Below are 102,269 nucleotides of genomic sequence, written 5' to 3' on the forward strand. Positions count from 1 at the left end.
CGGGAGGCTGAGGGAAACCATGCCGGCTCCCGTCTGGCGCAAGCAGGTGACGTATGTTGCCGCCGAGCCCGGCTGGTGGTCCGACACGGTGCAGGAGCACTTCACGGCCTGGGAGGATGCGCTGCCGCTGGTCGAACGCTTGCGGCTGCCGCACGACTGCGCCTCCTGGCCGATTCAAAGATTGTCGACGGGCGAGAAACAACGATTGGCGCTCGTGCGCGCGCTCGTGCTGCAATCGCGCGTGCTCCTGCTCGACGAGCCGACCTCGGCACTCGATGCGGCATCGGCTGGGGCGGTGGAAGCCTTGATCGCCGAGCGGGTCTCTGCGGGAACGAGCGTGATCTGGAGTACGCATGACGATGCCCAGGCGCGGAGGGTCGGGTCGCGGGTCTTCCTGATGAACACCGGCGGCAGGATCGAGGAGAAGCTGATGTGACCTACATCCCCCTTGCTTACGGCGATCTGATCCTGCCCGCGCTCCTCGTCGTCATGGACGGGGTTCTCTCGCTTGCTCTCCACCTCAAGCTCGAGAGGCAGCTGGCCGTCGCCACGCTCAGGATGGTAATCCAGCTCGTGCTGGTCGGATACGTGCTGACCTTCCTGTTTGCCGCCGTCTCGCCGCTCTGGACCGCGCTTGCGGCCTTCGTCATGGTCCTGTTCGCCTCGCGCGAGATCGTCGCGCGGCAGAAGCGGCGTCTTCCCGGCATCTGGAGCTACGGCCTCGGCGCGTCATGCACGCTGCTCGCCGCCGGCACCGTGACGATGTTCGCGCTGCTCACGCAGCTGCGCCCGGATCCCTGGTATCACCCCCGCTACGCGCTGCCGCTGCTCGGCATGATCCTGGGCAACACCATGACGGGGATCAGCCTCGGGCTGGACGTCCTGATCACCGGCCTCGTGCGTGAACGAAGTGCCATCGAAGCTTGCCTCGCGCTCGGCGGCACGCGGTATCAAGCCGTGTTGCCGGTCGTCAGGGATGCGCTCCGAAGCGGATTCACGCCGATCATGAACAGCATGGCGGCGATCGGCCTTGTCTCCTTGCCGGGCATGATGACCGGTCAGATTCTCGCCGGTGTCGCGCCGGTCGATGCGGCAAAATATCAGCTCTTGATCATGTTCCTGATCGCGGGCGGAACGGGCTTGGGTACGCTGGCCGCCGTGCTCGGTGGCGCAAGGCTGCTGACGGACCAGCGCCACCGTCTGCGCCTCGATCGCATTTCGACCGGAGAGCCGGCCTGACCGTTGCGCCTCGCGCGAGACGGAACCCGGACGGGGATTTGCCCGTTCCGGTCAGGCAACAAATGTGGAGCAACCATGAAATGGATGCTGGTGGTCCTTGTCGGCGGAATGACGCCGGTCAACACCGATCTTGTGTTCGATAAATTCGCCGATTGCCTTTCGGCCGAAGAACAGATGCGCAAGCACTACGCCGACGCGTTCGAGGCCTGGGACAAATGGGCGGCGATGAATATCGAGCGGCGTCACGACTATTCGAAAGCGCGTGATGCGCAAGCCAAGCGTCTCCTCAGCAACGTGGGAACGTGCGTGCCTCATGGTGACGGCTCCGTGGTGACACCGCAGGCCAGCCCGTCGCCGACGCCTTCCCCCAAACCCAGCCCATGACGGATTGAACGGAGCGTCCCAGGAGCATGTTTCGGGGCTGGCAGGTTCGAGACGGGAGGATTGCTTAGGCATTGTTAGCTTTTCTGGGCGAAAATCACCGCGTAGTTTTCAAATGATTCCCTTCCGCAATTTCCCGGATGATCCGACGTGCGCGCGAGATCTGCATGCCTGCCGGCCAACGGGGCGCCGATGCCTCGCGACGAGGCGAACAACATTCGGCCGATCCTGATTTGTGAGACATGCAGGAAGCCGATGGATTTCCTGGCATCTCTTCCTGCCATCGCAAGCCTTCCCGCCGTTCATGCCTATCGCTGCCTGCCCTGTTTGCGGGTGGCCACGGCCGCGCTTCGATAGCGGGGGCGATTTGCCAAGCAACGTCTTGGGAACGGATCAGCGAAGATTACGACAACGCCGAATCGATCGCGGCCTTGAGCTCAACCAGCAGACACGGCTTTATCACCACGGGGGTTCCTTTGAAGGCATCAGGGACTCCCGACGATCCATAGCCGCTCACGAAGAAGAACGGCTTGCCGCGACCGGCAACGGTTGAGGCGATCGGCGTGATCACGTCACCGCCAAGATTTATGTCGAGTATTGCGAGATCGAACTCAGCGCTGCTTGCAAGCGCGGCACCCCGGCTGACGTCGCCAGCCTCCGCAACGACCGAGTGCCCCGCCTCTTCGATCATGTCGACCAGCATCATTCTGATGAGGGCTTCATCTTCGACGAGGAGGACCGAAGCAGGCACGATTTGCGACCCTTAGGCGGGCCCCGTCTGCTGCGAACCCACGTTCAAGAGCTGAGAAACAGCCGCAACGACTTGCGCGGGCGCAAATGGTTTCTGGAGCAGAATGCTGTTTGGTACACCGAGTACGGGCCACTTATCGGCGGCCGCGCCGGTCATGTAAACCACGGGAAAATGCGGGTCGATCTCACGGGCAGCTCGTGCGATCTCCCAGCCGTCAAGACGTCCCAGCAAGTTGACGTCGGTCACGACAGCCCGATAGGGCCTGAGGCCGCTCTTCAGCAGCGTAATCGCTTCCTCACCCGTCTTCACGATTTCGATCTCGAAACCGCCCTCGGCGAGGGCTTCCTCGACGATGATCTGGATCGCTTCCTCGTCTTCGACGACCAGGATGATCGGGAGTTCCGTAGCCGCGTCTTGTCCTGCCATGTGTTACAAAGTGCACACACGGATTTTGTTCCGGCTGCGGAACGGGAGACCGCAAAATTAGGCCTGGAACATTCGCGCATTTGCCAAGTTTTCCCGGTGCCCTTCCCCAAGGGTGACCCCAATGGCCCCAGCTCAATGCCCCCCATTTCCCCGCGAGCTGGGGCCAAGCCGGACATCGGAAGCCAAGACGCGGTTCAAGGCAGCGCGGCTCGCGTCGAAGCCCGGCTCTGCGCCGAGGCGCGGCCCAATGTCTCGGAATGAGCGCGATCTTTCGGGACCACCGTGCGAGGTCAAAACCAAGCGGCCCAATCCACTCTTGCCAGAACGGATGAGGCCCCTTGCTTTGAACCGATGTTGCGAGCCTCCGGCCGGGCGCAAGCTCGTCCGGAGTCAATCGACACCCATGCAGCCTGCCCGTTCAGGCAGGCTTCGATATCGGCTTGTCCTTCTCGACGATGTAATTGATCAGGAGTCTCGTCTTGGTGTCCGCTGCCTTGCCACCAGCATGCGGCGTCTCCGGCGGGATCTGGAATGCTTCGCCCGCCTTGATGATGCGCATCGGCTGTCCCTCGACCGGGAGTTCGCCGCCTCCGCCCTCCATGCAGTAGCTCGACTCGATTCCGGGATGCGTGTGACGCGGGATCGAAACGCCCGGCTCGATCGTGACGTCCATGATGATCGTTGTGTACCCCGGCGCGGGGCCGTCAATCTGCGACAGGATTTTCCGGGTCACCCCGCCGGCGGCAGGTGGCTGTGCGCCCTGCGCGAAAGCCTCCGTTGCGATGAAATCGGTAATTCCACAAATTGCACACGACGCCAAACTGGCGAAACCTCGACGTGTTAACATGATTTTCCTCCCTTTATAATTTAGCGCCCGCGCTACGCGGGTGCTCAATCCTAGCGGGATTTCCAGGCTGCGGGGAGGCAAAGCAGGCGCAACTCTTTGCGGTAAAATCTGCGGCCGGCCCGGCGCGCAGGTGCGGTCGAAGTCCGGGGATGACCAGACCCAAGGCGGACCCCGATGAGAGGCGAGGCAGAAATCTGCCCCCGTTCACCACATTTAAACCATAAGGTTCTACGAAGGGGGACTTATCTGGGCTGCGGCGACATGCGCATAGCCTTCGTACAGAAGCCATCCATGGACTTCGGGCAATGAAGGTTTGGCAGACCGGCTGCATCGTGGCTCTCATCGCGTCCATTGGGGTCTTTCTGGCCGCCGGTAACAGACCGGCCGCGACGATGCCGGATGTCCTGCCGGCAGCGGCAGCGAACGTGGCTCCTGCGCTCGTGGTGACGCCTGCCTTGTACGCCGAGGCATCCGCCAGGCTTGCGGCGGCGCTTCGGGCCGACAGAGCAGAGCCTGGTCCGGCGACGTCGGCAGGTTCCGGGCCGTCGAGCAGTGCAGCCGAGATCGTCGCTGAACCCGTCGGGCCGAAACTGGCGTCGTTGGAGCCTGACACTGTCCAGCCGCTCTCCGCAGCGCGCGATGCGGTCAACGATGCTCCCAAAGCGGCGTCGGCGCCGGATTTCCGTTATCTGGTCTACTACGTCTGGTCCGAACTGCCGCCCGCCGAGAAACCGGCGGAGATCGTCTTGCGTGCGTTCAAGGACATTCCGGTGGGAACGCCGGCCGAAGAGATCAAGCGTGTGTCCGACGCCTTTGGTCTCGATGTCAATTTCATGATGGCGGTTGCCAAGATCGAATCCGGTTTCAACCCCAATCAACGCACCGGGTCCTATATCGGCCTGTTTCAGCTGAGCCAATATGAGTTCGGCAAGTTCGGCTTCGGGCAGATCCGCAATCCCAGGGACAACGCCGTTGCGGCCGCCTACAAGATCCTGACCGAGGGCGTCCAGTTCGGGTGGATCACGCACCGGACGCCTGACATGAGCGATCTTTACCTGATCCATCAGCAGGGCTGGGAAGGCGCCGCCGAGCACGTCAGCCACCCCGCTCGCACCGCCTGGAAATCGATGTGCGCCACTAGCGAAGGCAGGGAGAAGGGCGAGAGGTGGTGCAAACGCGCGATTTGGGGCAATGCGCTTCCGGCGTTCAAGCGCACCTGGAAATCGGTGGACAATGTGACGTCGGAGGCGTTCGTCGGCATGTGGCGCGGCCGGGTCGCCGAATTCTACACGAAATATGTGGCGACCGCCGCTGCGGCGGCGAGCCAGTAAGACCGTTGTCGCCAAGGCGATGCCGGCGGCAGTCAGGAAAGCGGAATAGCTTGTAGGACGGGTTGAGCCTTTGCGAAACCCATCGTCTCTCGTCACAGGCGGAGAGATTGATGGGTTTCGCTGCCGCTCTACCCATCCTACGCGCTATCGATGTCTTCTAAATTGCCCGATTGATCGAAGTCGGACCAACTCAATTGGTTCGCAATATCCCTCTTGCCCCGTGATCGGCTCCATCCAGTCGGAAGTTATTTTCAAAGTATGCTGATAGCCAAGGCAACTTCTTCTCAATGCCCGTCGTGATCAGCTCGTCTGTCATCTCGAGCGTAATCTCATTCCAATTTATGCCTTGCCCAAGCGTCGCTGGAAGATTGTTTGGATCGACTTCGATGACGCTCTTCGTAGTTTAATGTCGGCGAACGTCACGAGATCGGGCAGGTCCTCAGGAGTAATTTTTCGCGGGCCGCGAGTTGTGGCGAGAGAGCGCGTGGTTCAGCCCTTGCGGAACCTCCCCGCAGCGGCGGGATCGATGGGTTCCGCTGGCACTCTTCCCCTCCTACGAGCTGACCTTGTTCATACAATTGGCCCTTCCGGCGTGAATTGATCTGTGTCGACGAGACAGGCGGCATCAGGCGTACGCGACCCAGCCTCGAAAGGCGAAGCCGGTGTAAAACAGCGTTGGCTCGGAGAACCCGGCCTCGCGCAGGATGAGTTCGTCCTGAGCAGGCGCCAGAATCTGCAGATGGTTGCTGACGGCATTCTGTGCGGCCGCGGCCTGCTCCGGCTCGACGCCGGATGCGGCCAGGAACGCTGAGTAGCGCGCCAGCCACAGCGGACGTTCCTTCTCTCCATCGGGCGCGCTCAGATGCGCGACCACGAACGGTGCGCGCGGTTTGAGCCGGCGGCGGACCTCCGAGGCGATGCGGCGTCGTTCGGGGGCATCCACGAAATGGAGGGTCAGGAGGCAGGTGGCGCCGTCGAACGGTCCCTCCGGGGCATCATCGATATAGCCTTGGTGAAAGCGCGCACGTGGTGCGAGCTCTCCCAGAGTCTGCCCGGCCAGCGCGAGCATCGGCCCAGAGGGGTCGACGCCGTCGAAGCGCCAACCGGGATGTGCCTGTGCAAAGGCTTTGAGCTCCAGGCCGCCACCGGCACCGAGGACGAGCACTTGCCCATCGCCGGGGACGCTTTCGGCCAGCAAAATTGACGCCATGGATTGCATGGCGTCGTAGCCCGGCACGAAGCGCCGTGGTCCTTCGGTGTATCGAGCCACGAATTGCGGATCCGAAAATGCGGCTTGAATGTCGGTCATGATGTTGTCCCGTGAATGGAGCCGTTCACGCGCCATGCGCGCTGATGTGATGGATCTTTCGAGACCCCAGCCGCTTGCGCAAATCCTCGCTCAGCATCGCCAGCGTCACCTCGCCGAGGCGCGCCAGCAGCAGCGCCTCTGCATCGTCAAAGGCCTGATCGAGTGCCGCATTGACGGCCTGCTCGACCAGGCAACCCGGCGCTTCCGTCCGGTTGCCCATCGCCAGCAGCGACGGGCTGCCAAGCGCGACGTAGACGTCGTGCAGCGTCACCTTGGAAAGATCGCAGGCCAGCGTCCAGCCGCCCCCGTGGCCCTTTTCCGAGCGCACGTAACCGAGGTCCCGCAGCCCCGCCATGATGCGGCGGATCACCACCGGATTGGTGCCCATGGCTTTCGCCAGGGTCTCGGATGTGAACGGCCCTGGCTGCTGCGCCATGTGCAGCAGCACGTGGAGGACGCCAGAGAGACGACTGTCGCGCTTCATGTAACTTTATATGTTACATGATGGAGGAAAGGTCAACCGGTTTCGGCATGCCCGACGCGCAACGAATTCTCGTCACGTGTCGACAGACCGCGAAACATTCCGCGCGCGGGATGCGGAGTGAAGCTTGAGGATATCGATGCGGAGGAGCGGGAATAGCCCGGACGACAAGGGCGCGATGGTGACATCATGCGCCTGTTTTGCCCGACGGGTCAAGCGCGTCTACGGTTTTTCGGAAAAATCACGCGGACGGACGAGTTGATGCGCGGACGACGCACCATCCCAATCTCGCCGCGCTTTAAGTTCTTGATTTCGCTACCCCCGGCTACTGTGCATGGGGTTGCTTTCAACTTTGTTCGAGCACGCGAACGCGGGAGGCGCAATTCGGCGCTCGGCCGCTACTTCATCAGCCGCACGCCCTTGGTCGTGAACTTCTGCGCCTTGCCGCCCGGTCGCACCGGCCGCCTGGTGCCGGCGGCCTTGCCGGTGCCGGGGGGCTGGTGCGCCGGCACGAGCTGGTGGGGCTGCGAGCCGATCAGGTCGCGGCGGCCCATCTCGATCAGCGCTTCGCGCAGCACCGGCCAGTTGTCGGGATCGTGGTAGCGCAGGAACGCCTTGTGCAGGCGGCGCTGGCGCAGGCCCTTGATCGCCTCGACCTTGTCGCTGCCGCCGTGGCGCACGCCGCGCAGGGGATTGACGCCGGTGTGGTACATCGCGGTCGCGGTCGCCATCGGCGAGGGCAGGAAGGTCTGCACTTGATCGGCGCGATAGCGGTTCTTCTTCAGCCACAGCGCGAGGTTCATCATGTCCTCGTCGGTCGTGCCCGGATGCGCCGCGATGAAATAGGGGATCAGGTAATATTTCTTGCCGGCTCGCTCGGCCGCCTCGTCGAACATCCGCTTGAACTTGTTGTAGGCGCCGATGCCCGGCTTCATCATCTTGTCGAGCGGACCGCGCTCGGTGTGTTCAGGGGCGATCTTGAGATAGCCGCCGACATGATGGGTGACGAGCTCCTTGATGTATTCGGGGCTCTCGACCGCGAGGTCGTAGCGCACGCCCGATGCGACCATCACCTTCTTGATGCCTTTGGTCTCGCGCACCTTGCGATAGAGGCGAATGAGGTCGTCATGCGAGGTGTTGAGGTTCGGGCAGATCTCGGGGAAGACGCAGGACGGCCGCCGGCACGCCGCCTCGACCTTCGGGTCCTTGCACGCCATCCGGTACATGTTGGCGGTCGGACCGCCGATGTCGGAGATCACGCCGGTGAAGCCCGGCGTCTTGTCGCGGATCTTTTCGATCTCGCGCAGGATCGAGCCTTCGGAGCGGTTCTGGATGATGCGGCCCTCGTGCTCGGTAATCGAGCAGAAGGTGCAGCCGCCGAAGCAGCCGCGCATGATCGTCACCGAGAACTTGATCATGTCCCAGGCGGGAATCTTGGCGTCGCCATAGGACGGATGCGGCGCGCGCGCATAAGGGAGGTCGTAGACCGCGTCCATCTCCTCTGATGTGAGCGGGATCGGCGGCGGGTTGAGCCAGAGGTCGCGATCGCCGTGACGCTGCACCAGCGGACGCGCATTGCCGGGATTGCTCTCCCGGTGCAGCACGCGCGAGGCACGGGCGTAGGCTTCCTTGTCCTGCTCGACCTGCTCCAGCGCAGGCAGGCGGATGACGGTCAGGCCTTTCTGGCGCGTGGCGCCCTCGTCGGCGGAATCGAGATCGTCGGCGTGCAGTTCGGTGTAATCAGCGGGGACCTTGCGGAACAGCGCGACGCCCCTGATGTCGTCGAGCTCGCGCGGGCTTTCGCCGGCGGCGAGACGGTGCGCCACTTCGACGACGGCGCGCTCGGCATTGCCGTAGAGCAGGAGGTCGGCCTTGGCGTCGGCCAGCACCGAGCGCCGCACCTTGTCCGACCAGTAATCGTAATGCGCGATCCGGCGCAGCGAAGCCTCGATGCCGCCGAGCACGATCGGCACATCCTTGAATGCCTCGCGGCAGCGCTGGGCGTAGACGACGGTCGAGCGGTCCGGCCGCTTGCCGCCTTCGCCGCCTGCCGTGTACGCGTCGTCATGGCGCAGGCGCCGGTCGGCGGTGTAGCGGTTCACCATGGAATCCATGTTGCCGCCGGTGACGCCGAAGAACACTTTTGGCTTGCCGAGTGCCTTGAACGGCTCGGCCGACTGCCAGTCCGGCTGGGAGATGATGCCGACCCGGAATCCCTGCGCCTCGAGCAGGCGGCCGATGATGGCCATGCCGAAGCTCGGATGGTCGACATAGGCATCGCCGGTCACCAGCACGATGTCGCATTCATCCCAGCCGAGCGCGTCCATCTCGGCGCGGCTCATGGGAAGGAACGGGGCCGGCTTACGCGGGCGGGCCTGCGCCATCAGGGGTTTTGCGGCGGTAATGATCTGGGTGTCCATGAGGCCTACGCATAGGACTCCGGGCCGCCGAATTCAACCGATCGGTGGGCCCGCTCTGCCGATTGTGACGCCAGGCGGGACTGTGACACGGTCCACATATCGCTGCTGCATGCCGTGCCAAGCTCCCCATCCGTTGCGAGGGAGAAATCCATGCTGCTGGTCGATACGCTGCTGATCCTGTCGATGCTGTTTTTCCTGTTCCTGCCCATCACCGATCGCAGGACCGTTCGAATGAAGCTCTGCATGGTGTGTACGCTGCTGGCGGTGTTCTCGGTCTCCGCGAGCCGCACCCATGTCGCGCAGGTGCGGCTCGCCGGAATCGTCGCGCCGCGCTGAACGCAGGTTCCCGTCGGCGCACCTGAGCTGCGCAATTGGAACCAATCGCTGCCGCGAACATTCTGCGTGAGGGTTCGACGCGGGCCCGGGTCGCGTGCGTCTTCACGATGGTTGCGCGATGTCGCCTCTGGCGGTGGGGGTGCTGTGAGTACAGTCATTGAGAACTTGCTGCTGCGGAAGCAGAAGCTCGTCGAACAGCTCGATACGGCGCAGTCGGTGGAGGACCGCGACAAAATCGAGCATCAGCTCGAACAGATCAACACCGCCCTGGATTTCCTCGATCGACCGGGCTCGAAGCAGGAGAGATAGGCGATCAATCGACTTTCAACGCCTTGGCGTAGACCACACCCGAATTGGTGATATGCGTGGTCATCAGCGCTTCGAAAGCTGCAAACTCGCCACGCGCGAACAGGTCGAGCAGCTTGCGGTGCTCGTCGAACGAGACGCGGGTGCGCACGTCGATCGGCGATGTCAGATTGGTGCGGAGCGCGGCAACGCGGCCGGAGACGAGCTGATAGGATTCGGCGAGATAGCGGTTGCCGCAATGGGTGAACAGCGCCTCGTGAAAGGCGGCGTCGGCGCGGCCATAGGCGATGTTGTCCCTCGCCTCGACGGCCGGCTCCATTGCCGCAATCGCCTCGCTCATCGCGGCGATCGCGCCGTCCCGGTCATGACGAAAGGCGAGCTCGGCGGCCTTGGGCTCGAGCGCGATGCGAAAGCTGCAAAGCGCGGTGATATCTTCTGCGCTCGGCGTGAACACGAAGCTGCCGACCTGCGGCCGGATCACCACGAGCCCTTGCGCCTGCAACTGGCCCATCGCCTCGCGCACCGGCGTGCGGCTGACGCCGAACGAATTCGCCACCATCTCTTCCGAAATCGCCGCGCCCAACGCGAACTCGCCGTCGATGATCGCCTGTCGCAGCCGCAGCATCACGCGCTGGGACAGCGATTTCGGCGCATCCAGCTTGAGCGAGCGCATCGGGGTTCTCAGATCACCTTGCCGGGGTTGAGCAGATGATCGGGATCAAGCGCGGCTTTCAGCGTCCGCATCAAGGCGATCTCCGGTTCGCTGCGGGCATGACCGAGCCATTTCTTCTTCAGCGTGCCGATGCCGTGCTCGGCGGAGACGCTGCCGCCCATGTCGCGGACGAGGCCGTAGATGATCTCGTCCATCTCCTCCTTCGGCTGCTGCTCGACGGGAAGGCCCGCGACCCAGGAGACGAGGTGCAGATTGCCGTCGCCGATATGACCGTAATAAACGCTCTCGCAGCCCTTGATGCCGTCAGCCAGCGCCGCCTTGCAGCGTGTCGCGAACTCGTCCATCCGCGCCACGGCAAGGCCGATGTCGTAGGAGATGTGCGGCCCGAGCACCTGTCCGAACTCGGCGCAGATGTCGCGCACGCGCCAGAAGGCTTGCGTCTGCGCCAGCGATTGCGCTACGGCAGCATCCGTGAGCAGCCCGCGCTCCATCAGCTCCTCGAGCCAGGCCTGGAAGCGAGGGGCATCGGCGCTCTCGTCGGTGCCCTGCGCCTCGACCAGCACGTAGAGGCCATGGCCTGCGGCCACCGGCGGCTTGACGCCGGCGCGCGTCGTGATCACGTCCCAATAGTCCGGCCACATCACTTCGAATGCCGACAGCAGCGGACCGAGGCCGCTGCGGGCGGCACCGAGCAAGTCGATCACCGCGGCATAATCCTTCAGTGCGCAGAGCGCGGCCATGGTCGACCGCGGCTTCGGAAAGAGTTTCAGCACCACGCGGGTGATGATGCCGAGCGTGCCTTCCGAGCCGATGAAGAGATGTTTCAGGTCGTAACCCGCATTGTTCTTCATCAGCTTGTTGAGACCAGTGATGATGGTGCCGTCAGGCAGCACCACTTCGAGGCCGAGCACCAGCTCGCGCGCCATGCCGTAGCGGATGACGCGGTTGCCGCCGGCATTGGTCGAGAGATTGCCGCCGATCGCGCAGGAGCCGCGCGAGCCGAGATCGAGCGGAAAAAAGCAGCCGGCTTCGTCCGCAGCCTTCTGAATCGTCTCCAGCGGTGTGCCGGCTTTCACCGTCATCGTCATCGAAGCGGGATCGATTTCCTCAATGCCGGTCATCCGCTCCAGCGAGATCGCGACCCAGCCTGCTTCAGGCGCGGCGCCGCGGCAGAGCCCGGTCAGTCCGCCCTGCGGCACGAACGGCAGGCGCGCTTGCCGGCAGGTCGCAATCGCATCAGCAACGCCCGGCGCATCAAGCGGGCGGATCACCGCGAGCGGGGTCTGCGGCAGGCTCGCGCTCCAATCGTTGCAACTGCGTGCGGGCACGTCGCTGCCGGTCAGCACGGCCGCGGCGCCGAGCCTGGCGCGCAACGTTTCGAGCAATGAGGCGGGATGTCCGACGGGCGTCAGCATGTCCATGTGAGACCTCTTGCAGATCTGGCCGCGCCGCCCACGGGCGGAGGCACAGCAGGGAATTGCATATGGCTTGTATGTAAGATACAAGACGCAAAGTAAAGCAAAAACAGCCTCATGGCCGCGGAGATCGTTATGGATCAGGGCCTTATTCGGGGCGCAGCAATCGGTGGTGCTATGACGGAGGCAATTCGCGGATTTTGGGTGGCGTCGGCGACGCCGCTGGCGGCGGACGGCAATGTGGACTCTGCGAAGCTCGCTGCCCATGCCAAGCAGCTGTTTAGCAAGGGGGTCGATGGTGTCGTGCTGTTCGGCACCACCGGCGAGGGGACCTCGTTCAATGTTGCTGAGCGCGTCGCGACCATCGATGCAGTGCTCAGGGCCGGCGTGCCAGCGGAGCGCATCGGCGTCGGCGGCGGCTTTCCGGCCATCAGCGACAGCATCGCGCTGACGCGCGCCGTACTCAGCCTGGGCCTGCGCCACGTGCTGGTTCTGCCGCCTTACTTCGATCGCAGCGTCACGGCTGACGGCATCGAGGATGCGTTTGCGGCGATCATCGACGGCGTCGCGGACGATCGTCTGCGCGCCTATCTCTATATCCCGCAGATCTCGGGTGTTGCGATCCCGACGACCGTCGCTGCGAATTTACGCAAGCGCTACGGCAATGTGGTCGCGGGCCTAAAGGACTCCAGCGGCGACTTCAAGCAGTTCCAGGCCTTCCGTGCCGCGGCGCCCGAGCTCGCCATCACGGTCGGCAATGAAACCGACATCGCGCGCGCGATCGCCGGCGGCGGCGCCGGCACGATCTGCGGCATGGCCAATATCGCGCCGGAGCTGGTCAAGGCGATGATCGACGGGAAGGATGTCGAAGCGCGGATGCAGGCGGCCGTCGATATCGTGGTGAAGTCGCCGTCCTTCCTTGCCACGCTGAAGGCCATTCTCGCCGCCCAGACCGGTGATGCCGGCTGGTTGCGCGTGCGTCCGCCGCTGCGTGCCTTGTCTGATGGCACCGCGCTCAAGGCGAAGCTGGACGAACTGACCAGCCGCGCGATCGCCTAAGCGCGCGCTTCATCGCTGTGATCGTTCGCGGTCCGCGCCGACATGGTGCAGACAGCGACGAGCGCGGCCGCAAAGCCGGCCGCTGCGCCCACGCCGAGCGCCCAACGCGGGCCCAGATGATCCGCTACCCATCCAACGATGGGTGCGCCGATTGGCGTGCCGCCCAACGCGACGCCGAGGCGCAATGCCATCACGCGCCCCCGCATCCGCGGTTCGGTGGAGAGCTGCATCATGGCGTTCGAGGTATTGGTGACCGTCAGCGCCGCGACGCCGATCAGGACAAGGCTGCCCGCAAATAGCCAATAGCTCGGCGCAAGGGCAGCCAGCGTGCATCCCGCGCCGAACGTTGCGGCGCCGAGTAGCAGCGAGACGAAGCGTGGCTGGGCGCGCCCTGCGGCCAGCAGCGCGCCCGAGATCGTGCCGACCGCCATCGTCGACGACAACAAGCCAAAGCCGCGCGCATCGGTGTGGAAAACGCTGACCGCCATCGTTGAGATGAAGATCGGAAAATTCAGTCCGAACGTCCCGATCAGGAACAGCATGATCATGATCGCCCTGAGATCCCTGCGCGACCAGACGTAGCGAAAGCCCTCGGTCATGACACCCTGTGCCCGGTGCGCCCGTGCATTCGGGCGAAGCTCCGATGTCCGCAGCAAAGCGAGCGAGCAAAGCACCGCCATGAAGGAGGCGGCGTTGAGCAGGAAAGCCCAACCGGTGCCGATCGAGGCGATGACGATTCCTGCCATCGCGGGTCCGACCATCCGCGCGGCGTTGAAGGACGTCGAATTCAGCGCGATCGCATTGGGGAGTTCACCGTCGCCGACGAGCTCGGCCACGAACGTCTGGCGCACGGGGGCATCGAAAGCCGCGGCGCAACCGAACAGGAAGGCGAACACATAGACGTGCCAGAGCTGCACCAGACCGGTGACTGTAAGAAGACCGAGCACCAATGCGAGTCCGCCCATCGTCGCCTGGGTCGCGACCAGAAGCCGTCGCTGGTTGAAATGATCGGCCGCAAAACCGGTCCAAGGCATCAGCAGAAGCTGCGGCCCGAACTGGAGCGCCATCACGATGCCGACGGCCGAGGCGTTGTGCCGCGTAAGCTCGGTGAGAACGAGCCAGTCCTGCGCGGCGCGCTGCATCCAGGTCCCGGTGTTGGACACCAGCGCGCCCGCAGCCCAGACACGGTAATTGTAGTTCCGCAGCGAACGGAATGTGCCTGCAGCGGCCACGCTTACGAACCCGATGGCGTGTTGCCGCCGTGGAACCGGCCGAAGCGTCGCGCGAGAAAGAGGCTCAAGAGCAACGCGCCAAGCCCGAGGGCGACGACATCGTTCGTGTCCAGCAGAGCAAATTCTCCGACGCGACAAATGAGGAGGTATGCAACGACCACGTTGAAGGAGCCCCAGAGCACGTTGACCGTCGATGAAGACAGACCTTCGCCCGGCGGTTTTGCGAACGGACTCTGGAACAGTTCGCCGCGCTGCCCGCTGACTAGATGTGGGATGGCGTTCGCGAGAAATGCGCCGCCCCAAAAATAGGAAACGAGATGAAGCCAGTTCATGCCTGTGCGCTCCGTGCTGCCAGCAAATCGATGATCGCTTGCGTCGAGCCGCTCTCGCCGAGTCTCGGAAAAACGTTGGCGATGCTGTAGTCGTGCGCTTCGGCACGCGGGTCGGTCATGGCGTCGATCGCAAGGGTGACATTGAAGCCCGCCTCGTAAGCTTGCCGTGCCGTAGATTCGACGCCGGTGCCGGTCGCGACACCTGCGATGACGACCTGCGTGACGTCACGCTGCCGTAGATTGCTCTCGATGTCCGTGCTCGCGAATGCGCCCCATGTCTGCTTGGTCACGGTGAGGTCGTCGGCCTGCCGATCGAGCTCGGGAATAAGATCGGCCCACCCGTGGGGGAAGGGACCTTCGGGACGAGGCCGCTCGGTCCGACCGGGCGCACTGCCGGCGACATTGACCAGCACGACTGGCAGACGATGCCGCCGGAACGCGCGCGTAAGCGCGCCAGCGCGTGCCACGACGTCTCCCATGGGATGGACGGACGGCAGATCGACGATGCCGCGTTGCAGGTCGACGACAATGAGGGCAGTGATCGGGTCGAGCGTGGTGAGAGCCATGATGTGTCTTTCTAGCAGCCGACAGTTCTGCGCGCGTCAATCGTCGACGAGCCGCTTGAGCAGAGAGACGGCGGCGGCGAGTTCGTCCTGCTCTCGCGACGACAGCCGTGCCGAAATAGTGCGCGAGAGCCAGTCCTGCCGGGCCGCGCGGCCGACCCGGATCCACTCGCGGCACGCTTTAGTCAGCGACAGGATGGTTTGACGGCCGTCGTCCGGGTCAGGCGCGCCACTGACAAGGCCTGCGGCCAGCAGAGCGGCGACCGCGGTGCTCATCGATTGCGGGCGCATCTTTTCCGATCGCGCCAGGCTCGACACTGTGGCGGGGCCGTCCTTTTCCAGGCGCAGCAGGATCGATACCTGGGATGGCGTCAAATCCTCGGGGCCTGCCTGCTCGCGGAGTCGCCGCTTGAGCTTGCCAACCAGTGAACGGAGGTCCTCCGCAAGCGCGCCCGCGCGCGCGGACGGGCGTTGGTCTGATGAATTGATCATGGCAAGGTAGCATGGCATTTTTACAGCTAAACTGTAAAGATTGGCTGTGCAGTTAGCCTGAGCAAAAAAACGTGAGCCAGACGCGCCGGCTGCCGTGATCGCGACACCAGCCAGCGCGTGTCGCGCGATCGCGCCTGCGCTTAGAACGATTCAAGACTAGAGCTATTCAAGTCGTCTTCATTCGCGGCGGCTGCTAGACGCGCCGGCGTCAATGCAGTGACTTGGAAGTGAATTGAAAGTGCGTGCCTCTGCGGATGGCCCTCGCGTCAGCGGCCATCGAAATCGCGCCGCCAAGAGCGGTGCAAGTCTTCTCCTCGGCGCGGCCGTGCTGGTGGCCGAATATCCCACCGGCAGCACGATCGCGCAGGCGCAAACGGCGCTGCCGCCGGTGAACGTGGATGCGCCGACGCAGCGACCGAAGCCCCCGCGCGCTTCGGGGCAATCGCAACGACGCACACAGGCAGCCGCGCGTCGCAATCAAGCCATCGTTCCGCCCTCAGCGCAGACTTTGTCCGAGCGTGCAGCGGCAGAGGCCGCCGCGCAGCAGTCCGCAAAGCTCGGCTATCGTGCCATGCCGAGCGCAACCACCCTGCGTTCGGGCGCTTCGCCGCTCGACACATCACAGTCTGTCAACGTCGTGCCTGCACAGGTCCTCAAGGACCAGCTGCCGCGCAACATCGACGATGCCTTGGTCAACATCAGCGGCATCACTCAGACCAACACACTCGCGGGCACCCAGGACGCGGTGATCCGACGCGGCTTTGGTGACAATCGCGACGGCTCGATCATGCGCAACGGCATGCCGCTGGTGCAGGGGCGCAGCCTCAATGCTGCAGTCGACAGCGTCGAGGTGCTCAAGGGGCCGGCCTCGCTCCTGTACGGAATCATGGATCCCGGCGGCATCGTCAACACCATCAGCAAGCGCCCGGAGCTCTATCAGCACGGCTCGATTTCGCTGCTCGGCTCGGCCTACGCCAACGATCGCAACGGCGCCGACGGCACCGTCGATGTCACCGGCCCGATCGGGAATGGCGGCCTTGCCTATCGGTTCATTGGTTACGGCGTCAGCGAGGATTACTGGCGCAATTTCGGTCGCCATCGGGAAATGCTCGTAAACCCGTCACTCGCCTGGTACGGCGAGACCACGACGGTCCAGCTCACCTATGAGCATCGCGAATTCATCTATCCCTTCGACCGCGGCACGGCCCTCGCCAACGGCGCGCCGCTGGCAATCCCGAAGACGCGCCGGCTCGATGAACCCTTCAACAACATGTGGGGCACGTCGGATCTGGTGCAGGGCTCGGTCGAGCAGAAGCTGAGCGAAGATTGGAAAGTCACTGCGGCGTACAGCTACAACACCGAGACTTACAGCGCCAACCAGCTTCGCATCACCGGCGTCAATGCGAAGACGGGCATTGAGACCCGCAGCAACGACGGTACCCAGAACTCGCTCAGCAACGCAAGCTACGGCACCTCCTACATGCAAGGCGACGTCTGGGTCGGCGGCTTCCGCAACGAGATCTTGTTCGGCGGCGAGGCGTTGTATCGCACGATCGATCGCCGCGACTTGATCCGCCAGGCGACTCCGAGCTTCAATGTCTACAATCCGGTCTATGGGCTGATCGCGCCGGGCACGACCGTTTCGCCTGTCGACAGCGAGCAGACCGACAAGCTCGGCACCCGCGGCTTCTTCGCCCAGGACACGTTCCATGTGACCAACTGGCTGTCCGTGATCGGCGGCGTGCGCTGGATGCAATATGAGCAGCTCGCCGGAAAGGGCCGACCTGTCTTCGTCACCAACACCAACCTGTCGGGCGACAAGGTGCTGCCGCTCGGTGGCATCATCGTCAAGCTGAGCGAAGAGCTCTCCTATTACGTGAGCTATACGCAATCGCTGAAGCCGACTTCCACCATCGCGGCATTCACCAGCGGCTTCGTCGTCGATTCTACCATCGCGCCTGAAGAGGGGACGCAGTGGGAGACCGGGCTGAAGTTCGATGTCAACAAGCGGTTGTCGGGTACGTTTGCGGTCTACGACATCAAGAAGAAGAACGTGCTGGTGCTGGATGACATTGGCGGTGGCAGGTCGACCGGGCGCACCTCGGGCGCAGCCCGATCGCGCGGTGTCGAACTGGACGTCACCGGCAGGCTCACGGATCAATGGAGCATGATCGGCAGTTACGGCTATACCGACGCGCGCCTGATCGACGATCCCCAAGTCGGCAACGCAAAGTTATTGAACGCCGCGATGAACACCGCGTCGCTTTATCTCGTCTACGACTTCGGCGACCGGTTGCCCGGACGCCTGCGGCTCGGTGGCGGCGCCCACTATGTCGGCGACCGGCCGGGCGACACTGCCAACACGTTCTTCCTCCCAGCTTACACGGTTGCCGACATCTTTGCGACCTACGACACCAAGGTCGACCAGGTACCCGTGACATATCAGTTCAACGTCAAAAACCTGTTCGACAAGGTCTACTACACCTCCACCACCGGCAGCGCCCTGAACGTCGCGATGGGCGACGGCCGGCACATTTCGCTGTCGGCAACGGTGAAGTTCTAGCCATGGCGATAACACTACGCGGCAAGAAGGCCTGCGCCGATGCGTAAGCTCGGGCTCGCAATCAAAGCTGCACTGCTCCAGGTCCATTCCATCGCCGGCCTCGTGCTTGCTCTGTTGCTCTCTTTGATCGCGTTGACCGGCGCGATCATGAGCTTCGAGGACGAGATCGTCGATCACTTGAATGCCGGCATTATGCAGGTCGTGCCACGGACGACGCCGCCACTGCTGCCGGACGAGCTGGTATCGCGCCTGAAGGCCGTGCCCGATGCCGGCGAGGTCGCGGCCATCACGCTGTCGAGCGATCCGGCTGCGGCCGTTCGCATCCGCTTTGCCCGTGACGAGCAGGGTACGCGGCCGTCCTCGCTCTATGTCGATCCCTATGACGGAAGCGTGCTTGGCGTGCCGCGCGGCGAGGACTTCTTCGCGACGGTGCGCAGGCTGCATCGCTGGCTGCTCGTTCCCGGCGATGGCAGGGGATGGGGACGCCAGATCACCGGCGTTGCCGCGCTGGGCCTGATCGCGATGCTGATCTCAGGGCTTGTGCTGCGCTGGCCGCGTCGCCCAAGCAGCGTGAAGATGTGGCTGAAGCCAAATTTCGGGCTCAGCGGGCGCGGCTTGCATCGCTCGCTACACGCAGTCATCGCCACCTGGGTCCTGCCGGTCTATCTCGTGATGAGCCTCACCGGGCTCTGGTACTCCTTCGATTGGTATAAGGATGGTGTCGTCTGGCTACTGTCGCGTGCGCATGTGGCGGCGGCGAAGAGGCCGCCGCATCCATCCGGTCGTGCCGAGCCGACCCAACGGGTCGGGTTCGATCGTGCGTGGTCGACCCTCCGGCGCGAACAGAGTGCTGGCTTCGCCAGAGCCCAGCTGATGCTCCCGGCTGGACCGGGGACGGTCATGCGAATCCGGTCGTGGCCGAAAGACTCCACCCTCGAAAGCGCACGCGATGAATTCCGCATCGATGCCGCCACAGGCCAGCTGATCTCCGCCGAGCGCTATGCCGACAAGACGCTCGGTGAGAAGGCGATTGCAGGCGTGTTCGATATCCACCGCGGCGCCATTCTCGGCTGGCCCGGCAGGCTTGGGTTCATGATCTCAGCGGCGCTGATGCCGCTGTTCGCGATCACCGGCGTGCTCCTGTACCTGTCGCGCCGCAAGCTGCGGCTCTCACGCCAGCGCGCAGCGTTCGGCGATAATGCCGCCGATCGCGCGGGCGAACGGCAGGTTGCATCCCTCGGCAATACCAAGAGCTAGCTCGACCGCGTTGAGCTGCGGCAGGCCCGCTAGATCGTTCGCGCGCCGCAGCGATTTGCGCTCGCCAAGTCTGGTCGGCAGCGCCGCGTAGCTGAGGCCGGCCTTGACGGCGCCGACCAGGCCCGAAAGGCTGCGCGCTTCGCAGGCGATGCCCCACGCTCGTCCGGCCAGATCCAGGCTGCGCAACGCCTCGCCGCGATAGGCACAGCCGTCGGCGAAGGCCACCAGCGGAACGGCATCGACGGATCGGCCGGATGCCGTCGTCTTGCCGAACCATGCCATCGGTTCGAACGCGATCGCGGCGCGGGCCTCGTTTGTGGGGGCCCGCTTGTAGAAGGCAAGGTCGAGCCGGCCATGGCTGACGTCCTCGGCGAGCCGTGCCGACACGTCTGTGCGCACCGACAGCCGTGCCTTGGGGAAGCGCGAGCGGACTTCGTCGAAGGCCGAGGCGAAATCGCGCTCGAGAAAGTCGGCCGGCATGCCGAGCCGAACCCGCTCTTCTGGCGGCCAGCGCATCGCTGCGATGGTGCGGTCGTTGAGCGCGATCATCTCTCGCGCATGGGTAACGAGCTCCGCGCCCTTGGCGGTCGGTCCGAGCACTCGGCCTCGAATCCGCTCCAGCAGGGGATGGCCGACCACGGCTTCGAGCCGGGCGATCTGAAGGCTGATCGCGGATTGCGATCGTCCCAGCTGCTCGGCCGCGCGCGAAAAGCTCTTCAGCTCGACAATGGCGAGCAGCGCGCGAAGCGTATCGATATCGAGGGTTGTCGGCATGGGAAGGCTCCGGACGGCGCCGCCGGATGAGGCTCCGGCTGGACGGGCAGTCAGAATGAGATTTATCGATCAAGCGATTGCAGAAATCAATTTCTCCCTGGCAGGGTCCGCGCGCTATCAGGGCAGACAGCGCCAGCCGGAATCGAAGGCGCGGAGGAAACCCATGCAACGCCGCACCGTTCTGAAGGGCTTTGGATTGACCGCCACTGCCGCCATCGTCACCACGCCGGCCTTCGCGCAGGGCGCGGGCGGCGCCGCGACCGCACCGCCATCATCGTCTCCCTGGCCATCACCGCAGCCGGCAACAGGCAGCCAGCTTGGCCATTGCCGCATCGGCAACGGCCCAACGGTCTGTGTGGTGTTGCACGAATGGCTGGGCGATCACGTCAACTGGGAGCCGGTGCTGCCTTATCTCGACCCTGCGCGCTATACCTTCGTGTTCATGGATCTCAGAGGGTACGGTTGGTCACGCGCCATGGGCGGAAGCTACACGCTCGATGAAGCCGTCTCGGACGTGCTGCACACCGTCGATCAGCTTGCCATTACCCGCTTCCATCTGGTTGGCCACTCGATGTCCGGCCTGGTGGCCCAGAAAATCGCGCTTGAGGCCGGAAGCCGGCTTCAGAGCGTGACGCTGTTCTCGCCGGTGCCGCCCAGCGGCTTCCGCGCCGACGAGGCCGCGATGAAGGCGCTCAACGCCGTCATCGACGAGGACGAGGCGGCCGGACGTGCGATCACGGCCCGCACATCCAGTCGCTACGGCGCCGGTTGGCTGCGCCGCAAGCTCGCCATTGCGCGCGAGGCCTCGACGGTCGAGGCCAAGCGCGGTTATCTCACCATGTTCACGTCCTCCGTCATATCAGGCGAGACGCATGCGCTGGCTGCGCCGATGCATGTGGTGACCGGCGCCCTGGACATCCCGTTCTACCGCGGCGAGCCGGTGCGGAATTCCTTCGCGCTCGCCTATCCCGGCGTGACATTCGAGCTCATCGACGATGCCGGCCATTATTCCATGTTGGAAACTCCGGTCCGGGTCGCCAGTATCATCGAGAAGCGGTTGGCGGGTCCAGGCTGAGACACACCTACCGCTTCGAACCTCATCCTGGAGATCCGGTACAAAATCTCGGATGGCCCAGGGGGATGATGATGTCGCCAATCCGACGCTTGTTCGCATTCACGATCTGGTTTGCGGCGCTTCTCGGCCTGTTCGATACGCCGAGCCGCGCCGATGCAGTCTGTAAGGAGCCGGAAACGGGGTCGAAGGAGGCTCCGATGGTCTCGCCACCGACCTTGAATGTGGTGACGGGAGCCGGGCGGTTGCAATTCTACTCGGCGCCGAAACCGGGCTGTTCGATGAAAGGGATCTTCGTCATCCCCAGGGACGAACTGATCGTCTATGCTCGAACCGGCGATGGCTGGTCGTCGGTCATGTACATGAATCCGAGAACGACAGATAGCGTATCCGGCTGGGTCAGGTCGGAGCGGTTGAAGCAGACCGGGACCGTCGCGCCGAAGCAATGAGGGCCTGCGTACGGAGTGGCTAGCCAACGCGGTAGCAATGGTCCAAAAGCGTCGGATCCTTTCGACTTTCAGGCGCGTTTTCCCATGGCTATTCCCAGCGTAACTCCGGCCGATATCCGCCGCGCGTTGCTCCTGCGCGAGGAAATCGCGCTGCTCGATCTCAGGCATGAGGCGGCCTTCGCCACCGGCCATCCGCTGTTTGCGGCCAATATGGCCGTGGACCGGATCGCGATCGAAGCCGAGGTCCGGCTGCCGCGCAAGGATGTGCCGGTCGTGCTCTATGATGACGGCGAGGGACTGGTCGGAGCAGGCGCCGAACGCCTCGCAAGCCTTTCCTACACGAATGTCCGCGCGCTCGATGGCGGGCTGAGCGCCTGGCGCGGGGCGGGCTATGAGGTGTTCGAGGACGTCAACTCCTACTCGAAGGCGTTCGGCGAACTGGTCGAGGCGCGCCGGCATACACCCTCGCTCAGTGCCGACGAGGTGGCCAAACTGATCGCGGACAAGGCCAACATCGCCATCCTCGACGTTCGCCGCTTCGATGAATATGCGACCATGAACATTCCGGGCTCGGTCAGCGTGCCCGGAGCTGAACTGGTGCTGCGGGCCGGCCAGGCCGCGCCCGATCCCGACACCACGATCATCGTCAATTGTGCCGGCCGCACCCGCTCGATCATCGGCACCCAGTCGCTCATCAACGCAGGCGTGCCCAACAAGGTGCGGGCCTTGCGCAACGGCACGATCGGCTGGACGCTGGCGCGGCACACGCTGAGCCATGGTGCCGACCGGCGCGGCGCGATCGGGTCGTTCGAAGGCGGTCCGGCCAATGCCCGCGATGTCGCCTATCGCGCCGGCGTCCGCCATGTCGGCGCAAACGAGATGTCGGCGCTGGTCGCTGCGACCGATCGCACGCTCTATCGCTTCGACGTGCGCGATGCCGAGGAATATGCCGCCGGACATCTCCCCGGCTTCCGCCACTATCCCGGCGGTCAGCTCGTGCAGGAGACCGATATGGCTGCGCCGGTCCGCGGGGCGCGCATCCTCCTGACCGACGACAAGGGCGTGCGCGCCGACATGACGGCCTCCTGGCTCGCGCAGATGGGCTGGGAAGTCTATGTGCTCGAAGGTGGCTATGACCGCACGCTCGAGGTCGGCCCGCCGCTGGTGTTGCCGAAGCCCGACCCCGCGCATCGCTACCACCGTCCCTACGAGGGAACCGGCATCGCAGAGGGCGCGATGCAAGCCTATCTCGACTGGGAATACGGCCTGGTCGACCAGCTCCGCCGGGACGGCACGCATGGGTTCTACGTGATCTGAGCGCGGCGGCGTCGTTTCTTGCCTATTGTGCTGTGCGGCGTCCGCGGTCTAAGAGCTGCGGCAAAGCCGCCAGTCATGGAGATTCTATGTCAGCCCCAGGCCAAAACCCTGAGCGGAGCGCGAAGGCGCTGCTGCTTGAAGGTGTCAACGACAGCGCCGTGGATCTGTTCAAGGGCGCAGGCTTCACCAATGTCGAGCGCCTGACCAAGGCGCTGGACGGCGAGGCGCTGCGCCAGGCGCTCAAGGGCGTCTCGCTGCTCGGCATCCGTTCGCGCACCCAGATCACCGACGAGGTGCTCGGGGCCGCCGACGGGCTGCTCGCGGTCGGTTGCTTCAGCGTCGGCACCAACCAGGTCGATCTCCTGGCGGCGCGCAAGCGCGGCATTCCCGTGTTCAACGCGCCGTTCTCCAACACCCGCAGCGTTGCCGAGCTCGTGATCGGCGAGATCGTGATGCTGCTGCGGCAGATCTTCCCGCGGTCGGTGTCGGCCCATGAGGGCGGCTGGGACAAGTCCGCGGCCGGCAGCCGCGAGGTGCGCGGCCGCACCCTCGGCATCATCGGCTATGGCAATATCGGTTCGCAGCTCTCGACGCTGGCCGAAGCCATGGGCATGCGGGTGATCTATTACGACCGCACCGACAAGCTCCGCCACGGCAACACCGAGCCGGTCGAGAAGCTGGAAGAGCTGCTGGCGCAGAGCGACGTCGTCAGTCTGCACGTGCCCGAGACGCCGGAGACATCAGGCATGATCGGCGAGAAGGAGCTGCGCGCGATGAAGCCGGGCGCGTTCCTGATCAACAACAGCCGGGGTACCGTCGTCGACCTCGACGCGCTTGCGGGCGCCTTGCGCGACGGTCATCTCGCCGGCGCCGCCGTCGATGTGTTTCCGGTCGAGCCGTCGTCGAATTCGGAACGCTTCAAGAGCCCGATGCAGGGTCTCCGCAATGTCATCCTCACCCCGCATATCGGCGGCTCGACGGAAGAGGCGCAGGAGCGGATCGGGGGCGAGGTGGCGCGCAAGCTGGTCGACTATTTCATCACGGGCTCGACCATGGGCGCGGTGAATTTCCCCGAGGTGCAGCTGCATTTGCGCCCCTCCGGCGCGCGCTTCAGCCATGTCCATCGCAACGTGCCCGGCATGCTGCGCCGGCTCAACGAGGTCTTCCTCCAGCGCGACATCAACATCGCCGCCCAATATCTAGAGACCGCGGGCGACCTCGGTTACGTCGTGCTCGACGCCGATCTCGGCGGCCAGGATTCAGGCGCGCTGCTGGCGCAGATCCGCGCCCTGGAAGGAACGATCGGCGCCCGGCTGGTGTTCGAGCACTAGCGCTGCGTTGACGGCCGGCAGCAGGCCGTATTGAATGCGCGCGATGGCGACGGATTCACCCCGCCGCCATGGCCTGTGCGCCGCCGAGCAATTGCGCATTCAGCCTCCCGCCGGAGAACAGCATGTCGTCGAGCGCCTCGTCGATATCGGCTGAAATCACCGAATGGCCGCCGTCGCGCGCGAGGCTCGCCTGCGCCAGTCGTCGCATCAATTCCTTGATGAACGCGCAGCTCGTGCCCTCGCTGCGGCAGGCCGCCTCGGCGATGACCGCATCCTCAAGCGGCAGTCCCTTGCCGTAGAGCCGGACCAGCTTGGCACGGCCGGCCTCGTCCGGGAGCGGCACTTCGATCGCCTGATCGATACGGCCCGGGCGGCCGGCGAGGGCGCCTTCGAGGTCCTCCGGCCTGTTGGTGGTGAGGACGAACAGGATGTCGGCGTCCTCCTTCAGCCCGTCCATCTCGTTGAGCAGCTTGTTCAGCATGGATTCCTCGCAAGGTCCCATGTCGTCGCGATCGCGGGCGATGAGGTCGACATCCTCGATCACGACCATCGACGGCTGGAGCAATCGCGCCAGGCTCATATAGGCGCCGAGCAGGGCGATCTGCTCGGCCGTGATGATCAGCGTCGTATGCCCGGGCAAATGTGTCGCGAGATAGCGGATGGTGTGGGTCTTGCCGGTCCCCGGCGGGCCGTACAGCAGGATGCCCTTGCGGGTCGACTGGCCAAGCCGACGCAATTGATCGCGGCTGCCGACGAAGGTCAGCACGTTGCGATCGAGCAGCCGCAAGGTCCGCTCCGGCAGGATCACCTCGTCACGCGCGACCGGCGCTAATCGATGCACGGTGATGCCGCGCGAGTTGCCGCGATAGTCGGAATCGGCGTCGAGCGAGAGGATCTTGCCGCGATAGCTGCGCGCGGCTTGCACGGCCTGTTCCAGCTCGCCAAAACATTGCTGGACGAGAACCGCGCCTGCGGTGCCCACGGGCACCATGATCTCAAGACGAATACCCGGCTCGCGGCTGAATTCGCGATGTGCGCTGAGCAGAACCGCAAAGTGCAGGTCGTCCTGCTTGCATAGCCACAGGCCGTTATCGAGGCATTTGACCGGGCTCTTCTCGCCGACATCGATGTCGGAATATTGCAGCGGCGCAATCGCGAGCGCATTGCGGCCTTCCCGGAGGAGCCGCGACATCGACAGCGTTTCGTAGCGCTGTTCCTCGTTCAGCCCGAACAGCCTGATGGCCTTGCCGAACAGCCTGTCGATGGCCGTCTGGAGGTCGACCCGCATATGTCCGGGAAACTGGCGGATCGTGGTCACCAGCTTGCTGCGCGCGATCCCGGTAAAGTGCCAGTCCAGTACATCGCAAGCGTGTTCGAATTCCTCTTCCGGCTCTGCCGGCATGCTCACGGTGTCTGCTGCCTGAATGCAGTCGTTGCACAGCCAGACCGTGCGGTTGCCGACGCGAATGTCCGTCTGTCCCTGCGGCTTGCCGCAGAGCTCGCAGGGAGTCTTGATCTCTTCAAGCGTGATCTTCAGCGGATGTTGCCCGAGCCAGACATATTGCTTGGCCGATTTGAACAATGCCTCCGCGACCGATTGTGGGTAGGGACCGCAGGCGACTTTCTCTTCGCGCTCGATCAATGTCACCAGCGCGGCGGCCTCGCGCTCCGTCTTGCCGAACACCTGGCGGAGCAGAGCGATGACGAAGTCATCCGGCGTATCGTCATCATTGTAAATTACGAGCTGAGCCGGCTCACGCTCGCCGCGCGCATCATCCATCATAACAACTCCGCTACAACTTTCACTAGAATGGAACGAATAGGGAACACAAAAGGGAGCAGCCGTCAAGCACGACGTTGCCGGGAGGTCGCAGACGTGCTGTGCAGCATGACTGCTGTCTTTTTGACAATCCAATTCGCCTCGGGCAGTTTATTTCGCATGCGAAATAAACTGCCCGAGGCGAGGCATCACCGGCTGATTTATCTGCTGAACGTCGCGCAACGCCGTTTGCAGCGCTGGATGGCGGCGCAGCCTTCGAGCGAAGTGACGCCGGCGCAGGCGGGGCTGCTGTTCATCCTCGGCAAGCAGGATGGTGTCCTCATGGGCGAGGCGGGCGCAGCGCTTGATATGGGGCCGGCCGGCATCTCGGGTCTGGTCGATCGCAGCGCTGCGGCAAAACTGGTCGAACGGCGAGCCGATCGCGATGACGGCCGCGCCTGGCGGGTGTGGTTGACGCCGAAGGGCCGCAATGTGCTTTCGCAGGCGAAGAGCGATGCGGCCGCGATCAATGCCGCGCTGACGGAGGGGTTTACCAGCGCGGAGATCGACATCATCGCGCGCTGGCTGACGAGTATTCAAGAGAAGTTTCCAAGAGATACCGCAAGAGATACAGAGGAATAGCAGGAGAGACCCATGACCGAGCATGTGCGAGTTGAGAAGAACAACAACGGCATTCTCACGATCACTCTGGCGCGCCCAGACAAGAAGAACGCGCTGACGGACGCGATGTACGGCAAGCTCGCCGACACCATCGAATCCGCCGAGTCCGATCCGTCTGCGCGCGTGCTGCTGATCCGCGGCGAGGGCGACATGTTCACCGCCGGCAATGACGTCGGCGAGTTTGCAGCCGTCGCGTCAGGCAAGTCCGAAGGCAGCCGCAATGTCGGCCGTTTCATTCAGTCGCTGGCGCGCTGCAGCCGTCCGCTGGTCGCGGCCGTGCAGGGCCGCGCCGTCGGCGTCGGCACCACGATGCTCCTGCACTGCGATCTCGTCGTGCTCGCCGACAATACCCTGTTGTCGACGCCCTTCGTCAGTCTTGCGCTGGTGCCGGAGGCCGCCTCGAGCCTGCTGATGCCGGCGCGCATCGGCTATGCCCGCGCATACGAGATGTTCGCGCTGGGTGAGACTATCCCCGCCAAGGCTGCGCTCGAATGGGGCCTCGCCAACCGCGTGGTGCCGCTCGACAAGCTCGACGCCGAGGCGCTTGCGCTGGCCCAGCGCCTCGCGGGCCAGCCGGCCGGTGCACTCATCGCAACCAAGAAGCTGATGCGCAATGGCGAGGCGCTGGTCGCGCAGATGCTGGCCGAGGGCGAGCAGTTTGCGCAGCGTCTGCGCACCGCCGAGGCGCGCGAGGCATTCACTGCGTTCGCCGAGCGGCGTCCGCCCGACTTCACAAAGATTTCGTGAAGTCCGGGGCCTGCTTAACGGTTTGGTAAGGCCAGAATTCCGGCGCCTGACAACAACCTTAACGGAACATTGGCAGGTCGCGGTGCAAGGTGGCCAATCTTTGAACGTAGGCCCCTTGTGTCTTATGGCATTCTTTAAGAAATCGGTAAGCTCGCTTCTCCTGACCTTGATGGCCTTGCTGGCGGCCGGTGCGCTGGCCTCTACGGCGATCCAGATGGTCGGGGCGTTCGGTCGCTACAGCGACAGTCTCGAGACCGCGCGGCTCGCCGCTGCCGACAAGGCAATTTTCCACGGCGTCCTGTCCTTGCGCAACAATCGCGGCGACGCCCAGAGTGCGCTGCTCGGCGACGATGACGCTCGGCCAAAGCTGGCCGAGGCCGAGAAAGCTGAGCAGGGCGGCTTTGATGGCGTCAGCGCCGCGATGGCCAGCGTCAACTTCGCGCGGCGCGACGAGCTTGCCGGCACGCTGAAGCAGCGCTGGGGTGAGGCCGCGCCGCAATTCCAGTTGTTCTACGACGAAGCCAAGCGTCCGCGTGCCGAGCGTAAGATCGAGCGGACCAATTCCTGGTACGACGCCGTCACCAAGGTCATCGAAACGGCGAACCTCGCCTCCACCGCGGTGTCGAACCGCGCCTGGATGGACGATCCCTTCATTGCCCGCATGATCCAGGTCCGCCGTCTGGCCTGGCAGGTGCGCGACCGCTATGGAATCCATTGTTCGGCATTGCGCTCGAACGTCAACAGCAGCAAGCCGCTCGACGACAATCAGAAGCGCACGCTGGCGCAATGGGACGGCACCATCAATTCCGGCTGGTCGGGCATGGACGAGCTTTTGGCCTCGCCCGACGTAGCCGCGGAGCTGATCACCGCTGCCAAGGAGGCGCGCGCCAAGACCGACGGCGCTCTCAAGCAGATCGGGGAGATCACCAGGAACTTTGACGGCAGCGGCAAGCCAGCCATGGCCGCTTCGGAATGGAATACGCTGTGCCAGTCGCCGTTCGCGTCTATCGTGGCCGTCGCGAACAAGGCGTTGGACCAGTCGATCGCGCGGGCGGAAACGGTGCAGGCGAAGGCGCTGACCAATCTCGTGGTCCAGTCGCTCGCCTTCCTGCTGGCGCTCGCCGTGACCTTGGCCGGTGTCTACGTCGTGCGCAATCGTCTCATGCGCCCGGTGCGGGCCATTCTCGATGCGATCGCCCGTATCAGCGCTCGCGATTATGCAACGGCGGTTCCGCAACCCCGATATCCCGACGAGTTCGGCACCATGGCTGCCGCGCTCGAAAGCCTGCGCGAGAGCGCGGCCACCGCGGAACGCCTCGGCCAGGAGCGCGAATCGCAACAGGCGTTGCAACTCGCTCGTTCGGGTACGGTTGATGCCGCCTGTCGCAGCTTTGACGATACGGTGCAGGCGGTCATCGAGAGCGTCGCCGCGTCCGCGAAGGAGCTCGATGCCACCGCGACCGATGTGCGCTCGCTGGTGGCGGAATCGAGCAGCCAGACCTCTGCAGTCTCGTCCGCCGCCGAGCAGGCCACCAATAATCTCGAGACCATCGCGGCCGCGACCGAGGAGCTCTCGGCCTCGGTCGGCGAGATCTCCGCGCAAGTGCAGTCGAGCGCGCGCGAGGCCCGCGAGGCCGTGGCGCAGGCCGAGCAGACCAATGCGACGGTCGAGATCCTCGACCAGACCGCAAGTCGCATCAGCGAGGTCGTGAAGATGATCCACGCCATCGCCGGCCAGACCAATCTGCTCGCGCTGAACGCCACCATCGAGGCTGCCCGCGCCGGCGAGGCCGGCCGCGGTTTCGCCGTGGTCGCCGGCGAGGTCAAGAGCCTCGCGTCGCAGACGGCGACGGCGACCGAAGAGATCTCGCGCCAGGTCGAGGAGATCCAGGGCGCGACCGGTCAGGCGGTTGCCGCCATCCGTTCGATCGGCAGTGCGATCAACGGCATCGATGAGAAGATGACCGCGATCGCGGCCGCCGTCGAACAACAGCGCGCAGCCACCACGGAAATCTCCCGCAATTTCCAGCAGGCCGCCCAAGGCACCCGTGAGGTCACCAACACCATCGGCAGTGTCGCCAGGCTCAACCAGGAAACTGGCAATGCCGGGACGGTGCTGTTCCAGTCCGTGACCAAGATGTCGGCGGACGCCGATCGCCTCCGGGTCGCGGTCGAGGGTTTCCTTGGCGCGGTGAAGACCGCTTAGGTTCCAGCCCCTGTTCGACGGCGCGCGGATCGGCATTGCCGCGCGCGCGTTCACCCTGTAGATGGTAGCGGTACCATAATCTGACGCGCCTCGCTGGCGCATCAGCACAAGCGACAGGACTCCAGGGAGATATCTTCGATGCCGGTCACCCCCCACAAGGCCCAGCGCCCCTATCGCGGCGTGTTCCCCGTCGCCCCCACCATCTTCGATGAGCGGGGTGAACTCGACCTCGAGGGCCAGCGCCGCTGCATCGATTTCATGATCGATGCCGGCTCGCACGGCATCTGCATCCTCGCCAATTTCTCCGAGCAGTTTGTGCTGACCGATGACGAGCGCGAGACCGTGATCCATGCAGTGCTGGAGCACGTCGCCGGCCGCGTGCCCGTGATCGTGACCACCACCCATTTCAGCTCGGCCGTGTGCGCCGCGCGCAGCAAGCAGGCCGAGGCGGCGGGCGCCGCGATGGTTATGGTCATGCCGCCCTATCACGGCGCGACGTTCCGGGTGCCTGAAAAAGGCATCGTCGAATTCTTCAAAGTGCTCTCGGGCGCGATCAACATTCCCATCATGATCCAGGACGCGCCGGTCGCGGGGACGCCGCTCTCCGTCGAGCTGCTGGCGCGGCTCGCGCGCGACTTCGCCAACATCCGCTATTTCAAGGTCGAGGTGCCCTTTGCCGCGGCGAAGCTGCGCAGCTTGATCGAGACCGGCGGCAGCGCGATCGAAGGTCCCTGGGACGGCGAGGAAGCGATCACGCTGATGGCCGATCTCGACGCCGGCGCCACTGGCGCAATGACCGGCGGCGGCTATCCCGACGGTATCAGGCAGATCATCGATCCCTATTTCGCCGGCGATCGCGAAAAGGCGAAGGCCGCCTATGAGCGCTGGCTGCCGCTGATCAATTACGAGAACCGCCAATGCGGCCTGATCGCCTGCAAGGCGATGATGCAGGCCGGCGGCGTGATCAAGTCCGACACAGTCCGCCATCCGCTGCAGCCGCTGCATCCGGCGACGCGCGCGGGCTTGCTGGAGCTGGCCAAGGAGCGCGACGCGCTGGCGCTGCGCTGGGGGAAGTAGAGTCTCTCCTCCGTCATTGCGAGGAGCTCTTGCGACGAAGTCCAGAGTATTTCCGCGGATACAGTCTGGATTGCTTCCCTGCGCTCGCAACGACCGAGTTTGTTGAGGCTATCGCGCCAGCTTCCACTCACCAATGATGCGAAAGCGTGCTTTCGCCTCATCCTGTTTGAACAGCGTGATGCGATCGATCTCGAGCGTATCGAGCTTCAGCGCCGCGAACCGTCTGCGCAGCATCTCCAGGATGGGCCCGTGCCGCTCGGCATCGAGCCTTCCCGTCAGCGTCATGTGGAAGCGGAATTCTTCCATCACGTAAGGGTAGCCCCAGCGATCGAGATATTCGCGCTGGCGCTGGCTCAGCTTTTCGGGCTTGCGCCGCGCGCGATCTTCCGCCGTGAGCGCTGGGCGAAAGCAATCGAAATCGCGGACGCAATCGGCGGCCAATTGCTGGAGAGCGTCGACAGGTTCGGCGGGGATGACGGCGATGAAGCCGCTGATGGCATCGACGATCGGCCGGATCAGCGGAATCGGCCGCACCTTGCCGGCGAATGTCGCGCACGCAGTCACGAGCTCGGCCTCGGTCCTGCCTGATGCCAGGGCCATCGGTGCCTTCAACGTGCCGTGAAATCCGTATTTGCGGGGATCGGCGGTGACGTCGCGCCAGTCCGGCGCGACGCGGAGCGCCTCATCCGGAAACGAGACCTCGTTTCCGGTGTAAGCCTCATAGCCCAGCAGCTCGGCGCCGAAGCGGGACAGCGCGTTGTCAGCGCCGGCGGCAAAGTAGATCGCATAGCGGGGAAAACCTGTCATCGTCGCAGCATAGCCAAATTATGCCGCAACGACAGTCTCGCGCGGCATTGTTGCCGTGCCGAGCAGCCGCGTTGCATCAGTCAGATGCACGAGCTTTCCGGCCGATATCACCGCAACCAATCGCGGTCGCAGCGGTACGCTGTCGTCGACGAGCAGGATGTCGGCGCGATGCCCTGCGGCGATCGTGCCGCGATCGGTCAAGCCGGTGGCTTGCGCGGGCGCCGACGAGATCAGCTTCCAGGCCTCGCCCAGCGGCAGCACGCCGTCCGCGGCGAGGCGGAACGCGGCGAGCAGCGGAGCGGGGTAATAGTAGTCCGAGGCCAGCACGGAGCAGAGCCCCTTGGCGATCATATCCGATGCCTTGGTCCAGCCGGTGTGGCTGCCGCCCCGCACGACGTTCGGCGCGCCGTAGACGATGTCGTCGCCGGCGGCCGCGGCTTCGCGCGCGGTCTCCTCGTTGATTGGAAACTCGGCGAGCGTCACGCCCATGGTACGAAAGTCCCGGCGCATCTCCGGCGTCGCATCGTCATGGGAGAGCATCCGCACCCCGGCGGTGCGCGCCGCCGCGGCCAGTCGGGTGATCGAGGCCGGAACATCGGCCGCACGCGACACGATACGCGCAACCAGCTTGTCGAACGCCGCGCTCGACAGTCCGGTGCGCTCCACCATGCGGTTGCGCTTGCGCGGGCTGGCCATGTCGGCGACGGTGCCGTCCATGTGATCGTTGAAGGCGAACAGGTCGACGCGGCCCTCGGCGAGCCACTGGCCGATCTCTGCCTCGGCATCGAGATTGTAGGTCTCATGCCGCAAATGGAAGCGGGTGTCGGCGGCGAAATGCGGACGCTGCCGCTCGATCGCCTCGAGCAGACGTCGCGCGTTGTCGCCGCTGCGCAAGCCGGGCTCCCACGACCAGGTCGTGGCGTGGAAAACCGTGGTGATGCCGTTGCTGATGACCTGGCGGTCCGTCTCCGCCAGTGCCACGTCGATCGGGAAATCGACGCCGGCGCGCGGCATCATCTGCCGCTCGAAGGCGTCGCCGTGTAGATCCACGATGCCGGGGAGCACCAGCAGATTGCGCGCATCGATCGCGAGCCGCGCCCGGCCGCGCGGCGCATCGATCTGAGCAATGTCGGTTCCGGACACCCCGAGGGATGTTTCGACGAGGTCGGAGCCGATCAGGGTTCGGCCGGCTTCAAGGAAAATGTCTGTCACGCGACCGCGCTTCGTTTGGTGGAAGATGAACCTGCTTCGTATGCTGCCAGGAATTCTTCAATCGAGAGCTTGCGGAAATCGGGCAGTGCTGCACGCAATTTGTCGTGATCCCAGTCCCACCAGGCCAGCTCCGCGAGCCGTCCGGCAATCTCCTCGGAGAACCGGCGCCGAACGATGCGCGCCGGATTCCCCGCGACGATGGTGTAGGCCGGCACGTCCTTGGTGACGATGGCGCCGGCCGCAATCACGGCGCCGGTGCCGATGTTGCGGCCGGGCAGCACGATCGCGCCATATCCGATCCAGACGTCGTGGCCGATACGGACATGATGCTGCCGCCGCCAATCAAAGAACTCGGCGTCGTCGCTCTCGCTCGGGAAGTAAGCACTGGAGCGGTAGGTGAAGTGGGCCTGCGTGGCGCGATGCATCGGGTGATTGCCGGGATTGATACGCGTCATCGCCGCGATCGAGCAGAACTTTCCGATCGTCGTGTAGGTGATCTGCGCGTCGTTGACGACATAGGAGTAATCGTCCATCGCCACTCCATGCAGGATCGTCCGCGCGCCCACCTCGGTGTAAGCGCCGAGCCGCGTCTCGTGCAGCTTCGCGGAAGGATCGATGGTCGGCTCGACCGATAGCACCTTGGCCATATTGCATCCGGAAGTTCGAGGACGGGCGTTCCTCTTCGAGTGCCTTGATGACGATGTCGTGACGCGACGATGACAGGGGATGAGATGTGCTGGATCGCCGCACTGCGGTCCCGGTGTCACACAAGTGTTAAGCACGCGCGTTAGCGGTTGGCTCCAGCTGCTACTCGGGAGCTCTGCATGCTGGTGTTGGAAGGTCTGACGTGCCGCTTCGGCGCAAAAGCCGCGGTGGACGACGCTTCGTTTCAAATCGCTCCCGGCAGCTTCGTCGGTGTGATCGGGCGCTCCGGCGCCGGCAAGTCGACCCTGCTGCGGACCATCAACCGTCTGGTGACGCCGACCCAGGGCCGCATCCTGTTCGACGGCCTCAACGTCACCTCCTTGCGCGGCCGGGAGCTGCGGCAGTGGCGGGCGCGCTCGGCGATGATCTTCCAGCAGTTCAACCTGGTCGGCCGGCTCGACGTGCTGACCAACGTGCTGATGGGGCGTCTCGCCACCATGCCGGCCTGGCGCTCGCTGTCGCAGCTCTGGTCCGAGCAGGACAAGGCGCTGGCGATGTCGGCGCTCGAACAGTTCGATATCGCCGCGCTCGCCGCGCAGCGTGCTGACCAGCTCTCCGGCGGCCAGCAGCAGCGCGTCGCGATCGCCCGCGCCCTGGTGCAGCAGCCCGACATCATCCTCGCCGACGAGCCGATCGCCTCGCTCGATCCGCGCAATACCAAGATCGTCATGGATGCGCTGCTGCGCATCAACAAGCATTTCGGCATCACCGTGCTCTGCAATCTGCATTCTCTCGACCTGGCGCGCGGCTATTGCGACCGCCTGATCGGCATGGCGGCGGGCCGCGTGGTGTTCGACGGCGCGCCGTCGGCGCTGACCGATCTCGTCGCGCGCGAGCTTTACGATCTCGAAGCCGCCGACGTCATGGGCGCTACGCCTGCGCCGGTGCATACGGGCGTCCCGGCACTCGGAACGGCCGCGGCGGCCTGAGCGGCGTCACGCTGCTTGCTTTCATACGAACCGACCTTAACCAAAGAAGGGGCTAACGATGATCACTCGCAGACTGGTTCTTGCCGGCGCAGCCGCGCTGACCTTTGCCGGATCCGCTTCCGCCGAAGACTGGCGGGCGAAATATCCGGAAATCACCTTCGCCGCGATTCCGGCGGAGAACGGCTCGGGCGTGACAGAGCGCTACGCTCCCTTCATCAGCTATCTATCGAAGGAACTCGGCGTCAAGGTGACGCTGCGCGTCGCCAATGACTACGCTGCCCTCATCGAAGGCCAGCGCGCCGGCAATATCCAGATCGGCTATTATGGTCCGGCATCCTTTGCGCGTGCCCGTCTCACCGGCGTCAAGACCGACGCCTTCGTCATCGACGTCAACTCCGACGGTTCGAAGGGCTACTATTCCGTCTTCTACGTGCTGGCGAAGTCGCCCTACCAGAAGATCGAAGACCTCAAGGGCAAGAATCTCGGGCTTGTCGATCCGAATTCCACGTCCGGCAACAACATGCCCCGCTTCAAGCTGAATGCGATGGGCATCGATCCCGACGCCTATTTCTCCAAGGTGGTCTTCACCGGGAGCCACGAGAACGCCGTTCTCGCACTGGCCCAGGGCACCGTCGACGTCGCCGCCAATTGGTGGAACGCGGACGACGATTCCAACCTGACCCGCATGCTCAACAAGGGCATGGTGAAGTCGGCCGATGGCACCGTGATGAAGAAGGAGGATTTCCGCATCATCGTGAAGTCCGACCTCATCATCAACTCGCCCTACGCCTATCTCAGCGACCTGCCTGAAGACATGAAGGCCGCGATCAAGAAGGCCTTCCTCGACGCGGCGCAGAAGGACCCCGAGGCGTTCAAGAAGCTCTCCGACGGCAAGAACAAGCCGTGGGAGCCGGTCGCCACCGAGGACTACAACAAGACCATCGAGCTGATTAAGTTCGTCGACAATCTGCGTAAGAAGGCGTCCTGAGCTCGTCGGGACGATGCACCTCGAGCCGGGTCGATGGACCCGGCTCTTTTTCTTGATGGACCTATCCGCCGAACAGATGACGATCGCGGTCTCGATTCTCCCGGAGCAGCAGCTCGCAGCACTGAACAGCGCCTATCGCAAGGCGGTTGCGCGCAAGCGCCTGCGTCTCCTAGCGGGCCTCGCCGTTTTCCTTGCCGCGATGATCGTGTCGTCGATCGGCGCCGAGGTGAACCTTCGCACCTTCTTCACATATTTCGGCAACTTCGTCAGCTATTTCGACCGCATCCTCACCCTCGACGGCGGCCAGCGGGTCTGGACCAATGTCGGCGAGTGGTTCTGGGGCCTGCACAAATGGCTGAAGCTGCTCGGCGAGACGCTGCTGATCAGCTATGTCGGCACGCTGCTCGGTGCCGTCCTCGCTTTCGCGTTGAACTTCTTCGCTGCCGAGAATACCTCTCCCGCGCGCTGGCTGCTCTTCACGGTGCGGCGCCTGCTCGAATTCGCGCGCACGGTGCCCGGCATCGTCTTCGCGCTGATCTTCGTCATCGCGTTCGGCCTCGGCCCGATGGCCGGTGTGCTCGCGATCGCGATCCACTCCACCGGCGCGCTCGGAAAGCTGTTCTCGGAGATCGTCGAGAATGCCGACATGAAGCCGGTCGAGGGCATTCGTTCCACCGGCGCGAGCTGGCTCTCCTGCATGCGCTTTGCGATCCTGCCGCAGGTCTCGGCGGGCTACGCCAGCTATGCGCTGCTGCGCTTCGAGATCAACGTGCGCGAGGCCTCTGTGATGGGCTTCGTCGGCGCCGGCGGCATCGGGCAGGAGCTGATCGTCGCGATCCGAAAATTCTACTACTCCGACGTCAGCGCGATCCTCGTGACCGTCATCGTCACGGTCTTCCTGATCGACATCACGACCGGCTGGGTGCGCGGCCGCCTGTTCGGCAAGGAGGCGCGGACGTGAGCAGGAAGCCGGAGGTGAATGCCGCGGAACTCCGCGGCCGCTATCCCCAAATCTTCGATCGGCCCGCATCGTCGCGCATGGCGACGCCTGTCGTGCTTGCCGCTGCACTGGCGATCTTCGCGTTCGGCCTGGTCGATCTCGATTTCTCGCCGTCGCGTTTCATTTCGGGGCTGAGCCAGCTCGGCTGGATCAGCATGATGATGATCCCGCCAGATCCCGGCTCCTCGCTGCCGCTCTATCTGAAGGCGCTTGGCGAGACGCTGTCGATCGCGCTGCTCGGCACCACGCTCGCGGCAGTGCTCGCGCTGCCGGTCAGCCTGCTCGCGGCGCGCAACGTCGTGCCGTCGATCATCCTGCGCTTTCCGGTGCGTCGCTTGCTCGATTCGATCCGCGGCGTCGATACGCTGATCTGGGCACTGGTGTGGATCAACGTGGTGGGACTCGGCCCATTCGCCGGCGTGCTCGCCATTGCCGTGTCGGATTTCGGCGCTTTCGGCAAGCTGTTCTCCGAGGCGATCGAAGGCGCCGACCAGAGACAGGTCGAGGGCATCCGCGCCTCCGGCGGCAGCGCGCTGCACGAGATCCGCTTCGGCCTGATGCCGCAGGTGCTTCCCGTCATCGCCGGTCAGGTGCTGTATTTCATCGAATCGAACACGCGCTCGGCCACTATCATCGGCATCGTCGGCGCCGGCGGAATCGGCCTGCAGCTCGCCGAGCAGATCCGCGTGCTGGAATGGCAGAAAGTGTCGTTCCTGATCCTGATGATCCTGGTCGCCGTCGCAGGAATCGATTTCATCTCCGGCAAGCTGCGCTTTGCGATTATCGGGCGAAGGGCTGTGGCCTGAGTCCTTCGCCTCTCCCCGCTTGCGGGGAGAGGCCCGAATTTGCGAAGCAAATTCCGGGTGAGGGGGAGTCTGTCTCTCACCGTCATTGCGGAGGCAGCCCCTCACCCCAACCCTCTCCCCGTAAGAATGGGGCGAGGGAGAAGAGGCTGTGCCTTAAGGCTCGACCAAAAACTCCACCCGCTCCGCTGCGAACCGCGAGTGCTTCGTCACCAGCGGCTTGCCGTCGAGATCTTGGTCGGTCGCGTCGACCACCAGGATCGGTCGCCCCAGCGGCAGGTCGAGGCGCGCGGCGTCGGTCGCATCGACAATGCCGGCGGTGATCCTCGTGGCGCCGCGGCGGTAGTCGCGGATTCCGTAATGCTCCAGCATCTTCGTCATCGAACGCGTGGCGGCAAACACCGTGCCCGCGCCTGGAAACAGCTCGGCCGACAGCCATGTGGTCGAGACGCAGATCGGGGTGCGGTCGGCGAGGCGAATCGCTTCGATCCGCACCAGGGGCGCGCCGGTCTTCAATCCCAATTCCCGTGCGAGCTCGCGCGTTGCGACATCGTCTGACGCCTCGATCATCTTTCCATGCGGCTCGCGGCCGTCCGCACCGACGATCTCGGAGAAGCGCGTGCGCGAGCGCAAGGGATAGGCGAGCTTCTGCGCCTCGACATAGGTGCCGCTGCCGCGCTCGGCGCGCACGAGGCCGCGCTCGGCAAGGGCCGCGAGCGCGCGCCGCACGGTATGCCTGTTGACCCGGTAAGTTTCGGCGATCTCCATCTCGCCCGGCAGCTTGTCGCCGGCGGCGAAGCGGCCGTCGGCGATGCCGCGTTCGATGCCATCGGCAACGAGGCGCCACAGCGCGACGCCCGAGGAGGCGGTGTCCTGCATGCTCATATCGCCGATCAGCCTAGCCCGAAAATCACACCCTTGTCACGAAACAGTCATGGCGCTCCCGTATGAAGTTGTCTAGTATAATAGACAACTTGGATTCGGCAAGTTCTTCCCTAAGTTCGGTGATTTCGGTGAGCCAACACAATACCCAGCAAGCCCAGCGCCAGGCCGTCATGGCCGTGCTGGCGCACGCGGAGGCGGGCGAGATCGCCGCCCGTCTCCGCACGATTCCCCTGCCAGGCCATCAGGATCTGCGTATGCCGGAAAACGGTCTCGTCATGCTGCGCGGCCGGGTCGGCGGGGACGGCGCGCCGTTCAATCTCGGAGAAGCCACCGTGTCGCGCGCGGCGGTGCGGCTTGCGAGCGGCGAGGTGGGGTTCGGCTACACGCTTGGGCGCGACGGCGAGAAGGCGCGGTTGATCGCCCTGTGCGATGCGCTGGTGCAGTCGCGCGACTTTGCTGCGACCGTCGAGCGCGATGTAATCGCGCCGTTGCGCGAGCAGCTTATGGTCCGGCGCAAGCAGCAGGCCGAACAGGCTGCGGCGACAAAGGTTGATTTCTACACCATGGTGCGCGGTGAGGGGTGAAGCCATGACCACGATTGCGGAGCTGCCGCCGGGATTCGCCGACAAGGTGTTGTCGGCGCAATCGACCTTTCGCTCGGTGATGGATGCGATGGCCCGGCCGGGTTCGGTCCAGCGCATCGTGCCAATGGCGGGAACGGCGGGCCCCATGATGCGCGGCACCGCCGCGATCGCGCTGACGCTGTTCGACCACGACACGCCGCTCTGGCTCGATGCAGGGATGTCGGAAAGCTCCGACGTCCTGAAGTGGTTGAAATTTCACACCGGCGCGCCCGTGGTGCAGGACACGTCGGTTGCCTCGTTCGCGCTGATCAGCGACGGCGGCGCGCTGCCCGCGCTCGAACGGTTCGCGCTCGGCACCAATGAATACCCTGACCGTTCGACCACTCTGATCATTCAGGTCGATAATCTGGACTCCGGCCGCAGCTTCGAGCTGCGTGGCCCAGGCATCGATGGCGTCGCGACGCTCCATGCCTCGATCAAGCCGTTCGACCTGTTCGAGCGTCTGCGCATCAACGAGGCGCTGTTTCCGCGCGGCATCGACCTGGTTCTGGTTGCCGGCGATGCCGTGGTAGCGATCCCGCGCACGACGCGCATCGTGACCAAGGGAGGCTGACGCATGTATGTCGCAGTCAAGGGCGGCGAACGCGCCATCGAGAACGCCCATCGCCTGCTCGCCAATGCGCGGCGAGGCGACCAAAGCGTGCCTGAGCTCTCGCTCGACCAGATCTCGGAGCAGCTTGGGCTGGCCGTCGACCGCGTCATGAGCGAGGGCTCGCTCTATGATCGGGAGCTCGCGGCGCTCGCCATCAAGCAGGCGCGCGGCGATCTGATCGAGGCGATCTTCCTGGTCCGCGCCTTCCGCGCCACCTTGCCGCGCTTCGGCGCCAGCCAGCCTGTTGACACCGGCGCGATGCGGGTGCAGCGGCGCGTGTCCTCGACCTTCAAGGACATTCCCGGCGGGCAGATCCTCGGACCGACTTTCGACTATACACACCGTCTGCTCGATCCCTCGCTTGCGGAAGGATTCGTGCCGGAGGCGCCGGCTGTGGCCGAAGCCTCGACGGCGCCGACGCCGCGCGTAACCGATATTCTGGGCCGGGACGGGCTGATCGAGACCTCTCCGCGAGCCGAGGAGGGCGCCAGTGTCGGCGACCTCACCCGCGAGCCGCTCAACTTCCCTGCCGAGCGGGATCTGCGTCTGCAGAATCTGGCGCGCGGCGACGAAGGATTCCTGCTGGCGATGGGTTACTCCACCCAGCGCGGCTACGGCCGCAATCATCCCTTCGCCGGCGAGATCCGCTTTGGCGAGGTCGAGGTCGAATTTGCCGCCGAAGGCGTCGGCTTCGCCGTGCCGCTCGGATCGATCGAGCTGACGGAGTGCCAGATGGTCAACCAGTTCAAGGGCTCGGCCACGGAAGCACCATGCTTCACGCGGGGCTACGGTCTCGCCTTCGGGCAGAGCGAGCGCAAGACCATGTCGATGGCGTTGGTCGATCGCGCCCTGCGTGCCCGGGAGCTGGGTGAAGAGGCCCTCGCTCCGGCACAGGATGAAGAATTCGTGTTGTCGCATTCGGACAACGTCCAGGCCACCGGCTTCGTCGAGCACCTCAAGCTGCCGCACTATGTCGACTTCCAGTCCGAGCTCGGCCTCTTGCGCAAGCTGCGCAAGGAATTTGCCGAATCCTCCTCCGAGGCCAATACGCCCGATGCCATGAAGGAGGCCGCGGAATGAACGCGCCCGCCTACAATTTCGCCTATCTCGACGAGCAGACAAAGCGGATGATCCGCCGCGCGATCCTGAAGGCGATCGCGATCCCCGGCTATCAGGTGCCGTTCGCCAGCCGCGAAATGCCGATGCCCTATGGCTGGGGCACTGGTGGCGTGCAGGTGACGGCCGCAATCCTAGGGCCCCAGGATGTGTTGAAGGTGATCGACCAGGGTTCTGACGACACCACCAATGCGATCTCGATCCGTAAATTCTTCGCCAAGACCGCGGGCGTCGCGACGACGACCTCGACCGATGAGGCGACGGTGATCCAGACGCGCCACCGCATCCCCGAGACCTCGCTTCATGCGAACCAGGTGCTGGTCTATCAGGTGCCGATTCCGGAACCGCTGCGCTTCCTCGAGCCGCGCGAAACCGAGACGCGGCGCATGCATGCGCTCGCCGAATACGGCCTGATGCATGTGAAACTTTACGAGGACATCGCCCGCTTCGGTCACATCGCGACCGCATACGCCTATCCCGTGAAGGTGAACGCGCGCTACGTGATGGACCCGTCGCCGACGCCGAAATTCGACAATCCCAAGATGGACAATTGCCCGGCGTTGCAATTGTTCGGCGCCGGCCGCGAGAAGCGCATCTATGCGATCCCGCCGTATACCCAGGTGATGTCGCTCGATTTCGAGGATCACCCGTTCGAGCCCTACCGCTTCAATGCGCCCTGCGCGCTGTGCGGGGCCGAAAACTCCTATCTCGATGAGATCGTCACCGACGACAACGGCAGCCGCATGTTCGTCTGCTCGGATACCGACTATTGCGAGGGCCGCCAGGCCGCCGGCCATCGTGGTGCCTTGAGTGCTGCGCCATACAAGGACCAGCCGCAGGGAGAAGCACAAGGGAAAGAAAATGGCTGATCTTCTGGAAACCGATCAGCCGCTGCTCATCGCTGATGGCTTGAGCAAGTCCTACGGCCGTATCGCCGCATGCCGCGATGTGTCCTTCTCGCTCTATCCCGGCGAGGTGCTGGCAATCGTCGGCGAATCCGGTTCCGGTAAGTCGACGTTGCTGCAATTGCTGTCGGGCCAGCTCGCGGCCAGCGGCGGACAGGTATCTTATCGCATGCGCGACGGTATCACCCGCGATCTCGCCTCGCTCGGCGAGGCCGAGCGGCGCCTGCTGTTTCGCACCGATTGGGGATTCGTGCACCAGGATCCGGCGCAGGGCCTGCGCATGGCCGTTTCCGCCGGCGCCAATGTCGGCGAGCGGCTGATGGCGGTGGGCTGGAATCATTACGGCCGCATCCGCGAATCCGCCTCCGACTGGCTCACGCGGGTAGAGATCGACGTCGCGCGCATCGACGATGCGCCGCGCACCTATTCGGGCGGCATGCGCCAGCGCCTGCAGATCGCGCGCAACCTCGTCACCGGCCCGCGGCTGGTGTTCATGGACGAGCCGACCGGCGGCCTCGACGTCTCGGTGCAGGCCCGTCTGCTCGATCTCCTGCGCAATCTCGTCGCCGAATTGCATCTCGCCGTCATCATCGTCACCCATGATCTCGCGGTCGCGCGGCTGCTGTCCCATCGCGTGATGGTGATGAAGGGCGGCCGCGTCATCGAAACGGGCCTCACCGACCAGGTGCTGGACGATCCGCGCGAGCCCTACACCCAGCTCCTCGTCTCCTCGATACTGCCGCCATGAGTTCTCCGATGACTGCCATGATCGACATCGCCGGCGCCAACAAGACCTTCACGATGCACCTCCAGGGCGGCATCGAACTGCCCGTCGTGCGCGGCGTCACCTTTCAGGTCCAGCCCGGCGAGTGCGTCGTATTGTCGGGGCCATCAGGCGCCGGGAAATCGTCGATCCTGAAGATGATCTTTGGCAACTACCGCTGCGACTCCGGCCGCATCGGCATCCGTCATCGCGGGGCGCTGATCGACCTCGCCGCCGCCGAGCCACGGCAGGTGCTCAACGTCCGCCGCTCCACCATCGGCTATGTGAGCCAGTTCCTGCGCGCGGTGCCGCGCGTCGCCACCATCGACGTCGTCGCCGAACCTCTGATCGCCGGCGGCACAGCTCGCGCCGACGCGCAAGCTCGCGCCGGGGAGCTCTTGCATCGCCTCAATATTCCGGAGCGGCTCTGGCAGCTTCCGCCCGCGACCTTCTCCGGCGGTGAGCAACAGCGCGTCAACATTGCGCGCGGCTTCATCTCGGAGCTGCCGATCCTGCTGCTGGACGAGCCGACCGCCTCGCTCGATGCCGCCAACCGCGCCATCGTGGTCGAGCTCGTTGCCGAGAAGAAGCGCCAGGGCGTTGCCATGGTCGCCATTGTCCATGACGACGAAATCCGTCATTTGATTGCCGATCGCATCGTCGACGTCACCGGCTTTGCCGCCGCGGCCTGAAGGAACTGGGGAAAATGAAGCCGAAGGACACAGTGATCGCCAACGCCAGGATCGTGCTGGCCGACCGGGTGATCGAACAGGGCTGGCTTGCTCTCACCGACGGACGCATCGCTGAGATCGGTGAGGGTAGGGCGCCCGCGGGTGCCGAGGATGCCGGCGGCGATCTCGTCATGCCGGGGTTGATCGAGCTTCATACCGACCACCTCGAAGCTCATTACGTGCCGCGCCCGAAAGTGTTCTGGAATCCGGTCGCCGCGGTCATCTCCTATGACGGCCAGCTCGCCACGTCCGGTATCACCACCGTGTTCGACTCGCTCCGGGTCTGGCGCGAGGACGGTGCCGAGGAGGTCGACGGCCGCGCCGGCGTGCTCGCCGCCGCGATCACCAGCGCGCGCGAGGCGAGCCTGCTGCGGGCCGACCACTTCCTGCATCTGCGCTGCGAAATCCCGATGCCGAGCGTGGTCGAGGAGGCCAAGGAGCTGATCGACCGCCCCGACGTCAAGCTGATGTCGCTGATGGATCACACGCCGGGCCAGCGCCAGTTCCGCGACGAAGTCAAGCTGCGCGACTATTACCGCGGCAAAGGCGGTGGCAAGACCGACGCCGAGCTCGACGAGCTGTTTGCAAAGCGCTTCGAGTACCAGAAGAAATATGCCGCAACCAATATGCGCGAGATCGTGGCCTTGGCGCACGAATACCGGATTCCGCTGGCGAGCCATGACGATACCACCGACGAGAATGTCGCGGATGCCGTGCGTGACGGTGTGGCGGTGGCGGAGTTCCCGACCACGATGGAGGCCGCGCGCGGCCTGCACCAGGCCGGCATCGACATCCTGATGGGCGCGCCCAACGTCGTGCGCGGCGGCTCGCATTCGGGCAACATCGCCGCCGTCGATCTCGCGCGCGAAGGCCTGCTCGATATCCTGTCGTCGGATTACATCCCGTCCAGCCTCTTGATGGGCGCGCTGCAATTGCCCGAGCATGCGCCCTCGATCAGCCTGCCGGCGGCTGTTCGCACCGTGACCAAGGCGCCGGCCGATGCGGTCGGCCTCACCGACCGCGGTGAGATCGCGATCGGCAAGCGCGCCGATCTGATCCGCGTCCACATTGCGGGCAGCGTTCCCGTGGTCCGCAGCGTCTGGCGCGAAGGCGGCCGCGTCGCATGAGCGACACCGGGACCATGGCACAGGACAAGGCGGGCGCGATCGGCCCCGGCCGGCTCGTGCTCGTGGTCGGCCCGAGCGGCGCCGGCAAGGACACGCTGTTGCGGCTGGCGCAGGCCGCCTGCGCCGACGATCCGAATATCGTCTTTCCGCGCCGCGTGGTGACGCGTGCCTCCTCGGCCGACGAGGACAATATTGCGGTGAGCCCGGACGAATTCGCCCGCGTGCGCGAGCATGGCGATTTCGCCGTGCATTGGGACGCGCATGGGCATGCCTATGCACTGCCGCTGGAGATCAATGACGACATCCGCGCCGGCCGCACCGTCGTCGTCAACGTCTCGCGCACCGTGATCAGCGCGCTGCGCCGTGCCTATGCCCACGTGGTCGTGGCCGCGATCACGGCGCCGCCGGACGTGCTGGCGCAGCGGCTTGCCGCGCGGGCACGACACAGCGATGGCAATATCGCGGAACGGCTGTCGCGCAGCGTCGATGATTCGTCGGCCAATGCCGATGTCACCATCCTCAACGCCGGCAGCGCGGACTATCACGGCCGCCAGCTCGTGCGCGTGATCAGGAATGAAGGCTGGCAGGACTAGTTGCCGGCACAGCAAGGAGAGCGGAATGACGGTGATCGAAACGGTCGAACAGCTGGAAGCCATCTATGGCGCCACCAACGACGCCTCGACCGTGAAAGTCGCCGACCATGTCACCCCGCTCTACCGCATCTTCATCGAGAAGGCGCCGTTCGCGGCGCTCGCCACCATCGGGCCCGAGGGCGTCGACTGCTCGCCGCGCGGCGATCTCCCCGGCTTCGTCCGCATCCATGATCCCAAAACGCTGATGCTGCCCGACCGGCGCGGCAACAACCGGATCGATTCCCTTCGCAACATCGTGCGTGATCCCAGGGTGTCGCTGATGTTCCTGATCCCTGGCTCCGGCAATGCGGTCCGCGCCAACGGCCGCGCTCACCTCTCGGTCGCGCCCGAACTGCTGGCCTCGTTCGAGGTCCAGGGCAAGGCGCCGCGTAGCGTCATGGTGATGAGTGTGGACGAGATCTACTTCCAATGCGCCCGCGCCATCGTCCGCGCCGACCTCTGGAACCCCGACAAGCGCGTCGATCCCAAAGCATTGCCGACGCCGGGCCAGATTCTCGCCGAGATGAGCGAGAACAAGGTCGGCGGCGCGGCGTATGATCGCGACTGGCCGGAGCGGGCGGCCGCGACGATGTGGTGAGCCTCTTACAGGTCGCGAGCCGGGATTCGTAGGGTGGGCAAAGGCGCACTTGCGCGGTGCCCACGAATTCTCACCAATCACACGCAAAGGGTGGGCACGCATTCCCCGCGTCCGGAAGAGGGGGCCCTCTAATTGAACGCCATCCCACCGCTCAGCGCGATGGTCTGCCCCGTCATGTAGGCGTTGTCGACCAGCAGCATCACCGCTTTCGCCACCTCGTCCGCGGTGCCGAACCGGCCGAGCGGGATGCGGCTGACGAGCTGCGGCTGGCCGCTCATCATGTCGGTCTCTATCAGCGACGGCGCCACTGCGTTGACAGTGATGCCCTCCTTCACCAGCCGTGCCGCGTAGCCGCGGGTGAGCCCTTCCATCCCGGCCTTTGACGCATTGTAATGCGGGCCGATCGAGCCGGCGCCCCGCGCAGCACCCGAGGAGATGTTGACGATGCGGCCCCAGTTTCGCGCGCGCATCGACGGCAGCACCGCCTGCGTGCACAGAAAGGCGGATTTCAGGTTGACAAGGATGGTGCGATCGAAATCCTCCTCGGTGAGGTCATCGACGCCGCGTGTGATCGCAATGCCGGCATTGTTGACGAGAATGTCGATCGGCCCGAGCCCGGCCGTGACGCGCTCGACCAGGTCGGCCACAGCGCCCTGCTGAGAGACGTCGGCGGCGGCGACGATGGCACGTCCGCCCTGCTGGCCGATTTCGCCCGCGAGCTTCTCGGCTTGGTCGATTCTTTCGCGGCAGTTGATGGCGACGGCCGCGCCAGCCCCAGCCAGCGAACGGCAGACGGCAGCACCTATCCCGCGCGAACCACCAGTGACGAGCGCGACGCGCCCCTTGAGAGTCTCTGACATGAAAGCTCCGCTCGATCCAATGACCACCGGATCGTCAGTCGAGAGCAGCTCGCGTTCAACTCACAAGGCCGCTACACGCCATCAGCTTCGCCGTCGTGCCCTGGTGCGCGCCGCCTTCTTCGCGGCGGCGGAGCGGGCCTTGGCGCCCTTGGTGCGGCTCGCCTTCCGTGCGGCGGCCGAACGCGACGCCGCGCTGCGGCGGCTTGCGGTGCTCTTGGCTTGTTTCGAGAGCGCCTTGCGCGATGCCGTCGAGCGCGGCTCCTTCTTCAGGACGTTCTCGACGGCGCGTGACACCTTCGGCCGCCGCTTCGGCGTGCGTTTACCCTGGCCGGCCTCATAGGCGTATTTGGCGCTGCGGCGCGTCGATTTCTTGGTGCGTCCTTTGCGCGGCGGCGGCAGATCGACGCCGGCGCGGCGCGCCTCGGACAGGCCGATGGCAATCGCCTGCTTGGTCGAGCGCGCACCGTGCTTGCCCTTCCGAATCTTGTCGATCTGGTCCTTGACGAATTCGCCGGCCTGCGTGCTGGCCGATTTGCCGGCGCGCTTGTCCTGCTTGGCTTTGCGAATGACTTCTTGTCTTGGCATGGGTCAAGTTCCCTCTGGAGTTCACAGGGACGTCCGACCGCAACGCATGACGCGGACGATTGATCCGCTCAGTTCCTCAAGGCCGCCAGCAGTTCGTCCGGACGCTCGGCCATGATCATGTGGCCGGCGCCCGGCACCACGATCGTCTTCGCATGCGGAATCGCCGCCGCAAGCGCTTTGCCGGCCTTCGGCGGCGTCATCATGTCTCTTTCGCCGAGGATGAGGGTAACAGGCACTTTCACGCTCGCTGCTGCCTGAAGCGCGTTCGCATAGGCATTGCAAGCCGACAAATCACGGAACAGCACGCCGGGTTCGCAGTGTTTCAACACCGCCTGCGCGCCGCCATGCATCCACAGACCCGGCGCAAGGCTGCCGCCGAGCTCGGCCCTGAAGCCGAGGCCCCAGATCGAGACCATGTCGTTCGCATCCTGCGAGTTGGCTTCCGCCGCTTTGAGCAGGTCCGGGCCCACCGTCATGGTCGCGGCCGTGCCGATCAGGCTGAGCGCGGACACCTTGTTAGGATGCCGCGCGGCGGTCTCCAGCGAGATCAGCGATCCCATGGAATGGCCGATCAGGTGCGCCTTGGCAGCTCCTGCTGCATCGAGCAGCGCCGAGGTCCAATCGGCCATGTCGGCGATGCTTCCCAGCGACGGCCCGGCGGAGCGGCCGTGCCCGGGGAGATCAGGCGCCAGCACGCCGAAGCCGTGATGGGCGAACCAGCGCGTATGCAGCGCCCAGGTGGAATGGTCGAAGCCCGCGCCGTGGAGGAAGACGACTGTAGGCAGCGTCTTATCGAAGTCGCGGCCGCCGGTTGCGACGAACACCTCAGTGCCGTTGACGGTGAGCTGCATCCTGTCAAACCTTCTGCGAGATGCGCAGCGCCTGCGCGAGATCGTCGATGATGTCGGACGCGGTCTCGATGCCGACCGACAGCCGCACCAGCTCCTCGCCGATGCCGGCGGCCTTGAGCTGCTCGGCGTCCATCTGCTGATGCGTGGTCGAAGCCGGGTGTATCACCAATGTCTTGGCGTCGCCGACATTGGCGAGATGGCTGATCATGCGCAAGCTCTCGATGAACTTTCGGCCCGCGGGCCGGCCACCCTTGATGCCGAACGAGACGATCGAGCCCGCGCCGCGCGGCAGCAGCGTTTTTGCCAGCTGATAATCGGGATGGTTCTCCAGCGAGGGATGCAGCACCCAGTCGACCGCCTTGTTGGACTTCAGGGCTTCCAGCACCAGATGCGTGTTCTGCATGTGCCTGTCCATGCGCACGGCGAGCGTCTCGACGCCCTGCAGCAGCTGGAACGCGTTGGTCGGCGACAGGCAGGCGCCGAAATCGCGCAAACCTTCCGTGCGCGCACGCATGATGAAGGCGGCAGTGCCGAACTGCTCGTCGAAGACGATGCCGTGATAGCCGCCATAGGGCTCGGTCAGTACGCCGAACTTTTCCGATGCGCGCCAGTCGAAGCGGCCGCCGTCGACGATGGCGCCGCCGATCGCGATGCCGTGGCCGCCGATCCATTTGGTCGCCGAATGCATCACGATGTCGGCCCCGAGCTCGATCGGCCGGCTGAGATAGGGCGTGGCGAAGGTGTTGTCGATCAGCAGCGGGATCTTCGCCGCATGCGCGAGCGCGGCGACCTCGGGGATGTCAAGCACCTCGAGGCCGGGATTGCCGATGGTCTCGCCGATCACGAGCTTCGTATTCGGCCTGATCGCGGCGCGGAACGCATCGAGATCGCGCGGCTTCACGAAGGTCGTGGTGATGCCGAAGCGCGGCAGCGTATGCGCGAGCAGGTTGATGGTGCCGCCATATAGCGAGCTCGACGCCACGATATGGTCGCCGGCATTGAGCAGCGTCGCGATGGCGAGGTGCAGCGCCGCCATGCCGCTCGCGGTGCAGATCGCGCCGACGCCGCCTTCGAGCGCCGCAAGCCGCTCTTCCAGCACGCCGGTGGTGGGGTTGGAGATGCGCGTGTAGATGTGGCCGGCGCGCTCAAGGTTGAACAGCGCCGCCGCGTGATCGGAATCCTGGAAAACGTAGGACGTGGTCTGGTAGATCGGCACCGCGCGGGCGCCGGTCGCGGGATCCGGATGCTGGCCCGCATGCAGGCTCAGGGTTTCGAAGGCAGGCGGTTTTGGCGCGGGCATGCGTGGCCTCAAAGCTCGGTCGGCGATGGCGGCCCTTGTGCCACAAAACGAGGGAGCAAGTCAGCCATTGACAGCGCCGCGTGAGCTCCGGGAGCGCTAACCGCGGATCGCCTGCTCGATGACACGCGCCTCGCGCAACAGGATCTCCGCGACCTCCTGCTCGCGGCGCGGGCCGAGCCTCGTTCGAACGGCGGAGACGGTCATGGCCGCCGCGGGCCGGCCGTCTGGGGTCTTGATCCAGGTCGATATCGATTTCGTGCCCTGCACGAGGCCAAGCTCCCGCATGCCGTAGCCGCGCCGCCGTGCCGCGACGACCTGGCCGAGCACGGTCGCAGCGTCGGTGCGGTAGCTCTCGAATCTCTTTTCATTGGCCGCGACAAGCTTTCGCGCATCCTGCGGCGGCAGCGCGGCGAGGATGGCCACCCCCGCGCTGGAGACGCCGAGCGGGCGGCGCGCGCCGACATCGATCGACAGCACCTGGATTGGATAGGCGCCGATCCGGCGATCGACGCACAGCGTGTCGTTGCCGGTCCGTACCGTCAGGAACAGCGTGTCGCCGATCGCGGCGGAAGCCCGGCGTAGCGAAGGTCCCGCCGCGACCAGCAGCGGCGAGGGCTGGGGACGCGCCAGCGCCAGCTCAGGCACCTGGTTGCCGATCGCATAGCAGCCGGTTCGATCGTGCCGTTCGACGATGCCTTCCTCGATCAGCACGTGCACGATGCGGTGCACGGTCGGGCGGGTGAGGCCGGTCGCCTGCACGACCTCGGCCAATGGCACACCGTCCTCGCGGCCTGCGGCAAGAATGCGCAGCACCGCGAGCGCGCGCCGGATGGTCTGCGCGCCTTGCCGCGGTTCTGTGGGGCTGTTGGCCGGCTTGCGTCTCTTGTCCATAATGTGGACAAGAACGCCATAATTCACTCGACAGGTAAAGCGCTCATCTGGAGATTGCGCCGCAGTCGAGTGCCATGCGCGTCATCGGGTCATGCGACCTGGAATTGGAAGCGCCGCCGGGAGGTTAACATGAGATTAATCGCAATTGCCATCGCTGCCGTCGCCGCGATGCTGGCAGGGCCGGTATCGGCCCAGCAATGGCCGGCACGCAGCGTCAAGCTGATCGTGCCCTATCCCGCCGGCGGCAACGTCGACAGCGCCGCGCGCATCATCGCCGACAAGCTTCAGGAAAAGCTCGGCCAGCCCTTCATCATCGAGAACAAGGCCGGCGCCGGCGGCATGATCGCGGGCGAAGCCTTCGCGAAATCGGCACCCGACGGCTACACGCTGTTCGTCGGCGCCAACGGCCCGGTGCTGTTCGCGACCGAGATCAACAAGCGCGATGCCTACAACTGGAAGAAGGACTTCCTGCCGATCTCGACGATCTCGATGACGCCGCTGGTGCTCGAGGTCCATCCGTCGGTGCAGGCCAACACGTTCAAGGAGTTCGTCGACCTCGCCAAGCGCGAGCCCGGCAAGCTGACCATGGCTTCGCCCGGCCCCGGCACCACCAACCACCTGCTCAGCGAGCTGATGCAGGAGAGCCTCGGCCTGCAATGGGTCACGGCGCATTACCGCGGCAACGCGCCCGCCATCAACGATCTCCTGGGCGGCCAGGTGCAGTTCGCGTTCGACCAGCTCACGGTCAGTCTCCAGCACATCAAGGCCGGCCTGTTCCGGGCGCTCGCGGTCACCAGCCCGCATCGGCTGAAGTCGCTGCCCGACGTGCCGACCTTCGCCGAGCTCGGCTACAAGGACTTCGACGGCCAGACCTTCACCGGCCTGTTCGCGCCCGCGGGCACGCCGGCGCCCATCGTCGACAAGCTGCACGAGACGCTGGTTGCGATCCTGAAAGACCCGAGCGTGGTCGACAAGTTCGACAAGCTGGGTGCCGAAGCCACGCCGATGACGCCGGACGAGTTCAGGGCTTATCTCGAGCGCGAGGACGCCAAGTGGATTCCGGTCGTGCGCAAGGCCAACATCAAGGCCGATTGAGCGATGCGGATCGATCCCACCGAGCTCGGCGCGGAGCGCATCTACCGGCTGATGACCGGCATCGTGGTGCCGCGCCCGATCGCCTGGGTGACCAGTCTGTCGCGCGCAGGCGTGCTCAATCTCGCGCCGTTCAGCGCCTTCACCTTCGTCTCGCAGAAGCCGCCGATGCTCGCCATCAGCGTCGGCCGCAAGGGCGCCGACTACAAGGACACCGCGCACAACATCCTCGACACCGAGGAATACGTCATCCACATCGCCGACACCCCGCTGATGTCTGCGGTGCACGACAGTTCGGTCGAGCATCCGCCCGAGATCAGCGAGGTCGAGCATCTCGGGCTTGAGACGCTGCCGTGCGAGCGCATCAAGGTGCCCAGGCTTTCGGCCGCACCCGTCGCGATGGAATGCGTGTTCCGGGAATGTCTGGAATTCGGCGACGCCCGCAGCCGCCTGATCGTCGGCGAGGTCGTGATGTTCCACCTCCGCGACGGCCTCGTGAACGACGGCAAGGTCGAGACCAGGGCGCTCGATCCGATCGCGCGCATCGGCGGTCCTCGTTATGCCCGCCTCGGCGAGATCGTGACGCTGAACACGGTGTTCCAGACTCCCAAATCAAAAGACTGAGCGCTTAGGCCCGAACACGCCTCTCGGCACCTGGAGAACGACAATGCGACTGGTGAGCTATCTGGTGGACGGAGAGCCGCGCTATGGCGCTGCCGTTGAAGGCGGCGTCGTCGATCTGACCAAGCGGATCGGCCGCGACTTCTCCGACGTGAAAGCGTTGATCGCGGCCAACGCGCTCGGCGATGCGCAGGAGGCGGTGGCCGGTCAAAAGCCCGACTACGCGCTGGAGGAGCTCACGCTGTTGCCGCCGGTGCTGGCGCCGGAGAAGCTCTGGTGCATCGGCGTCAACTACGCCGAGCGAAATGCCGAATACAAGGACAGTTCGGACTTGCCGAAATATCCGAGCCTGTTCGTGCGCAGCATGTCGTCGATGACAGGTTCCGGCCAGCCGCTCGAGAAGCCCCAGGTCTCGGACCAGCTCGATTATGAAGGCGAGCTCGTCATCGTGATCGGCCAGGGCGGCCGTCATATCAGCCGCGAGAAGGCCTGGTCGCATATCTTCGGCATGACGCTGTGCAACGAGGGCACGATCCGCGACTGGCTGCGCCACGGCAAGTTCAACGTCACGCAGGGCAAGAACTTCGACCGTTCCGGCAGCATCGGCCCCTGGATCGTCACCGCGGACGAGCTTGATCCGCGCGGGCCGCACGACATCGTCACCCGCGTCAATGGCGAGGTCCGGCAGCAGGACACGACCGAGCGGCTGATGTTCCCGTTCGACTTCCTGATCTCCTATCTCTCGACGTTCGCCACGCTCAAGCCCGGCGACATGATCGTGACGGGCACGCCGACCGGGGCGGGCGCGCGCTTCGACCCGCCGCGCTGGCTCAAGGTCGGCGACGTCGTCGAAGTCGAGTCGAGCCGTATCGGCATTCTTCGCAACACCGTGGCCGCGGAGCAGTAATCATGCTGGACGCCGCCACGATCGAACGCCTGGCCGCTCGCCTCGATGAGGCCGAGCGCAGCAAGGTGCTGATCCCGATGTTCTCGAAGGAGTTTCCAGAGTTCAGCATCGAGGATGCCTACGCGGTCCAGCGCGCCTGGACCAAACTGCAGCTGGGCCGCGGGCGCGTCATCAGGGGGCACAAGATCGGCCTGACCTCGAAGGCGATGCAGAACGCGGTCGGCATCTCCGAGCCCGATTACGGCGTGCTGTTCGCCGACATGTTCTATGCCGACGCCACGCCTGTACCGTTCGACCGTTTCCACGCGCCGCGGATCGAGGTCGAGCTCGCCTTCGTGCTGAAGGCGCCCCTGCGCGGGCCCGACTGCACCATCTTCGACGTGCTCAATGCCACCGATTACGTCACGCCCGCGCTGGAGATCCTGGAGACGCGCATGCATCGTGTCAATCCCGAGACCGGCAAGACGCGCAAGGTGATGGATACGATCTCGGACAACGCGGCTAACGCGGCGCTGGTGCTCGGCGGCCGGCCGATCCGCCCGATGGATGCGGATCTGCGCTGGATCGGCGCGCTGCTGTTCCGCAACGGCGAGGTCGAGGAGACCGGGCTTGCCGCGGGCGTGCTCAATCACCCGGCCAACGGCATCGCCTGGCTCGCCAACCGCCTTGCGCCGCATGATGAGCATCTCGCAGCCGGCGAGGTGGTGCTGGCGGGATCGTTCACGCGTCCGGTCGACATCCGCCGCGGCGACACGTTCCACGCCGACTACGGCGCGTTCGGCTCGGTGTCCTGCCAGTTCGTCTGAACCAACAACAAACAGGGAGCGCATCATGACGAGTCAATCGCGGCGCAAGAGCATTCACATCGGCGGCTTCAAGCACGCCAATCCGATTCCGAACGCCTGCCGCATCGGCAACCTCGTGATGTCGGGCGTCATCCTCGGCCGCGATCCCGCGACCAATACGATGCCCGAGAGTCTCGACGCGCAATGCGCCAACATGTTCGCCCATATGAAGGCGACGGTCGAGGCCGCCGGCGGCACCACCGATGACATCATCAAGATGACGGTGTGGCTGAAGGACCGCGGCAATCGTGGCCCCGTCAATGTCGAATGGCTGAAGATGTTTCCGGACGAGCATTCGCGCCCGGCACGTCATGCGCTGCCGATGGACAACATGGATGGCGGCGCCCTGGTGCAGTGCGACTTCACCGCCGTGATCGACTGAAGGAGCCTGCCGCATGCCGACCTATCTGCCGTTCGATCCGAACCCGCGCCCCCCGATCAAGCCACCGCCGCCGAAGACCGTGGACAGCCAGTTTCACGTGCTCGGGCCGATCGAAAAGTATCCGGAGCGCCCCGGTGCGGCCTACCGGATGCCGTCAGCGACCTGGGAGGCGGCCCTGCGCATGCACAAGACGCTCGGCATCGAGCGCGGCATCATCGTGCAGACCACGACCTACGGCGCCGACCATGCCGTCGTTCTCGACGGGCTCAAAGCAATGGGTCCGAACTATCGCGGCTGCGCCAACGCGCTGGTGTTCGCGGAGGCGAACGACGCCTATCTGGCAAAACTGCACGACGCCGGCGTGCGCGGCGCGCGTTTCAGCTTCCGCCAGGAGCTCGGCGCGGTGCTGTCGGATGCCGATTTCGCCCGCGCCATCGCCCGCATCCGCGAGCTCGGCTGGTACGTGAAGATCCAGCCCGAGAAAGACGGCATCATGTCGAGCGTCGCCAAATACGAGAATCTCGACGTTCCCGTGCTGATCGACCACATGGCCCGCCCCGAGCCCTCGCGCGGCAAGGACGACCCGAACCTGCGCAAGATGCTGGAGCTGCTCGAGAAGGGCAATTTCTGGGTCATGCTCTCGCTCGGCGAGAAAACCTCGCAGGCCGGGCCGCCTTACGACGATGTCATCCCGATCGCGCGCGCCTATATCGAAGCGGCCGTCGACCGCTGCGTCTGGGCTTCCGACTGGCCGCATCCGGTCTCCGTGAAGCAGCCGCCGAACGATGCCGACCTGCTCGAACTGATGTACCGCTACGCGCCGGACCAGAACGAGCTGGAGAAGATCCTGGTGCACAATCCGGCCAAGCTGTTCGGGTTTGTGGATTAGGACGAACTCCCTCCGTCGTCATTGCGAGGAGCTCTTGCGACGAAGCAATCCAGGGTCTTGCAGCAGTAGCAGTCTGGATTGCTTCGCTGCGCTCGCAGTGACGGCGTGGCCCCACGCTCACACCGCCTGCTGCTTCGCCAACCTGTCCCTTACCCCGGCGGCGATCTCGAACGAGCGCAGCCGCGCGGCGTGATCGTAGATCAGGGCCGTGGTCATCAGCTCGTCCGCCGCGGTGTCGGCGATCAACGCCTTCAGCTTCTCCTCCACTGATGCCGGCGAGCCGACGGCGGAGCAGGCCAGCGACTGCGCCACGCCCGCCTTCTCGGCCGGCGACCATAGCGCCTCCATGTCGTCGATCGGCAGCGGCAAAGGTCCGGGCGTGCCGCGGCGGAGATTGATGAACTGCTGCTGCAGCGAGGTGAACAGGCGCTGCGCCTCCGCATCGCTGTCGGCGGCGAATACATTGACGGCGACGATCGCGTAGGGCTTGTCGAGCTGCGCCGACGGCTCGAACCGCGCGCGATATTCGCGCAGCGCCGGCATCATCATCTGCGGCGCGAAATGCGAGGCGAAGGCGAACGGCAGGCCCAGCATCGCGGCAAGCTGGGCACCGAACATGCTGGAGCCGAGGATCCACAGCGGCACCTTCGTGCCCATGCCCGGCACGGCGCGGATGGCCTGGTTCGGTTTGACATCGCCGAGCAGGGCCTGCAGCTCCAGCACGTCATGCGGAAAGTTCTCGGCGGCGGTCGCGAGGTCGCGCCGCATCGCCCGCGCAGTGAGCTGATCGGTGCCCGGTGCGCGGCCGAGCCCGAGATCGATCCGGCCGGGATACAGCGATTCCAGCGTGCCGAACTGCTCGGCGATGACCAGCGGCGAATGGTTCGGCAGCATCACGCCGCCGGAGCCGACGCGGATCGTCTTCGTGCCGCCTGCGATGTGTCCGATCACCACCGAGGTCGCCGCGCTGGCAATGCCCGTCATGTTGTGATGCTCGGCCAGCCAGAACCGTTTGAAGCCCCACTTTTCCGCATGCTGGGCGAGATCGAGCGAATTGCGAAACGCCTGTGCGGCGTCGGAGCCCTGCCGGATAGGCGCGAGGTCGAGCACGGAGAAGGGAATCATGGGAGGGTCCCGGTGAGGGGCTGCGCGTCTTGAGAGATCACATGTAGTGTTGGCGCCTCGGATGGGTAGGGCCCCGCGAGGCCCGCCCCATCCTGGTCCTGCTTGTCGCAAATGGTGGCGGAGCGTATCCTCGGGCGATGACCGCCAGTTCCCCCGATCTGAAAGCGTTCCTCCTCGCGACGCCGTTCTTCGGCGGTCTGTCGGATGCCAGCCTCGACCTCCTGATCTCGATGCTGGTCGAGCGCCACTTCGAGGTAGGCGCGACGATTGTCGCCGAAGGCGAGCCAGGACGCTCGATGTTCATCGTCAAGTCCGGCCGGCTGGCGGTGAGCAAGCGAGCGAGCGCGGGCGGCGTCATCCCGCTGTCCGCACTGGAGCCCGGCGATTTCTTCGGCGAGATGACGCTGATCGAAATGCAGAACCGCTCCGCCACGGTCGTCGCCGAAAGCGAGACGGTGCTGTACGAGCTGACGGCCCAGAAGCTCTACGCCTGCTACAAGGCCGACATCCACGCTTATGTGATGGTGCTGCAGAACATCAACCGCGAGCTGTGCCGGCGGCTAAGGCGCGCTGATGAGCGGTTCACGGGGCACCGGGTCGGCAGTGAGGAAACCTCTTTGAAATGAACGCGTCTGCAACTCTCGAACTCATCATCTTTGATTCCGACGGCGTTCTGGTCGATAGCGAGGTCATCGCGCTGACGGTGTTTGCCCGCATCGCAGCCGAGGAAGGCGTGGCGATCAGCGTGGAGGACGCGGTGCGTTGCTTCCGCGGCGTCAGGATGGTCGATTGCGTGCGCGAGATCGAGCGCCGGCTCGGTCGCGGCGTTCGGGATAGTTTCGTCGCCGACGTGCGACAGGCAACGGCGCTGGCTTTTGATGCCGAACTGGAGCCTGTCGATGGAATTCACGCGGCGCTGGCAGAGATCACAAGTCCCGTTTGCGTGGCGTCGAACGGGCCGATGTCGAAGCTCACGCATGCGCTCGGATTGACGAAGCTGCTCGGCCATTTCCAGGGCCGCATTTTCAGCGCCTACGAGGTCGGTTCATGGAAGCCGGATCCCGGACTGTTCCTGCACGCGGCGCAAACGATGGGCGCGCAGCCCTCGGCTTGCGTCGTTGTCGAGGATTCGTTGTCCGGAGCCCGCGCAGCCAGGGCCGCTGGAATGAAGGTCCTCGGCTTTGCCGGCGGTCGTCCGGACGCCGAGCAGGAGTTGGCGGCGTTCTGTGACGGCGTCTTTCATCGCATGAGCGATCTGCCGTCGTTGCTGGCTTGTCCTGCGGTGAGGGCGTAGGCCGCTCTTCGAGTTCGTCGCCCGGATGGAGCGAAGCGCAATCCGGGGCATGTGTCCGCAGTTGACGCCCCCGCATTACGCTTGCGCTCGATCCGGGCTACGAAAGTTCGTTGCCGATGCGGCTACAGCAGCGCCAATGAGTGCAGCGAATTTCGATGAAGGCCGAAGGCAACCAGGCCGGAGAGAAGCAACGCAGTCCCAGTCACGATCAGGCAAAACGCAAACACTATTGAAGCCCCTAGTACGTCTTGAATGACCAGGACGATAATAGATAAAATTTTACCGACAATCGAAAGGAAGAATTAACCTTACCTGTGCGGTCGCACGACCCGTCGGGCAAAACACCCGCCTCCTCCCAAATCCCGTCAACCCCTCTCCACAAAAACATTCCGCTTTACCGAAATTCGGTTTTGCAACATTATTCGCGCCATCCCGGCCCGTTGGAGAGGGGCGATCGTACGTCGTCACGAACGTGGGCTGGGGATGCGGTGGACGCGGCAGCGCCGGCGCGGATGTGAGGGCAGGGCGGGCGGATGATTGAGCCGAACCCCGTGAGCCCATCGCAAGCCGTGTCGTACGAACGGCGCCTGAACCCGGCGTAGCCCTCGGGCGAAGTCGGACTGCGTACGGCAAAACCGTGTGGTCCCGGCCGTCGTTGCTACGGTCAAGCACTTGCGGAGGCGGTACTGGCGTCAACCGGCGCGGTGCCGGTGAATTCCGTGAGGTGAGGGAGGCCAGAAGGAATTCGGCTCCCGGGAGAGCACGGCATAAGCCGTCCAACCACCGCGCAGGGAAGGCCGAGTGTTCGGCGCCACCTGTATGCTGCTGTGCGGTTTCCTTGCGCTACATTTTCGCGCAGTGGACCGCGGGTGCCCGTCGGCACCCGGTCTTCCCTGCGCCCTCTTCACAAGAGGAGGGCAACGGACAAGAGCAAAACTCGGGCGTTTCGTGCCGCGAGAATGCCGGTTCGTGATCGTTCTGGGAAGAATGGATGGTGCTGCCAGACAGGATTGAACTGTCGACCTCTCCATTACCAATGGAGTGCTCTACCACTGAGCTACGGCAGCATGTGCTGGGATAAGAATCGGCCGCCCGAGGGGCCTACCAAGCGGGCCGATATCTGCCACAGGCCTCCCCGCTGTGCAAGCTTGCAAGACCAGCCGAAACGAGAAAATCGGGGCGATATCGGGGGTATTACGGCTGTTTTGGCCCGGAATGACCGATTTTCCATCGATTTTGGTTCCGCTTCCCCGCCCACCTGGCCAGTTGGGCCCTCCAGTGGATTCGACCCATTTTGGATTTCGCACGATCGGGACCATCAGGGCCTCTTGAGCTGCCGCATTCTCTGGGCATGGTATCGGCATCTGCTGGATGGACCCGTGATGGCTGACGAGACCGACAAGACCGCGAAACAGACAAGAGCATCGCGGGACGACCGCCTGAAATCGGCGCTGCGGGAGAATTTGAAGCGGCGCAAGGCGCAGGCGCGTGAACGCGCCGCAAGCGGTGATCCCTCGCAAAACGAAGATGGGCCCCTAAATCAGGGGACCGCCGGCGAGGCCGGCAATTAGAAATCTGGAGTGCAAGAACGTGGCGATGGGGCAGAACGAACAGGACCGAATCGATCGCGACGCGATGATGTCGCGCTTCATCCGCCCCGAGCAGACGTTTCCCGCGCTGACCTCGGCCGAGATCGAGCGCATCAGGAATTTCGGCGAGCTCCGCACCTATAAGGACGGCGAGCTGCTGTTCGAGACCGGCAAGCCGGGCCCGGGCATGTTCGTCGTGCTGAAAGGCCATGTCGCCATCACCCAGCGCGACGGTCTCGGCAACGTCACCCCGCTGATCGATCAGGGGCCGGGACAATTTCTGGCCGAGCTCAGCCAGCTCTCCGGCGGTCGGGCGCTGGTCGATGGCCGTGCCGAGGGCGATGTCGAGACGCTGCTGCTGCCACCGGAGCGCCTGCGTGCGCTGCTGGTCGCCGAGGCCGAGCTCGGCGAGCGCATCATGCGGGCGCTGATCCTGCGCCGGGTCAATCTGATTCAAGCCGGCGTCGGCGGCATCGTGCTGATTGGTCCCTCGCATTCGGCCGGCGTGGTGCGCCTGCAGGGCTTTCTCACCCGCAACGGCCAGCCGCATCATCTGCTCGATCCCGACCGCGACCGCGATGCCGCCGAACTGATCGCGCGCTATTCGCCGAAACCCGAAGATTGGCCGCTGGTCGTCACCTCGGACGGCGCCGTGCTGCGCAACCCCGGGGAGACCGAGCTTGCGCGGGCGATCGGCATGATCGGCGGCCCGCGCAATGACCGGATCTACGACGTCGCGATCGTCGGCTGCGGCCCGGCCGGGCTCGCCACCGCCGTGTATGCGGCGTCCGAAGGGCTTTCGGTCGCCGTGCTAGATACCCGCGCCTTCGGCGGCCAGGCCGGCGCCAGCGCGCGCATCGAAAACTATCTGGGCTTTCCGACCGGGATTTCCGGCCAGGCGCTGACCGCACGCGCCTTCAACCAGGCGCAAAAGTTCGGCGCCGACATCATGATTCCCGTCACAGTGAAGTCGCTCGACTGCACGCGCACGGACGGCGCCTTTTCCATCGCGCTCGACGGCAGCGATCCCTTGCGCTCGCGCGCGGTCGTGGTCGCGAGCGGGGCGCGCTATCGACGGCCCGAGATCGAGAACCTGGACACATTCGAGGGCCGCGGCGTCTGGTACTGGGCCTCCCCGATCGAGGCGAAGCTGTGCGCCGGCGAAGAGGTCGCGCTGGTCGGCGCCGGCAATTCGGCGGGGCAGGCGGCCGTGTTCCTGTCGGGACATGCCAAGAAGGTCTTGATGATCATCCGCGGCGGCGGCCTTGGCGCCAGCATGTCGCGCTATCTCATCGAGCGCATCGAAGCGACGCCAAACATCGAGTTGCTGTTCAACACCGAAATCACGGCGCTCGAGGGCGACGAGGCCGCGCTGCTGCGGCGGATCCGCTGGAAGAGCCGGCTGTCAGATGACGAGGATTCTGCCGACATCAAGAACCTGTTTCTGTTCGTCGGCGCCGATCCCGCCACCTCCTGGCTCGACGGCTGCGGCGTCACGCTCGACCGCGGCGGCTTCGTCGTCACGGGCGCGCAATCCGAGCAGAACCAGGGCCGGCTGGTCGCGCCGCTCGAGACCTCCGTCCCCGGCGTCTACGCCGTTGGTGACGTCCGCTCCGGTTCGGTCAAGCGTGTCGGCGGCGCCATCGGCGAAGGTGCGCAAGTCGTGGCCTCGCTGCACGGCTATCTCGGCGACGCCGCAAAACCGGCGCTTTAGCCAAGGATATGACAAGCAGATGGCAAGTCGAATGTGACTTGCCATCTTGCCGTGTCGCACGGACACTCGCCACGTCGCGAGATCAATCGCGCGAAGACAAAGATCAACTGGGAGGACTCAATGGCCGAACTCGTCGTGCTCTACAAAACGCCCAAAGACGCTGCCGCCTTCGACAAGCATTATGCCGAAACCCACATTCCGCTCGCCAAGAAGCTTCCTGGCCTCAAGAAATACGCCGTCAGCACCGGTGCGGTCGGCTCGCCCGCTGGACCATCAGGCATCCACCTCGTCGCCATTCTCACCTTCGACAGCGTGGGCGATATCCAGAAGGCCTTCGGCAGCGAAGCGGGCAAGGCAGCCGCAGGCGACGTGCCGAAATTCGCCAGCGGCGGTGCCGATCTGCTGATCTTCGACACCAAGGAAGTGTGAACCTGTGATTTCGTGGCCCGGATGGAGCGAAGCGTAGTCCGGGCTACAACTGCCGTCGTTTGTGACAGCGGTGCAAAAAATTCAGCCATGCGTTCTTCGACTCGCGCGAACACGCATGGCTGCACGCGCATGTGTGATTGAGTGCAGGTGGTAATCCGGTGGGGGACGTACTATCAATCTCCAGATCTCAATGCAGAGAGTAGGAGAGATGCCATGGTCCTCGGCTTGAGCCTTCCCGCCTTCACATTGGTCCACGTCGTCATCAGCCTGATCGGTATCGTCGCCGGCCTGATCGTGATGTTCGGGCTGCTCGGCTCGAAGCCGATGCCGGGCCTGACCGCGATCTTCCTGCTGTTCACGATCCTCACCAACGCCACCGGCTTTCTGTTTCCGTTCAAGGAGCTGCTGCCCTCGTACATCATTGCCGCCATCTCGCTGGTGCTGCTCGCGATTGCCTGCGTGGCGCTGTACGGCATGAAGCTTTCGGGCGCGTGGCGGCCGGTCTACATCGTGACCGCGATGATCTCGCTCTACTTCAACGTGTTCGTGCTGATCATCCAGTCGTTCCTGAAAGTGCCGGCGCTGGCCGCGCTCGCCCCGGCCGTGCCGCCCGCGCCGCCGTCCGGGCCGGTGTTCGCCGTCGTGCAGGGCATCGTGCTGATGTTCTTCGTCCTGCTGACCATCGGCGCCTGGCGCCGCTACAAGCCGCTGGCGTTCGCCTGATCGTCAACACCTCGTCATTGCGAGGCGATGCGAAGCATCGAACTGTGGTGCGCAATTGGCACCTGAGAATCTCGCGAGCAATCTCTGAATGCCGGGTTCGCGCTGTGCGCGCCCCGGAATGACGTTTTCAACGAAGGAGTCCCCCCAATGCCTACCATCACCACCAAAGACGGCGTCGAGATCTTCTACAAGGATTGGGGCTCGGGCCAGCCGATCGTGTTCAGCCATGGCTGGCCGCTGTCATCCGACGACTGGGACGCGCAGATGATGTTCTTCGTCACCCGCGGCTATCGCGTCATCGCCCATGACCGCCGCGGCCATGGCCGTTCGGCGCAGGTCGCCGACGGTCACGACATGGATCACTATGCCGACGATCTCGCTGCGCTGACCGCGCATCTCGACCTCAAGAACGCCCTGCATGTCGGCCATTCCACCGGCGGCGGCGAGGTGGTGCACTACATCGCGCGCCACGGCGAGTCCCGCGTAGCGAAGGCCGCGATTATCTCCGCAGTGCCGCCGCTGATGGTGAAGACGGACGCCAATCCCGGCGGTCTGCCGAAGAGCGTGTTCGACGGTTTCCAGACCGCGCTCGCCGCCGGCCGCTCGGCGTTCTACCGCGACATCGCCGCCGGTCCGTTCTACGGTTACAACCGCCCGGGCGCGAAACCGTCGGAAGCCGTGATCCAGAACTGGTGGCGCCAGGGCATGATGGGCGGCGCGAAGGCGCATTACGATGGCATCGTCGCGTTCTCGCAGACCGATTTCACCGAGGATCTGAAGAAGATCAACGTGCCGGTGCTGGTGATGCATGGCGACGACGACCAAGTCGTGCCTTACGCCGATTCCGCGCCGCTCTCGGCCAAGCTGCTCAAGAACGGCACGCTGAAGACCTACAAGGGTTTTCCGCACGGCATGCCGACCACCGAAGCCGAGACGATCAACGCCGACCTGCTGGCGTTCTTCAAGGCGTGAGGCGCGGCCTCACGCCAGGATCGCCCTGATCGCATCGAAGGTTCGCTTGACGAAGGCCTCCGGCTTGTCGCGGGAGCCTTCGCTGAGCCAGCTCTCGCCGCCGACGCGCATCGCGCCGGTGGCGATCATGGCGACAAGCCGGGCCTTCAGCCGGTCCGACTTGCGGCCCGAGCGTTGCGCGAGACCGTCCGCCAGCGCGCGTTCGAGCTTTTCGTATTTGAGCTGGTCGCGGGCCTGAAGTGCGGGATTGTCACGCTTCAGCCGCGACATCGCCGCCGCCTCGGCCGGATCGATCCGTTTGAGCGCGGCTGCGATTGCGTTCTCCGCCGCCGTCAGCATGGATTCCTCCGCGGGCCGTGCCAGGATCTCGGTCACGAGGGCCGTCGCGGCATCCTCCTGCCAGGCGGCCACGACGTCCTCTTTCGAGGCGAAATAATGAAAGAAGCTCCGTCGCGACATGTCGGCTGCATCGGCGATGTCGTCGATGGTGGTGGTTTCGAAGCCGCGCTCCAGGAAGAGTGTCATCGCCGCTCGCTTCAGCCGCTCGCGGGTCGCCTGCTGCTTGCGCTGGCGCAGACCGGCGGAAGCCGGAAGTTTCTCTCCAGGGATCAAGGGCTTGGGACGTTTCCCGCCCGGCTTCGACGCCTTCAATTATTTCACCTCTTGCAAATTTGCACCAAGTGCACATTTAGACCCGTCGCGGGCGGCATTCCAGCCCCGAACGGAGATTGGCATGACCGACTGGACCACGGCAGACATCCCTTCGCTCAGCGGCAAGACCGCCGTCGTCACCGGGGGCACCGGCGGCCTCGGGTATGAGACGGCATTGGCGCTGGCAGGCGCCGGAGCCATCGTCATACTCACCGGACGCAACGACGCAAAGGGCCTGCGGGCGATCGAAGGCATTTGCGCGCAGTTTTCGAACGCTCTGATCGCCTATGAGCATCTCGACCTCGCCAGTCTGTCCTCGGTCGCCGATTTCGCCCGGCGCTTCGCGGCCAGCAACGACCAGCTCGATCTCCTCGTCAACAATGCCGGCGTGATGGCGCTGCCCAAGCGGCAGCAGACCGAGGATGGTTTCGAAATGCAATTCGGCACCAACTATCTCGGCCATTACGCGCTCACGGCGCGTCTGTTGCCGCGTCTTCGCCGCGCCAAGGCGCCTCGGGTCGTCAATCTGTCGAGCCTTGCGCATCGCTCCGGCGCCATCAATTTCGACGATCTGCAGAGCAAGCGGTCCTATCGTCCGTTGCGCGCTTACTCCCAGTCCAAGCTCGCCGTCCTGATGTTTTCGCTCGAATTGCAGCGGCGGAGCGATGCGGCCGGTTGGGGCTTGCGGAGCATCGCCGCGCATCCCGGCTTTGCGCGAACCGATCTGATTTCGAACGGGCCCGGCGTCAACACCTTGCAATGGCGCGTGGGGCGGTTGCTCCAGCCCTGGATCAGCCAGTCCGCGGCCGAGGGCGCTTGGCCCACCCTGTTTGCGGCGACCTCGCCGGCGGCCGAGCCTGGCGGCTATTACGGTCCGAACGGGTTTTACGAATTGAAGGGACCGCCGGGGCTTGCGAGGATCATGCCACAGGCGAAGGATTTTGCCGCGGCAGCCATGCTCTGGGATGCTTCGGCGACGCTGACGGGTGTATCTTTCGACGAGATCGCAGCCGCCGCGTGAGCCGCGACATCGATGGGAATGTCCCGATGCAGGTCATCATCTTCGGCGCGACCGGAATGGTCGGGCAGGGCGTGCTGCGCGAGTGTCTGCTCGACGACGGCGTTGATCGCGTGCTGGTCGTTGGGCGTAGCCCGACCGGCGTGCACAACGCCAAGCTGACCGAGGTCATCCATGACGATTTCACCGACTATACGGCGATCGAGGCGAAGCTGACCGGCTATGACGCCTGCTTTTTCTGTCTCGGTGTCTCGTCGATCGGCATGAGCGAAGAACGCTACCGCCGTCTCACCTATGACATCACGCTTGCGGCTGCGACGATGCTGGCGCGGCTCAATCCGCAGATGACCTTCACCTACGTCACCGGTGCCGGCACCGATTCCACCGAGCAGGGCTCGCGAATGTGGGCCCGCACCAAAGGCAAGACCGAGAACGATCTGCTGAAGCTGCCGTTCAAGGCCGCCTACATGTTTCGGCCCGGTGCGATACAGCCTTTGCACGGGATCAGATCAAAGACGGCCTGGGTGCAGGCGGTCTATGATGTCACATGGCCGCTGTGGTCGGTGCTGCGCCGGATTTCGCCCAGGCTCGTCACCTCGACCGAGCAGATGGGCCGCGCCATGATCCATGTCGCCCGGGTCGGCTATCCCAGGCACGTGCTGGAGATGGAGGATATCAATAGCCTCTAGTCCGTTCGTCGCGGGATCGCTAGTTTGCGCGGAAATTTCGGCAGTTCCAGGCGTTGAGCCGTATCAGCCCTAGAGGAGAAATGTCGGTAATGTCTCCCCAGCTCAAACTGATCGCGCTCGATGCCGACGATCTCGCCGTGATCTCGACCCATGTGCAGGATGCTCGCGTCCAGCCTTCCGACATCATCTGGCGGCAGGGCGAGAAACGCCTGGTGGTCGGCATGAGCCGGCTGGACTGGGAGCAGACGCTGGATGGGGAGGCCGAACCGCGCCGGCTGGTCGCAGCGCTCCGCTTCGACCGCGTGCTCGCCTGCAAATCGCGCAACATCGACTTGGGAGCTCCGGACAAGATCCTGGACCTCGTCGGCATCGAATTTCATCCGCAGGGCGGCCGCGACGACGAGCCCGGCGGCAGCGCGCTGTTGCTGTTTGCACATGGCGGCGCCATCCGCCTCGACGTCGAATGCCTGGAATGTCAGTTGACCGATCTGGGGGCGGACGAATTGGGGACGGGCGTCGGGATCGAGGGGGAGGGGTGAGGTGGCCGGTATACCAGCTCCGTCGAGGCAGGCCCTCGCTGGATCGGTAGCTTTCAAGGGGGTGGCAGCCAAGGGTTGACGCAGCTTCCCCGCCGCGCCATTGAGCAGGGGGGCGGTGAGCCAGACTGCGCCCCCTTCAACCAGCAGAAGCCTAGCCCCAAATGCCCGTTCGTCTCGACCGCAGCAGCGCCGATTTTGACCAGCGATTCCAGGCGTTCCTCGCCGCCAAGCGCGAGGTCTCGGCCGACGTCGAAGCCGCAGCGCGCGCCATCGTCGATGACGTGGCCAGGCGCGGCGATGCCGCCTTGCTCGAGGCCACCGCCAAGTTCGACCGCTTGAGGCTGGATGCAGCCGGCCTTCGCGTCTCGGCCGCCGAGATCGAAGCGGCAACAAAGGCCTGCGAGCCTGAGACGCTGGACGCGCTGAAACTCGCGCGCGACCGTATCGAGATTTACCATCGCCGCCAGCTGCCGAAGGACGAGCGCTTCACCGACCCGCTCGGCGTCGAGCTCGGCTGGCGCTACACCGCGATCGAATCCGCCGGCCTCTACGTGCCCGGCGGCACCGCGGCCTATCCGTCCTCGGTGCTGATGAACGCTGTGCCGGCCAAGGTCGCGGGCGTGTCGCGTCTCGTGATGGTGGTGCCCTCGCCCGACGGCAAGCTCAATCCGCTGGTGCTGGCGGCGGCCTCGCTCGGCGGTGTCACCGAGATCTACCGCGTCGGCGGCGCGCAGGCGGTGGCCGCGCTCGCTCACGGCACCGCGACGATTGCTCCGGTCGCAAAGATCGTCGGTCCCGGCAATGCCTATGTCGCTGCCGCCAAGCGTTTGGTGTTCGGCAAGGTCGGCATCGACATGATCGCCGGCCCCTCCGAGGTGTTGGTGATTGCCGATGACACCGGCAATGCCGACTGGATCGCCGCTGATCTGTTGGCGCAGGCCGAGCACGATGCCAGCGCCCAATCGATCCTGATCACCGACTCGGCGCGGCTTGCGGCTGATGTCGAGAAGGCCGTCGAAGCGCAGCTGAAGACGCTGCCGCGCGCCGACATTGCGGGGCGCTCCTGGGTCGATTTTGGGGCCATCATCATGGTGAAGAACCTCGCTGAGGCCATTCCGCTCGCGGATGCCATCGCCGCCGAGCACCTCGAAATCATGACCAGCGATCCCGATGCGCTCGCCGCCAAGATCCGCAACGCCGGCGCGGTGTTCCTCGGAGCCCATACGCCAGAGGCGATCGGCGACTACGTCGGCGGCTCCAACCACGTGCTGCCGACGGCGCGCTCGGCGCGGTTCTCCTCAGGCCTGTCGGTGCACGACTTCATGAAGCGCACCTCGATCCTGAAATGCGGCCCGGACCAGCTGCGTGCGCTTGGCCCGGCCGCGATGACACTCGGACAAGCGGAGGGGCTGGATGCTCATTCGCGCTCGATTGGATTGCGCCTCAATCTGTCATGACAAAGCCGCCCGAACAGGACGACTCGACCAATCGCATCGTCGCGGTCACGCTCGACGAGGACTCGATCGGCCGTTCCGGGCCCGACATCGAGCATGAGCGCGCGATTGCGATCTATGATCTGATCGAGCAGAATCTGTTCGCGCCCGAAGGCGCCGACGGGAAGGGGCCGTTCACGCTGCATATCGGCATCAGCGGCAACCGGCTGATGTTCGACATCCGCCAGGAGGACGGCACGCCCGTGGTCGCGCATCTGTTGTCGCTGACGCCGTTCCGCCGGATCGTGAAGGACTATTTCATGATCTGCGACAGCTATTACCAGGCAATCCGCACTGCGACCCCCGACAAGATCGAGGCGATCGACATGGGCCGCCGCGGCATCCATGACGAGGGATCGCGCACGCTGCAGGAGCGGCTGAAGGGTAAGGTGCGGGTCGATTTCGAGACGTCGCGCCGCCTGTTCACGCTCATTACTGTCCTGCACTGGAAGGGTTAAACGCGGATGGCTGCGCCCCCACGCGCACGCGATCCGCAATCGGTGCTGTTCGCCTGCGCGATGAACAGCGTGCGCTCGCCGATGGCCGAGAGCCTGTTGCAGCACATGTTCCCGCAGGGCCTCTATGTGAAGTCCGCCGGCGCGAGGAAGGGCGAGCTCGATCCCTTTGCGATCGCCGTGATGGCCGAGCTCGGCCAGGACATCTCCGCTCACAAGCCGCAGACCTTCGAGGAACTGGAAGACTGGGAGGGGCTGAATTTCGACCTCATCATCACGCTCTCGCCCGAGGCGCATCACAAGGCGCTGGAGCTGACCCGCACGCTCGCTGCCGAGGTCGAATACTGGCCGACCCAGGATCCCACCACCATCGAAGGCAGCCGCGACCAGAAGCTCGCCGCCTATCGCGAGGTCTGCGACCAGCTTCTGGTGCGCATCCGCCGCCGGTTCGCCAAGGTCGGCGCCGCGAACGGGTAGGTCGCAATGATCGTAACACCGGCGTCACAGACTGAGGGCACGCCATGTCGGCGACTCCCGAATCAGCAAAGTCGGGTTCCCGGGTTGTGAAATCAGCCCCCTTCCGATAGGTTCCGCGCGCAATTCACCTCCTGCCTCATCTCCTCAAATCACCTGATGCTCGGCCGCCCCAAATTCGTTCTTGCCTCCGGTTCGCCGCGGCGCTTGTCGCTGCTCAACCAGGCCGGCATCGAGCCGGACGCGCTCCGGCCGGCCGACGTCGACGAGACGCCGCGACGGGGCGAGCTGCCGCGCGCCTGTGCCAACCGCCTGGCGCGGGCCAAGGCCGATGCGGCGCTCAAATCAGTACAGCTCGACGACGAGCTGCGCGGCGCCTTCATCCTGTCTGCCGATACCGTGGTGGCGGTCGGCCGCCGCATCCTGCCCAAGGCCAATCTGGTCGACGAAGCCGCGCAGTGCCTGCGGCTCTTGTCGGGCCGCAACCACCGCGTCTACACCGCGATCTGCCTGGTGACGCCGCGCGAGGCCTTCCGCCAGCGCCTGGTCGAGACCCGCGTCCGCTTCAAGCGTCTCTCGGAAGACGACATCCAGGCCTATATCGGCTCCGGCGAATGGCGCGGCAAAGCCGGCGGCTACGCGGTGCAGGGCATCGCCGGCTCGTTCGTGGTGAAGATGGTGGGCTCCTACACCAACGTGGTCGGCCTGCCGCTGTATGAGACCACGACGCTGCTCGGCGGCGAAGGCTTTCCGATCCGCTTCGGCTGGCTCAACGCCACCGCGGTCTGACCAAAATCTCGAAAACAACCCCATGCACAGTAGAGCCGGCCGGCGGCACGCGTGCGCCTGTTCAAGAGGAACCCGTTTGCCGAGAGGCGCTTGAACCGTCTCAGCTGGTGTAGACTGCCCGCCATCATGGACGACCAGATCAAGAAGCCCACCGGCCCCCTCAAAACCTGCCCGATCTGCGGCAAGCCGCAGGTGCAGGCCACCCGCCCGTTCTGCTCCGCGCGCTGCCGCGACGTGGACCTGAACCGCTGGCTGAAAGGCTCGTACGTCATCCCCGGCCGGGATGACGAGGTGGACGATGTCGAATAGCTGAATAATATCAGCCTATTATCCGCGCTTCCGACGCGCTGCCCGTCCGCTGCGGCGGGCCCGCCCGAGCTTGTGCACAGCCGGGCCGCACCGCGCGGGGCCAATGGCGAAGCGTGGGTGGACAGGCCGCTCTCGGCCCACTATAAACCGCCCGCTCGATGGGCTTTGGCCCCTCTCTTGGAGCACGCCCAGGTAGCTCAGTTGGTAGAGCATGCGACTGAAAATCGCAGTGTCGGTGGTTCGATTCCGCCCCTGGGCACCATTCCTGCGATTTTCCACGCTGAAGCACGATCTTGTACGATTGCGTTCGCTAGCTGCTTAGCGCGAAGAGCGCTTACGGATTTCTCTCCCTCAGGCTCGCTAAGTTCACGTACGTTCAAATCCGGACCCCCGCAACCAATCTCTCGACGGGTAGACATGACGGCTCCCCCTCTCGGCTGGCTTTTTCATGCCGAGTTTCTTGCGGTGCAGGATTCAAATCGCCGCGCGTGCGTCGAAGGATGGTTCGCGGACGCCGTCCTATCCCCGCAGTGCGCTCCGCAACAGCCCGATGAAGTCCTGCGCCACCTGCGAGAGGACTTCATGCGTGGGGGACAGGATCGCGATCTGGTACTGGATCTTCGGCTTGAACGGGCGGGTGACCAAGCCCTCGGTAAAGGGACGGCTCACCACCGGATCGACGATGCCGATACCGCGGCCCTCTGCGACCAGCTGGCACGCGGTCGAGAAGAACTCCGTCTCCGCAACGACATTCCAGCGCGCGCCGTATTCGGAAAAAGCGGACGCAAGCTGCTGGTAGACCGGATCGCCGCGAAACAAGGTGACAAACGGGATCCCGTCGAGATCATCAGGCGTGATCTGCTTGAGCTTCGCCAGCGGATGCGCCTTCGGCAGCATGCATAGGCATTCGTATGAGAACACCTCCATATGCGAAGTTGGATAATCCAGCGGCAGTTCGGCGACCGCGACATCGAATTGTTGCGTCGACATCAATTCCCGGACGGTTGCGGAATTCCGGGTGATGATCTTCATCTGCAGTTCGGGCCGGTTGCTGGCGAACCGCGACAGCAGGCGCGGCAAGAGACTGATGGAAATGCTTGGATAGGCCGCGATCGCAAGATGCCCGCGCCGTCCCGATCGGATCTCGGTGGCCACGCGGGATGCATTCTCGACCGCTTCGAGCGCGCGCGCCGCCTCGACGTAGAACAGTTTGGCTTCCGGTGTCGGCTGCAGGCGCCCGCCACGACGCACGAACAGCGTCAGGCCGGTTTCGTGCTCGAGAGCTGCGATCGTCGTGCTGATCCCGGGCTGCGACATGCCGAGCAGTTCAGCCGCCCTGGTCATGGTGCCGTGGAGCATCAGGGCGCGAAAGCATTCGAGCTGTCTCAGGCGCATGCGCGACTATATGAATGAGCTATAATGAATACAAGTAATATTATTAGAATTGCATGACTTGGGGTGCTCCAATGCCCAAGACGGCTGAAGGAGGTCCCACATGGATGCTGCAACCATCGATCTGACCCGCGCCTGCCTGATCCCGGCCCGGCATGGCGTGGCGGCGCGCCTCGATGCGGGGAAGACGGTGACCGTAGTCAACACCCACGGCAAGCAGGTGGTCGACACCTGGGCGTTCAATGCCCGCGACACCAGCGAGTTCATGTCGATGGAGCACAGCCGCGCTGCGATGCTGCGGCTCATTCCGAGGGTCGGCGATACGCTGACGACGAACCGGCGCCGCGCGATCCTCACTTTCGTCGCCGACACGACGCCAGGAATCCATGACACGCTGATTGCCGCATGCGACATCCATCGCTATCGGCAGCTCGGCGCCGTCAGCCACCACGACAACTGCACGCAGAATCTCGCGCTGGCGCTCGAGACGGTGGGCGTGTCCGCTGCCGTGACACCGCCGCCGCTGAACCTGTTCATGAATGTACCGGTGACCGATGGCGGCGCGCTGAGCTTCCGGGCGCCGGTCAGCGAGGCCGGCCAGTACGTCACGCTGCGCGCCGAGATGGATCTCGTCATCGTGTTCTCGGCTTGCCCACAGGATATGGTGCCTGTGAACGACATGAAGCCGACCGACGCCCATTTTGTGATCGCCTGACCCTGGCGAACCCGTCGAGGAGGATAACCATGCGCAAGCTGCCGCCCCTCAACGCTATCCGCGCGTTCGAAGCCGCCGCGCGCCACGAGAGCTTCACTGCGGCCGCCAACGAGCTCTGCGTCACGGTCACCGCGATTAGTCACCAAGTTCGGCAGCTCGAAGCAACGCTCGGACGCAAGCTGTTCGAGCGCTCTGGCCGCGCGGTGGTGCTCACGGCGGAAGGGCACGCGGTGTTTCCCCTGCTGCGCGATGGTTTCGATCGCATGGCGAGCGCCTTCGATGCGATCCGCCCGCCGGCCGACGGCGACGGGATCACCGTGTCGACCACGCGGGCTTTCGCCGAGCGCTGGCTGATGCCGCGGCTTGCGGGCTTCAACGCGGCGTTTCCCTCGGTCGTGGTCCACATCGACGCGACCGAGGACGTAGCGATGCCGGGCATCGAGGGAATCGACCTCGCGGTGCGTTATGGACAGGTTGACCGCGCCCAGGAAGCGTCCGTGCTGTTCAAAGACAAATACATCGCGGTGGCCGCCAGCGCGATCTGTCCGTCCGCCGCACGTCTTGCCATCGATGATTTCCGTCCGCGGCCGTTGCTGGCCTATCGCTGGAAGAACGCCACGCTGGACTCGCCGGCGTGGTCGTCGTGGCTTGCGGGCATTTCCCACGATGCCCGCCGGGATTTCCGCATCTCCTGGTACAGCGAGGAGCCGCTGGCGCTGCATGCCGCTGAACGCGGCCTTGGGCCGCTGCTCTGCAGCGACGCGCTAGTCGGCGAACAGTTGCGCGGAGGAACGTTGCGCCGGATCGACGGGCCGGCGCTTCCCGGCTTCGCTTTCCGCCTGGTCGAGGCTTCGCGCGCCACCAGGCGCAAATCCGTCACGGCGTTCGTCGATTGGCTGCGCGCCGAGGCGGCGACGTTTCGCGCCGCCTCGGCACCACTCATGACACGGGCTGCGTGAAGTAGGGCAGCGTCTCGACCCGGATCTGATAACTGCCGGAGGCGACCAGGCCATCGATATGGGCTGCGATCGCCTCGAGCGGCGCGAACCACACCTTGCGTTCGGCGACGACCTTTTCGAGCCAGCGCTCGACGACACGCCAGCGGGCCAGCCGGCCGGTTAGGAACGGATGCCAGATGCCCATCCAGAATCCGCCGGCTTCATAGGCAGCCTCGAACTCCTCGAAGGAGGCGGCAAGGCCCTCGCTCGGCGATTTGACCGGCATCATGTAGCCGATCTCCGCGTAGTGGGCGAACGGCGGCCAATCGTCCGATCCCCAATGCGGCGGCATCTCGTACAGCGACCCACGCGCCGTGCGCATCAAATACGGAATGTCGTCGGCCATCAGCGACGAGTCGTAGACAAAGCCGTGCTCGATCAGGAGGTCGATCGTGGTCTGGTTGGCGTTGTAGACCGGTGCGCGATAGCCGCGCGGCTTGCGTCCGGTCATCGCGACATGAATCTCAAGCGCACGTTGAAACGCCTCCCGCTGCTCGGCGCTGGATATCGTGGTCGGGTCCTCGTGAATATAGCCGTGATGGCCAATCTCGTGCCCGTCCTTGAGGATCGCCTCCACCGCGTCGGGATAGTGCTGCATGGTCCAGGCCGGCATGAAGAACGACTGCTTCAGCCCGAGGCGGCGATAGGTCTCCAGGATGCGCGGCACGCCGACCGTCGGCCCGTACCGTCCCATCGTGATCGGATGGAGCCGGTCGAACGAGTCGTTCGGCCGGGCTATGTGGATCAAGCTATCGGCGTCAACGTCGAAGGTGATCGCACAGGCGCAGCGCGCCCCATTCGGCCAGGGGATGGGATTGCGGATCATGAGACTATGCTCTTGCCGTCGGTGGGTCGCGGTTGATCATTCGGCCGCCACCCTAGCAGGACCGTCAATTCCGAGACACTGCCGGACCAGGACCGGGATCGCAGCAATGGCGTCGGCGAGGGACTGCCGGTGGCGCTGGTCGTTGAACTCCTGATAGTCAACGGCAATCAGATGGCTCTCCTGCACGCCGAGATAATGCGCGCAGGTGAAGATGTGGGTTTCGAGATGATTCATGTGCTCCCGCACCCCGCCGAGCCCGAAGCCAAACTCGCCCCGCGAGCTCAGCACCACCAGTGTCTTGCCGCTCATGATCGGCTCGAGCGGAAAATCGCCGCGGGCAAGATCGAACGTGAACGTCTTGCCGATCCGGATCACCTTGTCGAACCACGATTTCAGGGCCGACGGCATGCCGTAATTGTGCATCGGCGCGCCGATGACGATGACGTTGGCGCGCTCGAGTTCGTCGATCAGTTCGTCGGAGAGGCGGAGCTCGTCATGTTGACTCGCCGAGCGTTCGTCGGACGCGGTGAAGGCCGCAGCCACCCACGCTTCCGTGATGAACGGCGGCGGATTATGCCCGATGTCTCGAGAGATGATGGTGGCGTCGGGTTCATGCGCCAGCCATTGACCGACAAAGGCTTTCGAAAGCTTGCGGCTGACCGAACGGTCGCCGCGCGGACTGGCGTCGATGTGCAGAAGTGTCGTCATCCTCAAAACCTCGGCTGATGGAGTATCAGTGCGTCAGCTCCACAATGGCCGCGGGCAGCGCTGGGCGTGAGTGATGAATTCGTCAGGTGGGTTGAGAAATTCTCAACAGTGAAGCGCCGCGACACCATGACGAAAGATCCGGTGCGACCAACCGCAGGTTTTCCGGGTCGAATGTCTGCGAACCTCTTGGCGCGCTTCACTGTCGACTTCACGTCAACCGCGCTTGAGCAATTTTCATTAACGCCCGGGGCCTGATCTTGCTGAGATGCCCCATCCCGGCCGAATCCGATGCGCCGGAGAAGGGGGAAACATGTTGGCCAAGCAGACACGAAATGCGGCGTATGATGAGACCGCCTTCGATACGCACGGGATTGAGCCGGTGCCGGCGGCGCACCGGACGTCCTCACCGTTCGACCAGTTTTGGATCTGGACCGGCGCGAACATCGCGCCGATCAACTGGGTGCTGGGCGCGCTCGGCATCCAACTCGGCCTGAGCCTTCTGCAAACACTTGCCGTGGTCCTGATCGGCAATCTGTTCGGCGCGGCGCTGTTCGCGGCCTTCTGCCTGATGGGACACCGCACCGGCGTACCGCAAATGGTGCTGGGCCGCCTGGCGTTCGGCCGCCGCGGCGCCTACCTGCCGGCGCTCGCGCAAGTGCTTATGCCGATGGGATGGGTCGCGATCAATACCTGGATCGTGCTCGACCTCTGCATGGCAGCGCTGGAGCGGATGGGGTTCAGCGGCGGCCTTGAAATCAAGTACATGATCGCTGCGCTGGTCATGGTGTTGCAGGTCGGCTTCGCGGCTTGGGGCTTCAACGCCATCAAGGTGTTCGAGCGCTACACCATGCCGGTCATCCTCTTCATCATGGCTGTCATGACCGCGCTCGCATTCCTGCGCGTCGATATCAAGTGGCAGTCGCCGTCCGGCGGCGGCATGGCGGCCTTCGCTGCGGCCACGCAGTTGATGACCGCGATCGGCATCGGCTGGGGTATCTCATGGCTCACCTACGCCTCGGACTATACGCGCTTCACCAAGCCCTCGCTCGGCGCCGGCAAGGTGCTCCGGGCGACATTCCTTGGCATGTTCCTGCCGACGGTCTGGCTCGCCTTCCTGGGCGCGGCGATCGCGTCCGCCGGCACGGGCCCCGATCCGTCGAAACTGATCATCGCCGCCTTCGGCGTGATGGCGCTGCCGGTGCTTCTCGTGCTGCTGCACGGCCCGATCGCGACCAACATCGTCGTCATCTACTCGGCCGCGCTGTCGAGCCTCACGCTCGACCTGCGCCTGCCGCGCTGGATCATCTCGGTGATCTCGGGCGCGATCGCCTGCGCGATCCTTTATGCGTTCCTGCAATCGGGTGATTTCGCACATGCCTTCGATAACTTCATGGTTGCCCTGATCGTCTGGATCAGCCCATGGGCCGGCGTCACGCTCACGGATTTTTATCTGGTCCGCCGCGGACAGATCGATGTCGCGGCGCTCTACGCGGCTCCGGATCGCGATGGCGGCGTCAACTGGGCGGGCCTCATCGCCTTCGCGATCGGGCTGGTGGCGGCCTGGGCGTTCCAGATGGGGACAATTGCAGTTATGCAGGGGCCGCTGGCGCAGGCGACCGGTGGGGTCGATCTCTCCTGGCTCACCGGCATGGGTGTCGCCGGCGCAAGCTATCTCATGCTGCATCGCCTCTTCGGACGTCGGTTCGCGTCAGGCAACCACTTGCGGTCTGCGGATGCGGCGTCGGTCGAGGCCGCTCCCACCTCGCTCTCGCAGGTCTAGCCATCCCGATCAGCGATGTGCCTTCTGGACGGCGGTCTGCTGGGCGGTCGAGGATGCCGTGACGCCAACGGCCGTGCCGGCCGCAGCACCTTCCGTCACCTGATTTGCAGCGGCGTTGCTGTCGACCGGCGCCGACGGCGCGACATCGTTCACCGCGATGGTGAAAGTCTGCTGTGTGGTCGTGGCGCCGCTCACCGCCTGCACGGTGATGTTGTAGCTGTGGGACGGTCCGCTGGTCTCGAAGTCGATCTTGGTCGGATCGGCGACGGTGACGACGCCGCTGGCGGCGTTGATGGTGAAGCCGCCGCCGGAGGTGTCGCCGACCAGCGAATAGGTCGTAGCCGGGCCGTTCGGATCCAGCGCCGATGCGGTGATGCCCACCGTGCTGCCGGCCGCGGCGCCTTCCGCCACCTGATTGGCAGCCGCATTGGTGTCGGTCGGCGCGCCGATCGTCACGTCGTCGACGGCGATGGTGAAGGTCTGCGAGCTCGACAGCGTGCCGTCGCTGGCCGCAATCGTGACCGAATAGGCGTGGCCTGGCGCGCTCTCGATCTTGGTTCCGTCAGCGACGCTGACGATACCGGTGTGCGGGTCGACCTTGAAGCCGCCGCCGGATGTATCGCCGGTGATTGCAAAGGTAACGGCGCCACCATTGACGTCCGTGGATGCCGCGGTGATGCCGACCGTGGTGCCCGCCGCGGCGCCTTCGGCAACGTGGTTGGCGCCCGCATTGCTGTCGACCGGCGTCGACGGCGCCACGTCCGTCACGTTGATGGTGAACGATTGGGTGGAGGTGAGGATTCCATCGGAGGCCTTCACGCTGATGGTGTAGGCATGGCCTGGCGCGCTTTCGAAATCGATCTTGGTTGGATCGTTCACGGTGACGACGCCGGTCGCGGCGTTGATCTTGAATCCACCGCCTGAATTGTCACCCACCAGCGAATAGGTGACGGGACCGATCGCGCTCGTCGCCGACGCGGTGATGCCGACGGGGGTGTTCGCGGCCGCGCCTTCGGCAACGCTGTTCGCTCCTGCGTTGGCGTCCACTGGCGTCGATATCGAATCGTGCACCGGCGGCCAGGGCGTGCCGGGCGGGCAGCCGAGATACAGGGCTTTCAGGCCGTAGGTCGCCACGAATGTCGAGGCAGCATCATCGAGGACGATGTTGCCGTACGAGTCCAGGTTGAGAGCGGGGCGGGTAATGCCGCCAGAGGTGTAGGCCGGAATGATCGACATCGGAAAGCTCCTACAACCGGCGTTGCGCCGGTCATTGGCTACGTCGGCTAGGCGAGGACGTGTATGAAGCCGTTCACACGCTTGAATTGTTGATCGCGTGATTGAACGTGGAGCGGGCCGGGCCGGCGTCGATCGGGCCGACGCGGGCGGCGGGATGAAAGTGCTGGCTCAAAAAACAGATGGTCGGCGGAATCGAGATCGGCCAACATTGCGCAAACGCCTCGTACACAGACTCGACGCCGCGACCGGGATCAAAAACAAGGTTCAATAAAAAAGGGCGGCGACCAGAAAATTAACGCTTTGGTAACCAACACGTTTAATGGGACTACAACCAGGAGTCAATGTGGAGAAAATGTTCCCGAAGGGCCTCCTGGCAGCAACGTTAACGTGCTCCCTGAGGGCCTGGCCGTCCGCCAGTTTGCACGAGCTCAGCGGCCAACAAGCGCTCCCTTAGCGCTGCAATGCGCGCGGCCTGCGTGTTTTTGGCCGGCCGGAACGATGCAGGCCCCGCACGTCCTGCTGTTGGAAGAGCTCTCCGCACAGGTCACGCAACCATTGGTTCGCCGGGTCGTGATGGAAGCGGGCGTGCCAATATTGCTTCACGGTAAAGCCGGCGATCGCCAGCGGGCAATCGAGCACGCGCAGTCCGTAATAGTGAGCCAGCGTTTCGCCGATGTGCCTCGGCAGGGTGGCAATCAGGTCGGTCGTCCCGACGATTGCGGGGAGCCCCAGGAAGCCGGGGAGCTCGAGTGCAACGTCCAGGACCATCTGCTGCTCATGCAGCGCGTCTGCGATCAATTGATGCCCGGTGCCGGAGCGAATGAGGACGTGCGCCTCTCGCCTGAAATCCTTTGTGGTGATGCGGTTGCGGATCCGGGCATGTTTTGGGTTCGCGAGGCACACCCAGTCCTGCGGAAAGAGCGACTGCTGGAAGTGTCCAGCGTCGAGGTCCGAAATGTAGCCGAGCGCCAGATCGGCCTCGCCGGACTGCAGCATGCGTGGCGTATCGCCGCCGATCTGCGCCGCCTCGATGCGGATGCCGGGCGCAACGTGCCGAACGTGGGCGAGGATGGCTGGAAGCAGCGTGATGTGGCTCGCATCCGTCATGCAGATGACGAACCGCCGCTTCGCTGTTGCCGGATCGAAATCGGAGCGAAGCTCGGCCAGACGTCGCAGCATCTCCAAAGCCTGCCTCGCCGTGCCGATGAGCGCCTCGGCGCGCGGGGTCGGCAGCATCCCCTCTGCTGACCTGATGAAGAGCGGATCGTCCAATTCCTTCCGCAGGCGCGACAGCCAGATCGAAATGGTCGGCTGGCTTTGACCGAGCTTCTCGGCTGCCTTGGTGACGCTGCCCGTGGTGAACAATGCGTCGAACAGCCGGAGCAGGCGCGGGTCCAGCAGGTTCGTTTCTGAGGAGGCTTGGAGCTTCATTGCGATCTGCAATAATGGTTATAAAGATCATAGCATATCCAAATACCGGATGGCCTGCTAGCACGCTTCCAACGCCGATACAGGGCGAGGGAGAGGCGTTCGGATGAGGATCTGCTTTATCGGAGCGGGAGCCCTGGGCTCGACTATCGGTGGGACGCTGGCGCGTGGCGGAGCCGAGGTCTGGCTGATCGATCCGTTCCAGGCCCATGTCGACGCGATCAATGCCGGCGGTCTCCGGATGCTGGAGGGCGACGCGGAGACCGTCGTGAAGGTTTCCGCCTGCACCTCCGCGACCGACGTCGGCATCCTGGCGGACCTCGTCATCGTCCTCGTCAAATCCTATCACACGCGCGATGCGATCCGGGCGGCGGCACCGATCATCGGACCGCAGACGGTCGTGATGTCGCTTCAGAACGGTCTTGGTCACGAGGACATCCTGTCGGAGGAAGTCGGTCGTGACCGGGTCATGGCAGGCAAGACCTATGTCGGCGGCGTGCTGCTCGGCCCCGGCCATGTTCGCTCCGGGGTCGTCGGCAAGGAAACCATCATCGGCGAACTCGACGGGCGCCTGACGGAACGCGCACAGCGGATTTCCGAGACGTTCAATCAGGCCGGCATTCTCACGCAGCTCAGCGACAACATCCTCGGCACGATGTGGGACAAATTGTTCATCAACGTTGCCGGAGGCGGGATTACCGCCGTGACCGGACTGACTTACGGCGGGCTCTATTCGCTGCCGATCCTGGAAGATTGCGCGCTCGCCGCAATCTCGGAGAGCATCGCGGTCGCGCAGGCAGCCGGCGTGAAGATCTCGATTGCCGATCCGCACCGGGCCTGGACGATGGCGTCTGCCGGACTGCCGCCCGAGTTCAAGACATCGATGCTGCAGAGCCTGCAGTCCGGCAATCCGACCGAGGTCGATTACATCCACGGCTCGGTCGTGCGCTGGGGCGCCAAGCTCAACGTGCCGACCCCGGTCAATTCGACCCTCGTCGCGTTGGTCAAGGGGCTGGAATACGCCCGCAGCAATTATCCGGGAAAGGCGTGAGACGATGTCGTTGCCCCGCGCATACGTCGAACACGTCGCGATCCGCGTGCCTGACGTCGACTATCACATCGACTTCTTTCGTGAGGTGCTTGGTCTTGCCATTCGCGACGAGCAACCCGCCGACGGCGCGCGCCCGCGTCAGGTCTGGGTGCTCGGAAGCGTGCAACTGATCGAGGATCCGCTTTTTGTCGGACCGGAAGGCCGTCTCGCCCATCTCGGCATCATGGTCGACGACTACGACGGCGTGCTCGCCCGTGCCGCGGCCTGGGGTGCCAAGGCGTTGCCTGCCGGGCCGAACTGGCTCGAACTGCCGGGCGGACTGAACGTCGAGATCCTGCAAGCCAGCGCCGGGGCCGTGGAAGCGGCCCTGGCGATCAATCCCCGTGCCTAGAGTTTGAGGAAGACGCGACATGACCGATGAGCGCTACTGGGACGATGCCAAGGTCGGTGACGAATGCGTCACCCCTTCGGTGACGGTCACCGAAGCGATGGTGAATGCCTATGCCGAATTGACGGGCGATTTCACGCCTGTTCATGTCGACGAGGAATACGCCAAGACCACACCCTTCGGCACGCGCGTGGCGCACGGGTTGTTTGGCCTGTCGCTGGCCGACGGTTTGAAGACCCGTGCCGATTACCGCTTCCTTCCGGGCATGTCGCTCGGCTGGACGTGGGATTTCAAGCTGCCGATCAAGCTCGGCGACACCGTCCACGTGAAATTCCGCGTCGGCTCGATGCGCACCACCAAGCGCGATGGCTGGGGCATCGTGGTGCTGCCTTCGGAGCTGATCAATCAGCGCGGCGAGGTGGTGCAGCTCGGTGAGCATCGGTTGATGATCCCGATGCGCCCGAGGACCAGTGCCGCAGGAGAGCAGGCATGACCACGCAAGATCTGCCGCTCCAGAATCTTCCGCTCCAAAATCTGCCGCTCAAAGGCATCCGCGTCATCGACTACAGCCATTTTCTGGCTGGCCCGTTCATGGGCCGTTGCTTAGCTGCGATGGGCGCCGAGGTCATCAAGGTGGAGCGTCCGAAGCAAGGCGATGCGGGCCGCGCCCACGGCTATTTCAAGGACGGCCAATCCGGCTACTTCCTGCAGCAGAATATGGGCAAGCAGGGGCTCTGCATCGACCTGCGCGACAAGCGCGGCCTCGACATGATGATGAAACTGGTCGACACCGCCGATGTCTTCATCGAGAACTACCGCCCCGGCGCGCTCGAGCGCCTCGGGCTCGGTTACAAGGCGCTGTCGGCGCGCAATCCCGGACTGATCTACTGTTCGGTTTCCGCCTATGGCCACACCGGTCCCTATGCCGACCGGCCGGGCTTCGGCCTGATTGCGGAGGCGATGTCGGGCGCCCTGGCGCAGCTGGGCTCTCCGGGCGAAGCGCCGCCGCTGCTGCGCATGCCACTCGCCGACATGTATACCGGCATTCACGGCGTGGCCGCGATCAACGCAGCGCTGGTCGGCCGCGCTTCGTCCGGGCAGGGCCAGCATATCGACCTGGCGCTGTACGACTGCATGGTCTCGATGCACGACTATGCGGTTCAGCGCTACTTCCTCTCCGGCGGGTCCGATCTGCCGAAGCAGACCGGCAGCGGTCAGCCTGACTCGACTGTCTACGGAGTCTTTCCGGCCAGGGACGGCAATCTTGTCATCGCTGCGCAAGTCGACGACGCGTGGCGGCGTTTGGCGAGTCTGATCGGTGGAGACAATTTGGCATCCGACGAGCGCTTCACCACGCCGGCCGCGCGCAACGCCCATTATGCCGAAGCGATGGACATCGTGCGCAACTGGACGCTGTCGCAATCGTCTCGAGATGCCTGTCTCGCGGCCCTCGACGAAGCAGGTGTGCCGTCCGCTCCCGTGCAGACCATCGAAGAGGTCGTGAAGGATCCGCAGATTCGCGCGCGCGGCATGCTGGTCGAGCAGGAACATCCTGTGCTGGGCAAGGTGACGTTGCCGAACCTGCCGTTCCGCTTCTCCGGGTGTGACACCACGGTGCGGACCCCGGCGCCACTGCTCGGCCAGGACAATCGCCGCATTGCCGCCTCGCTAGGACTACCTGCCGACGCCGTCGAGGCGATGGTGCGCGATGGCGTGCTGCACAACGAAGCTGCAGTGCAGGAGTAAGCCATGAGCGATCGTTATGCGGTGATTGGCAACCCGATCGGCTTCAGCAAATCACCCCTCATCCATGGCATGTTCGCCAAGATGACCGGACAGGACCTTGTCTATGAGGCGATCGAGGCGCCCCTTGATGGTTTCAACGAACGGGTTGATCAATTCCGGACCGAAGGGGCCAAGGGGCTGAACATCACTGCCCCGTTCAAGCTCGATGCCTTCGAATACGCAAACGAGCTTTCCGAGAGCGCCGATCGCGCAGGCGCCGCAAATTGTCTGAAATTCGTCGGCGATCGGATCATCGCCGAGAATTTCGACGGGATCGGCCTCGTGCGCGACATCACGGTCAATCTCGGCGTCAAATTGGCCGGCCGCCGCGTCCTGATGCTCGGCGCCGGGGGAGCGGCGCGTGGCGCGCTGCTGCCGTTCCTGCGGCAGGAGCCGACCGAGCTGGTTCTCGTCAATCGAACGCTGCCGAAGGCCGTCGCATTGGCCGAAGAGTTTGCCGGCTGTGGCCCCCTGATCGTCAGCGGCTATGCCGAACTGGCCGATCTCACCGAGGGCTATGACGTCGTGGTCAACGCGACATCGGCCAGCCTGCGAGGTGAAATGCCGCCGCTTCCAGGCAATGTCTTCCGCGGCGCGGAGCTGACGTACGAGCTCGCCTACGGCAAGGGACTGACTCCCTTTCTGCAAGCGGCCCGCGCCGAAGGCGTCGCCAAGCTCGCCGACGGCGTCGGCATGCTGGTCGAGCAAGCAGCGGAAGCTTTTGCCTGGTGGCGCGGCGTTCGACCGAGCACGGCGGAGGTCATCGCCGAACTGACCGTTCCTTTGAGCTGACGGGCGATGTCGAACATGCATCCGAAGTCCAGCTTTCTCGTCGGGTTGATCGGCAGCGGCATCGCGGCGTCCCGCACCCCGCCTATGCACGAAGCGGCCGCTGACGCCGCCGGCATCCGCTATCTCTACAAGAAGATCGATCTGACCGAGCTGAAGCTCGGCGCCGAAGCGCTGCCGGAATTGCTCGCGGCCGCAAAGCGGATGGGGTTCGACGGGTTGAACGTGACCCATCCCTGCAAGCAGGCGATCCTTCCGCTGCTGGACGAGCTTTCGCCCGACGCGGAGGCGCTTGGTGCGGTGAATACGGTGGTCATCAGGAACGGCCGAATGACCGGCCACAACACCGACTGGTTCGGCTTCGCCGAGAACTTTAGCCGGAACATGCAAGGTGCGCCGCTCGGTCGCGTCGTCCAGTTCGGCGCGGGCGGAGCCGGGGCGGCGGTCGCTTTCGCGCTGATGAAGCTCGGCGTGCAGGAACTGACGATCATCGACGTCGACGTGGCCAAGGCGCAGAGCGTGGTCGATGGCTTGTCCCCTCGATTTTCAGAAGGGCGCTTGAAGGTCGGCCAGGATGTCGCGACGGCCGTTACTGGCGCCGACGGAATCGTCAACGCGACACCGATCGGTATGGACAAATATCCGGGCACGCCGCTGCCGGTGGCTTTGCTGCGCCCCAATCTGTGGGTCGCCGAGATCGTCTACTTCCCGCTGGAAACCGCACTGCTGCGCGCGGCGCGCTCCCTCGGCTGCCGCACCGTCGACGGCGGCGGCATGGCGATCTTCCAGGGCACCGAAGCATTCCGCCTGTTCACCGGCATCTCACCCGATCCGGACGCCTTCTTCGCCACCTTTGCCTCCCTGGGAGGGTGACGTCGGGCCGATGGGCGAGCGGCACGTACAACGCCCGAGAGGAAACGCAAGATGGGCTATACGCTCGATTTCTCCGTGGTCTGGCACGCGATGCCCGCGCTGCTGTGGGGGTGCGTCGGTACGTTGGGCCTGGCGCTTGCCGGAATGACGCTCGCAATGCTGATCGGCATCGCCGGCGTCGCGGCGCGCGATGCGGGGGCGGCCTGGTTGCGGGCCATCGTGATCGGCTTCGTCGAGATCGTGCGTAATACGCCTTTCCTGGTGCAGATCTTCTTTCTGTTCTTTGCGCTGCCGCTCGTCGGATTGAAGCTCAATCCGACCGCGACTGCTATCATCGCGCTCGGCGTCAATGGCGGCGCCTACGCCATCGAGATCATCCGCGGCGGGGTGCAATCCATTCACAAGGGACAGGTCGAGGCGGGCTACGCACTCGGCCTGCACAAAGGGCAGGTCTTCCGCTTCATCGTGCTCAAGCCCGCGCTTCGCGCGATCTACCCCTCGCTCACCGGGCAGTTCATCATGCTGACCCTGACTTCGTCGATCTGTTCGGCGGTGTCGGCTTACGAATTGACGTCGGTTGCGCAGCGCATCGAAAGCGACACGTTCCGCAGCTTCGAGGTCTATTTCTCCGTCACCTTCCTCTACCTCGCGATTTCCTGGCTGCTGATGCTGGGTTTTGCGGTCGTCTCCCACCGCTTCTTCTCATATCCGACACGCTGAGGGGGGAGATCATGGCACCGCATTTTGGTTTGCCGGAGTTCGGCTTCCTGCTGCGTGGGATGCAATGGACGGTGCTGCTGACGCTGGTCGCATTCGTAGGCGGCTGCACGGCGGGGCTGGCTGTCGCCTTGCTGCGCACCAGTGGTCACAAGGGCGTGGAATGGAGCACCCGCATCTACATCGGGATATTCCAGGGCACTCCGCTGCTGCTGCAGCTTTTCGTCGTGTATTACGGACTGGCGCTCACCGGGCTGAAGCTCGACGCCTTCGTCGCGGTGGCGATCGGTTTCACCGTGAATGCCTCCGCCTTCCTTGGTGAGATCTGGCGCGGCGCGATACAAGCCGTGCCGCGCGGCCAGACCGAGGCGGCGATGGCGCTCGGGCTGCACTAGTCGTCCCGCATGCGCGACATCGTGCTGCCGCAGGCAATCCGCATCTCGCTGCCGGCGACCATCGGGTATCTCGTGCAGCTGATCAAGGGAACGTCGCTCGCCGCCATCGTCGGCTTCATCGAACTCGCCCGCGCCGGTCAGATCGTTTCGAATCAGACCTTCCAGCCGTTGCTCGTCTTCGGCGTGGTCGGCGCCATGTACTTCATCCTCTGCTGGCCACTTTCATGGTGGGGCAGCCGGATGGAGGCCAGGCTCGCCCTGGCCAATCAAAGGTAGGCGCACCTGCCCAATCAAGCACAGCCATCACCAGGAGGAGATACTCATGTTGTTTTCATTCAATCGTCGCCAGCTCGGGGCCGCGCTGCTGGCATTGGCGGCAATCGCCGCCGCAGGCAAATCACAGGCGGGCACTCTGGACGACGTCAAGAAGAAGGGCGTCGTCGTCATCGGCATTCAGGGCGACAATCCTCCCTGGGGCTATGTCGACAGCTCGGGAAAACAGGACGGCATCGACGCCGACATGGGACGCGCCTTCGCTGAATACCTCGGTGTGAAGGCCGAGTTCGTCCCGCTGGCGGTCGCCAATCGTATTCCAGCGCTGACGACGGGCCGCGTGGACATTCTGTTCGCGACCATGGCCATGCTGCCCGAACGCGCAAAGGCGGTGCAGTATTCGAAGCCTTATGTCGCCAACGAGATCACGCTTGTTGCTGCCCAGGCGACCCCGATCAACAGCAATGCGGACATGAGCAAATACGTCATCGGGGTTCCGAGGTCCTCCACGCAGGACACCCAGGTCACCAATAGTGCTCCGGCGGGCACCGAAATCCGCAGGTTCGATGATGATGCGGCCACGATCCAGGCGCTGCTTTCCGGTCAAGTGCAGGCCGTCGGAGCTAACAGCTTCTACCCGCAGCGACTGAACGCCGCAAAACCGGAACTCGGGTTTGAGCCCAAGCTTCACTTTATGGCTCTATACAACGGCGCCTGCACGCGTCTCGGAGAGAAGGAGTGGAACGAGACCGCCAACAAGTTCATCGATCAGATCAAGACGAACGGCAAGTTGGCCGGTTTCTACGCCAAATGGATGAAAGCGCCCGTGCCGGTCTTCCCGGACTCGGTCCCCGGCGTTCCCTTCACCGTCCAATAGCCACCGCAGGCGGCCGACGCGCGATCCGCGTTGGCCGCTGCCCGACAGCGGAGACCAGCATGCAGGACCAGATCCTGATCGAAATGAAAGGCGTTCAGAAGTGGTACGGCGGGTACCAAGCTCTGCGCAACGTCGATCTCACCGTGCGCAAGGGCGAAAAGATCGTGGTGTGCGGGCCGTCCGGCTCGGGCAAGTCGACGCTGATCCGCTGCATCAACCGCCTGGAGGCGATCCAGCAGGGCAGCATCGTGGTGAACGGCCACCGGCTGGACGACAGCGTCAAGGCCATCGACGTCGTGCGCCAGGACGTCGGCATGGTGTTTCAGAGCTTCAATCTCTTTCCGCATATGACGGTGTTGCAGAACTGCACGCTCGCGCCGATGCGCGCGCGCCGCATCGGCAAGACCGAGGCGGAAACGACCGCGCGAAAATACCTCGAGCGCGTGCGCATCGGCGACCAGGCCGAGAAATATCCGGCTCAGCTTTCGGGCGGCCAGCAACAGCGTGTCGCGATCGCGCGCGCGCTCTGCATGCAGCCCAAGGTGATGCTGTTCGACGAGCCGACGTCCGCCCTCGACCCCGAGATGGTCAAGGAGGTGCTCGATACCATGATCGGCCTCGCCAACGACGGCATGACCATGATCTGCGTCACCCACGAGATGGGCTTTGCCCGCCAGGTTGCCGATCGTGTGATCTTCATGGCCGAAGGCCAGATCATCGAAGAAGGCGGGCCCGACAATTTCTTCCGCAATCCACAGCACGCCCGCACCAGGCAGTTCCTTGGCGAGATCCTCGCCCACCACTGAACGGAGTTCTTCCATGAGTCGTCTCGTCTACGTCCTGAACGGACCCAATCTCAATCTGCTCGGCAAGCGCCAACCCCACATCTACGGTCACGAGACGCTCGCGGACGTGGAGCGGGATTGCCGGACGCTGGCCGGGGAGCTCGGTCTGGAGATTCGCTTCCATCAATCCAACAGAGAGTACGAGCTGATCGACTGGATCCACGAGGCGCGCGAGACGGCGGCCGGGATCGTGATGAACCCCGCGGCTTTCACCCACACGTCGGTCGCCATCCTGGACGCTTTAAACACGTTCGAGGGGATGGTGATCGAGGTGCACATTTCCAACGTGCACAAGCGCGAGGAATTCCGCCACCATTCGTTCGTCTCGAAACGAGCCGACGGGGTCATCGCAGGCTTCGGCACCCAGGGTTATCTGCTCGGCCTGCGGCGCGTGGCCAAGCTGCTAGATGAGAAGAAGGGGTAGCATCGCGTGAGAATCGCATGCGTGCCCCTTTCTAACCCACTCGCTTCCTCTGCCCCAGATACCGCAGCGCGAGCTTGATGAAATTGTGCACCACCATCGAGGTCTCGTCCTCCCTGAACACCAGGAAGACGTCGGCCGCAGGCGGTGAGGGCCTGATCGGGCGAAATGCGATATCGGCCGTCGTGAAACGCGCGATCGATTGCGGCACCAGCGCGACGCCGAAGCCCGCCGCGATCAGGCTCGGGATCGACTGCGCGTCGACGACTTGCTGGGATACTTTCGGCAGGAAGCCGGCATCGACGCAGCACGTCTGCACATAGCGTGCGAAATCGGAGCTGTCGGGGTCCAGGATGACATGCTCCTCCGACGCCAATTCACCGAGCGCCACGCGCTTGCGTTTGGCCAGGCCGTGGCTGCGGGGTACGGCCAGAACGACCTCTTCGCGCCAGGCCAGCTTGCTGGTGAGGTCGCGTTCGCCGGGAATGCCGCGAATGAGCGAGATGTTGGTGGTGCGGTTGAGGAGGGCCGCGATCTGCAGCGCCGGCGCCTGCTCGTGCACCGTCATCCTCACCAGGGGCGCGACCTGCCGGTAGGCCGCCAGCAGCTCCGCAAGACGGCCGCGCAGGATGGAGCCGGTCGCGCCGAGATCCAGCGTTCCGATCATTCCGGCGCCGATCGAGCGCACCTCGTCTTCCGCTGACTTGACCTGCTGCAGGATGGCGCGCCCGCGCAGCAACATCGCTTCACCGGCCTGGGTCAGCTCGACCTTGCGGCTCGTCCTGTAGAGCAGCTGGGTGCTGAGTTCCGCCTCGAGGGCCTGGATATGCTGGCTGAGCGGCGGCTGCGACAGGTTCAGCCGCCGGGCGGCGGCGGTGAAGCTGCGCTCCTCGGCCACCGCAATGAAGTACCTGACCTGGCGAAGATCCATAGGGAAACCCTATCAATTGTGGTTCTATATATTGGACTTGATGTCGCAGCTGGTCAACGAATGACCGATGGAGCTTTGGTCTGCCCGGGGCAAGCGGCGGCTGGCTCCCTCCGCGGCGGCCTCATGCCGCCGCCAAAGACAACATGGCGAAAGGCCAGAGCCGACCACGCCAGACCGACACCAGCCCTTTGAGCGAGGAAAGCCATGCCCAGAATTTTCAAGTCACTCTTCTTTCAGGTCGTCGTCGCACTCGCGCTCGGCATCGTGCTCGGGATGGCTTATCCCAGCACTGCAGTGCAGCTGAAGCCGCTGGGCGACGGCTTCATCAAGCTGATCAAGATGCTGGTGCCCGTCATCGTGTTCTGCGTCGTGGTGCAGGGAATTTCAGCGGCCGGCGACCTTTCGAAAGTCGGCAGGGTCGGCATCCGCTCGCTGCTCTATTTCGAGATCGTCACCACCGTCGCCCTGATGTTCGGCATCGCGCTGGCCTATTATTTCCAGCCCGGCGCCGGCATGAACATCGATCCCGCGACGCTGGATGCCAAGGCGCTCAGTGGGTTCAGCCAGACCGCGGCCCAGGTGGCCGGCGGCGGCGTCTCCGAGTTCCTGATGAAGCTGATCCCCGGTACGATCGTCGGCGCATTCAGCTCCGGCGATGTCCTGCAGGTCCTGATCGTCTCGATCATGTTCGGCTGTGCGGTCTCGCTGTGCGGCGAGCGCGCCAGGCCCGTCGTCGATTTCATCGAACGTGTGAACGAGATCATCTTCAAGATGATGAACTTCGTCGTCCGGCTCGCCCCGATCGGCGTGTTCGGCGCGATCGCCTTCACCGTCGGCAAGTACGGCATCGGGTCGCTCAAGCAGCTCGGCGGTCTCGTCGGCCTGTTCTATCTGGCGGTGGTCCTGTTCGTGGTGGTCGTTCTCGGCGCCATCATGCGGCTGTCCGGCTTCAGCCTGTTCAAGCTGCTCGCGTATTTGCGCGAGGAACTGATGATCGTGCTCGGTACGGCCGCGGGCGACAGCGTGCTGCCGCAGACCATGCGCAAGCTGGAGCTGCTCGGGATCAAGCGATCGACCGTCGGCCTCGTCATCCCGACCGGCTACTCGTTCAACCTGGATGCGTTCTCGATCTATCTGACCCTGGCGGCGGTGTTCATCGCGCAGGCGACCAATACCCCGCTTGCCATGGGCGACCTGCTGGCGATTCTCGGCGTCGCCTTGCTGACCTCCAAGGGCGCGCACGGCGTCCCCGGCTCGGCCATCGTCGTCCTCGCCGCGACGCTGTCGGCGATACCTGCCATCCCGGCGATTGGCCTCGTGCTGATCTTGTCGGTGGACTGGTTCATTGGTATCGCTCGCGCGCTCGGCAATTATGTCGGCAACTGCGTTGCCACGGTCGTCGTTGCCTCCTGGGAAGGCGACCTCGATCGCGCCAAGGCCCATCGTATCCTGAACGGTGAGATGGTTGCTTCGGGCGAGACCCTGCAGGCCGAGCCTGATGTTGCGGCCGCGCCTGTTGGGGGGTTGTGAGCGTGGAGACGATTGAGGTTGACGATGGCGACAGTTTCGATCGAACCCCTAACCAAGCAGGCGTTCGCTCCGTTTGGCGAAGTCATCGAAACTGATGGGGTGACACCCCTGTCGATCAACCAGGGCTATGCCAGCCGTTTCAACGACCTCGCCAGCATCGACGTCGCCGCGGAGGGTGGACAGACCAACATCAGCTGGTTTGTCGCCTCGCTGCGTCCGGTGCCGATTGCAATTCGCCTGATGGAGCGCCATCCGCTGGGAAGCCAGCTGTTCGTGCCGCTTGGCGGAGCGGACTGGCTGGTTGTTGTTTGTTCCGACCCGCGCAATGCCGCGACCTATCGCGCGTTCAGGGCGACGGGGCAGCAGGGGGTGAACTATGCTCGCAATTGCTGGCACCACCCGCTGCTGGTGCTCAAGGACGCTAGCCCCTTCCTTGTGGTCGACCGAAAGGGCAAGGGTGATAATCTGGAAGAATATTGGCTGGACGAGCCCATGCAGCTCGACCTGAAGCCGGATCGCCACGAGGCCTAAACGATGTCATCGCGAACTTATCACATCCCGCAGGGCGGTCTGCCGCCGCAGACCGATCTTCTCAGCGGCCGCGCGGTCTTCACGACCGCATACGCCGTGATTCCGGGCAGCGTGCAACGCGATATCGTCGTCAGTTACCTGCCGCACTGGGACAACACGCGGGTCTGGGTTCTCGCGCGACCGCTGTCCGGCTTCGCCGAGACGTTCTCCCATTATCTGATGGAGATCGCGCCGGCCGGCGGCAGCGACATCCCCGAGCCCGAAAAGGACGCCGAGGGCGCGCTGTTTGTCGTGGGCGGACAAGTCATCCTCAAGCTGGCAGGCAAGGAAAGCGAGCTGACGGCCGGCGGTTTCGCCTATATCCCGCCGGGTTGCGCGTGGGGCCTGCGTAATCGCGGCCGGGCCCCGGCCCAGCTGCACTGGATCCGCAAGCTGTACCAGCGCGTGCCGGGTTTGGCTGATCCCGAGCCGATCGTGACCAACGAGCAGTCGATCGCGCCGACGCCGATGCCTGACACGGAGGGGCGTTGGGCCACTACGCGCTTCGTCGATCCCGCCGACCTCAGGCACGATATGCATGTCACGATCGTGACGTTCGAGCCGGGGGCAACGATTCCCTTCGCCGAGACGCACGTCATGGAGCACGGGCTGTACGTGCTCGAGGGCAAGGCGGTCTACCGTCTCAATCGCGATTGGGTCGAGGTCGAGGCCGGAGATTACATGTGGCTGCGCGCGTTCTGCCCGCAGGCGTGCTACGCGGGCGGCCCCGGCCGGTTCCGCTATCTTCTCTACAAGGACGTCAACAGGCACATGAACCTGCGGCAGGGCGCGCCGCTGATATAGGGCGAGTGCGTCGGCTGCGCCCGTGGTCGCGGCCGCGTGTTGCAGCCCGCTGTCACCCCGTTTTGGCCAGATTGGCCAGGCTCGCCGCCAGCTCATCGCTTCGGAATGGTTTTGTCAGCCGCGACAAGTCCGGCGTGATGCCTTCGTTGTTGGCGTAGCCTGACACGACGAGGATCTGGATCTCGGGATATTGGCTGCGCAGCGCGAGGCCGAGGTCCGTTCCGCTCATGCCGGGCATCAGATGGTCGGTGATAAGCAGGTCCGGGCGCAGGCCATCTTTGACGCGCTGAAGCGCATCCTCGGCTGAGCCTGCCTCGACGACCCGGTAGCCGAGCTCGCTCAGCATTTCGGCGGTGCTCATGCGCACCAGCGGCTCGTCGTCCACCAGCAGTGCCGTGCCGGTGTGCAGCGGACGCAGCTTTGCTTGCGGGGCGGCATCGATCGCGCCCGCGGCCGCATGACTGACCGGCAGCCACAATTCGACCGTGGTGCCTGCCCCCACAGCGCTCCTGATCGTCAGGGCACCGCCCAGTTGAGAGGCAAGGCCATGGACCATCGAGAGGCCAAGGCCGGTCCCTTGCCCGATGCCCTTGGTCGAGAAGAACGGCTCGACCGCGTGAGCCAGCGTGTCCTCGTCCATGCCGTTGCCGGTATCCGCAACCGAAATGCAGACATAGGCGCCCGGCACGAGGTCAGAGCCGTGCGCGCGTTCAACCGTGCGGGCCTTGGCTGAGATGCGCAATTTGCCGCCGTCGGGCATGGCGTCACGCGCGTTCACGCTGAGATTGAGAATCGCCATCTCGATCTGGTTGGGATCGGCCATGGCTTCGGGCAGCCCGTCCGGCGTGTCCACCGTCACCTGGATCTGCGGTCCGGTCGTGCTGGAGATCAGCTCGCCCATGTCGGCGACGAGCCGGCCGATATTGACCGGAACGGGCTGGAGCGGTTGCCTGCGCGCGAAAGCAAGCAGGCGCTGCACCAGCGTCTTGGCGCGCTCGGCCGCCTGCGCGGCCCCGGCGATCAGGCGATGCTCTCGCTCGCCGCCGATGCCCTTGCGTTGAAACAGGTCGAGCAGGCCGACGATCGGCGTCAGCAGATTGTTGAAGTCGTGCGCGACGCCGCCGGTGAGCTGGCCCATCGCCTCCATTTTCTGAGCCTGACGCAGCGCTTCCTCGGCTTTCGCCAGGCGTGCCTGCTCCTCGAGGCGATCGGTCACGTCCATCCCGGTCAGGAATGCGCCGATCCGCGTGCCATCGGGCGTGCGCAATGCCTCGAACTTCATCTCGTAGACACGGCGATCAAACCTGATGTCGCCGAGTTCCTCGATGGTCGTGAAGCTTTCGCCGGCCAGCGCCCGGCTCCAGATCGCGGTAGCTGCCGCGAGATGCTCGGGCCGGTCGGCGAGGAATTCCTGCAGGGAATCGCCGACCTTAGGTCGCTTGCCGTAGATGCGCTGATACGCGTCGGAGCAGGACGCGTTGATCGCAAGCCAGCGATAATCGAGATCGAGTGCCTGAATCTGCCCATCCGTGGTTTCCACGATGGTGGCGAGCAGATGACGCTCCGCCGCGCGCTCGGCCACGCGCTGCTCGAGCGTCGCGTTCAGCTCCCTGTAGCGTGCTTCACTGGCCCGCAATTGCGTCTCGCCGAGAACACGCTCGGTCGTCTCCGAGACGATGCAAAGGACGCCGCCGACCGAACCATCATCGTCAGGCACGGCCGAGTAGGAGACATCCCAGTAGCTCGTCTCTCCATAGCCATGGCGCTCGACGTAGAAGGGGCGGTCCTTGGCGGCGAATGTCTTTCTCGTCTTGCGCACGCCCGACAGCAGCGGCTCCAGGTCGTCCCACAGCTCGCCCCAGTTCTCGATGGCGGGCCGGCCAAGGGCGCGGGGGTGATTGGCGCCGATGCCGGGCGCATAGGCGTCATTGTAGAGCGCTATGTAGTCGGAGCCCCAGAACAGCACAATCTGGGCCTGTGCGGCCAGCAGCATGCCGACCGTCGTTTTCAGGGCCTGGGACCATTGGTGGGGAGGACCGAGCGGCGAGCCCGACCAATCGAGGGTACGCAACATCGCACCCAGCTCGCCTCCGTCGGAGAGGAAGCCCACATCGATTGACTGCCGAGCAGTTTTCTCCGACAGCACCGGACCCCCTTGCGACGCGTGACATGGGCGTCCTTGCCCATTCGAGCCCGGATTTCGAGGACCAGGCACTCGAGCCCCCACAACGTGCGGGGCAGCCCTTCGGTTCCATCGTGCTGGTTTCCTGCTGCCCTATGCTAATGCTGCCGCGCAACAATGCGAGGTCTGCATGCTCCCCCTCCCGGCCGACATCTTCACTGAGCCCGAGGACGTTTCTCCCGACAGTCTTGCCAATCTCGGGCCGCTGCGCCGGCTCGCCGGCACCTGGCAGGCGGACAAGGGCATTGACATCAATCCAAAGGCGGACGGGCCGGAGCGGCGGACCTTCATCGAGCGCATCCGGATGGACCCGATCGATCCGCAGGCCAACGGGCCGCAACTGCTCTACGGCCTGCGCTATCACATTCACATCAACACGCCGGAAGAAGACATCACGTTCCACGACCAGGTTGGTTATTGGCTGTGGGAGCCCGCGACCGGGCTGGTCATGCAGACGCTGGCGATTCCGCGTGGACAGGTGCTGCTGGCCTCGGGCAAGGCGGCGCCGGACGACAGGAAAATCTCCGTCACGGCGAAGCGCGGCGATACTGCTTACGGCATCTGCTCGACCGATTTCCTGGAACAGGCATTTCGCACCGACAGCTATCGTTGCGACATCACCCTTAATGACGACGGCAGCTGGAGCTATCTGATCCAGACCGAGTTGTTCGTCCGCGGCGCCCCGTTCAATCATCACGACAGCAACACGCTTCTGCTGGTCGCGCCGCCCAAGCTTAATCCGCTCGCGGCGATTGTGAACGAGCGCGCCAAGGGTAACAGGCCGGCCTGAGAAGGCGGCGCGGAGAATTGTCATGAAGCCCTACGTCATCTGCCTGATGCACGCGAGCCTCGACGGCCGCACCCATCCAAGCCGCTGGCGTCCAAAGGGCGCCGGCACCGACTGGTTCGAGAAGATCCATGACGAGCTCGGTGGCGATGCCTGGGTGATCGGCCGCGTGACCGGTTCCGAATTCGCCAAGGGCCAGCCCTATTCCGAGACGCCGAACCAAAAATTTCCCCGCGAAAACTGGTTCGCGCGACGCGATGCCAAAACCTATGGCGTCGTGCTCGATGCGCACGGCAAAATCGGCTGGGGCCGCGCTGAGATCGGCGGCGATCCCATCGTCGTGGTGCTGACCGAGAACGTGCCGGATTCGCATCTGGCCGGTCTGCGCAGCGAGGGCGTGTCCTATATTTTCGCAGGCAGGTCCGAGATCGACCTGGTGCTGACGCTGGATATTCTCAACCGCGAGCTCGGCGTGAAACGTCTGCTGGTGGAGGGCGGGGGTGTCGCCAATGGTGCGTTCCTGCGCGCCGGCCTGATCGACGAATTCAACCTGATCCTCAGCCCCGCGATCGACGGGGCCAGGGGCGCGCCCTTCGTGTTCGATTCGACCGAGGCCGACAGTGACAAGCGTGCGCCACTCGCCGCCATGACGCTGGAGAGCACGCGGAATCTCGGTGGCGGCGTGCTGTTGCTGCGCTATCTCATCCAGAACGACGTCACGCGGCGATAGCGAGCTTCATGTCAGACACGCCAGAGCATATCGTCATTGTCGGCGCAGGCGCCGCCGGACTGATGGCCGCCCGCGCGCTTGCGCGCGCCGGCAAGCGCGTGACCATCCTGGAGGCGCGCGACCGCTGTGGCGGGCGCATCCATCCGCTTTCGGCAGCGGAGTTCGGCTACCCCGCCGATGCCGGCGCCGAGTTCGTCCATGGCGAGGCGCCGGTCACGCGCGCCCTCGCTCGCGAAGCCGGGCTGATGGTGCGGACGATCGGCGGCGCGCAGTGGAGCTTCGACGGTACGACATTCTCGCGGGAGAATCCGCGCGATCCCCACGACGCCGCGCTTCATGCCGCCGTGAAGGACCTGACGGACGATCTTACCGTCGCCGACTTCCTGCGCCGGCATTTCGCCGGTCCGGACCATGCGCGCCTGCGGCATGCCGTCGAGCGCATGGTCGAGGGCTATGATGCGGCCGATCCCGAGCGCGCCTCGACGCTGGCGCTGCGTGATGAGTGGATGAACGAGGGACATCAGGCGCAGGCGCGCATCGACGGCGGTTATGGCGCCCTGATCGATTTTTTGACCGCCGCTTGCCGCGAGTTCGGCGTTGCAATTCACCTCGGTGCCGTGGTCACGGCGATCGAGGAGAATGGAAGCAAGGCCGTCGTCCGATGTGCCGGCGGAGCGCTGCAGATTTGCGATCGCGTCATCCTCACCGTGCCGCTGCCCTTGCTGCGCGAGATCGCGTTGCCCGCAGCCGTGCGGGCGAAGGCGGCGGCTGCTGACGACATCGGCTTCGGCAGTGTCATCAAGATCCTGCTGCGGTTTACGCGGCCATGGTGGCGCGAGCGGCGCGAAGATTTTTCGGACATGCTGTTCCTGCTGTCGGACGAAACGATTCCGGTGTGGTGGACGCGATACCCGGATCAGCATCCTGTGCTGACGGGATGGTTCGGCGGTCCGCGAACGGCGGAGCTGTCGCATCTCGAGCCGCAAGGATTGATCGACGCCGGGATCTCTTCGCTCGCCGCGATCTTCAGCATTCCGCGCGAGGAGATTGCGCGCGGTGTTATGGCGGCTGCAGCGACCAACTGGGCGCACGAACCCTTCGCCCGCGGTGCCTATTCCTGGGCAACGCCGCGGACGCGCGCGGCGCAGCAACGACTGGCACGCGCCGACGGCCTGGTGCTGTTGTCAGGTGAAGCGCTCTATCGTGGTCGCGACATGGGAACGGTCGAGGCCGCGCTCGCGAGCGGAGCGGAAACGGCGGGATTGATCTTGCGCGGATAGGAAAGAAGGCCCGCATCTTTGCGGGCCTTTTCGTCTCACCAGCGACTGCCGCCGAAGCTGAAGGTCACGCCGGGACCGCCGCCGCCATAATAGCCGTAGGGGCCGCCGCCGTAATAACCCTGGTGCCGCGGGTAATAGCCGTAGCCGCGATAGTGCGGCCGATAATAGCCGTGGTGCGGGCGCCAATGATGATGGCGGTGGCCGTAATAGTTGTGGTGTCGGTGCTGCGCGCTGATGTCGGTCGATTGGCTGGATCGCGCGTTCTTCTGGGCCTTTCCGCCGGCCGCGTTGGCTGCGGATCCGCCGGCCAGCGCTGCAGCGCCGACAGCCATCGCGACAAAGAGATATTTCATGTCATCACTCCAGTTGAGATATCGAGTGACAACAGATGGGCATCGCTCGCGTTCCGGCGAGCGTGGGCGTCGAAACGACGCAGACGATCGACGTGAAAATCGCGCTGAGGTTTATTGTCGCATCGCGGTCAGCGAGGCGATCACTTCAGTCGTGGTCACGATGCGGGCAAATTCGCCGTTCAGATTCGACAGCGTCATCGCGTGAATGTCCTCGGCCGAATGCATGTCGCCGTCGGGACCCGTGCGGTCGAACGTCCAGGTCGCGTCTCGCACCAGGCGCGTGTCGAAGCCGAGATTTCCGGCCATCCGCGTCGTCGTCTCCACGCAATGATTGGTGGTGGCGCCGCAGATCACGAGCGCGGCGATGTCGCTCGCGCGCAGACGCGCCTCGAGGTCGGTGCCGATGAAGGCGCTATTCACGCGCTTGACGATCACGGGCTCGCCAGCCTGCTCGCGTGCCTCGTCCTTCACGGCGTAGCCGGAGTATTCGGGGCGGAACGTCGAGTTCGGTTTGGTGCCTTCGTGACGGATGTGGAAGATCGGCGCGCCGCTCGCCCTGAACGCTGCGAGCAGATCGACAATGCGCGCCACCGCGTCCGGATTGTTGCGCCGCTTGCCCGCGGCCTCCCATTCGTCGAATGCACGCTGGACGTCGACGACGATGAGAGCGGGGAGAGGATGGGACATGGCCGGCATTCCGCAGTTTTGGCCGAGTATGCGTGGCGATCGCGAGGCCGGGCAATGCCGATTTTCCCTCGTTTCGGGACGGCTCACGGATGCGGACCGGGAAATCCGTGGCGCTCGGACAGCGCGGCGAGGATGGCATCCTTATCGGCGATGAAGGCGCGCCCCTGGTAGCTGCCGGTCGGGTGTCGCGATGTCGCGCCGTCGGCCAACACCAGCAGCGGCAGCCATTGGTTTTCTTCGCCGACGAATGCGATCACGGCCTGCCGCGGCTTCGGCCAGGCGATGCGTTCGACGTCGAGCTTTTCGGCCAGCGTCGGAAACGAGGCGAGCACGCCCTCGATCAGCGCGCAATGCCAGCAATAGAAGCGTTGGCCGGGGTAGGCCGGGTCTTTGAAACCGGGGTGCAGCAGAAAGAGGCGGTCGCGTGTCATGAGTTTGCTTCGAAGCAGGCCGGCTCTGGTACTATAATGCATTGACGGTCGGATGCTACCCCTGGCTCGCGAGTCGATGCGCATCTGCATCTCAATATGAGATGATCTCCGTAATGCTACGGTTAGGTCGATGCAATTCTGGCGGGAGGATGGAACAAAAGCTTAAGGCGGCCAGCCTAGGCTTCCGACGAAACGCTGGGAGCTTCCCAATCGTTCGTTGCAGAAAGGACTGTCCGGGCGCTCCGGGCAGTGAGTTCATGCCGGGTTTCGAGCCGCTGCCAGCGACTGGCGATGTAGTTTCGTCCGGTCGCGATTCAGATCGCCGGCATCCCATGATGCGGGCGGCAAATGCCATGCGCCGCATAGGAGCGAGTGTGTGGCGCAGTGTGCCGCTGCAACTCGCGGTGTTCTTTCTGCCGCTGGTGTGGATCAGCTATTTCGCGATCACCGTCTCGGAGAGAACGGAAGCGTTGCAGCAGGCGCGGTCGCACGGGGATAGCGTTGCAAAACTATTCCAGGAGAATACCGAGCGGATCTTCGAGCGGGTCGATCAATCGCTGTCGATCGTGCAGACGCTTTACGCCCAGGATCCGGCCGGCTTTGATCTGAAGTCCTGGAGCGACCGAGCGCATCTTGCGAGCGGCGATGTCGTCCAGTTCTCGCTGATTGGCCTCGACGGTTACATGTTCGCCACCACCTCGGGCTATTCCGGTCCGCCGCTCTATCTCGGCGATCGCGAGCACTTCATCAACACGCTCAGGCAGGCCGACGACAGGCTCTATGTCGCCAGGCCGGTCTTCGGCCGGGCGTCGAACAAGTGGACGATCCAGCTCGCGCGCAAGCTGCTCGATCAGCAGCAGGCTGCCTTGGGCGTGATCGTCGGCTCGATCAGCGTCGACATGGTCGGCAATTTCTACGAGACCGCCAAGCTCGGTGCCGGAGGCACTCTCGTCCTCCGCAACGCGAACTACGTGGTGCTTGCCGCGCGCGGCGTGGATCAGAACGGATTCGTCGGGCAAGTAGCTGCCGGGCACATCCAAAGCCGGCTGCCGAACGGTGATGGACAGTACTGGAGCGAGGGGCGCACGGACCGTAGCAACAGATTGATTACCGTGCGCAGATCCGCGCTCTTCCCGCTGATTTTTACCGTCGGTATCGCCGAGCAGGAGATCTACGCGCATTATGAGTCCAGACGGGATGCTTATCTGGGCAGCGCGCTGATCTTGACCCTGGTGATCGTGGTCGCGACGACGCTGCACTGGCGAAGGCAACAGGCTCTCGACCGCGCCCAATCCGAATTGCGCGATTCACTGGGCAAGTTCGAGGATGCTTTGCGCAACCTGCCGCAGGGGTTGAGCATGTTCGACGGCAATGATCGCCTGGTCGCATTCAATCGTCAGTGGCTCGATATGTACGGCCTTCCAGCTGACGATATTCACCTCGGGATGAACTTCCACGAGGTGTTTGCGCATCAGGATGCCGTGTCGGACCTCGGTGAATATCTGAGCGATCTGAAGCGCCGTCTTGCCGCGTCGGAACACGCGTCGAATACGCTGACATTCCCCAACGGCCGGATCGTCCACATTTCCTACGGTCGGCGCCAGGACGGCGGCTGGGTTGCGATGCATCAGGACATCACGGAGCGCAAGGCATCCGAGGACCGGATCGAGAAGCTCGCCCACTATGACAGCCTGACGGGACTCGCAAACCGCAACCTGTTCAAGGATCGAATCGAAGAGGCGCTGGCGAGGCACAGGCGGATGCACACGCCCTTCGCCGTGCTTCTGTGCGACCTCGACAAGTTCAAGTCGGTCAACGACGCTCTTGGTCATCAGTCCGGCGATGCGCTGCTCAGCCAGGTCGCCGGCCGGATCAAGGCCGAAATACGCGAGGTCGATACCGCTGCGCGAATGGGAGGCGACGAATTCGCGCTGATCGTGATGCCGGGCCGGGGCTCGCTCAGGGACGGGGCCGCCATCCTGGCGGACCGGCTCGTGAAGGCGCTTGCCGCCCCTTACGACATCGACGGCCATGCGATCGTGATCGGCTGCAGCATCGGCGTCGCAGTGGTGCCCGATCATGGGACGCGAATCGACGAAATTCTCCGCAACGCCGACCTGGCGCTGTACAAGTCGAAAAATGCAGGTCGCAATTGCTTCAGCGTCTATTCGCCGGACTTGAAGATCGAAGCCGACCAGCGCAGTCTCCTCGAGATCGAATTACGCGAGGCGATCTGGCGAGAGGAGATCGAGGTCTTCTATCAGCCGGTGGTCGAACTCGGCACTGGCCGAATGGTTTCTGTCGAAGCGCTCGCCCGCTGGCACCACCCGACCCGGGGCTTCGTCCCGCCGGCGGAATTCATTCCGATCGCCGAGGAGGCCGGGCTGATCGTCGAGCTCGGAAATCTGGTGCTGGCGAAGGCGTGCCGTGACGCCATGAAAATGCCTGACGAAGTCAAGGTGGCCGTCAATCTGTCGGCCGTCCAGTTCACCAAGAGCAACCTCGTCGACGTCGTGAAGTTCGCGCTTGCCGAGAGCGGGCTTCCCGAATGCCGGCTGGAGCTGGAAATCACGGAGAGTGTGTTCCTGGCCGACAGCGCCGAAAATCTCAAGACGCTCCGGAGTCTGAAGGCTCTCGGCGTGTCAATCGCACTTGACGATTTCGGCGTCGGCTATTCGGCGCTGTCATACCTGACCGCCTTTCCGTTCGACAAGGTCAAGGTCGACAAGGCGTTCATGGATCGGATCGACCGACCGGAGACGCGCGCGGTGTTGGGATCGATCGTTCAGCTCGTGCGGACGCTCAACCTCGCGATCGTCGCCGAAGGAGTAGAGACCCAGCAGCAGGTCGATGAAATGGGCGCGCTCGGCATTCCCCTCGGCCAGGGCTATTTCTTTCACAGGCCTGTGCCCCTCGCCGATATCGCCTCGCCATCGTCGACCGCACCCAAGTGGCAGGCAGTCGCCTAGCGAGCCTGCGTGTTGCCCGATCACGACCTGGCGTTTTGCTCAGGATCAATCTTGCCGGGGATCGGTTGGCATAGCTTGCGACCCGGTGGATTCCGCGGGAGTCCAGCATATCCTGAGTCAACGTGATGGCAGATCAGATTCCGCAAGCCAGGCCCGGCACGCTCGCCCAAGTGAGGACACTGCCGGAGCTCCTGCGCTGGCGCGTCGGCGCAACGCCCGCGGCGGAAGCCTATCGGCATTTCGACGCCTCGGTCGGACGCTGGATCAGTCAGTCCTGGCAGGAGATCAACGCGGAATTCGAGATCTGGCGACGGGCGCTCGCTGCCGAAGGCTTCGCGCCCGGCGAGCGCGTCGCGATCCTGATGCCGAACGGAACGGCGCATATCGCGATGGACCAGGCGGCGCTGTCGCGCGGTCTCGTGCCGGTGCCAATGCATGCGGTCGACAACCCCGACAGCATCGCCTACATCCTTGCCGATTCCGGTGCCCAGTTCCTGTTCGTCGATACCTTGCAGCGATGGCAAGCGATTGTAGCGGTCGGCCAGCCGCTGGACCATCTCAGACGCGTCATCTGCGCGGATACGAGCGGACGAGCAACAGCGGACGCGCGCGTCATCGCGCTCGATCGCTGGCTCGCCGCCGCGCCCGGCGCGACCGCGCCGATGGCGGATGTCGTGGTGAAACCGGACGATCTCGCCGCCATCGTCTACACGTCAGGCACGACCGGCCGGCCGAAGGGCGTGATGTTGTCGCATCGAAACGTTGTCGCCAATGTGAAGGCGATCGCGCAGCGCATTGCGGCAGCACCGGATGACGTCTTTCTGTCCTTTCTGCCGCTCTCGCACACGTTCGAGCGCACCGGCGGCTACTACTATCCGATCGCGGCAGGCGCCTGCGTGGCCTATGCGCGCTCGGTGCCGCTGTTGTCGGAAGACTTGAGACATGTTCGGCCGACGGTGCTGGTTTCGGTGCCGCGGATTTACGAGCGCATCTCGGCGCTGATCATGCAGCACCGCGCCGCAGCCGGAGCTGTCGAGCGCGCGCTGCTCGATCTCACGCTCGCCGTAGGTAACAGGCGTTTCGACGCGCGGCAGGGCCGCGGTGGGCTGTCGCCGCTCGATCGGCTGATCTGGCCGCTGCTGAAGCGGCTCGTCGCGGACAAGGTGCTGGCACAGCTCGGCGGCCGGCTGCGGGTCGCGGTCTCCGGGGGCGCCCCGATCGCAGAGCCGGTCATCCGCCTGTTTCTCGCACTTGGGCTCGACATCCTCCAGGGCTACGGCATGACCGAGACTTCGCCGGTGGTCTCCGTCAACACCATCGAGGACAACGATCCGCGTTCGGTCGGTCACGTCCTTGACGGCGTCGAGGTCAGGCTGGGCGAGAACGATGAGCTGCTCGTCCGCGGGCCGAGCGTGATGCTGGGGTACTGGAACAAGCCGGACGAGACACGGCGCGTGAAGGAGGCCGACGGCTGGCTGCACACCGGCGATCAGGCGCGGATCGAAAACGGCCGTATCACCATCACCGGTCGCCTCAAGGACATCCTGGTCACCTCGACGGGCGAGAAAATCGCGCCGGTGGATCTGGAGACCGCGATCCTGGCGGATCCCCTGTTCGAGCAGGCGCTGGTGATCGGCGAGCAGCGCCCCTTCCTCGCTGCGCTTGTCGTGCTCAACGCCAAAGCCTGGGTACAGGAGAAAGAGCAGCTCGCAGCCGCCGGCGAGCAAGGCGGTGCGGCGGAGCGCGCCGCTCTGCTCGCAAGAATCGCAGCGGCCGTGAAGGCCTATCCGTCCTATGCGACGCCACGCGCGGTCTGGTGGACGCTGGACCCCTGGACCATCGGCGCCGGGCTGCTGACGCCGACGCTGAAGAACAAACGCCCGGCGCTCGAACGCCGCTTCGCCGCCAAGATCGAGCAGATCTACGCGAAGAAGCCTCCAAGCGTGCACGAAGCGCGCGGTGGATGAGGGGCACGTGGCAAGGCCGGCTCAACTCAATGTGATGCTCAGCGTTCCTACGCTTGATCCAACGCAACTTCGACCGATGCGCGCAGATGCAATGTCGTGCCGAAAATTGGACTGCAATCGAGGCAAGGCATGAAGGCATATTTCATTGGTGGCGGCATCGGGTCGCTCGCGGGCGCGGCGTTCCTGATTCGTGATGCGAAGCTTTCGGGCCGCGACATCCTGATCTACGAGGCGCTTCCGCTTGTCGGCGGCAGTCTCGACGGCGCGCAGCTTGCGAACGGCGCCTATTCGCTGCGCGGTGGACGCATGCTCACCACCGACCATTACGAGTGCACCTGGGATCTGTTGTCGGACATTCCCTCGCTCGAACGCCCGGGCCACAGCGTGCGGGACGAAACCGTCGCGTTCAACACGGAGAACCCCGCGCATTCGCGCGCGCGCCTGGTGGATCGCAACCGCTTCAAGATCGACGTCTCGCATATGGGCTTCTCGGCGCGCGACCGGCTCGAGCTGTTGCGGCTCACCGAGGCCTCCGAGGAAACGCTCGGAAACAGTCGCATCACCGACTGGTTGTCGCCAAATTTCTTCGAATCCAATTTCTGGTACATGTGGCAGACCACTTTTGCCTTCCAGCCCTGGCACAGTGCGGTCGAGCTGAAGCGCTATCTGCACCGCTTCATGAACGAGTTTCCGCGCATCGAGACGCTCGGCGGCGTCAAGCGCACGGTCTACAATCAGTATGACGCGATCGTGCGGCCGCTCGAGGACTGGCTGAAGCGGCAGGGCGTGCAGTTCGTGCGCG

108 protein-coding genes, 2 tRNA genes and 1 pseudogene (1 of these 111 cut by a window edge) are annotated in these 102,269 nt (G+C 64.5%); 75 read left to right on the forward strand and 36 right to left on the reverse strand.

Features of this window, described 5'->3' with window-relative positions; genetic code table 11:
- The 3 genes from IF809_RS11975 to IF809_RS11985 all read left to right on the forward strand — a co-directional run.
- Window positions 1-436, forward strand: partial view of an ABC transporter ATP-binding protein gene (locus tag IF809_RS11975; RefSeq protein ID WP_462837668.1) — the 3' portion only. Its footprint begins 161 nt before the window's first position; 436 of the gene's 597 nt are visible here — the last part of the coding sequence; its start codon lies off the left edge, out of view; it ends in the stop codon at window positions 434-436.
- On the forward strand, window positions 433-1,239 hold the full coding sequence (locus tag IF809_RS11980; RefSeq protein WP_462837669.1) for an ABC transporter permease: 807 nt from the start codon (window positions 433-435) through the stop codon (window positions 1,237-1,239). Before IF809_RS11975 ends, IF809_RS11980 begins: the two co-directional genes overlap by 4 nt.
- A gap of 75 nt (window positions 1,240-1,314) precedes the next feature.
- Entirely contained in the window at window positions 1,315-1,623 is a 309-nt protein-coding gene (locus IF809_RS11985) for a hypothetical protein (RefSeq protein ID WP_453981673.1), read from the forward strand.
- A 400-nt stretch (window positions 1,624-2,023) separates the two neighbouring features.
- Here IF809_RS11985 and IF809_RS11990 read toward each other — a convergent pair whose 3' ends face one another.
- From IF809_RS11990 to IF809_RS12000, 3 genes are all read right to left on the reverse strand, one after another.
- Entirely contained in the window at window positions 2,024-2,371 is a 348-nt protein-coding gene (locus IF809_RS11990; RefSeq protein WP_128963838.1) for a response regulator, read from the reverse strand.
- A 12-nt stretch (window positions 2,372-2,383) separates the two neighbouring features.
- Window positions 2,384-2,797 carry a response regulator gene (locus tag IF809_RS11995; RefSeq protein ID WP_128963839.1) on the reverse strand — a complete coding sequence of 138 codons (414 nt, stop codon included), beginning with the start codon at window positions 2,795-2,797 and terminating at the stop codon, window positions 2,384-2,386.
- Window positions 2,798-3,215: 418 nt separating this feature from the next.
- Window positions 3,216-3,692, reverse strand: coding sequence for a cupin domain-containing protein (locus IF809_RS12000; protein WP_462837670.1), 477 nt, complete (start codon window positions 3,690-3,692; stop codon window positions 3,216-3,218).
- Between the two features lie 257 nt (window positions 3,693-3,949).
- Here IF809_RS12000 and IF809_RS12005 point away from each other — a divergent pair, with 257 nt between their 5' ends.
- A complete protein-coding gene (locus IF809_RS12005) occupies window positions 3,950-4,975 on the forward strand; it encodes a transglycosylase SLT domain-containing protein (protein ID WP_462837671.1) in 1,026 nt (341 codons plus the stop codon).
- A gap of 625 nt (window positions 4,976-5,600) precedes the next feature.
- Here IF809_RS12005 and IF809_RS12010 read toward each other — a convergent pair.
- From IF809_RS12010 to IF809_RS12020, 3 genes are all read right to left on the reverse strand, one after another.
- Complete coding sequence (locus IF809_RS12010) at window positions 5,601-6,284, reverse strand: class I SAM-dependent methyltransferase (protein WP_462837672.1); 684 nt, start codon at window positions 6,282-6,284, stop codon at window positions 5,601-5,603.
- Between the two features lie 25 nt (window positions 6,285-6,309).
- A complete protein-coding gene (locus IF809_RS12015; RefSeq protein ID WP_453981684.1) occupies window positions 6,310-6,768 on the reverse strand; it encodes an Rrf2 family transcriptional regulator in 459 nt (152 codons plus the stop codon).
- 395 nt (window positions 6,769-7,163) lie between these two features.
- Complete coding sequence (locus IF809_RS12020) at window positions 7,164-9,185, reverse strand: YgiQ family radical SAM protein (protein WP_462837673.1); 2,022 nt, start codon at window positions 9,183-9,185, stop codon at window positions 7,164-7,166.
- A gap of 150 nt (window positions 9,186-9,335) precedes the next feature.
- Here IF809_RS12020 and IF809_RS12025 point away from each other — a divergent pair, with 150 nt between their 5' ends.
- Window positions 9,336-9,521 carry a hypothetical protein gene (locus IF809_RS12025; RefSeq protein WP_128963846.1) on the forward strand — a complete coding sequence of 62 codons (186 nt, stop codon included), beginning with the start codon at window positions 9,336-9,338 and terminating at the stop codon, window positions 9,519-9,521.
- A gap of 144 nt (window positions 9,522-9,665) precedes the next feature.
- Complete coding sequence (locus IF809_RS12030; protein ID WP_164938424.1) at window positions 9,666-9,830, forward strand: hypothetical protein; 165 nt, start codon at window positions 9,666-9,668, stop codon at window positions 9,828-9,830.
- A gap of 4 nt (window positions 9,831-9,834) precedes the next feature.
- Here IF809_RS12030 and IF809_RS12035 read toward each other — a convergent pair whose 3' ends face one another.
- Window positions 9,835-10,500 (reverse strand): GntR family transcriptional regulator, encoded by a 666-nt coding sequence (locus tag IF809_RS12035; RefSeq protein ID WP_453994748.1) that lies wholly within the window; start codon window positions 10,498-10,500, stop codon window positions 9,835-9,837.
- Window positions 10,501-10,508: 8 nt separating this feature from the next.
- Window positions 10,509-11,921, reverse strand: a complete 1,413-nt coding sequence (locus tag IF809_RS12040; protein ID WP_462837674.1) for an FAD-binding oxidoreductase — start codon at window positions 11,919-11,921, stop codon at window positions 10,509-10,511.
- A 171-nt stretch (window positions 11,922-12,092) separates the two neighbouring features.
- On the opposite strand from IF809_RS12040, the gene IF809_RS12045 reads away from it, so the two are divergent.
- Window positions 12,093-12,974, forward strand: coding sequence for a dihydrodipicolinate synthase family protein (locus IF809_RS12045; RefSeq protein ID WP_462837675.1), 882 nt, complete (start codon window positions 12,093-12,095; stop codon window positions 12,972-12,974).
- Here the strand turns inward: IF809_RS12045 and IF809_RS12050 are convergent.
- From IF809_RS12050 to IF809_RS12065, 4 genes are read right to left on the reverse strand one after another with little or no spacing between them, the layout of a single operon-like run.
- The gene (locus IF809_RS12050) at window positions 12,971-14,206 is read right to left on the reverse strand and encodes an MFS transporter (RefSeq protein WP_462837676.1); all 1,236 of its coding nucleotides are present in this window, start codon (window positions 14,204-14,206) and stop codon (window positions 12,971-12,973) included. The genes IF809_RS12045 and IF809_RS12050 overlap by 4 nt on opposite strands.
- Before the next feature lie 2 nt (window positions 14,207-14,208).
- On the reverse strand, window positions 14,209-14,538 hold the full coding sequence (locus tag IF809_RS12055; RefSeq protein WP_462837677.1) for a hypothetical protein: 330 nt from the start codon (window positions 14,536-14,538) through the stop codon (window positions 14,209-14,211).
- Entirely contained in the window at window positions 14,535-15,104 is a 570-nt protein-coding gene (locus IF809_RS12060) for an isochorismatase family protein (protein ID WP_128963851.1), read from the reverse strand. Before IF809_RS12060 ends, IF809_RS12055 begins: the two co-directional genes overlap by 4 nt.
- 36 nt (window positions 15,105-15,140) lie before the next feature.
- Window positions 15,141-15,593 (reverse strand): MarR family winged helix-turn-helix transcriptional regulator, encoded by a 453-nt coding sequence (locus IF809_RS12065; RefSeq protein ID WP_128963852.1) that lies wholly within the window; start codon window positions 15,591-15,593, stop codon window positions 15,141-15,143.
- A gap of 238 nt (window positions 15,594-15,831) precedes the next feature.
- Between IF809_RS12065 and IF809_RS12070 the strand changes: the two genes are divergently transcribed.
- On the forward strand, window positions 15,832-18,156 hold the full coding sequence (locus tag IF809_RS12070) for a TonB-dependent siderophore receptor (protein WP_462837678.1): 2,325 nt from the start codon (window positions 15,832-15,834) through the stop codon (window positions 18,154-18,156).
- 39 nt (window positions 18,157-18,195) lie between these two features.
- A complete protein-coding gene (locus IF809_RS12075) occupies window positions 18,196-19,413 on the forward strand; it encodes a PepSY-associated TM helix domain-containing protein (RefSeq protein ID WP_462837679.1) in 1,218 nt (405 codons plus the stop codon).
- On the opposite strand, the gene IF809_RS12080 is transcribed toward IF809_RS12075, so the two are convergent.
- Entirely contained in the window at window positions 19,327-20,187 is an 861-nt protein-coding gene (locus IF809_RS12080) for a LysR family transcriptional regulator (RefSeq protein ID WP_462837680.1), read from the reverse strand. The two genes, IF809_RS12075 and IF809_RS12080, sit on opposite strands and share 87 nt — an antisense overlap.
- Window positions 20,188-20,350: 163 nt before the next feature.
- Here IF809_RS12080 and IF809_RS12085 point away from each other — a divergent pair, with 163 nt between their 5' ends.
- The 4 genes from IF809_RS12085 (at window position 20,351) to serA (ending at window position 24,356) form a co-directional block, all read left to right on the forward strand.
- Complete coding sequence (locus IF809_RS12085) at window positions 20,351-21,262, forward strand: alpha/beta fold hydrolase (RefSeq protein ID WP_462837681.1); 912 nt, start codon at window positions 20,351-20,353, stop codon at window positions 21,260-21,262.
- A 197-nt stretch (window positions 21,263-21,459) separates the two neighbouring features.
- Complete coding sequence (locus IF809_RS12090) at window positions 21,460-21,708, forward strand: hypothetical protein (RefSeq protein ID WP_244659476.1); 249 nt, start codon at window positions 21,460-21,462, stop codon at window positions 21,706-21,708.
- An 84-nt stretch (window positions 21,709-21,792) separates the two neighbouring features.
- The gene (locus IF809_RS12095; RefSeq protein WP_128963857.1) at window positions 21,793-23,025 is read left to right on the forward strand and encodes a rhodanese-like domain-containing protein; all 1,233 of its coding nucleotides are present in this window, start codon (window positions 21,793-21,795) and stop codon (window positions 23,023-23,025) included.
- An 86-nt stretch (window positions 23,026-23,111) separates the two neighbouring features.
- Window positions 23,112-24,356, forward strand: coding sequence for a phosphoglycerate dehydrogenase (gene serA / locus IF809_RS12100; RefSeq protein WP_164938426.1), 1,245 nt, complete (start codon window positions 23,112-23,114; stop codon window positions 24,354-24,356).
- A gap of 55 nt (window positions 24,357-24,411) precedes the next feature.
- On the opposite strand, the gene IF809_RS12105 is transcribed toward serA, so the two are convergent.
- The gene (locus IF809_RS12105; RefSeq protein WP_462837682.1) at window positions 24,412-26,139 is read right to left on the reverse strand and encodes an ATP-dependent Clp protease adaptor ClpS; all 1,728 of its coding nucleotides are present in this window, start codon (window positions 26,137-26,139) and stop codon (window positions 24,412-24,414) included.
- Between the two features lie 156 nt (window positions 26,140-26,295).
- Between IF809_RS12105 and IF809_RS12110 the strand changes: the two genes are divergently transcribed.
- The 4 genes from IF809_RS12110 to IF809_RS12125 all read left to right on the forward strand — a co-directional run bounded on the left by IF809_RS12110 (window position 26,296) and on the right by IF809_RS12125 (window position 30,826).
- A complete protein-coding gene (locus tag IF809_RS12110) occupies window positions 26,296-26,757 on the forward strand; it encodes a MarR family winged helix-turn-helix transcriptional regulator (protein ID WP_462837683.1) in 462 nt (153 codons plus the stop codon).
- Window positions 26,758-26,769: 12 nt separating this feature from the next.
- Window positions 26,770-27,543, forward strand: coding sequence for an enoyl-CoA hydratase (locus tag IF809_RS12115; protein WP_462837684.1), 774 nt, complete (start codon window positions 26,770-26,772; stop codon window positions 27,541-27,543).
- Window positions 27,544-27,667: 124 nt separating this feature from the next.
- Window positions 27,668-29,749, forward strand: a complete 2,082-nt coding sequence (locus tag IF809_RS12120) for a methyl-accepting chemotaxis protein (RefSeq protein WP_462837685.1) — start codon at window positions 27,668-27,670, stop codon at window positions 29,747-29,749.
- A gap of 138 nt (window positions 29,750-29,887) precedes the next feature.
- Window positions 29,888-30,826: a dihydrodipicolinate synthase family protein gene (locus IF809_RS12125; RefSeq protein ID WP_453994778.1), complete on the forward strand. Its 939-nt coding sequence runs from the start codon at window positions 29,888-29,890 to the stop codon at window positions 30,824-30,826.
- Window positions 30,827-30,934: 108 nt separating this feature from the next.
- Here IF809_RS12125 and IF809_RS12130 read toward each other — a convergent pair whose 3' ends face one another.
- From IF809_RS12130 to IF809_RS12140, 3 genes are read right to left on the reverse strand one after another with little or no spacing between them, the layout of a single operon-like run.
- Window positions 30,935-31,633 carry a DUF1045 domain-containing protein gene (locus IF809_RS12130; RefSeq protein ID WP_453994780.1) on the reverse strand — a complete coding sequence of 233 codons (699 nt, stop codon included), beginning with the start codon at window positions 31,631-31,633 and terminating at the stop codon, window positions 30,935-30,937.
- 18 nt (window positions 31,634-31,651) lie between these two features.
- Complete coding sequence (locus IF809_RS12135; protein ID WP_453994782.1) at window positions 31,652-32,845, reverse strand: alpha-D-ribose 1-methylphosphonate 5-triphosphate diphosphatase; 1,194 nt, start codon at window positions 32,843-32,845, stop codon at window positions 31,652-31,654.
- Window positions 32,842-33,492, reverse strand: a complete 651-nt coding sequence (locus tag IF809_RS12140) for an LbetaH domain-containing protein (protein ID WP_462837686.1) — start codon at window positions 33,490-33,492, stop codon at window positions 32,842-32,844. The genes IF809_RS12135 and IF809_RS12140 overlap by 4 nt, the downstream gene beginning before the upstream one ends.
- A 177-nt stretch (window positions 33,493-33,669) precedes the next feature.
- Here IF809_RS12140 and phnC point away from each other — a divergent pair, with 177 nt between their 5' ends.
- From phnC to phnE (IF809_RS12160), 4 genes are all read left to right on the forward strand, one after another.
- Window positions 33,670-34,479, forward strand: coding sequence for a phosphonate ABC transporter ATP-binding protein (gene phnC, locus IF809_RS12145; protein ID WP_462837687.1), 810 nt, complete (start codon window positions 33,670-33,672; stop codon window positions 34,477-34,479).
- Between the two features lie 58 nt (window positions 34,480-34,537).
- Window positions 34,538-35,467: a phosphonate ABC transporter substrate-binding protein gene (gene phnD / locus IF809_RS12150; protein ID WP_128963868.1), complete on the forward strand. Its 930-nt coding sequence runs from the start codon at window positions 34,538-34,540 to the stop codon at window positions 35,465-35,467.
- A gap of 76 nt (window positions 35,468-35,543) precedes the next feature.
- Window positions 35,544-36,428 carry a phosphonate ABC transporter, permease protein PhnE gene (phnE, locus tag IF809_RS12155; RefSeq protein WP_453997515.1) on the forward strand — a complete coding sequence of 295 codons (885 nt, stop codon included), beginning with the start codon at window positions 35,544-35,546 and terminating at the stop codon, window positions 36,426-36,428.
- A gap of 77 nt (window positions 36,429-36,505) precedes the next feature.
- Window positions 36,506-37,273, forward strand: a complete 768-nt coding sequence (gene phnE / locus IF809_RS12160) for a phosphonate ABC transporter, permease protein PhnE (RefSeq protein WP_373291748.1) — start codon at window positions 36,506-36,508, stop codon at window positions 37,271-37,273.
- A gap of 153 nt (window positions 37,274-37,426) precedes the next feature.
- Here the strand turns inward: phnE (IF809_RS12160) and phnF are convergent, their stop codons facing one another.
- The gene (gene phnF / locus IF809_RS12165; protein WP_453994785.1) at window positions 37,427-38,155 is read right to left on the reverse strand and encodes a phosphonate metabolism transcriptional regulator PhnF; all 729 of its coding nucleotides are present in this window, start codon (window positions 38,153-38,155) and stop codon (window positions 37,427-37,429) included.
- A 170-nt stretch (window positions 38,156-38,325) separates the two neighbouring features.
- Here phnF and phnG point away from each other — a divergent pair, with 170 nt between their 5' ends.
- Genes phnG through IF809_RS12210 form a run of 9 tightly spaced genes read left to right on the forward strand, consistent with a single transcriptional unit; the run spans window position 38,326 to window position 45,263 of the window.
- Window positions 38,326-38,739 carry a phosphonate C-P lyase system protein PhnG gene (phnG, locus tag IF809_RS12170; RefSeq protein ID WP_453997517.1) on the forward strand — a complete coding sequence of 138 codons (414 nt, stop codon included), beginning with the start codon at window positions 38,326-38,328 and terminating at the stop codon, window positions 38,737-38,739.
- Between the two features lie 4 nt (window positions 38,740-38,743).
- Complete coding sequence (gene phnH / locus IF809_RS12175) at window positions 38,744-39,352, forward strand: phosphonate C-P lyase system protein PhnH (RefSeq protein ID WP_462837688.1); 609 nt, start codon at window positions 38,744-38,746, stop codon at window positions 39,350-39,352.
- Between the two features lie 3 nt (window positions 39,353-39,355).
- Window positions 39,356-40,471 (forward strand): carbon-phosphorus lyase complex subunit, encoded by a 1,116-nt coding sequence (locus IF809_RS12180; protein WP_462837689.1) that lies wholly within the window; start codon window positions 39,356-39,358, stop codon window positions 40,469-40,471.
- Window positions 40,468-41,376, forward strand: a complete 909-nt coding sequence (locus IF809_RS12185; RefSeq protein ID WP_453981707.1) for an alpha-D-ribose 1-methylphosphonate 5-phosphate C-P-lyase PhnJ — start codon at window positions 40,468-40,470, stop codon at window positions 41,374-41,376. The genes IF809_RS12180 and IF809_RS12185 overlap by 4 nt, the downstream gene beginning before the upstream one ends.
- Window positions 41,369-42,160 (forward strand): phosphonate C-P lyase system protein PhnK, encoded by a 792-nt coding sequence (phnK, locus tag IF809_RS12190; protein WP_453994791.1) that lies wholly within the window; start codon window positions 41,369-41,371, stop codon window positions 42,158-42,160. The genes IF809_RS12185 and phnK overlap by 8 nt, the downstream gene beginning before the upstream one ends.
- Window positions 42,161-42,168: 8 nt before the next feature.
- Window positions 42,169-42,867: a phosphonate C-P lyase system protein PhnL gene (gene phnL, locus IF809_RS12195; RefSeq protein ID WP_453994793.1), complete on the forward strand. Its 699-nt coding sequence runs from the start codon at window positions 42,169-42,171 to the stop codon at window positions 42,865-42,867.
- A 14-nt stretch (window positions 42,868-42,881) separates the two neighbouring features.
- Entirely contained in the window at window positions 42,882-44,033 is a 1,152-nt protein-coding gene (locus tag IF809_RS12200) for an alpha-D-ribose 1-methylphosphonate 5-triphosphate diphosphatase (protein WP_453981708.1), read from the forward strand.
- Complete coding sequence (gene phnN, locus IF809_RS12205; RefSeq protein ID WP_453994795.1) at window positions 44,030-44,626, forward strand: phosphonate metabolism protein/1,5-bisphosphokinase (PRPP-forming) PhnN; 597 nt, start codon at window positions 44,030-44,032, stop codon at window positions 44,624-44,626. The genes IF809_RS12200 and phnN overlap by 4 nt, the downstream gene beginning before the upstream one ends.
- Before the next feature lie 25 nt (window positions 44,627-44,651).
- Window positions 44,652-45,263 (forward strand): pyridoxamine 5'-phosphate oxidase family protein, encoded by a 612-nt coding sequence (locus IF809_RS12210; protein ID WP_453981710.1) that lies wholly within the window; start codon window positions 44,652-44,654, stop codon window positions 45,261-45,263.
- Window positions 45,264-45,391: 128 nt separating this feature from the next.
- On the opposite strand, the gene IF809_RS12215 is transcribed toward IF809_RS12210, so the two are convergent.
- From IF809_RS12215 to IF809_RS12235, 5 genes are all read right to left on the reverse strand, one after another.
- Window positions 45,392-46,123 (reverse strand): SDR family NAD(P)-dependent oxidoreductase, encoded by a 732-nt coding sequence (locus tag IF809_RS12215; RefSeq protein ID WP_453994797.1) that lies wholly within the window; start codon window positions 46,121-46,123, stop codon window positions 45,392-45,394.
- An 81-nt stretch (window positions 46,124-46,204) separates the two neighbouring features.
- Window positions 46,205-46,708: a DUF6496 domain-containing protein gene (locus IF809_RS12220; protein ID WP_453994799.1), complete on the reverse strand. Its 504-nt coding sequence runs from the start codon at window positions 46,706-46,708 to the stop codon at window positions 46,205-46,207.
- Window positions 46,709-46,776: 68 nt separating this feature from the next.
- The gene (locus tag IF809_RS12225) at window positions 46,777-47,559 is read right to left on the reverse strand and encodes an alpha/beta fold hydrolase (RefSeq protein ID WP_453981713.1); all 783 of its coding nucleotides are present in this window, start codon (window positions 47,557-47,559) and stop codon (window positions 46,777-46,779) included.
- A 4-nt stretch (window positions 47,560-47,563) separates the two neighbouring features.
- On the reverse strand, window positions 47,564-48,859 hold the full coding sequence (locus IF809_RS12230) for an O-acetylhomoserine aminocarboxypropyltransferase (protein WP_453994801.1): 1,296 nt from the start codon (window positions 48,857-48,859) through the stop codon (window positions 47,564-47,566).
- Between the two features lie 96 nt (window positions 48,860-48,955).
- Window positions 48,956-49,750 (reverse strand): IclR family transcriptional regulator, encoded by a 795-nt coding sequence (locus tag IF809_RS12235; protein ID WP_462837690.1) that lies wholly within the window; start codon window positions 49,748-49,750, stop codon window positions 48,956-48,958.
- A 129-nt stretch (window positions 49,751-49,879) separates the two neighbouring features.
- Between IF809_RS12235 and IF809_RS12240 the strand changes: the two genes are divergently transcribed.
- From IF809_RS12240 to IF809_RS12265, 6 genes are read left to right on the forward strand one after another with little or no spacing between them, the layout of a single operon-like run.
- Window positions 49,880-50,845, forward strand: a complete 966-nt coding sequence (locus tag IF809_RS12240; RefSeq protein ID WP_453994803.1) for a Bug family tripartite tricarboxylate transporter substrate binding protein — start codon at window positions 49,880-49,882, stop codon at window positions 50,843-50,845.
- Window positions 50,846-50,848: 3 nt separating this feature from the next.
- Window positions 50,849-51,466 (forward strand): flavin reductase family protein, encoded by a 618-nt coding sequence (locus IF809_RS12245; RefSeq protein WP_453994805.1) that lies wholly within the window; start codon window positions 50,849-50,851, stop codon window positions 51,464-51,466.
- Window positions 51,467-51,509: 43 nt separating this feature from the next.
- The gene (locus IF809_RS12250) at window positions 51,510-52,370 is read left to right on the forward strand and encodes a fumarylacetoacetate hydrolase family protein (RefSeq protein WP_462837691.1); all 861 of its coding nucleotides are present in this window, start codon (window positions 51,510-51,512) and stop codon (window positions 52,368-52,370) included.
- 2 nt (window positions 52,371-52,372) lie between these two features.
- Complete coding sequence (gene hpaH / locus IF809_RS12255) at window positions 52,373-53,176, forward strand: 2-oxo-hept-4-ene-1,7-dioate hydratase (protein ID WP_462837692.1); 804 nt, start codon at window positions 52,373-52,375, stop codon at window positions 53,174-53,176.
- Window positions 53,177-53,201: 25 nt separating this feature from the next.
- Window positions 53,202-53,597, forward strand: a complete 396-nt coding sequence (locus IF809_RS12260; RefSeq protein ID WP_453994809.1) for a RidA family protein — start codon at window positions 53,202-53,204, stop codon at window positions 53,595-53,597.
- Window positions 53,598-53,610: 13 nt separating this feature from the next.
- A complete protein-coding gene (locus tag IF809_RS12265) occupies window positions 53,611-54,486 on the forward strand; it encodes an amidohydrolase family protein (protein WP_453994811.1) in 876 nt (291 codons plus the stop codon).
- 117 nt (window positions 54,487-54,603) lie between these two features.
- Here the strand turns inward: IF809_RS12265 and IF809_RS12270 are convergent, their stop codons facing one another.
- Window positions 54,604-55,611, reverse strand: coding sequence for an LLM class flavin-dependent oxidoreductase (locus IF809_RS12270; RefSeq protein WP_462837693.1), 1,008 nt, complete (start codon window positions 55,609-55,611; stop codon window positions 54,604-54,606).
- A gap of 137 nt (window positions 55,612-55,748) precedes the next feature.
- On the opposite strand from IF809_RS12270, the gene IF809_RS12275 reads away from it, so the two are divergent.
- Window positions 55,749-56,237 (forward strand): Crp/Fnr family transcriptional regulator, encoded by a 489-nt coding sequence (locus tag IF809_RS12275; RefSeq protein WP_453981722.1) that lies wholly within the window; start codon window positions 55,749-55,751, stop codon window positions 56,235-56,237.
- Window positions 56,234-56,905 carry an HAD family hydrolase gene (locus tag IF809_RS12280; RefSeq protein ID WP_462837694.1) on the forward strand — a complete coding sequence of 224 codons (672 nt, stop codon included), beginning with the start codon at window positions 56,234-56,236 and terminating at the stop codon, window positions 56,903-56,905. The genes IF809_RS12275 and IF809_RS12280 overlap by 4 nt, the downstream gene beginning before the upstream one ends.
- Window positions 56,906-57,897: 992 nt before the next feature.
- Here IF809_RS12280 and IF809_RS12285 read toward each other — a convergent pair.
- Window positions 57,898-57,972, reverse strand: a tRNA-Thr gene (locus IF809_RS12285).
- A gap of 315 nt (window positions 57,973-58,287) precedes the next feature.
- Between IF809_RS12285 and IF809_RS12290 the strand changes: the two genes are divergently transcribed.
- From IF809_RS12290 to IF809_RS12310, 5 genes are all read left to right on the forward strand, one after another.
- On the forward strand, window positions 58,288-58,476 hold the full coding sequence (locus IF809_RS12290; RefSeq protein WP_128963893.1) for a hypothetical protein: 189 nt from the start codon (window positions 58,288-58,290) through the stop codon (window positions 58,474-58,476).
- Between the two features lie 25 nt (window positions 58,477-58,501).
- On the forward strand, window positions 58,502-60,208 hold the full coding sequence (locus IF809_RS12295; RefSeq protein ID WP_453994815.1) for an FAD-dependent oxidoreductase: 1,707 nt from the start codon (window positions 58,502-58,504) through the stop codon (window positions 60,206-60,208).
- A gap of 120 nt (window positions 60,209-60,328) precedes the next feature.
- The gene (locus tag IF809_RS12300; protein ID WP_100175035.1) at window positions 60,329-60,637 is read left to right on the forward strand and encodes an EthD family reductase; all 309 of its coding nucleotides are present in this window, start codon (window positions 60,329-60,331) and stop codon (window positions 60,635-60,637) included.
- 213 nt (window positions 60,638-60,850) lie between these two features.
- Window positions 60,851-61,360 carry a hypothetical protein gene (locus IF809_RS12305; protein WP_453994817.1) on the forward strand — a complete coding sequence of 170 codons (510 nt, stop codon included), beginning with the start codon at window positions 60,851-60,853 and terminating at the stop codon, window positions 61,358-61,360.
- 147 nt (window positions 61,361-61,507) lie between these two features.
- Entirely contained in the window at window positions 61,508-62,332 is an 825-nt protein-coding gene (locus tag IF809_RS12310; protein ID WP_453981727.1) for an alpha/beta fold hydrolase, read from the forward strand.
- Between the two features lie 9 nt (window positions 62,333-62,341).
- Here the strand turns inward: IF809_RS12310 and IF809_RS12315 are convergent, their stop codons facing one another.
- Window positions 62,342-62,983 carry a TetR/AcrR family transcriptional regulator gene (locus tag IF809_RS12315; protein ID WP_453994819.1) on the reverse strand — a complete coding sequence of 214 codons (642 nt, stop codon included), beginning with the start codon at window positions 62,981-62,983 and terminating at the stop codon, window positions 62,342-62,344.
- Window positions 62,984-63,065: 82 nt separating this feature from the next.
- On the opposite strand from IF809_RS12315, the gene IF809_RS12320 reads away from it, so the two are divergent.
- The 9 genes from IF809_RS12320 (at window position 63,066) to IF809_RS12360 (ending at window position 69,011) form a co-directional block, all read left to right on the forward strand.
- Entirely contained in the window at window positions 63,066-64,004 is a 939-nt protein-coding gene (locus IF809_RS12320; RefSeq protein ID WP_462837695.1) for an SDR family oxidoreductase, read from the forward strand.
- A gap of 26 nt (window positions 64,005-64,030) precedes the next feature.
- Entirely contained in the window at window positions 64,031-64,690 is a 660-nt protein-coding gene (locus tag IF809_RS12325; RefSeq protein ID WP_462837696.1) for an NAD(P)H-binding protein, read from the forward strand.
- Between the two features lie 89 nt (window positions 64,691-64,779).
- The gene (locus tag IF809_RS12330; RefSeq protein WP_164938433.1) at window positions 64,780-65,229 is read left to right on the forward strand and encodes a DUF2948 family protein; all 450 of its coding nucleotides are present in this window, start codon (window positions 64,780-64,782) and stop codon (window positions 65,227-65,229) included.
- A 161-nt stretch (window positions 65,230-65,390) separates the two neighbouring features.
- Window positions 65,391-66,686: a histidinol dehydrogenase gene (hisD, locus tag IF809_RS12335; RefSeq protein ID WP_453981731.1), complete on the forward strand. Its 1,296-nt coding sequence runs from the start codon at window positions 65,391-65,393 to the stop codon at window positions 66,684-66,686.
- Window positions 66,683-67,180, forward strand: coding sequence for a UPF0262 family protein (locus tag IF809_RS12340; protein WP_453981732.1), 498 nt, complete (start codon window positions 66,683-66,685; stop codon window positions 67,178-67,180). Before hisD ends, IF809_RS12340 begins: the two co-directional genes overlap by 4 nt.
- 6 nt (window positions 67,181-67,186) lie before the next feature.
- Window positions 67,187-67,654: an arsenate-mycothiol transferase ArsC gene (locus IF809_RS12345; RefSeq protein WP_453994825.1), complete on the forward strand. Its 468-nt coding sequence runs from the start codon at window positions 67,187-67,189 to the stop codon at window positions 67,652-67,654.
- A 156-nt stretch (window positions 67,655-67,810) separates the two neighbouring features.
- The gene (locus tag IF809_RS12350; protein WP_128963902.1) at window positions 67,811-68,440 is read left to right on the forward strand and encodes a Maf-like protein; all 630 of its coding nucleotides are present in this window, start codon (window positions 67,811-67,813) and stop codon (window positions 68,438-68,440) included.
- A gap of 126 nt (window positions 68,441-68,566) precedes the next feature.
- A complete protein-coding gene (gene yacG / locus IF809_RS12355; RefSeq protein ID WP_453994827.1) occupies window positions 68,567-68,749 on the forward strand; it encodes a DNA gyrase inhibitor YacG in 183 nt (60 codons plus the stop codon).
- A gap of 186 nt (window positions 68,750-68,935) precedes the next feature.
- Window positions 68,936-69,011 (forward strand) — tRNA-Phe (locus IF809_RS12360).
- 257 nt (window positions 69,012-69,268) lie between these two features.
- On the opposite strand, the gene IF809_RS12365 is transcribed toward IF809_RS12360, so the two are convergent.
- Window positions 69,269-70,144 carry a LysR substrate-binding domain-containing protein gene (locus tag IF809_RS12365; RefSeq protein WP_453994829.1) on the reverse strand — a complete coding sequence of 292 codons (876 nt, stop codon included), beginning with the start codon at window positions 70,142-70,144 and terminating at the stop codon, window positions 69,269-69,271.
- A 100-nt stretch (window positions 70,145-70,244) separates the two neighbouring features.
- Between IF809_RS12365 and IF809_RS12370 the strand changes: the two genes are divergently transcribed.
- Entirely contained in the window at window positions 70,245-70,856 is a 612-nt protein-coding gene (locus IF809_RS12370; RefSeq protein ID WP_453994831.1) for a DUF1989 domain-containing protein, read from the forward strand.
- A gap of 29 nt (window positions 70,857-70,885) precedes the next feature.
- Window positions 70,886-71,815 (forward strand): LysR family transcriptional regulator, encoded by a 930-nt coding sequence (locus IF809_RS12375; protein WP_462837697.1) that lies wholly within the window; start codon window positions 70,886-70,888, stop codon window positions 71,813-71,815.
- On the opposite strand, the gene IF809_RS12380 is transcribed toward IF809_RS12375, so the two are convergent.
- Window positions 71,796-72,680: a polysaccharide deacetylase family protein gene (locus IF809_RS12380; protein ID WP_453994834.1), complete on the reverse strand. Its 885-nt coding sequence runs from the start codon at window positions 72,678-72,680 to the stop codon at window positions 71,796-71,798. The genes IF809_RS12375 and IF809_RS12380 overlap by 20 nt on opposite strands.
- 36 nt (window positions 72,681-72,716) lie before the next feature.
- Window positions 72,717-73,388 carry an FMN-dependent NADH-azoreductase gene (locus IF809_RS12385; protein ID WP_453994836.1) on the reverse strand — a complete coding sequence of 224 codons (672 nt, stop codon included), beginning with the start codon at window positions 73,386-73,388 and terminating at the stop codon, window positions 72,717-72,719.
- Window positions 73,389-73,698: 310 nt separating this feature from the next.
- On the opposite strand from IF809_RS12385, the gene IF809_RS12390 reads away from it, so the two are divergent.
- Window positions 73,699-75,168: a purine-cytosine permease family protein gene (locus IF809_RS12390; protein ID WP_462837698.1), complete on the forward strand. Its 1,470-nt coding sequence runs from the start codon at window positions 73,699-73,701 to the stop codon at window positions 75,166-75,168.
- A gap of 9 nt (window positions 75,169-75,177) precedes the next feature.
- On the opposite strand, the gene IF809_RS12395 is transcribed toward IF809_RS12390, so the two are convergent.
- Both IF809_RS12395 and IF809_RS12400 read right to left on the reverse strand, forming a co-directional pair.
- Window positions 75,178-76,404: a cadherin repeat domain-containing protein gene (locus IF809_RS12395; RefSeq protein ID WP_462837699.1), complete on the reverse strand. Its 1,227-nt coding sequence runs from the start codon at window positions 76,402-76,404 to the stop codon at window positions 75,178-75,180.
- A 450-nt stretch (window positions 76,405-76,854) separates the two neighbouring features.
- Complete coding sequence (locus IF809_RS12400) at window positions 76,855-77,835, reverse strand: LysR family transcriptional regulator (protein WP_453994842.1); 981 nt, start codon at window positions 77,833-77,835, stop codon at window positions 76,855-76,857.
- 103 nt (window positions 77,836-77,938) lie between these two features.
- Between IF809_RS12400 and IF809_RS12405 the strand changes: the two genes are divergently transcribed.
- The 11 genes and pseudogenes from IF809_RS12405 to aroQ all read left to right on the forward strand — a co-directional run bounded on the left by IF809_RS12405 (window position 77,939) and on the right by aroQ (window position 86,249).
- Window positions 77,939-78,883, forward strand: coding sequence for a ketopantoate reductase family protein (locus tag IF809_RS12405; protein ID WP_453994844.1), 945 nt, complete (start codon window positions 77,939-77,941; stop codon window positions 78,881-78,883).
- 4 nt (window positions 78,884-78,887) lie between these two features.
- Window positions 78,888-79,274: a VOC family protein gene (locus IF809_RS12410; protein WP_453994846.1), complete on the forward strand. Its 387-nt coding sequence runs from the start codon at window positions 78,888-78,890 to the stop codon at window positions 79,272-79,274.
- Between the two features lie 19 nt (window positions 79,275-79,293).
- Window positions 79,294-79,764, forward strand: a complete 471-nt coding sequence (locus IF809_RS12415; RefSeq protein ID WP_453981742.1) for a MaoC family dehydratase — start codon at window positions 79,294-79,296, stop codon at window positions 79,762-79,764.
- Window positions 79,761-81,017: a CaiB/BaiF CoA transferase family protein gene (locus IF809_RS12420; RefSeq protein ID WP_453994848.1), complete on the forward strand. Its 1,257-nt coding sequence runs from the start codon at window positions 79,761-79,763 to the stop codon at window positions 81,015-81,017. Before IF809_RS12415 ends, IF809_RS12420 begins: the two co-directional genes overlap by 4 nt.
- Before the next feature lie 3 nt (window positions 81,018-81,020).
- Window positions 81,021-81,848 carry a shikimate dehydrogenase gene (aroE, locus tag IF809_RS12425; RefSeq protein WP_453994850.1) on the forward strand — a complete coding sequence of 276 codons (828 nt, stop codon included), beginning with the start codon at window positions 81,021-81,023 and terminating at the stop codon, window positions 81,846-81,848.
- 6 nt (window positions 81,849-81,854) lie between these two features.
- The gene (locus IF809_RS12430; RefSeq protein ID WP_453994852.1) at window positions 81,855-82,718 is read left to right on the forward strand and encodes a shikimate dehydrogenase; all 864 of its coding nucleotides are present in this window, start codon (window positions 81,855-81,857) and stop codon (window positions 82,716-82,718) included.
- A gap of 51 nt (window positions 82,719-82,769) precedes the next feature.
- Window positions 82,770-83,438, forward strand: a complete 669-nt coding sequence (locus IF809_RS12435) for an amino acid ABC transporter permease (RefSeq protein WP_128963941.1) — start codon at window positions 82,770-82,772, stop codon at window positions 83,436-83,438.
- An 11-nt stretch (window positions 83,439-83,449) separates the two neighbouring features.
- A pseudogene (locus IF809_RS12440) lies at window positions 83,450-84,106 on the forward strand (amino acid ABC transporter permease).
- 46 nt (window positions 84,107-84,152) lie between these two features.
- Window positions 84,153-84,980 carry a transporter substrate-binding domain-containing protein gene (locus tag IF809_RS12445; RefSeq protein ID WP_453981746.1) on the forward strand — a complete coding sequence of 276 codons (828 nt, stop codon included), beginning with the start codon at window positions 84,153-84,155 and terminating at the stop codon, window positions 84,978-84,980.
- 59 nt (window positions 84,981-85,039) lie between these two features.
- The gene (locus IF809_RS12450) at window positions 85,040-85,786 is read left to right on the forward strand and encodes an amino acid ABC transporter ATP-binding protein (protein WP_453994856.1); all 747 of its coding nucleotides are present in this window, start codon (window positions 85,040-85,042) and stop codon (window positions 85,784-85,786) included.
- A gap of 13 nt (window positions 85,787-85,799) precedes the next feature.
- Window positions 85,800-86,249 carry a type II 3-dehydroquinate dehydratase gene (gene aroQ / locus IF809_RS12455; protein WP_453994858.1) on the forward strand — a complete coding sequence of 150 codons (450 nt, stop codon included), beginning with the start codon at window positions 85,800-85,802 and terminating at the stop codon, window positions 86,247-86,249.
- Between the two features lie 31 nt (window positions 86,250-86,280).
- Here aroQ and IF809_RS12460 read toward each other — a convergent pair whose 3' ends face one another.
- Window positions 86,281-87,177 carry a LysR substrate-binding domain-containing protein gene (locus tag IF809_RS12460; RefSeq protein ID WP_462837700.1) on the reverse strand — a complete coding sequence of 299 codons (897 nt, stop codon included), beginning with the start codon at window positions 87,175-87,177 and terminating at the stop codon, window positions 86,281-86,283.
- A 204-nt stretch (window positions 87,178-87,381) separates the two neighbouring features.
- Between IF809_RS12460 and dctA the strand changes: the two genes are divergently transcribed.
- The 3 genes from dctA to IF809_RS12475 are packed head-to-tail and all read left to right on the forward strand — an operon-like array spanning window position 87,382 to window position 90,081.
- On the forward strand, window positions 87,382-88,707 hold the full coding sequence (gene dctA, locus IF809_RS12465; protein ID WP_453994862.1) for a C4-dicarboxylate transporter DctA: 1,326 nt from the start codon (window positions 87,382-87,384) through the stop codon (window positions 88,705-88,707).
- A 24-nt stretch (window positions 88,708-88,731) separates the two neighbouring features.
- Window positions 88,732-89,238 carry an ureidoglycolate lyase gene (locus IF809_RS12470; protein ID WP_453994863.1) on the forward strand — a complete coding sequence of 169 codons (507 nt, stop codon included), beginning with the start codon at window positions 88,732-88,734 and terminating at the stop codon, window positions 89,236-89,238.
- Between the two features lie 3 nt (window positions 89,239-89,241).
- The gene (locus IF809_RS12475) at window positions 89,242-90,081 is read left to right on the forward strand and encodes a bifunctional allantoicase/(S)-ureidoglycine aminohydrolase (RefSeq protein WP_453994865.1); all 840 of its coding nucleotides are present in this window, start codon (window positions 89,242-89,244) and stop codon (window positions 90,079-90,081) included.
- A gap of 52 nt (window positions 90,082-90,133) precedes the next feature.
- On the opposite strand, the gene IF809_RS12480 is transcribed toward IF809_RS12475, so the two are convergent.
- Window positions 90,134-92,155, reverse strand: a complete 2,022-nt coding sequence (locus IF809_RS12480) for a hybrid sensor histidine kinase/response regulator (RefSeq protein ID WP_462837701.1) — start codon at window positions 92,153-92,155, stop codon at window positions 90,134-90,136.
- Window positions 92,156-92,393: 238 nt separating this feature from the next.
- Between IF809_RS12480 and IF809_RS12485 the strand changes: the two genes are divergently transcribed.
- From IF809_RS12485 to IF809_RS12495, 3 genes are read left to right on the forward strand one after another with little or no spacing between them, the layout of a single operon-like run.
- Entirely contained in the window at window positions 92,394-93,053 is a 660-nt protein-coding gene (locus IF809_RS12485; protein WP_453994869.1) for an FABP family protein, read from the forward strand.
- 22 nt (window positions 93,054-93,075) lie between these two features.
- Complete coding sequence (locus IF809_RS12490) at window positions 93,076-93,780, forward strand: RibD family protein (RefSeq protein ID WP_453994871.1); 705 nt, start codon at window positions 93,076-93,078, stop codon at window positions 93,778-93,780.
- Between the two features lie 8 nt (window positions 93,781-93,788).
- The gene (locus tag IF809_RS12495) at window positions 93,789-95,060 is read left to right on the forward strand and encodes a flavin monoamine oxidase family protein (RefSeq protein ID WP_462837702.1); all 1,272 of its coding nucleotides are present in this window, start codon (window positions 93,789-93,791) and stop codon (window positions 95,058-95,060) included.
- Window positions 95,061-95,095: 35 nt separating this feature from the next.
- Here the strand turns inward: IF809_RS12495 and IF809_RS12500 are convergent, their stop codons facing one another.
- The 3 genes from IF809_RS12500 to IF809_RS12510 form a co-directional block, all read right to left on the reverse strand.
- Window positions 95,096-95,413 carry a hypothetical protein gene (locus IF809_RS12500; protein WP_453994875.1) on the reverse strand — a complete coding sequence of 106 codons (318 nt, stop codon included), beginning with the start codon at window positions 95,411-95,413 and terminating at the stop codon, window positions 95,096-95,098.
- Between the two features lie 111 nt (window positions 95,414-95,524).
- Entirely contained in the window at window positions 95,525-96,100 is a 576-nt protein-coding gene (locus tag IF809_RS12505; RefSeq protein ID WP_453994877.1) for a cysteine hydrolase family protein, read from the reverse strand.
- Window positions 96,101-96,183: 83 nt separating this feature from the next.
- A complete protein-coding gene (locus IF809_RS12510) occupies window positions 96,184-96,531 on the reverse strand; it encodes a DUF3088 domain-containing protein (RefSeq protein ID WP_453994879.1) in 348 nt (115 codons plus the stop codon).
- 374 nt (window positions 96,532-96,905) lie between these two features.
- Between IF809_RS12510 and IF809_RS12515 the strand changes: the two genes are divergently transcribed.
- From IF809_RS12515 to IF809_RS12525, 3 genes are all read left to right on the forward strand, one after another.
- On the forward strand, window positions 96,906-99,500 hold the full coding sequence (locus IF809_RS12515) for a bifunctional diguanylate cyclase/phosphodiesterase (protein WP_453994881.1): 2,595 nt from the start codon (window positions 96,906-96,908) through the stop codon (window positions 99,498-99,500).
- Between the two features lie 125 nt (window positions 99,501-99,625).
- On the forward strand, window positions 99,626-101,467 hold the full coding sequence (locus tag IF809_RS12520; RefSeq protein ID WP_462837703.1) for an AMP-dependent synthetase/ligase: 1,842 nt from the start codon (window positions 99,626-99,628) through the stop codon (window positions 101,465-101,467).
- Between the two features lie 129 nt (window positions 101,468-101,596).
- On the forward strand, window positions 101,597-102,269 hold a 673-nt coding region (locus IF809_RS12525; protein ID WP_462837704.1), incomplete at its 3' end, for an oleate hydratase.

This window comes from Bradyrhizobium sp. UFLA06-24 (assembly GCF_054967145.1).

Bases quoted from the DNA above. Each gene is read 5' to 3' on its own strand.
- IF809_RS12460 (WP_462837700.1), bottom strand. From the start codon at position 87,177: ATGGATCTTCGCCAGGTCAGGTACTTCATTGCGGTGGCCGAGGAGCGC.
- IF809_RS12500 (WP_453994875.1), bottom strand. From the start codon at position 95,413: ATGAAATATCTCTTTGTCGCGATGGCTGTCGGCGCTGCAGCGCTGGCC.
- IF809_RS12295 (WP_453994815.1), top strand. From the start codon at position 58,502: ATGGGGCAGAACGAACAGGACCGAATCGATCGCGACGCGATGATGTCG.
- IF809_RS12475 (WP_453994865.1), top strand. From the start codon at position 89,242: ATGTCATCGCGAACTTATCACATCCCGCAGGGCGGTCTGCCGCCGCAG.
- IF809_RS12345 (WP_453994825.1), top strand. From the start codon at position 67,187: ATGGCTGCGCCCCCACGCGCACGCGATCCGCAATCGGTGCTGTTCGCC.
- IF809_RS12005 (WP_462837671.1), top strand. From the start codon at position 3,950: ATGAAGGTTTGGCAGACCGGCTGCATCGTGGCTCTCATCGCGTCCATT.
- IF809_RS12305 (WP_453994817.1), top strand. From the start codon at position 60,851: ATGGTCCTCGGCTTGAGCCTTCCCGCCTTCACATTGGTCCACGTCGTC.
- phnH (WP_462837688.1), top strand. From the start codon at position 38,744: ATGACCACGATTGCGGAGCTGCCGCCGGGATTCGCCGACAAGGTGTTG.
- IF809_RS12210 (WP_453981710.1), top strand. From the start codon at position 44,652: ATGACGGTGATCGAAACGGTCGAACAGCTGGAAGCCATCTATGGCGCC.
- IF809_RS12090 (WP_244659476.1), top strand. From the start codon at position 21,460: ATGGTCTCGCCACCGACCTTGAATGTGGTGACGGGAGCCGGGCGGTTG.
- hisD (WP_453981731.1), top strand. From the start codon at position 65,391: ATGCCCGTTCGTCTCGACCGCAGCAGCGCCGATTTTGACCAGCGATTC.
- IF809_RS12260 (WP_453994809.1), top strand. From the start codon at position 53,202: ATGACGAGTCAATCGCGGCGCAAGAGCATTCACATCGGCGGCTTCAAG.
- phnG (WP_453997517.1), top strand. From the start codon at position 38,326: ATGGCCGTGCTGGCGCACGCGGAGGCGGGCGAGATCGCCGCCCGTCTC.
- phnL (WP_453994793.1), top strand. From the start codon at position 42,169: ATGACTGCCATGATCGACATCGCCGGCGCCAACAAGACCTTCACGATG.
- aroE (WP_453994850.1), top strand. From the start codon at position 81,021: ATGAGCGATCGTTATGCGGTGATTGGCAACCCGATCGGCTTCAGCAAA.
- yacG (WP_453994827.1), top strand. From the start codon at position 68,567: ATGGACGACCAGATCAAGAAGCCCACCGGCCCCCTCAAAACCTGCCCG.
- phnE (WP_373291748.1), top strand. From the start codon at position 36,506: ATGGCGACGCCTGTCGTGCTTGCCGCTGCACTGGCGATCTTCGCGTTC.
- IF809_RS12035 (WP_453994748.1), bottom strand. From the start codon at position 10,500: ATGCGCTCGCTCAAGCTGGATGCGCCGAAATCGCTGTCCCAGCGCGTG.
- IF809_RS12220 (WP_453994799.1), bottom strand. From the start codon at position 46,708: ATGCCAAGACAAGAAGTCATTCGCAAAGCCAAGCAGGACAAGCGCGCC.
- IF809_RS12200 (WP_453981708.1), top strand. From the start codon at position 42,882: ATGAAGCCGAAGGACACAGTGATCGCCAACGCCAGGATCGTGCTGGCC.
- IF809_RS12495 (WP_462837702.1), top strand. From the start codon at position 93,789: ATGTCAGACACGCCAGAGCATATCGTCATTGTCGGCGCAGGCGCCGCC.
- hpaH (WP_462837692.1), top strand. From the start codon at position 52,373: ATGCTGGACGCCGCCACGATCGAACGCCTGGCCGCTCGCCTCGATGAG.
- IF809_RS12125 (WP_453994778.1), top strand. From the start codon at position 29,888: ATGCCGGTCACCCCCCACAAGGCCCAGCGCCCCTATCGCGGCGTGTTC.
- IF809_RS12225 (WP_453981713.1), bottom strand. From the start codon at position 47,559: ATGCAGCTCACCGTCAACGGCACTGAGGTGTTCGTCGCAACCGGCGGC.
- IF809_RS12310 (WP_453981727.1), top strand. From the start codon at position 61,508: ATGCCTACCATCACCACCAAAGACGGCGTCGAGATCTTCTACAAGGAT.
- IF809_RS12520 (WP_462837703.1), top strand. From the start codon at position 99,626: ATGGCAGATCAGATTCCGCAAGCCAGGCCCGGCACGCTCGCCCAAGTG.
- IF809_RS12240 (WP_453994803.1), top strand. From the start codon at position 49,880: ATGAGATTAATCGCAATTGCCATCGCTGCCGTCGCCGCGATGCTGGCA.
- IF809_RS12265 (WP_453994811.1), top strand. From the start codon at position 53,611: ATGCCGACCTATCTGCCGTTCGATCCGAACCCGCGCCCCCCGATCAAG.
- IF809_RS12415 (WP_453981742.1), top strand. From the start codon at position 79,294: ATGACCGATGAGCGCTACTGGGACGATGCCAAGGTCGGTGACGAATGC.
- IF809_RS12280 (WP_462837694.1), top strand. From the start codon at position 56,234: ATGAACGCGTCTGCAACTCTCGAACTCATCATCTTTGATTCCGACGGC.
- phnC (WP_462837687.1), top strand. From the start codon at position 33,670: ATGCTGGTGTTGGAAGGTCTGACGTGCCGCTTCGGCGCAAAAGCCGCG.
- IF809_RS12400 (WP_453994842.1), bottom strand. From the start codon at position 77,835: ATGAAGCTCCAAGCCTCCTCAGAAACGAACCTGCTGGACCCGCGCCTG.
- IF809_RS12365 (WP_453994829.1), bottom strand. From the start codon at position 70,144: ATGCGCCTGAGACAGCTCGAATGCTTTCGCGCCCTGATGCTCCACGGC.
- IF809_RS12020 (WP_462837673.1), bottom strand. From the start codon at position 9,185: ATGGACACCCAGATCATTACCGCCGCAAAACCCCTGATGGCGCAGGCC.
- IF809_RS12510 (WP_453994879.1), bottom strand. From the start codon at position 96,531: ATGACACGCGACCGCCTCTTTCTGCTGCACCCCGGTTTCAAAGACCCG.
- IF809_RS12080 (WP_462837680.1), bottom strand. From the start codon at position 20,187: ATGCCGACAACCCTCGATATCGATACGCTTCGCGCGCTGCTCGCCATT.
- IF809_RS12065 (WP_128963852.1), bottom strand. From the start codon at position 15,593: ATGATCAATTCATCAGACCAACGCCCGTCCGCGCGCGCGGGCGCGCTT.
- IF809_RS12245 (WP_453994805.1), top strand. From the start codon at position 50,849: ATGCGGATCGATCCCACCGAGCTCGGCGCGGAGCGCATCTACCGGCTG.
- IF809_RS12420 (WP_453994848.1), top strand. From the start codon at position 79,761: ATGACCACGCAAGATCTGCCGCTCCAGAATCTTCCGCTCCAAAATCTG.
- IF809_RS12325 (WP_462837696.1), top strand. From the start codon at position 64,031: ATGCAGGTCATCATCTTCGGCGCGACCGGAATGGTCGGGCAGGGCGTG.
- IF809_RS12085 (WP_462837681.1), top strand. From the start codon at position 20,351: ATGCAACGCCGCACCGTTCTGAAGGGCTTTGGATTGACCGCCACTGCC.
- IF809_RS12130 (WP_453994780.1), bottom strand. From the start codon at position 31,633: ATGACAGGTTTTCCCCGCTATGCGATCTACTTTGCCGCCGGCGCTGAC.
- IF809_RS12395 (WP_462837699.1), bottom strand. From the start codon at position 76,404: ATGTCGATCATTCCGGCCTACACCTCTGGCGGCATTACCCGCCCCGCT.
- IF809_RS12340 (WP_453981732.1), top strand. From the start codon at position 66,683: ATGACAAAGCCGCCCGAACAGGACGACTCGACCAATCGCATCGTCGCG.
- IF809_RS12270 (WP_462837693.1), bottom strand. From the start codon at position 55,611: ATGATTCCCTTCTCCGTGCTCGACCTCGCGCCTATCCGGCAGGGCTCC.
- IF809_RS12115 (WP_462837684.1), top strand. From the start codon at position 26,770: ATGACCGAGCATGTGCGAGTTGAGAAGAACAACAACGGCATTCTCACG.
- phnD (WP_128963868.1), top strand. From the start codon at position 34,538: ATGATCACTCGCAGACTGGTTCTTGCCGGCGCAGCCGCGCTGACCTTT.
- IF809_RS12110 (WP_462837683.1), top strand. From the start codon at position 26,296: ATGCGAAATAAACTGCCCGAGGCGAGGCATCACCGGCTGATTTATCTG.
- serA (WP_164938426.1), top strand. From the start codon at position 23,112: ATGTCAGCCCCAGGCCAAAACCCTGAGCGGAGCGCGAAGGCGCTGCTG.
- IF809_RS12430 (WP_453994852.1), top strand. From the start codon at position 81,855: ATGTCGAACATGCATCCGAAGTCCAGCTTTCTCGTCGGGTTGATCGGC.
- IF809_RS12015 (WP_453981684.1), bottom strand. From the start codon at position 6,768: ATGAAGCGCGACAGTCGTCTCTCTGGCGTCCTCCACGTGCTGCTGCAC.
- IF809_RS12350 (WP_128963902.1), top strand. From the start codon at position 67,811: ATGCTCGGCCGCCCCAAATTCGTTCTTGCCTCCGGTTCGCCGCGGCGC.
- IF809_RS12045 (WP_462837675.1), top strand. From the start codon at position 12,093: ATGACGGAGGCAATTCGCGGATTTTGGGTGGCGTCGGCGACGCCGCTG.
- IF809_RS12105 (WP_462837682.1), bottom strand. From the start codon at position 26,139: ATGATGGATGATGCGCGCGGCGAGCGTGAGCCGGCTCAGCTCGTAATT.
- IF809_RS12230 (WP_453994801.1), bottom strand. From the start codon at position 48,859: ATGCCCGCGCCAAAACCGCCTGCCTTCGAAACCCTGAGCCTGCATGCG.
- IF809_RS12215 (WP_453994797.1), bottom strand. From the start codon at position 46,123: ATGTCAGAGACTCTCAAGGGGCGCGTCGCGCTCGTCACTGGTGGTTCG.
- IF809_RS12095 (WP_128963857.1), top strand. From the start codon at position 21,793: ATGGCTATTCCCAGCGTAACTCCGGCCGATATCCGCCGCGCGTTGCTC.
- IF809_RS12375 (WP_462837697.1), top strand. From the start codon at position 70,886: ATGCGCAAGCTGCCGCCCCTCAACGCTATCCGCGCGTTCGAAGCCGCC.
- IF809_RS12380 (WP_453994834.1), bottom strand. From the start codon at position 72,680: ATGATCCGCAATCCCATCCCCTGGCCGAATGGGGCGCGCTGCGCCTGT.
- IF809_RS12410 (WP_453994846.1), top strand. From the start codon at position 78,888: ATGTCGTTGCCCCGCGCATACGTCGAACACGTCGCGATCCGCGTGCCT.
- dctA (WP_453994862.1), top strand. From the start codon at position 87,382: ATGCCCAGAATTTTCAAGTCACTCTTCTTTCAGGTCGTCGTCGCACTC.
- phnK (WP_453994791.1), top strand. From the start codon at position 41,369: ATGGCTGATCTTCTGGAAACCGATCAGCCGCTGCTCATCGCTGATGGC.
- phnN (WP_453994795.1), top strand. From the start codon at position 44,030: ATGAGCGACACCGGGACCATGGCACAGGACAAGGCGGGCGCGATCGGC.
- IF809_RS12235 (WP_462837690.1), bottom strand. From the start codon at position 49,750: ATGGACAAGAGACGCAAGCCGGCCAACAGCCCCACAGAACCGCGGCAA.
- IF809_RS12025 (WP_128963846.1), top strand. From the start codon at position 9,336: ATGCTGCTGGTCGATACGCTGCTGATCCTGTCGATGCTGTTTTTCCTG.
- IF809_RS12485 (WP_453994869.1), top strand. From the start codon at position 92,394: ATGCTCCCCCTCCCGGCCGACATCTTCACTGAGCCCGAGGACGTTTCT.
- IF809_RS12055 (WP_462837677.1), bottom strand. From the start codon at position 14,538: ATGAACTGGCTTCATCTCGTTTCCTATTTTTGGGGCGGCGCATTTCTC.
- IF809_RS12390 (WP_462837698.1), top strand. From the start codon at position 73,699: ATGTTGGCCAAGCAGACACGAAATGCGGCGTATGATGAGACCGCCTTC.
- IF809_RS12385 (WP_453994836.1), bottom strand. From the start codon at position 73,388: ATGACGACACTTCTGCACATCGACGCCAGTCCGCGCGGCGACCGTTCG.
- IF809_RS12490 (WP_453994871.1), top strand. From the start codon at position 93,076: ATGAAGCCCTACGTCATCTGCCTGATGCACGCGAGCCTCGACGGCCGC.
- IF809_RS12300 (WP_100175035.1), top strand. From the start codon at position 60,329: ATGGCCGAACTCGTCGTGCTCTACAAAACGCCCAAAGACGCTGCCGCC.
- IF809_RS12075 (WP_462837679.1), top strand. From the start codon at position 18,196: ATGCGTAAGCTCGGGCTCGCAATCAAAGCTGCACTGCTCCAGGTCCAT.
- IF809_RS12010 (WP_462837672.1), bottom strand. From the start codon at position 6,284: ATGACCGACATTCAAGCCGCATTTTCGGATCCGCAATTCGTGGCTCGA.
- IF809_RS12445 (WP_453981746.1), top strand. From the start codon at position 84,153: ATGTTGTTTTCATTCAATCGTCGCCAGCTCGGGGCCGCGCTGCTGGCA.
- IF809_RS12140 (WP_462837686.1), bottom strand. From the start codon at position 33,492: ATGGCCAAGGTGCTATCGGTCGAGCCGACCATCGATCCTTCCGCGAAG.
- IF809_RS12480 (WP_462837701.1), bottom strand. From the start codon at position 92,155: ATGTTGCGTACCCTCGATTGGTCGGGCTCGCCGCTCGGTCCTCCCCAC.
- IF809_RS12040 (WP_462837674.1), bottom strand. From the start codon at position 11,921: ATGGACATGCTGACGCCCGTCGGACATCCCGCCTCATTGCTCGAAACG.
- IF809_RS11985 (WP_453981673.1), top strand. From the start codon at position 1,315: ATGAAATGGATGCTGGTGGTCCTTGTCGGCGGAATGACGCCGGTCAAC.
- IF809_RS12320 (WP_462837695.1), top strand. From the start codon at position 63,066: ATGACCGACTGGACCACGGCAGACATCCCTTCGCTCAGCGGCAAGACC.
- aroQ (WP_453994858.1), top strand. From the start codon at position 85,800: ATGAGTCGTCTCGTCTACGTCCTGAACGGACCCAATCTCAATCTGCTC.
- IF809_RS12290 (WP_128963893.1), top strand. From the start codon at position 58,288: ATGGCTGACGAGACCGACAAGACCGCGAAACAGACAAGAGCATCGCGG.
- IF809_RS12470 (WP_453994863.1), top strand. From the start codon at position 88,732: ATGGCGACAGTTTCGATCGAACCCCTAACCAAGCAGGCGTTCGCTCCG.
- IF809_RS12275 (WP_453981722.1), top strand. From the start codon at position 55,749: ATGACCGCCAGTTCCCCCGATCTGAAAGCGTTCCTCCTCGCGACGCCG.
- IF809_RS12370 (WP_453994831.1), top strand. From the start codon at position 70,245: ATGGATGCTGCAACCATCGATCTGACCCGCGCCTGCCTGATCCCGGCC.
- phnF (WP_453994785.1), bottom strand. From the start codon at position 38,155: ATGAGCATGCAGGACACCGCCTCCTCGGGCGTCGCGCTGTGGCGCCTC.
- IF809_RS12330 (WP_164938433.1), top strand. From the start codon at position 64,780: ATGTCTCCCCAGCTCAAACTGATCGCGCTCGATGCCGACGATCTCGCC.
- IF809_RS12120 (WP_462837685.1), top strand. From the start codon at position 27,668: ATGGCATTCTTTAAGAAATCGGTAAGCTCGCTTCTCCTGACCTTGATG.
- IF809_RS12505 (WP_453994877.1), bottom strand. From the start codon at position 96,100: ATGTCCCATCCTCTCCCCGCTCTCATCGTCGTCGACGTCCAGCGTGCA.
- IF809_RS12060 (WP_128963851.1), bottom strand. From the start codon at position 15,104: ATGGCTCTCACCACGCTCGACCCGATCACTGCCCTCATTGTCGTCGAC.
- IF809_RS12180 (WP_462837689.1), top strand. From the start codon at position 39,356: ATGTATGTCGCAGTCAAGGGCGGCGAACGCGCCATCGAGAACGCCCAT.
- IF809_RS12450 (WP_453994856.1), top strand. From the start codon at position 85,040: ATGCAGGACCAGATCCTGATCGAAATGAAAGGCGTTCAGAAGTGGTAC.
- IF809_RS12250 (WP_462837691.1), top strand. From the start codon at position 51,510: ATGCGACTGGTGAGCTATCTGGTGGACGGAGAGCCGCGCTATGGCGCT.
- IF809_RS11995 (WP_128963839.1), bottom strand. From the start codon at position 2,797: ATGGCAGGACAAGACGCGGCTACGGAACTCCCGATCATCCTGGTCGTC.
- IF809_RS12435 (WP_128963941.1), top strand. From the start codon at position 82,770: ATGGGCTATACGCTCGATTTCTCCGTGGTCTGGCACGCGATGCCCGCG.
- IF809_RS12405 (WP_453994844.1), top strand. From the start codon at position 77,939: ATGAGGATCTGCTTTATCGGAGCGGGAGCCCTGGGCTCGACTATCGGT.
- phnE (WP_453997515.1), top strand. From the start codon at position 35,544: ATGACGATCGCGGTCTCGATTCTCCCGGAGCAGCAGCTCGCAGCACTG.
- IF809_RS12185 (WP_453981707.1), top strand. From the start codon at position 40,468: ATGAACGCGCCCGCCTACAATTTCGCCTATCTCGACGAGCAGACAAAG.